This window comes from Xanthomonas sp. NCPPB 3570, from assembly GCF_056725115.1.
The window spans coordinates 512,501-627,843 of record NZ_CM161513.1; the positions used below are offsets into that span (position 1 = coordinate 512,501).

88 protein-coding genes, 2 rRNA genes and 1 pseudogene (2 of these 91 running past the window's edge) are annotated in these 115,343 nt (G+C 68.3%); 62 read left to right on the top strand and 29 right to left on the bottom strand.

Features of this window, described 5'->3' with window-relative positions:
• The 3 genes from AC1PLR_RS02325 to AC1PLR_RS02335 all read left to right on the top strand — a co-directional run.
• Nucleotides 1–2,306, top strand: a 23S ribosomal RNA gene (locus AC1PLR_RS02325); it begins 574 nt to the left of the window's first position.
• Nucleotides 2,307–2,457: 151 nt separating this feature from the next.
• Nucleotides 2,458–2,572, top strand: a 5S ribosomal RNA gene (rrf, locus tag AC1PLR_RS02330).
• 660 nt (nucleotides 2,573–3,232) lie between these two features.
• Nucleotides 3,233–4,300, top strand: a complete 1,068-nt coding sequence (locus tag AC1PLR_RS02335) for an NAD(P)-dependent alcohol dehydrogenase (protein WP_420008740.1) — start codon at nucleotides 3,233–3,235, stop codon at nucleotides 4,298–4,300.
• Between the two features lie 315 nt (nucleotides 4,301–4,615).
• On the opposite strand, the gene AC1PLR_RS02340 is transcribed toward AC1PLR_RS02335, so the two are convergent.
• Nucleotides 4,616–6,358: a M28 family metallopeptidase gene (locus AC1PLR_RS02340; RefSeq protein WP_481102529.1), complete on the bottom strand. Its 1,743-nt coding sequence runs from the start codon at nucleotides 6,356–6,358 to the stop codon at nucleotides 4,616–4,618.
• Between the two features lie 81 nt (nucleotides 6,359–6,439).
• Complete coding sequence (locus AC1PLR_RS02345; RefSeq protein WP_209249329.1) at nucleotides 6,440–7,102, bottom strand: hypothetical protein; 663 nt, start codon at nucleotides 7,100–7,102, stop codon at nucleotides 6,440–6,442.
• 103 nt (nucleotides 7,103–7,205) lie between these two features.
• On the opposite strand from AC1PLR_RS02345, the gene AC1PLR_RS02350 reads away from it, so the two are divergent.
• Nucleotides 7,206–8,516, top strand: coding sequence for a murein hydrolase activator EnvC family protein (locus tag AC1PLR_RS02350; RefSeq protein ID WP_481102530.1), 1,311 nt, complete (start codon nucleotides 7,206–7,208; stop codon nucleotides 8,514–8,516).
• Between the two features lie 105 nt (nucleotides 8,517–8,621).
• Complete coding sequence (locus tag AC1PLR_RS02355; RefSeq protein ID WP_481102531.1) at nucleotides 8,622–10,121, top strand: S41 family peptidase; 1,500 nt, start codon at nucleotides 8,622–8,624, stop codon at nucleotides 10,119–10,121.
• Nucleotides 10,122–10,186: 65 nt separating this feature from the next.
• On the opposite strand, the gene AC1PLR_RS02360 is transcribed toward AC1PLR_RS02355, so the two are convergent.
• Genes AC1PLR_RS02360 through AC1PLR_RS02370 form a run of 3 tightly spaced genes read right to left on the bottom strand, consistent with a single transcriptional unit; the run spans nucleotide 10,187 to nucleotide 12,226 of the window.
• A complete protein-coding gene (locus AC1PLR_RS02360) occupies nucleotides 10,187–11,173 on the bottom strand; it encodes a D-2-hydroxyacid dehydrogenase family protein (protein ID WP_481102532.1) in 987 nt (328 codons plus the stop codon).
• Between the two features lie 4 nt (nucleotides 11,174–11,177).
• Nucleotides 11,178–11,498 carry a DUF1820 family protein gene (locus AC1PLR_RS02365; protein WP_209032314.1) on the bottom strand — a complete coding sequence of 107 codons (321 nt, stop codon included), beginning with the start codon at nucleotides 11,496–11,498 and terminating at the stop codon, nucleotides 11,178–11,180.
• 35 nt (nucleotides 11,499–11,533) lie between these two features.
• The gene (locus AC1PLR_RS02370; RefSeq protein ID WP_010340917.1) at nucleotides 11,534–12,226 is read right to left on the bottom strand and encodes a rhomboid family intramembrane serine protease; all 693 of its coding nucleotides are present in this window, start codon (nucleotides 12,224–12,226) and stop codon (nucleotides 11,534–11,536) included.
• Between the two features lie 247 nt (nucleotides 12,227–12,473).
• On the opposite strand from AC1PLR_RS02370, the gene AC1PLR_RS02375 reads away from it, so the two are divergent.
• Nucleotides 12,474–13,814, top strand: a complete 1,341-nt coding sequence (locus tag AC1PLR_RS02375; RefSeq protein WP_420008744.1) for an outer membrane protein transport protein — start codon at nucleotides 12,474–12,476, stop codon at nucleotides 13,812–13,814.
• 139 nt (nucleotides 13,815–13,953) lie between these two features.
• Here AC1PLR_RS02375 and putA read toward each other — a convergent pair whose 3' ends face one another.
• Nucleotides 13,954–17,145 carry a bifunctional proline dehydrogenase/L-glutamate gamma-semialdehyde dehydrogenase PutA gene (gene putA / locus AC1PLR_RS02380; protein ID WP_481103515.1) on the bottom strand — a complete coding sequence of 1,064 codons (3,192 nt, stop codon included), beginning with the start codon at nucleotides 17,143–17,145 and terminating at the stop codon, nucleotides 13,954–13,956.
• A gap of 262 nt (nucleotides 17,146–17,407) precedes the next feature.
• Here putA and AC1PLR_RS02385 point away from each other — a divergent pair, with 262 nt between their 5' ends.
• The 6 genes from AC1PLR_RS02385 to AC1PLR_RS02410 are packed head-to-tail and all read left to right on the top strand — an operon-like array spanning nucleotide 17,408 to nucleotide 22,158.
• Nucleotides 17,408–17,884: a DUF2244 domain-containing protein gene (locus AC1PLR_RS02385; protein ID WP_420008745.1), complete on the top strand. Its 477-nt coding sequence runs from the start codon at nucleotides 17,408–17,410 to the stop codon at nucleotides 17,882–17,884.
• Between the two features lie 20 nt (nucleotides 17,885–17,904).
• Nucleotides 17,905–18,897, top strand: coding sequence for a cytochrome c oxidase subunit II (gene coxB / locus AC1PLR_RS02390; RefSeq protein ID WP_481102533.1), 993 nt, complete (start codon nucleotides 17,905–17,907; stop codon nucleotides 18,895–18,897).
• A gap of 31 nt (nucleotides 18,898–18,928) precedes the next feature.
• Nucleotides 18,929–20,539 (top strand): cytochrome c oxidase subunit I, encoded by a 1,611-nt coding sequence (gene ctaD / locus AC1PLR_RS02395; RefSeq protein WP_019801217.1) that lies wholly within the window; start codon nucleotides 18,929–18,931, stop codon nucleotides 20,537–20,539.
• Complete coding sequence (locus AC1PLR_RS02400; RefSeq protein WP_010341609.1) at nucleotides 20,539–20,670, top strand: hypothetical protein; 132 nt, start codon at nucleotides 20,539–20,541, stop codon at nucleotides 20,668–20,670. The genes ctaD and AC1PLR_RS02400 overlap by 1 nt, the downstream gene beginning before the upstream one ends.
• Nucleotides 20,667–21,257, top strand: a complete 591-nt coding sequence (locus tag AC1PLR_RS02405; RefSeq protein ID WP_481102534.1) for a cytochrome c oxidase assembly protein — start codon at nucleotides 20,667–20,669, stop codon at nucleotides 21,255–21,257. The genes AC1PLR_RS02400 and AC1PLR_RS02405 overlap by 4 nt, the downstream gene beginning before the upstream one ends.
• Before the next feature lie 19 nt (nucleotides 21,258–21,276).
• On the top strand, nucleotides 21,277–22,158 hold the full coding sequence (locus AC1PLR_RS02410) for a cytochrome c oxidase subunit 3 (protein WP_010341611.1): 882 nt from the start codon (nucleotides 21,277–21,279) through the stop codon (nucleotides 22,156–22,158).
• A 240-nt stretch (nucleotides 22,159–22,398) separates the two neighbouring features.
• On the opposite strand, the gene AC1PLR_RS02415 is transcribed toward AC1PLR_RS02410, so the two are convergent.
• Nucleotides 22,399–22,617 (bottom strand): twin transmembrane helix small protein, encoded by a 219-nt coding sequence (locus AC1PLR_RS02415; protein WP_010341612.1) that lies wholly within the window; start codon nucleotides 22,615–22,617, stop codon nucleotides 22,399–22,401.
• Nucleotides 22,618–22,647: 30 nt separating this feature from the next.
• On the opposite strand from AC1PLR_RS02415, the gene AC1PLR_RS02420 reads away from it, so the two are divergent.
• From AC1PLR_RS02420 to AC1PLR_RS02440, 5 genes are all read left to right on the top strand, one after another.
• On the top strand, nucleotides 22,648–23,406 hold the full coding sequence (locus tag AC1PLR_RS02420; protein WP_481102535.1) for an SURF1 family protein: 759 nt from the start codon (nucleotides 22,648–22,650) through the stop codon (nucleotides 23,404–23,406).
• Nucleotides 23,407–23,433: 27 nt separating this feature from the next.
• Nucleotides 23,434–24,009, top strand: a complete 576-nt coding sequence (locus AC1PLR_RS02425; RefSeq protein WP_481102536.1) for a hypothetical protein — start codon at nucleotides 23,434–23,436, stop codon at nucleotides 24,007–24,009.
• Nucleotides 24,010–24,019: 10 nt separating this feature from the next.
• Entirely contained in the window at nucleotides 24,020–25,183 is a 1,164-nt protein-coding gene (locus AC1PLR_RS02430) for a COX15/CtaA family protein (RefSeq protein ID WP_481102537.1), read from the top strand.
• The gene (gene cyoE, locus AC1PLR_RS02435; RefSeq protein WP_481102538.1) at nucleotides 25,180–26,073 is read left to right on the top strand and encodes a heme o synthase; all 894 of its coding nucleotides are present in this window, start codon (nucleotides 25,180–25,182) and stop codon (nucleotides 26,071–26,073) included. Before AC1PLR_RS02430 ends, cyoE begins: the two co-directional genes overlap by 4 nt.
• An 88-nt stretch (nucleotides 26,074–26,161) precedes the next feature.
• Nucleotides 26,162–27,898: a methyl-accepting chemotaxis protein gene (locus AC1PLR_RS02440; protein ID WP_481102539.1), complete on the top strand. Its 1,737-nt coding sequence runs from the start codon at nucleotides 26,162–26,164 to the stop codon at nucleotides 27,896–27,898.
• A gap of 196 nt (nucleotides 27,899–28,094) precedes the next feature.
• Here the strand turns inward: AC1PLR_RS02440 and AC1PLR_RS02445 are convergent, their stop codons facing one another.
• Together AC1PLR_RS02445 and AC1PLR_RS02450 are read right to left on the bottom strand one after the other, a co-directional pair.
• Entirely contained in the window at nucleotides 28,095–29,681 is a 1,587-nt protein-coding gene (locus AC1PLR_RS02445) for a thioredoxin family protein (RefSeq protein WP_481102540.1), read from the bottom strand.
• Nucleotides 29,682–29,868: 187 nt separating this feature from the next.
• The gene (locus AC1PLR_RS02450; RefSeq protein WP_481102541.1) at nucleotides 29,869–30,858 is read right to left on the bottom strand and encodes a bile acid:sodium symporter family protein; all 990 of its coding nucleotides are present in this window, start codon (nucleotides 30,856–30,858) and stop codon (nucleotides 29,869–29,871) included.
• A gap of 248 nt (nucleotides 30,859–31,106) precedes the next feature.
• Here AC1PLR_RS02450 and AC1PLR_RS02455 point away from each other — a divergent pair, with 248 nt between their 5' ends.
• Nucleotides 31,107–32,315, top strand: coding sequence for a lipase family protein (locus AC1PLR_RS02455; RefSeq protein WP_481102542.1), 1,209 nt, complete (start codon nucleotides 31,107–31,109; stop codon nucleotides 32,313–32,315).
• A gap of 102 nt (nucleotides 32,316–32,417) precedes the next feature.
• Here AC1PLR_RS02455 and dnaG read toward each other — a convergent pair whose 3' ends face one another.
• The 4 genes from dnaG to rpsU form a co-directional block, all read right to left on the bottom strand.
• A complete protein-coding gene (dnaG, locus tag AC1PLR_RS02460) occupies nucleotides 32,418–34,160 on the bottom strand; it encodes a DNA primase (protein ID WP_481099750.1) in 1,743 nt (580 codons plus the stop codon).
• Between the two features lie 69 nt (nucleotides 34,161–34,229).
• Nucleotides 34,230–35,144: a YihY/virulence factor BrkB family protein gene (locus tag AC1PLR_RS02465; protein ID WP_481102543.1), complete on the bottom strand. Its 915-nt coding sequence runs from the start codon at nucleotides 35,142–35,144 to the stop codon at nucleotides 34,230–34,232.
• 143 nt (nucleotides 35,145–35,287) lie between these two features.
• Complete coding sequence (locus AC1PLR_RS02470) at nucleotides 35,288–35,734, bottom strand: GatB/YqeY domain-containing protein (protein WP_371183609.1); 447 nt, start codon at nucleotides 35,732–35,734, stop codon at nucleotides 35,288–35,290.
• A 249-nt stretch (nucleotides 35,735–35,983) separates the two neighbouring features.
• Nucleotides 35,984–36,199 (bottom strand): 30S ribosomal protein S21, encoded by a 216-nt coding sequence (gene rpsU, locus AC1PLR_RS02475; protein ID WP_003465342.1) that lies wholly within the window; start codon nucleotides 36,197–36,199, stop codon nucleotides 35,984–35,986.
• A gap of 122 nt (nucleotides 36,200–36,321) precedes the next feature.
• On the opposite strand from rpsU, the gene tsaD reads away from it, so the two are divergent.
• From tsaD to AC1PLR_RS02510, 7 genes are all read left to right on the top strand, one after another.
• Nucleotides 36,322–37,404 carry a tRNA (adenosine(37)-N6)-threonylcarbamoyltransferase complex transferase subunit TsaD gene (gene tsaD / locus AC1PLR_RS02480; RefSeq protein WP_481102544.1) on the top strand — a complete coding sequence of 361 codons (1,083 nt, stop codon included), beginning with the start codon at nucleotides 36,322–36,324 and terminating at the stop codon, nucleotides 37,402–37,404.
• 62 nt (nucleotides 37,405–37,466) lie between these two features.
• Nucleotides 37,467–37,820 carry a dihydroneopterin aldolase gene (gene folB, locus AC1PLR_RS02485; RefSeq protein WP_010341629.1) on the top strand — a complete coding sequence of 118 codons (354 nt, stop codon included), beginning with the start codon at nucleotides 37,467–37,469 and terminating at the stop codon, nucleotides 37,818–37,820.
• Nucleotides 37,817–39,136, top strand: coding sequence for a mechanosensitive ion channel family protein (locus tag AC1PLR_RS02490; RefSeq protein ID WP_481102545.1), 1,320 nt, complete (start codon nucleotides 37,817–37,819; stop codon nucleotides 39,134–39,136). The genes folB and AC1PLR_RS02490 overlap by 4 nt, the downstream gene beginning before the upstream one ends.
• Before the next feature lie 79 nt (nucleotides 39,137–39,215).
• On the top strand, nucleotides 39,216–40,664 hold the full coding sequence (locus AC1PLR_RS02495; protein ID WP_481102546.1) for a circularly permuted type 2 ATP-grasp protein: 1,449 nt from the start codon (nucleotides 39,216–39,218) through the stop codon (nucleotides 40,662–40,664).
• Nucleotides 40,664–41,605 carry an alpha-E domain-containing protein gene (locus AC1PLR_RS02500; protein WP_010341632.1) on the top strand — a complete coding sequence of 314 codons (942 nt, stop codon included), beginning with the start codon at nucleotides 40,664–40,666 and terminating at the stop codon, nucleotides 41,603–41,605. The genes AC1PLR_RS02495 and AC1PLR_RS02500 overlap by 1 nt, the downstream gene beginning before the upstream one ends.
• Nucleotides 41,606–41,857: 252 nt before the next feature.
• A complete protein-coding gene (locus AC1PLR_RS02505; RefSeq protein ID WP_481102547.1) occupies nucleotides 41,858–44,035 on the top strand; it encodes a glycoside hydrolase family 3 N-terminal domain-containing protein in 2,178 nt (725 codons plus the stop codon).
• Between the two features lie 168 nt (nucleotides 44,036–44,203).
• Entirely contained in the window at nucleotides 44,204–45,349 is a 1,146-nt protein-coding gene (locus tag AC1PLR_RS02510) for a PQQ-dependent sugar dehydrogenase (protein WP_481102548.1), read from the top strand.
• Between the two features lie 218 nt (nucleotides 45,350–45,567).
• On the opposite strand, the gene AC1PLR_RS02515 is transcribed toward AC1PLR_RS02510, so the two are convergent.
• Entirely contained in the window at nucleotides 45,568–45,876 is a 309-nt protein-coding gene (locus AC1PLR_RS02515; RefSeq protein ID WP_017916324.1) for a hypothetical protein, read from the bottom strand.
• A gap of 168 nt (nucleotides 45,877–46,044) precedes the next feature.
• On the opposite strand from AC1PLR_RS02515, the gene AC1PLR_RS02520 reads away from it, so the two are divergent.
• Complete coding sequence (locus tag AC1PLR_RS02520) at nucleotides 46,045–46,548, top strand: CcdC protein domain-containing protein (RefSeq protein WP_481102549.1); 504 nt, start codon at nucleotides 46,045–46,047, stop codon at nucleotides 46,546–46,548.
• 119 nt (nucleotides 46,549–46,667) lie between these two features.
• Here AC1PLR_RS02520 and AC1PLR_RS02525 read toward each other — a convergent pair whose 3' ends face one another.
• The 4 genes from AC1PLR_RS02525 to AC1PLR_RS02540 all read right to left on the bottom strand — a co-directional run bounded on the left by AC1PLR_RS02525 (nucleotide 46,668) and on the right by AC1PLR_RS02540 (nucleotide 51,437).
• Complete coding sequence (locus tag AC1PLR_RS02525) at nucleotides 46,668–47,165, bottom strand: hypothetical protein (RefSeq protein ID WP_481102550.1); 498 nt, start codon at nucleotides 47,163–47,165, stop codon at nucleotides 46,668–46,670.
• Nucleotides 47,166–47,252: 87 nt separating this feature from the next.
• Entirely contained in the window at nucleotides 47,253–48,548 is a 1,296-nt protein-coding gene (locus AC1PLR_RS02530) for an APC family permease (protein WP_481102551.1), read from the bottom strand.
• On the bottom strand, nucleotides 48,545–49,360 hold the full coding sequence (locus tag AC1PLR_RS02535) for a L,D-transpeptidase family protein (protein ID WP_481102552.1): 816 nt from the start codon (nucleotides 49,358–49,360) through the stop codon (nucleotides 48,545–48,547). Before AC1PLR_RS02535 ends, AC1PLR_RS02530 begins: the two co-directional genes overlap by 4 nt.
• Before the next feature lie 1,099 nt (nucleotides 49,361–50,459).
• On the bottom strand, nucleotides 50,460–51,437 hold the full coding sequence (locus tag AC1PLR_RS02540) for a LacI family DNA-binding transcriptional regulator (RefSeq protein ID WP_481103516.1): 978 nt from the start codon (nucleotides 51,435–51,437) through the stop codon (nucleotides 50,460–50,462).
• A gap of 400 nt (nucleotides 51,438–51,837) precedes the next feature.
• On the opposite strand from AC1PLR_RS02540, the gene AC1PLR_RS02545 reads away from it, so the two are divergent.
• The 7 genes from AC1PLR_RS02545 to AC1PLR_RS02575 all read left to right on the top strand — a co-directional run bounded on the left by AC1PLR_RS02545 (nucleotide 51,838) and on the right by AC1PLR_RS02575 (nucleotide 63,904).
• Nucleotides 51,838–54,975: a TonB-dependent receptor gene (locus AC1PLR_RS02545; protein WP_481102553.1), complete on the top strand. Its 3,138-nt coding sequence runs from the start codon at nucleotides 51,838–51,840 to the stop codon at nucleotides 54,973–54,975.
• 93 nt (nucleotides 54,976–55,068) lie between these two features.
• On the top strand, nucleotides 55,069–55,827 hold the full coding sequence (locus AC1PLR_RS02550; RefSeq protein ID WP_420008768.1) for a SapC family protein: 759 nt from the start codon (nucleotides 55,069–55,071) through the stop codon (nucleotides 55,825–55,827).
• 2 nt (nucleotides 55,828–55,829) lie between these two features.
• Nucleotides 55,830–56,849 (top strand): cupin-like domain-containing protein, encoded by a 1,020-nt coding sequence (locus AC1PLR_RS02555; protein WP_481102554.1) that lies wholly within the window; start codon nucleotides 55,830–55,832, stop codon nucleotides 56,847–56,849.
• Nucleotides 56,850–56,862: 13 nt separating this feature from the next.
• Nucleotides 56,863–58,392: a tryptophan halogenase family protein gene (locus AC1PLR_RS02560; protein WP_481102555.1), complete on the top strand. Its 1,530-nt coding sequence runs from the start codon at nucleotides 56,863–56,865 to the stop codon at nucleotides 58,390–58,392.
• A 24-nt stretch (nucleotides 58,393–58,416) separates the two neighbouring features.
• The gene (xylB, locus tag AC1PLR_RS02565; protein WP_481102556.1) at nucleotides 58,417–59,949 is read left to right on the top strand and encodes a xylulokinase; all 1,533 of its coding nucleotides are present in this window, start codon (nucleotides 58,417–58,419) and stop codon (nucleotides 59,947–59,949) included.
• Between the two features lie 44 nt (nucleotides 59,950–59,993).
• Nucleotides 59,994–61,328: a xylose isomerase gene (gene xylA, locus AC1PLR_RS02570; protein WP_481099765.1), complete on the top strand. Its 1,335-nt coding sequence runs from the start codon at nucleotides 59,994–59,996 to the stop codon at nucleotides 61,326–61,328.
• A gap of 23 nt (nucleotides 61,329–61,351) precedes the next feature.
• Entirely contained in the window at nucleotides 61,352–63,904 is a 2,553-nt protein-coding gene (locus tag AC1PLR_RS02575; protein ID WP_481102557.1) for a glycoside hydrolase family 3 protein, read from the top strand.
• A gap of 14 nt (nucleotides 63,905–63,918) precedes the next feature.
• Here the strand turns inward: AC1PLR_RS02575 and AC1PLR_RS02580 are convergent, their stop codons facing one another.
• The gene (locus AC1PLR_RS02580) at nucleotides 63,919–64,977 is read right to left on the bottom strand and encodes a LacI family DNA-binding transcriptional regulator (RefSeq protein ID WP_481102558.1); all 1,059 of its coding nucleotides are present in this window, start codon (nucleotides 64,975–64,977) and stop codon (nucleotides 63,919–63,921) included.
• Nucleotides 64,978–65,088: 111 nt separating this feature from the next.
• Here AC1PLR_RS02580 and AC1PLR_RS02585 point away from each other — a divergent pair, with 111 nt between their 5' ends.
• The 6 genes and pseudogenes from AC1PLR_RS02585 (at nucleotide 65,089) to AC1PLR_RS02610 (ending at nucleotide 76,099) form a co-directional block, all read left to right on the top strand.
• On the top strand, nucleotides 65,089–67,233 hold the full coding sequence (locus AC1PLR_RS02585) for an alpha-glucuronidase family glycosyl hydrolase (RefSeq protein ID WP_481102559.1): 2,145 nt from the start codon (nucleotides 65,089–65,091) through the stop codon (nucleotides 67,231–67,233).
• Complete coding sequence (locus AC1PLR_RS02590) at nucleotides 67,230–69,209, top strand: sialate O-acetylesterase (RefSeq protein ID WP_481102560.1); 1,980 nt, start codon at nucleotides 67,230–67,232, stop codon at nucleotides 69,207–69,209. The genes AC1PLR_RS02585 and AC1PLR_RS02590 overlap by 4 nt, the downstream gene beginning before the upstream one ends.
• A complete protein-coding gene (locus tag AC1PLR_RS02595) occupies nucleotides 69,209–70,903 on the top strand; it encodes a glycoside hydrolase family 43 protein (protein ID WP_481102561.1) in 1,695 nt (564 codons plus the stop codon). The genes AC1PLR_RS02590 and AC1PLR_RS02595 overlap by 1 nt, the downstream gene beginning before the upstream one ends.
• Nucleotides 70,903–73,608: a glycoside hydrolase family 3 protein gene (locus tag AC1PLR_RS02600; RefSeq protein WP_481103517.1), complete on the top strand. Its 2,706-nt coding sequence runs from the start codon at nucleotides 70,903–70,905 to the stop codon at nucleotides 73,606–73,608. The genes AC1PLR_RS02595 and AC1PLR_RS02600 overlap by 1 nt, the downstream gene beginning before the upstream one ends.
• A pseudogene (locus tag AC1PLR_RS02605) lies at nucleotides 73,574–74,983 on the top strand (MFS transporter); the annotation flags it as partial. The gene AC1PLR_RS02600 and the pseudogene AC1PLR_RS02605, both read left to right, overlap by 35 nt.
• Before the next feature lie 57 nt (nucleotides 74,984–75,040).
• The gene (locus tag AC1PLR_RS02610) at nucleotides 75,041–76,099 is read left to right on the top strand and encodes a glycoside hydrolase family 43 protein (RefSeq protein WP_481103518.1); all 1,059 of its coding nucleotides are present in this window, start codon (nucleotides 75,041–75,043) and stop codon (nucleotides 76,097–76,099) included.
• 400 nt (nucleotides 76,100–76,499) lie between these two features.
• Here the strand turns inward: AC1PLR_RS02610 and AC1PLR_RS02615 are convergent, their stop codons facing one another.
• Nucleotides 76,500–77,603: a dipeptide epimerase gene (locus AC1PLR_RS02615; protein WP_481102562.1), complete on the bottom strand. Its 1,104-nt coding sequence runs from the start codon at nucleotides 77,601–77,603 to the stop codon at nucleotides 76,500–76,502.
• Nucleotides 77,600–78,994 (bottom strand): SH3 domain-containing protein, encoded by a 1,395-nt coding sequence (locus tag AC1PLR_RS02620; protein ID WP_481102563.1) that lies wholly within the window; start codon nucleotides 78,992–78,994, stop codon nucleotides 77,600–77,602. The genes AC1PLR_RS02615 and AC1PLR_RS02620 overlap by 4 nt, the downstream gene beginning before the upstream one ends.
• 342 nt (nucleotides 78,995–79,336) lie before the next feature.
• On the opposite strand from AC1PLR_RS02620, the gene AC1PLR_RS02625 reads away from it, so the two are divergent.
• The 14 genes from AC1PLR_RS02625 to hglS all read left to right on the top strand — a co-directional run bounded on the left by AC1PLR_RS02625 (nucleotide 79,337) and on the right by hglS (nucleotide 95,161).
• Complete coding sequence (locus AC1PLR_RS02625) at nucleotides 79,337–82,129, top strand: TonB-dependent receptor plug domain-containing protein (RefSeq protein ID WP_481102564.1); 2,793 nt, start codon at nucleotides 79,337–79,339, stop codon at nucleotides 82,127–82,129.
• A gap of 87 nt (nucleotides 82,130–82,216) precedes the next feature.
• Nucleotides 82,217–83,017 carry an N-acetylmuramoyl-L-alanine amidase gene (locus AC1PLR_RS02630; protein WP_481102565.1) on the top strand — a complete coding sequence of 267 codons (801 nt, stop codon included), beginning with the start codon at nucleotides 82,217–82,219 and terminating at the stop codon, nucleotides 83,015–83,017.
• A gap of 113 nt (nucleotides 83,018–83,130) precedes the next feature.
• A complete protein-coding gene (locus tag AC1PLR_RS02635; protein WP_481102566.1) occupies nucleotides 83,131–84,051 on the top strand; it encodes a hypothetical protein in 921 nt (306 codons plus the stop codon).
• 384 nt (nucleotides 84,052–84,435) lie between these two features.
• Entirely contained in the window at nucleotides 84,436–85,221 is a 786-nt protein-coding gene (locus tag AC1PLR_RS02640) for a hypothetical protein (RefSeq protein WP_481102567.1), read from the top strand.
• Nucleotides 85,222–85,377: 156 nt separating this feature from the next.
• Nucleotides 85,378–87,288, top strand: coding sequence for an XVIPCD domain-containing protein (locus AC1PLR_RS02645; RefSeq protein ID WP_481102568.1), 1,911 nt, complete (start codon nucleotides 85,378–85,380; stop codon nucleotides 87,286–87,288).
• 222 nt (nucleotides 87,289–87,510) lie between these two features.
• Nucleotides 87,511–88,062 carry a lysozyme inhibitor LprI family protein gene (locus AC1PLR_RS02650; RefSeq protein ID WP_481102569.1) on the top strand — a complete coding sequence of 184 codons (552 nt, stop codon included), beginning with the start codon at nucleotides 87,511–87,513 and terminating at the stop codon, nucleotides 88,060–88,062.
• Between the two features lie 75 nt (nucleotides 88,063–88,137).
• Nucleotides 88,138–89,502 (top strand): VgrG-related protein, encoded by a 1,365-nt coding sequence (locus AC1PLR_RS02655; protein ID WP_481102570.1) that lies wholly within the window; start codon nucleotides 88,138–88,140, stop codon nucleotides 89,500–89,502.
• Nucleotides 89,503–89,625: 123 nt separating this feature from the next.
• The gene (locus AC1PLR_RS02660; RefSeq protein WP_481102571.1) at nucleotides 89,626–90,387 is read left to right on the top strand and encodes a M15 family metallopeptidase; all 762 of its coding nucleotides are present in this window, start codon (nucleotides 89,626–89,628) and stop codon (nucleotides 90,385–90,387) included.
• Between the two features lie 29 nt (nucleotides 90,388–90,416).
• The gene (locus AC1PLR_RS02665; RefSeq protein ID WP_481102572.1) at nucleotides 90,417–90,614 is read left to right on the top strand and encodes a CPXCG motif-containing cysteine-rich protein; all 198 of its coding nucleotides are present in this window, start codon (nucleotides 90,417–90,419) and stop codon (nucleotides 90,612–90,614) included.
• 79 nt (nucleotides 90,615–90,693) lie between these two features.
• Nucleotides 90,694–91,083 carry a hypothetical protein gene (locus tag AC1PLR_RS02670; RefSeq protein WP_209032273.1) on the top strand — a complete coding sequence of 130 codons (390 nt, stop codon included), beginning with the start codon at nucleotides 90,694–90,696 and terminating at the stop codon, nucleotides 91,081–91,083.
• Nucleotides 91,084–91,319: 236 nt separating this feature from the next.
• A complete protein-coding gene (locus tag AC1PLR_RS02675; protein ID WP_010340159.1) occupies nucleotides 91,320–91,709 on the top strand; it encodes an EF-hand domain-containing protein in 390 nt (129 codons plus the stop codon).
• 200 nt (nucleotides 91,710–91,909) lie between these two features.
• Nucleotides 91,910–92,668 (top strand): HAD family hydrolase, encoded by a 759-nt coding sequence (locus AC1PLR_RS02680; protein ID WP_481102573.1) that lies wholly within the window; start codon nucleotides 91,910–91,912, stop codon nucleotides 92,666–92,668.
• Nucleotides 92,669–92,818: 150 nt separating this feature from the next.
• Nucleotides 92,819–93,409, top strand: a complete 591-nt coding sequence (locus tag AC1PLR_RS02685; protein WP_481102574.1) for a hypothetical protein — start codon at nucleotides 92,819–92,821, stop codon at nucleotides 93,407–93,409.
• A gap of 390 nt (nucleotides 93,410–93,799) precedes the next feature.
• Nucleotides 93,800–95,161 (top strand): 2-oxoadipate dioxygenase/decarboxylase HglS, encoded by a 1,362-nt coding sequence (gene hglS, locus AC1PLR_RS02690; protein ID WP_481102575.1) that lies wholly within the window; start codon nucleotides 93,800–93,802, stop codon nucleotides 95,159–95,161.
• Between the two features lie 365 nt (nucleotides 95,162–95,526).
• Here the strand turns inward: hglS and AC1PLR_RS02695 are convergent, their stop codons facing one another.
• From AC1PLR_RS02695 to AC1PLR_RS02720, 6 genes are all read right to left on the bottom strand, one after another.
• Entirely contained in the window at nucleotides 95,527–96,897 is a 1,371-nt protein-coding gene (locus AC1PLR_RS02695) for a leucyl aminopeptidase family protein (protein ID WP_481102576.1), read from the bottom strand.
• Nucleotides 96,898–96,946: 49 nt separating this feature from the next.
• Nucleotides 96,947–97,663, bottom strand: coding sequence for an HAD family hydrolase (locus AC1PLR_RS02700; RefSeq protein ID WP_481102577.1), 717 nt, complete (start codon nucleotides 97,661–97,663; stop codon nucleotides 96,947–96,949).
• A gap of 111 nt (nucleotides 97,664–97,774) precedes the next feature.
• Entirely contained in the window at nucleotides 97,775–98,887 is a 1,113-nt protein-coding gene (locus tag AC1PLR_RS02705; RefSeq protein ID WP_481099785.1) for an AI-2E family transporter, read from the bottom strand.
• Nucleotides 98,888–99,135: 248 nt separating this feature from the next.
• Nucleotides 99,136–99,618, bottom strand: a complete 483-nt coding sequence (locus AC1PLR_RS02710; RefSeq protein ID WP_209032266.1) for a hypothetical protein — start codon at nucleotides 99,616–99,618, stop codon at nucleotides 99,136–99,138.
• Nucleotides 99,615–100,097, bottom strand: coding sequence for a phage holin family protein (locus tag AC1PLR_RS02715; RefSeq protein WP_481102578.1), 483 nt, complete (start codon nucleotides 100,095–100,097; stop codon nucleotides 99,615–99,617). Before AC1PLR_RS02715 ends, AC1PLR_RS02710 begins: the two co-directional genes overlap by 4 nt.
• A 7-nt stretch (nucleotides 100,098–100,104) precedes the next feature.
• Nucleotides 100,105–100,476: a hypothetical protein gene (locus AC1PLR_RS02720; RefSeq protein WP_019801903.1), complete on the bottom strand. Its 372-nt coding sequence runs from the start codon at nucleotides 100,474–100,476 to the stop codon at nucleotides 100,105–100,107.
• A 174-nt stretch (nucleotides 100,477–100,650) separates the two neighbouring features.
• Between AC1PLR_RS02720 and AC1PLR_RS02725 the strand changes: the two genes are divergently transcribed.
• Nucleotides 100,651–100,878: a hypothetical protein gene (locus AC1PLR_RS02725; protein ID WP_010340432.1), complete on the top strand. Its 228-nt coding sequence runs from the start codon at nucleotides 100,651–100,653 to the stop codon at nucleotides 100,876–100,878.
• A gap of 10 nt (nucleotides 100,879–100,888) precedes the next feature.
• Here the strand turns inward: AC1PLR_RS02725 and AC1PLR_RS02730 are convergent, their stop codons facing one another.
• Nucleotides 100,889–102,325 carry a Do family serine endopeptidase gene (locus AC1PLR_RS02730; protein ID WP_481102579.1) on the bottom strand — a complete coding sequence of 479 codons (1,437 nt, stop codon included), beginning with the start codon at nucleotides 102,323–102,325 and terminating at the stop codon, nucleotides 100,889–100,891.
• A 494-nt stretch (nucleotides 102,326–102,819) separates the two neighbouring features.
• On the opposite strand from AC1PLR_RS02730, the gene AC1PLR_RS02735 reads away from it, so the two are divergent.
• The 6 genes from AC1PLR_RS02735 to AC1PLR_RS02760 all read left to right on the top strand — a co-directional run bounded on the left by AC1PLR_RS02735 (nucleotide 102,820) and on the right by AC1PLR_RS02760 (nucleotide 111,774).
• Nucleotides 102,820–106,092 carry an LAGLIDADG family homing endonuclease gene (locus AC1PLR_RS02735; protein ID WP_481102580.1) on the top strand — a complete coding sequence of 1,091 codons (3,273 nt, stop codon included), beginning with the start codon at nucleotides 102,820–102,822 and terminating at the stop codon, nucleotides 106,090–106,092.
• Between the two features lie 190 nt (nucleotides 106,093–106,282).
• The gene (locus AC1PLR_RS02740) at nucleotides 106,283–106,972 is read left to right on the top strand and encodes a hypothetical protein (RefSeq protein WP_481102581.1); all 690 of its coding nucleotides are present in this window, start codon (nucleotides 106,283–106,285) and stop codon (nucleotides 106,970–106,972) included.
• An 87-nt stretch (nucleotides 106,973–107,059) separates the two neighbouring features.
• Nucleotides 107,060–107,899 carry a TSCPD domain-containing protein gene (locus AC1PLR_RS02745; protein WP_481102582.1) on the top strand — a complete coding sequence of 280 codons (840 nt, stop codon included), beginning with the start codon at nucleotides 107,060–107,062 and terminating at the stop codon, nucleotides 107,897–107,899.
• 38 nt (nucleotides 107,900–107,937) lie between these two features.
• Nucleotides 107,938–109,743 carry an ATP-dependent nuclease gene (locus tag AC1PLR_RS02750; RefSeq protein ID WP_481102583.1) on the top strand — a complete coding sequence of 602 codons (1,806 nt, stop codon included), beginning with the start codon at nucleotides 107,938–107,940 and terminating at the stop codon, nucleotides 109,741–109,743.
• 352 nt (nucleotides 109,744–110,095) lie between these two features.
• Entirely contained in the window at nucleotides 110,096–110,992 is an 897-nt protein-coding gene (locus AC1PLR_RS02755; protein WP_481102584.1) for a hypothetical protein, read from the top strand.
• A gap of 23 nt (nucleotides 110,993–111,015) precedes the next feature.
• Nucleotides 111,016–111,774 carry a pyridoxamine 5'-phosphate oxidase family protein gene (locus AC1PLR_RS02760; RefSeq protein WP_481102585.1) on the top strand — a complete coding sequence of 253 codons (759 nt, stop codon included), beginning with the start codon at nucleotides 111,016–111,018 and terminating at the stop codon, nucleotides 111,772–111,774.
• Between the two features lie 276 nt (nucleotides 111,775–112,050).
• Here AC1PLR_RS02760 and AC1PLR_RS02765 read toward each other — a convergent pair whose 3' ends face one another.
• Nucleotides 112,051–112,749, bottom strand: a complete 699-nt coding sequence (locus tag AC1PLR_RS02765) for an SEL1-like repeat protein (protein WP_157836414.1) — start codon at nucleotides 112,747–112,749, stop codon at nucleotides 112,051–112,053.
• A 362-nt stretch (nucleotides 112,750–113,111) separates the two neighbouring features.
• On the opposite strand from AC1PLR_RS02765, the gene AC1PLR_RS02770 reads away from it, so the two are divergent.
• Nucleotides 113,112–114,533: a hypothetical protein gene (locus AC1PLR_RS02770; RefSeq protein ID WP_481102586.1), complete on the top strand. Its 1,422-nt coding sequence runs from the start codon at nucleotides 113,112–113,114 to the stop codon at nucleotides 114,531–114,533.
• Between the two features lie 227 nt (nucleotides 114,534–114,760).
• Nucleotides 114,761–115,343, top strand: the 5' portion of a protein-coding gene (locus AC1PLR_RS02775) for a DUF4253 domain-containing protein (RefSeq protein ID WP_481102587.1). Its footprint extends 89 nt past the window's final position; only the first 583 of its 672 coding nucleotides appear in the window; it begins with the start codon at nucleotides 114,761–114,763; its stop codon lies off the right edge, out of view.

The window sequence follows — 115,343 nt, forward strand, 5'->3', positions numbered from 1 at the left end:
GTTCGTGGCAAGCTTAACCGTATAGGGGAGGCGAAGGGAAACCGAGTCTGATAAGGGCGCATAGTCGCGGGCAGTAGACCCGAAACCGGGTGATCTAGTCATGCCCAGGGTGAAGGTCAGGTAACACTGACTGGAGGCCCGAACCCACTCCCGTTGCAAAGGTAGGGGATGAGGTGTGATTAGGAGTGAAAAGCTAATCGAACCCGGAGATAGCTGGTTCTCCTCGAAAGCTATTTAGGTAGCGCCTCATATGTATCCTCTCGGGGGTAGAGCACTGTTATGGCTAGGGGGTCATCGCGACTTACCAAACCATTGCAAACTCCGAATACCGAGACGGACTGTATGGGAGACACACGGCGGGTGCTAACGTCCGTCGTGAAAAGGGAAACAACCCAGACCCACAGCTAAGGTCCCAAATTCACTGCTAAGTGGAAAACGATGTGGAAAGGCATAGACAGCCAGGAGGTTGGCTTAGAAGCAGCCACCCTTTAAAGAAAGCGTAATAGCTCACTGGTCGAGTCGGTCTGCGCGGAAGATTTAACGGGGCTAAGCAGTGAACCGAAGCTTGGGGTGCATCGCGATAAGCGATGCGCGGTAGAGGAGCGTTCCGTAAGCCTGCGAAGGTGGATTGAGAAGTCTGCTGGAGGTATCGGAAGTGCGAATGCTGACATGAGTAACGACAATGCGGGTGAAAAACCCGCACGCCGAAAGCCCAAGGTTTCCTTGCGCAACGTTAATCGGCGCAGGGTGAGTCGGCCCCTAAGGCGAGGGCGAAAGCCGTAGTCGATGGGAAGCAGGTTAATATTCCTGCACCTCGCGTAAGTGCGATGGAGGGACGGAGAAGGTTAGGTGTACCGGGCGTTGGTTGTCCCGGGGAAAGGCGGTAGGTTTGGATCTTTGGCAAATCCGGGATCCTTTAAGACCGAGCACCGAGACGAGTCTTTTAGACGAAGTCACTGATACCACGCTTCCAGGAAAAGCTCCTAAGCTTCAGCTTACGCAGACCGTACCGTAAACCGACACAGGTGGGTAGGATGAGAATTCTCAGGCGCTTGAGAGAACTCGGGTGAAGGAACTAGGCAACATGGCACCGTAACTTCGGGAGAAGGTGCACCCTTTTTGGTGGCTCGTGCGAGCTATAGCTGAAGAGGGTCGCAGAAACCAGGCCGCTGCGACTGTTTATCAAAAACACAGCACTCTGCAAACACGAAAGTGGACGTATAGGGTGTGACGCCTGCCCGGTGCTGGAAGGTTAATTGATGGGGTCAGCCGCAAGGCGAAGCTCTTGATCGAAGCCCCAGTAAACGGCGGCCGTAACTATAACGGTCCTAAGGTAGCGAAATTCCTTGTCGGGTAAGTTCCGACCTGCACGAATGGCGTAACGACAGCGGCGCTGTCTCCACCCGAGACTCAGTGAAATTGAAATCGCTGTGAAGATGCAGCGTTCCCGTGGCAAGACGGAAAGACCCCGTGAACCTTTACTATAGCTTTACACTGAACGTTGAGTTCGTCTGTGTAGGATAGGTGGGAGGCTATGAAACTGTGGCGCTAGCTGCAGTGGAGCCATCCTTGAAATACCACCCTGTCGTGCTTGACGTTCTAACCTAGGTCCGTAATCCGGATCGGGGACCGTGTATGGTGGGTAGTTTGACTGGGGCGGTCTCCTCCTAAAGAGTAACGGAGGAGCACGAAGGTACGCTCAGCGCGGTCGGACATCGCGCACTGTGTGCAAAGGCATAAGCGTGCTTGACTGCAAGATCGACGGATCAAGCAGGTACGAAAGTAGGTCTTAGTGATCCGGTGGTTCTGTATGGAAGGGCCATCGCTCAACGGATAAAAGGTACTCCGGGGATAACAGGCTGATACCGCCCAAGAGTTCATATCGACGGCGGTGTTTGGCACCTCGATGTCGGCTCATCACATCCTGGGGCTGTAGTCGGTCCCAAGGGTATGGCTGTTCGCCATTTAAAGTGGTACGCGAGCTGGGTTCAGAACGTCGTGAGACAGTTCGGTCCCTATCTGCCATGGGCGTTGGAGATTTGAGAGGGGCTGCTCCTAGTACGAGAGGACCGGAGTGGACGAACCTCTGGTGTTCCGGTTGTCACGCCAGTGGCATTGCCGGGTAGCTATGTTCGGAAGCGATAACCGCTGAAAGCATCTAAGCGGGAAGCGCGCCTCAAGATGAGATCTCCCGGGACACAAGTCCCCTAAAGGAACCATGTAGACTACGTGGTTGATAGGTCAGGTGTGTAAGTGCAGCAATGCATTGAGCTAACTGATACTAATGATCCGTGCGGCTTGACCATATAACCTCAAGATGCTTCCTCGAAGCATCCCTTAGCGCGACACACGTCGATCGCTCTCACTCGCTCGCTACATCACACCCCATGAGAGGCTGGCGCCTGCCGTCCTCGGTCACACGACCGATCGACCGCACGGCGACACTCCAACCGTCTCCCTGGTGAAATTAGCGCTGTGGAACCACCCGATCCCATCCCGAACTCGGAAGTGAAACGCAGCTGCGCCGATGGTAGTGTGGCTCAAGCCATGCGAGAGTAGGTCATCGCCAGGGGCTTTACCCCAAATCCCCGTCCGAATGGACGGGGATTTTTTATTGCGCGCGGAAAAACGATCCGACGCGCGCAGGCGAGCGGGGACGGGCGAAACCTCGTTCTCTCTTCTCCCGTCGGGACCATGGCCCCCTTCTTGGGGGAAGGTGCCCCGAAGGGGCGGATGAGGATGCGGGCGAAGCCTCGCAATGACGGATCGGCGAGGCGCTGCGCGCGCCGCACCCTCACCCCAACCCCTCTCCCGGGGGGAGAGGGGCTCGGTTCCTTCCTTCTCCCCTCGGAAGAAGGGGGCCCGCAGGGGCGGATGCGGCCAACGCTTGGCCGCCTCACGCGCCGCTGTGCCGCGCCATGAGTTGCGATATCGCGCGCATCGAGACGTCCCGCGTCGCAGCCCTTCCGTAGTGCTGTGGCTGAAGCGCCGGCATTCCGCCCGCACGCCGTCTGTGGAGTGCGGCTACGTTCAGCCGAACACGTGCGCCAGTCCACACTTGTTCGCTTCGACAGCGGATTCAGAGCAAGCGCATCGCACCGTTCCATGTGGCGATGCGTGCCTTTCATGCCACGCCGCTTAGACTTTTTCCCGATTTCGGCGACCGCGTGGGCATCTCTGCCTGATTCGCGCATCGCTCTCGGCCCCTTTCACCCACCACGAGGCCTTCCCCATGAGCCAAGCCAATGGATACGCCGCTCAGGCATCCGATCAGCCGCTGACCCCCTTCACCTTCGAGCGCCGTGCGCTCGGTGCGCACGATGTCAGCATCGAGATCCTCTACTGTGGCGTCTGCCACTCGGATCTGCACACCGCCCGCAATGAATGGCACAACACCCAGTATCCGTCCGTCCCGGGCCATGAAATCGTCGGCCGCATTACCGCGGTGGGCGATCAGGTCACCGCCTTCAAGGTCGGCGACCTGGCTGGTGTCGGCTGCATGGTCGATAGCTGCCGGCATTGCGCCTCCTGCGCCGATGGCGAAGAGCAGTACTGCGAGAACGGCTTCGTCGGTACCTACAACGGTCCGATGTTCGGCGGGGAGAACACCTATGGTGGCTACTCCGATCACATCGTGGTCGACGAGAAGTACACGCTGCACATCCGCCACGATGCCGAACACCTGGCGGCGGTGGCGCCGCTGCTGTGCGCTGGCATCACCACCTATTCGCCGCTGAATCACTGGAAGGTCGGCCCGGGCAAGAAGGTCGGCATCGTCGGCCTGGGCGGCCTTGGCCACATGGGCGTGAAGATCGCCCACGCCATGGGCGCGCATGTCGTGCTGTTCACCACGTCGGCCGGCAAGCGCGAGGATGCGCTGCGTCTGGGCGCGAACGAGGTGGTGGTGTCGAAGAACGCCGACGAGATGGCGGCGCACACCAACAGCTTCGATTTCATCCTCAACACCGTGGCGGCACCGCACGACCTGGATGCGTTCCTGACCCTGCTCAAGCGCGACGGCACCATGACCCTGGTCGGCGCGCCGGCCGAGCCGCACCCGTCGCCGACGGTGTTCAACCTGATCATGAAGCGGCGCCAGCTGGCCGGTTCGCTGATCGGCGGCATCCGTGAGACCCAGGAAATGCTGGATTTCTGCGCCAAGCACGGCATCGTGTCCGACATCGAGACGATCGAGATGGCGCAGATCAACGAGGCCTACGAGCGCATGCTCAAGGGTGACGTGAAGTACCGCTTCGTCATCGACATGGCCAGCCTGGCGCAGACCAAGCAGGCGGCCTGAGCCGACGGCGACCGTGGCGGTCAGCCGCCGCGGTCACGTCATGCGCTATCGTTATCCCATGAAAGCCCGGGCAGCACATGCCCGGGCTTTTCTGTGGCGGTGGCAATTGTCGCGGCCGAATTGCTCTGCGGTTGGGCTTCCGATCGGCATTCGAGGCGCTCGGAAGACGTTCCCACAACCGCGCACCACTGCGTGCGGAAAGCGATCTGCACGAGGTGGTGGCAGCGACGATGCCCGGTGCGCCGCGCGACCGATGGGGGCAGAGACGACAACGGCGCCGAAGCGCCGTTGCCATGAAACTAAGGAAGCCGCCGCCTACTTGCTGGCGGCAGGCTCGGCCGCCGGCAGCGACGTCGGCCGGCCCATCATCTTGTCGCGTGCGGCCTTGAACGGATTGTCCGGATACCAGTTCGGCCAGCTGTCGCCGGCGGCCAGTTCCTTGCCGACGCCGTACACTGCCTGCAGGTCGTCCATCACGCCGTCGAGCTTCCAGGTCGCCGGATCGTATTCGTCGGCCGGCGTGTGATAGCGCTTGGCGTACTCTGCCGCGGCACGGCGCCCGGCTTCGATGCCGCCGTCGACCAGGTCTTCGCCGCCGTCGATGTACAGCGCCGGCACGCCGGCCTTGGCGAAGTTGAAGTGATCGGATCGGAAGTAGAACCCGCTCTGCGGTGCGTCCTCGGAGTGCAGCACGCGGCCTTGCGCGGCGGCGATCGGCTTGAGCATATCTTCCAGTTGCGAGCTGCCGAACCCGTTGACCACCAGGTCCTTGGCACGCCCGGCCACCGGCATCGCATCGAGGTTGATGACGCCGGCGATCTTGTTCAGCGGGAAGGTCGGATGCGCCACGTAGTACTTGGAACCGAGCAGCCCCGACTCCTCCAGCGTCACCGCCAGGAACACCACCGAACGCTCGGGCTTGGGCTGCTGGTGCGCGAACGCCTCGGCGATTTCGAGGATGCCGGCCACGCCGGTGGCGTTGTCGACCGCACCGTTGTAAATGTTGTCGCCGGGCTCGCCCTCGTGCTTGCCCAGGTGATCCCAGTGCGCCATGTACAGCACCGCTTCGTCGGCGCGGCTGCTGCCGGGCAGCACGCCGACCACGTTGCGCGAGGTCTTCTCGGCGATGGTGCTCTTCAGGTCCACCGAGAGCTTGGCCTTCAGCGGGACCGGCTTGAAGCCGCGCTTGCTGGCGTCCTTGTACGCTTGCGCCAGATCCAGGCCGGCATCGGCGAACAACTGCTTGGCCGCCTCGGCGGTGATCCAGCCCTGCACCGGGATGCGCGGCTCCGGATCGTCCTTCGCCGGCAGGTCGTACTGCGCGCCGGACCAGGAGTTCTTGACCACGTCCCAGCCGTAGCTGGCGCCGGGCGTGTCGTGCACGATCAACGCGGCGGCGGCGCCCTTGCGCGCGGCCTCCTCGAACTTGTAGGTCCAGCGCCCGTAGTAGGTCATGCGCTTGCCTTCGAACAGGCTGCCGTCGCCGGTGTGGAAGCCAGGGTCGTTGACGAACATCACCACGGTCTTGCCCTTCCAGTCCTGGCCGGCATAGTCGTTCCACTTCTGCTCCGGCGCGTCCACGCCGTAGCCGACGAAGACCATGTCGCTGCCATCGAGCTTGACCTCGGGCTGGCCGGTGCGCGTGCCCACCACCATGTCGGTGCCGAAGGCGAGCTGTCGCGCAGCGCCGTCGTGGTTGATGGTGAGCGTGGTGCCGGGCGCCGCGGTGGTCTCGGTCATCGCCACGTCCTGGAACCAGCTGTCGCCGTTGCCGGGCTGCAGGCCGATGCGCTGCATCTGATCACGGATGTAGGCGACCGTCTTGTCCTCGCCCGGCGTGCCGGGACCGCGGCCCTCGAAGGCGTCGGAGGACAGCGTCTTGACCAGTTCGGCGAAGTCCGCCGGTGCGATCCCGGTGGAGAACGCGTGCGAGGGCGCCGCAGCGGGCGCGGGCGCCGCGGCCGGTGGCGCGGTGTCGGCGGCCGGGGCGGGCGCTTCGCGTTTGCACGCGGTCAGCGCCGCCGCTGCGGCCAGGCACAGCACGAGCTTGCGGGACATGGGGGCTCCTGGTGGCGAGGGAACCCTGGATTCTATAGGCAAGCCGCGCGCGTCCGGGCGCGCGCGGCACTACGGCACGGCTCAGTTGTTCGGCGCGGTGTCGCCGTCGAACGGCAGCGCGGTGGCGCCGGTGATCGGCCCGGTCTTGGCGCTGCGGTGCACGTACAGGGTCACTTCGCGCTCGAAGCGCAGCGGACCGTCGATCACCGCGCGCGGGCCGACGATGACCCGCGGCTTGCGCGTCGGCTTGAACGACATGCTGAAGCTGGGCTTGTTGATCGAAATGCCGCCACCGACATGCGAATCGTGGCCGACGGTGATGTCGCCGTTGACCGTCTCGATGCCCTTGTCCAACTGCGTGGCGACCAGGCCGATGCTGCCGTTGACGCTTTCGATGCCGCCGCCGACGCGGCCGCCGCGGTCGACGAAGATGCCGCCGTTGACGGTTTCGATGGAACCGGCGACCTGCGCGCGCTCGCCGAGGGTGATGCCGCCGTTGACCGTGGACAAGCCCTTGGTCTGCGCGCCGTCGGCGACCTTGACGCTGCCGTTGACCGTTTCCACGCTGCCCACCTGGGCGCCGGACTGGACGTTGATGCTGCCGTTGACCGTTTCCAGATCGCCGTACTGCTTGCCGGCGTCGGCAGTGATGCTGCCGTTGACCTTGCTGATGCCTTCGCCCGCGAACGCCTGGCCGGCCGTCAGGGCCAGCGCCAGCACAACCGCCAGATGCATGCGTTTCATCCTTCACCTCCCGGGCGCCGACGATGCGGCCGCAATCAATCGTGAGGCGATCACAACACGCTTCGCTACAATCCACACCTGCCTGAAGTCACTGGACCCTCGCTTGCCCGCAGCCGCGCCTGTCCCACCGCATTCCGCCGCGCCCTGCGCGGCCGAGCGGCGTGCGTCCGTGCAATGGCGCGGGCCGTTGCGCAGCCTGCTGGCGGTGGCGTGGCTGCTGACCGCCGGGTTGGCCGCCGCGCAGAATCCGCGCGAGGCCGAGAAGCGCCTGGAGAAGGTGCGCAACGAACTGAAGAGCGTGGCCGAGGAGCGGCGGCAGCTGGAAGGTAAGCGTGGCGACGCCGCGCGCCAGTTGCGCGACGCCGACGAAAAGGTCGCCGCCACCGGTCGCAGCCTGGCGCAGACGCAGCAGGCGCTGCAGCGGCACCAGCAGACCCTGGCCGAGCTCGAGCGCAAGCGCGATGGCCTGCGCAGCGGTTTGACGCGGCAACGCGCCGAACTGGCGCAACTGCTGCGGGCGGCCTATGCCATCGGCGGCAATGCGCCGCTGAAGCTGCTGCTGGCGCAGGACCGCGTGGCCGACGCCAACCGCCTGCTGGCGTACCACCGCTATCTGCAGCGCGAGCGCGCGCAGCGCATCGCCACGCTGACCCACGAGCTGCAGGCGCTGGAACAGGTGCAGCGCGAGGTCGTCGAACAGAAGCAGCAACTGAGCGAAGCCCAGCGCCGCCAGCAGGAACAGGCCCAGGCGCTGCAGCGCGACCGCAAGCAGCGCGCCAGCGTCGTCTCGGAACTGGACCAGCGCTACCAGGACCGCAGCGAACGCGAGAAAGCGCTTGGCCAGGACGCCAAGGCGCTGGAGACGCTGCTTGCCAACCTGCGCGCCGCCGCCGCACGCGCCGAGGCCGAGCGCCGTGCCGCGGCCAGGCGCGAGGCGGCCGAACAGGCGGCGCAGGCCAAGGCCGCGGCGAAGGCCGGGCGTGGCGGCGGCAAGGTGCCGCCCAAGGTGGTCGCCTCCGCGCCGCCGCTGAAGGTCGGTGGCCTCGGCTGGCCGCTGTCGGGCGACCTGATCGCGCGCTACGGCGGCCGGCTGCCCGACGGGCGCACCAGCAGTGGCGTGCTGATCGCCGCACCTGCCGGCAGCACCGTCACCGCGGTCGCCGACGGCACGGTGGTGTTCTCCGACTGGATGACCGGCTACGGCATGATCCTGATCGTGGACCACGGCAACGGCTACATGAGCCTGTACGCGCACAACGACACGCTGCTGCGCGACGCCGGTGCCAAGGTCAAGCGTGGCGATGCGGTGGCCAAGGTCGGCAATTCCGGCGGCCAGGGCCGCCCGGCGCTGTACTTCGAACTGCGCCGCAATGGCCAGCCGGTGGATCCCTCATCCTGGCTGCAGCGTCGCTGAGCCACGCCGGCTGCGGCGCGTTCAACGCGAATTTAGCTCGGCTTCGCGCATAATCCGGACAACCGCGCCGCGCACGGTGCGGGTCTTCCCCAATCGGAGTGCTTCATGCGCGTAGTCCTGTCCGCAGCCCTGTTGCTCGCTCTGGCGCCGCTGCCGTCGATGGCGCAACGCGCCGAGGCGCAGACGCCCACGGCCCCGGCGGCCAGCGCCGACGATCCCGACGCCACCGAATCGGCCAGTGCCAAGGTGCCGCTGGACGAGATTCGTCGCTACGTCGCGGTCTACAACGCGGTGAAGGAAGCCTACGTCGATCCGGTCGACGACAAGAAGCTGATGCAGTCCGCGATCCGCGGCCTGCTGCTGGACCTGGATCCGCACAGCACCTATTTCAGCAAGGAAGACGCCGAGGCCTTCGACGAGCAGACCAGCGGCGCCTACGACGGCATCGGCGTGGAGCTGCTGCAGTTGCCGGACAACACGCTCAAGGTGGTGTCGCCGATCGACGACACGCCCGCCGCGCGCGCCGGCCTGCGCTCGGGCGACATCATCATCGCCATCGACGGCAAGCCGATCAGCGCGGTCAAGGCGATGGAGCCGCTGCGCGGCGAGCCGGGTAGCAAGGTCGTCCTGACCATCGCCCGCGACAAGGTGGCCAAGCCGTTCGACGTGACCCTGACCCGGCAGACCATCCGCGTGGCCAGCGTGCGCAGCCGCATGCTCGAGCCGGGCTATGGCTACATCCGCATCAGCACCTTCCAGGCCGACACCGGCGCCGATTTCCACAAGCAGCTGCAGCAGTTGCAGGCGCAGGCCGGCGGCAAGCTGCGCGGGCTGGTGCTGGACCTGCGCAGCAACCCGGGCGGCCTGCTGACCGCGGCGGTGCAGGTGGCCGACGACGTGCTCGACAAGGGCACCATCGTCAGCACCCGCGGACGCATCTCGGTCAGCGATTCCAAGTTCGACGCCACCCCCGGCGACCTGCTCAACGGCGCGCCGATGGTGGTGCTGGTGGATGCCGGTTCGGCCAGCGCCTCGGAAGTGCTGGCTGGCGCGCTGCGCGACAACAAGCGCGCGCGCATCGTCGGCAGCCGCACCTTCGGCAAGGGCTCGGTGCAGACCGTGCTGCCGCTGGACAACGGCGACTCGGTCAAGCTGACCACGGCGCGTTACTACACGCCGAGCGGCAAGTCGATCCAGGCCAGCGGCATCGTGCCCGACGTGGTGCTGCACCCGGAGGCCAGCGCCGACGATGCCGACAAGCCCGCCGCGATCGCCGACTACAGCGAAGCGACCCTGCCGGGCCACCTGCATGGCGACGACGAGGGCGCCGAGGGCTACACCGCCGGCGACGTGCTGCCGGGCGATGGCCCGATCGCGCAGGCGCTGGCCGAACTGAAGCAGCCTGGCGCCGTGGCGCGGGCGGCTGCGGCGGCACCGGCCGGCAAGGGCAAGGCCAAGCCGGCACACAAGCCGGCGGGCGTCGCGCCGAAGGCGGCCCCGGCGAAGCCGCCGGCGGCGGAGCCGGCAAAGCCCGCGCCTGCCAAGTCGGAGCCTGCAAAGACCGAGTCCGACAAGACCGAACCGGCGCCGGCCTCCGGCTCCTGAGCCGGCGGGCGGCACCGTCGTCACCGCGCGCGGCGTGGCCGCTGCGCGCGGTGGCGGCCAGCTCCTCAGTCGGCGACGCTGAGGACCTCTGGATTGGCCAGCCGCTGCGGCGTGCCGGCGGCGAAGGCCAACACGTTGTCGAAGGCGGCACCGAAATACAGTTCGTAGCTGCTTTGTTCGACATAGCCCAGGTGCGGCGTCGCCAGCACTCGCGGATGCCGCAGCAGCGGATGCTGCGGGTCCAGGATCGGCTCCTGTTCGAACACGTCCAGCGCCGCCTGTCCCGGGCGGCCGGCATCCAGCGCGGCCAGCAGCGCGCCGGGCGCGATGAGTTCGGCACGGCTGGTGTTGACCAGCAGCGCATCCGGTTTCATCCGCAGCAGATCGTCCAATCCGATCTGGTGACGGGTGGCCGCGACCAGGCGGCGATGCAGGCTGAGCACATCGCTCTCGGCGAACAGCGCTTCGCGGCTGGCGGCGACCGCGAAGCCGTCGGCGCGCGCCTGCGCGCAGCTGTCCGCGCTGCCCCACACCTGCACATGCATGCCGAAGGAGCGGCCGTAGGCGGCGACGCGGCGGCCGATCTTGCCGTAGCTCCAGATGCCGAGGGTCAGGCCTTCCAGGCTGCGGCCCAACTGCGCATCGCCGGTGGCCTGCCAGTGCCCGCCCAGCAGCGCATCGCGGTAGGCGGGCAGGCGCCGGCTGGCCGCCATCAGCAGCGCCCAGGTCAGTTCCGCCGGTGCCACCGGCGAGCCGATGCCTTCGGCCACGGCCACGCCGCGCGCGGTGCAGGCGGCCAGGTCGATGTGTTCGCCGATCCGCCCGGTCTGGCTGATCAGGCGCAGCTTCGGCAGTCGCGCCAGCAGGGCGGCGTCGATGTGGGTGCGCTCGCGGATCAGAACCAGCGCCTCGGCCTCGGCGGCATGCCGGACCAGGGTGTCGCGGTCGGGCGCGAGCGCGGTCAGCACCTGCACGCTGTGCGCCTGCAGCCGCGCGAAGCAGGGCAGGTGGCGCACCGCATCCTGATAGTCGTCGGCGATCAGGATGCGCATCGGCTCAGCGTGGCTTGCCGGGCATCGGGAACGGCGTGACCACCTTCTCGCCGGTGGCCGCGTCGCGGATCGCCGACGGCCCCTTCTTCTCCACCTCTTCGATGCGCACGATGCTCTGCATCGGCAGGTGCAGCGTCTTGGTGGCGCCGAACTCCTCGCGCAGGCGTTCCTCGGTGGGATCGATCACCAGCCCATCGTGCACGTCGAACACCAGCGTGCCGATCTCGGTGAAGCCCCACAGATGGCTGCTGCCCACGTGCTGGCAGTACAGCTCGTAGACCTTGCCGTGGTTGAGGAAGGTCACTTTGTACAGGTGCTTGAACATGCCCGCAGTATACGGGCGCCGTTGCCGCAGGCGGCTCAGAAACCCTTGCGCTTGCGCAGCCGTCGCGCGATCGCCGCGCGCACGTACAGCCCGTAGACCATGCCGAAGGCGAAGCCGGCTAGGTGCGCCGACCACGCCACCATGCCGAAGGCCGGGCCGATGTAGGCGAACACCACCTGCAGCGCCGCCCAGGTGCCGATCAGCAGCGAGGCCGGGGCGCGCACGAATTCCAGGAACAGCCCCAGCGGCAGCACCACGCCGAGCTTGGCCCGCGGGAACAGCGCCAGGTAGGTGCCGATCAGCGCCGACACCGCGCCGCTGGCGCCGATGATGACCCGGTCCGGGGTGCCGATCGCGAACACCGCGGCCAGGTTGGAGATCGCCCCGCCGCCCAGGAACAGCAGCAGGAACCGCCACGGTCCCAGCACGCGCTCGGCGGGCAGGCCGAAGATCAGCAGGAACACCAGGTTGCCGAGCAGGTGTGACCAGTCGGCGTGCAGGAACAGCGCGGTGAACAGGCGCAGCACGCTGCCGTCCTGCACCGTCGCCAGCCAGTCGCGCGGGCTGCCGACCCCGGCCGAGAGCGCGCCCCAGTCCAGCCACAGGGTCGCGCGCGCTTCGTCGGGACGGCTGATCGACCACAGGAAGGCCAGCCACATCGCCGCGAACAGCAGCGGCGTGGCCCAGCGCAGCGTGGTGCGTTCGCGGGAAGGGATGGAAACGAACATGCGAGGGAAGGGGGGAACCGGAGACCGCCAGGGACGCAAAGATAAGGGCTTCATTCGGCTGAACGCACGCCGACTCCACACGAACCTGAACGCATCATGTCGTTATTGTTTAGTTAACGGTGCGGGGTATACTCGCATACGGCGTCGTATGTCGGGAGGGGACTCCGGCGCGCATTCCTGGGCCTTCACGGTTCGGGTTTGCGCAGGCGCGAACACAGACACTTCGTCTTCCGGAGAAAAACTAGCCATGCAAAACGCAACCCAGTTCGTCCGTTTCACCGCTCTGGCCGTCGGCATCGTCGGCGCGCTGGCCATGGGCCAGGCGCACGGCGCCGCGTTCCAGCTCAAGGAGAACAGCGCCAAGGGCCTGGGCCGCGCGTTCGCCGGCTCCGGCAGCGCCCCCGGCGATGCCTCGATCATCGCCGTGAACCCGGCCGGCATGCGCCAGCTCGACGGCAAGGTGTTCCAGGCCGACGTCAGCGCCATCCAGTTCTCGGCCAAGTACCAGGGCGACGGCGGCACCTACGCCACCGGCGCGCCGATCTCCGGCGGCCGCGGCGGCGACGCCGGCATGATCGCCCCGGTCCCGGCGGTGTACTTCCACATGCCGTTCGGCGAAAACAACAACATGCACTTCGGCACCTCGCTGACCGTGCCGTTCGGCTTCAAGACCGAATACGACCGCGACTGGGTGGGCCGCTACAACGGCGTCAAGACCGAGCTGCAGGCGATCGACCTGAACTTCGCCTTCTCCTACGACGTCAACCCGTACGTGTCGTTCGGCGCGTCGGTGTTCGCCGAGCGCCTGGACATCGACCTGACCAACGCCATCGACTTCGGTACCATCCTGGCTTCGCGCCGCGTGCCGGGCTTCGCGCCGGGCAGCGCCGATGGTTTCTCGCGCATCAAGGGCGACAACACCGAGGTCGGCTTCACCCTGGGCGGCCTGTTCAGCATCGACGAGAACACCCACATCGGCTTCAGCTACCGGTCGCAGGTCGAGCACAAGATCACCGACGGCGATGCCAACTTCACCGTGCCGGGCAATGCCGCCACCGTGCTGGCCTTCGCCGCGCCGGGCACCTTCGTCGACACCAAGGGCCGCGCCACGGTCAAGCTGCCGGCCAGCGCCACCGCCAGCTTCACCCACAACATCAACGAGCAGTGGACGGTGATGGCCGACGTCACCCGCACCGCCTGGAGCAAGTTCGACAAGGTCACCGTCGACTTCGCCTCCAACCAGCCCGACAGCGTGCTGGACTTCTCGTACCGCGACACCACCTTCGTGTCGCTGGGTGCCGACTACCGCATGAGCGATACGCTGACCCTGCGTGGCGGCCTGGCCTACGACCAGACCCCGACCACCGACCAGCACCGCGACGTGCGCGTGCCGGACGCGAGCCGCAAGTGGGTCTCGCTGGGTCTGACCTGGAAGCCGTCCGAGCAGGCCGAGTACAGCTTCGGCTATACCCACCTGTTCACCAACGATCCGAGCATCGCCACCACCACCGCCACCGGCAACACCCTGGTCGGCGACTACGACGTGAGCGGCAACGTGCTGGCGGCCTCGGTCAACTACAAGTTCTGATCGCAGGCGCTTCGCGGTTCACGAAAAAGCCCCGCCTCGGCGGGGCTTTTTTTGTGCCTGTCCGTAAGCGTGCGCTGCGCGCTGCGGCAGGCGGCGACCGGCGCAGGTTCCGGGCGGAACGCTGCGCCGAGCGGGGCGGTCAGTCGCCCAGGGTCAGCAGCGAGGCGTTGCCGCCGGCGGCGGTGGTGTTGACCGTCACCACCTTCTCGGTGGCGAAGCGCAGCAGGTAGTGCGGGCCGCCGGCCTTGGGGCCGGTGCCGGACAGGCCCTGGCCGCCGAACGGCTGCACGCCGACCACCGCGCCGATCTGGTTGCGGTTGACGTAGACGTTGCCCACCGCCACGCGCGAGGCGATGCGCTCGATGGTCTCGTCGATGCGCGAATGCACGCCCAGGGTCAGGCCGTAGCCGGTGGCGTTGATCTGGTCGATCACCGCATCGAGCTGGTCGGCCTTCCAGCGGATCACGTGCAGCACCGGGCCGAAGATCTCGCGCTGCAGCTGCGCCAGCGACTGCAGCTCGTAGGCGCGCGGGGCGAAGAAGCTGCCGTGCGCGGTGGCATCGTCGGTGGCGGCCACGGCGATGGCGCGCGCTTCGCGGTCCATGCGCGCGGCGTGGTCGGTGAGGAGTTGCAGCGCGTCGGCATCGATCACCGGGCCGACGTCGGTGGACAGCAAGCCGGGGTCGCCGACCTTCAGTTCGGCCATGGCGCCGGCGAGCATGGTCATCACCTTGTCGGCGATGTCGTCCTGCACGAACAGCACGCGCGCGGCCGAGCAGCGCTGGCCGGCGGAGATGAAGGCGCTGGAGATCGCGTCCTTGACCACCGCTTCCGGCAGCGACGAGGAATCGGCGATGAAGGCGTTCTGGCCGCCGGTTTCGGCGATCAGCACGCCGATGGCGGCATCGCGCGCGGCCAGTGCGCGGTTGATCGAACGCGCGGTCTCGGTGGAACCGGTGAAGGCGACGCCGGCCACGCGCGCATCGCGGGTCAGCGCGGCGCCGACGGTGGCGCCGTCGCCGGGCAGGAACTGCACCACCGCCTCCGGCACGCCGGCTTCGTGCAGCAGCTTCACCGCGGCATGGCCGACCAGGTTGGTCTGCTCGGCCGGCTTGGCGATGACGCTGTTGCCGGCGGCCAGCGCCGCGGCGACCTGGCCGAGGAAGATCGCCAGCGGGAAGTTCCACGGGCTGATGCAGACGAACACGCCACGGCCGTGCAGCTGCAGTTCGTTGGATTCGCCGGTCGGCCCGGGCAGGCGCTCGGGCGCGCCGAACTGCGCACGCGCCTGGCCGGCGTAGTAGCGCAGGAAATCCACCGCTTCGCGCACTTCGGCGACGCCGTCGGGCAGGGTCTTGCCGGCTTCCTTGACGCACAGCGCCATGAACTCGGGCATGCGCGCTTCCAGCAGGTCGGCGGCGTGTTCGAGGATGGTGGCGCGGCTGGCGGCCGGGGTGCGGTTCCAGGCCGGGTAGGCGGCTGCGGCATTGCTCAGCGCTTTCTCCACGGTGGCGGCATCGGCCGGCTTCCAGTGGCCGATGACCTGGCGGCGGTCGGCCGGGTTGGCGACCGGCAGCGCGTCGCCGGCGATCACCGCGCCGGGCACCAGCGATGCGGCCTGCCAGGGCTTGAGCGCGGTGTTGAGCTGGTCGGCCAGCGCGCGCAGATCGTTGTCGTTGGCGAGGTTGGCGCCCATGGAGTTCTTCCTGTTGTGGTTCTGGCTGCGCAGCAGATCGACCGGCAGCGGAATCTTCGGATGCGGGATGGAGGCGAACGCGGACACGGCCTCGACCGGGTCGCGGATCAGGTCTTCGATGGCCACGTCTTCGTCGGTGATGCGGTTGACGAAGCTGGAGTTGGCGCCGTTCTCCAGCAGGCGCCGCACCAGGTACGGCAGCAGGTCCTCGTGCGAGCCCACCGGCGCGTACACGCGGCAGGGCACGCCGAGGCGGTCGGCGGGGATCACCTCGGCGTATAGGTCGTCGCCCATGCCGTGCAGTTTCTGGTGCTCGTAGTCGCGGCCGCCGGCGATGGCGCGCACCGCGGCGATGGTCTGCGCGTTGTGGGTGGCGAACATCGGATACAGCGCGTCGCTGTGCGCGAACAGGCGCTTGGCGCAGGCCAGGTAGGACACGTCGGTGTTCTGCTTGCGGGTGAACACCGGGTAGCCCGGGTGACCCTCGACCTGCGCGCGCTTGATCTCCGCGTCCCAGTAGGCGCCCTTGACCAGGCGCACCGGGATGCGGCGGCCGACACGGCGCGCCAGGTCGGCGAGGAAATCGATCGTGTACGGGGTGCGCTTCTGGTACGCCTGCACCGCCAGGCCGTAGCCCTCCCAGCCGTCCAGCGAGGGATCGGAGAAGGTGGCCTCGATGATGTCCAGCGACAGTTCCAGGCGGTCGGCCTCTTCGGCGTCGACCGTGTAGCCGATGCCGTAGGACTTGGCCAGTTGCGCCAGCTCCAGTACGCCCGGCACCAGCTCGGCCATCACCCGCGCGCGCTTGGCGTGCTCGTAGCGCGGGTACAGCGCCGAGAGCTTGATCGAGATGCTGGGCGCGGCGAACACCGCGTCCTTGCCGCCCTGCGGGCGCTGCGCGGCGAAATGCCTGCCGATGGCGTGGATCGCCTGGCGGTAGGCATCGAGATAGCGCTGCGCGTCCTTCATGGTCAGCGCGCCTTCGCCGAGCATGTCGAACGAGTAGCGGTAGTGGGCGTTGTCGCCCTTCTTCGAGCGGGTCAGCGCCTCGCCGATGGTCCGGCCCATCACGAACTGGTGGCCCATGATCTTCATCGCCTGGCGCACCGCCAGGCGGATCACCGGCTCGCCGACGCGGCCGATCAGGCGCTTGAACGCGCCGGACACGTCGGCGCGGGTGAGGTCGTTGATCTGCACCAGCTTGCCGGTGAGCATCAGGCCCCAGGTCGAGGCATTGACGAGGATCGAGTCGCTCTCGCCCATGTGCTTCTTCCAGTCCGCATCGCCGAGCTTGTCGCGGATCAGCTTGTCGGCGGTGTCCTGGTCGGGGATGCGCAGCAGCGCTTCGGCCACGCACATCAGCAGCACGCCCTCCTCGCTGCCGAGGTCGTATTGGCGCATGAAGGCTTCGATCGCGCCCTGGTCCTGGGCGCGGGCGCGCACCCGGGTGACCAGGTCGGCGGCCAGCGCTTGCACCTTGGCCTGGTCGGCCGCGGGCAGGCGCGCCTGCTCGAGCAGTTCGCGCACGTGTTCGGCTTCGTCCTTGAGCCAGGCGGCGGTGATCGCCGCGCGCAGGGCCTGCGGTGCGGGCGGGAGTTCGGGGGACAGCAAGGGCGAAGGAGACGCGGACGGCATCGCCGGAACAGAGCCGGCGCCAGGCAGAGCGTTCATGCGGGAAAGGCCAGGGACAGAGCCCACCATTTTATGTCAGCGCCTGCACGCGCAGGGCGTCGCCGGCATCGCCGCGACGCGCTCGGTGGCGCCCAGGCTGAACACGAATCTGGTTGCGCTGCAGCATTTTTTATGGTGAACGCGCGCTTGCCGCCGCGCAGGCCGGGGGCTACCATCCAGGCGTGCTCGCGGCTCGGGCGCGAGCGGTTCGGAAGCGCGGTTCGACATGATCGAAATGTTTCCGTTTTCTCCGGAGGGGTCGGGTACGCAGCTGCGGCTGCGACCGCCGCGGGCGTTGAATGCCCGGCAATTCGTGCTGTTGTTCCTCGCACTGGCCGGGGCGATGTGGGTCGTGGCCGGGCTGGGGTGGCTCGCCGGCAATGTGTTCGCGCCTGCGTTCGCCCTGTTGCACAGCATCGTGGTGGGGCTCGCGCTGCATTGGTGTTGGCGCGGCGGCGAGCGCGAAGAGGATATCCGGGTGGGTCCGGCCTGCGTGGAAGTGACCCGTCCGAATGCAGGAACGCCGGCGTTCCGCGCCCATCCGCATTGGGTGCGGTTGCGGATCGAAGGCGACGACAGGGTGGTGCTGGCATCCAGCGGCAAGCAGGTCCGGGTCGGCGAATTCCTCGGCCCCGACGAACGCCGGCAACTGGCGCAGACCCTGGAAGGCTTGCTCGCGGCCGTGACCGGCCGCAACCGATGACGCTCCAAGGGGTCTAGGCAATGAAGCAACGCGGCGGGTGGGTGCAACAGGCGGTCAGGGGCGGGATGGCGTTGGCGGCGGCGATGGCCGCACCGCTGGCGTGGGCGCAGTCGGCCGATCCCAAGCCGTGGCAGCTCAACATGGGCAGGGGCGTCACCCAGAGCGCGCGCAACGCGTACGACGCGCACATGGTCGCGTTGTGGGTCTGCGTGGTCATCGGCGTGCTGGTGTTCGGCGCGATGGCCTATGCGATCTTCAAGTTCCGCAAGTCCAAGGGCGCGGTGCCGGCGCAGTTCAGCCACAACACCAAGGCCGAGATCGTGTGGACGGTGATCCCGGTGCTGATCCTGATCGTGATGGCCTGGCCGGCCACCGCCAAGCTGATCGCGATGTACGACACCCGCGATGCCGAGATGACGGTGAAGGTCACCGGTTACCAGTGGATGTGGCGCTACGAATACCTGGGCGAGAACGTGTCGTTCACCAGCCGCCTGGCGCGCAGTTCCGATCGCCTGCGGCAGAGCCATGCGGTGCCCACGCTCGAGCACGACCCGCACTACCTGCTGGACGTGGACAACCGGCTGGTGCTGCCGGTGAACACCAAGGTGCGCTTCGTCATCACCGCCGACGACGTCATCCACGCTTGGTGGGTGCCGGCGTTGGGCTGGAAGCAGGACGCCATCCCCGGGATCATCAACGAGGCCTGGACCAGCATCGACACGCCCGGGGTGTACCGCGGCCAGTGCGCCGAACTGTGCGGCAAGGACCACGGCTTCATGCCGATCGTGGTCGAGGCGGTGAGCAAGCAGGACTTCCAGAAGTGGCTGGCATCGCGCAAGCCGGCGCCCGCCGCCGCGCCTGCGCCGGCCACGCCGGCAGCGGCCCCGGCTGCTGCGCCGGCCACCGCCGAACCCGCTGCCGCGCCCGCCGACGCCCAGGCGCCGGCAGCGCCGCCGCAGGCGCGGCTGTCGCGTCCTCGTTCCGACTCGCACCTGATCGTGCAAGCCGCCTGATCTCCAGCATTCCTTTTCTGAGGTAGCCGCCATGGCCCATTCGGCAGTCGATCACCACGACGAGCACGGGCATCAGCAGAGCTTCGTCGAGCGTTGGTTCTTCTCGACCAACCACAAGGACATCGGCACGCTGTACCTGCTCTTCAGCTTCACCATGTTCGTCATCGGTGCGGCGATGAGCGTGGTGATCCGCGCCGAACTGGCGCAGCCGGGCCTGCAGTTCGTCAAGCCCGAGTTCTTCAACCAGATGACCACCGTGCATGCGCTGGTGATGATCTTCGGCGGGGTGATGCCGGCCTTCGTCGGCCTGGCCAACTGGATGATCCCGCTGCAGATCGGCGCGCCGGACATGGCGCTGCCGCGCATGAACAACTGGTCGTTCTGGCTGCTGCCGGTGGCCTTCACCCTGCTGCTGCTGACCCTGTTCCTGCCCGGCGGCGCGCCGGCCGGCGGCTGGACGATGTATCCGCCGCTGATGCTGCAAGGCGGTTACAACGTCGCATTCTCGGTGTTCGCCATCCACGTCGCCGGCATCAGCTCGATCATGGGCGCGATCAACATCATCGCCACCGTGCTCAACATGCGCGCGCCGGGCATCGACCTGCTGAAGATGCCGATCTTCTGCTGGGCCTGGCTGATCACCGCGTTCCTGCTGATCGCGGTGATGCCGGTGCTGGCCGGCGCGGTGACCATGCTGCTCACCGACAAGTTCTTCGGCACCTCGTTCTTCAACGCCGCCGGCGGCGGCGACCCGGTGATGTACCAGCACATCTTCTGGTTCTTCGGGCACCCCGAGGTCTACATCATGATCCTGCCGGCGTTCGGCGTGATCAGCGAAATCATCCCGACCTTCAGCCGCAAGCCGCTGTTCGGCTACCAGGCGATGGTCTACGCGATCGCGGCGATCGCGTTCCTGAGCTTCATCGTCTGGGCGCACCACATGTTCACCGTGGGCATGCCGTTGGGCGGCGAGATCTACTTCATGTTCGCCACCATGCTGATCTCCATCCCCACCGGGGTGAAGGTGTTCAACTGGGTCAGCACCATGTGGCAGGGCTCGATGACCTTCGAGTCGCCGATGCTGTGGTCCATCGCCTTCGTCATCCTGTTCACCATCGGCGGTTTCTCCGGGCTGATGCTGGCGATCGTGCCGGCCGACTTCCAGTACCACGACACCTACTTCGTGGTCGCGCACTTCCACTACGTGCTGGTCACCGGTGCGGTGTTCGCGCTGATCGCGGCGGTGTACTACTGGTGGCCGAAGTGGACCGGGCGCATGTACAACGAGACCTGGGCCAAGTTCCACTTCTGGTGGACGATGCTGTTCGTCAACCTGCTGTTCTTCCCGCAGCACTTCCTTGGCCTGGCCGGCATGCCGCGGCGCATCCCCGACTACAACGTGGTGTTCGCCGACTGGAACCTGGTCAGCTCGATCGGCGCGTTCGGCATGTTCGTCACCCCGTTCCTGATGGCCGGCATCCTGCTGGCGTCGCTGCGCAACGGCGCGCGCGCCGAAGCGCGCTCGTGGGAAGGCGCGCGCGGCCTGGAGTGGACGGTGCCGTCGCCGGCGCCGGCGCACACCTTCACCCTGCCGCCGGTGATCAAGCCCGGCGACCTGGCCCACGACGACATCAGCCACTGATGACCGCGCAACCGCCGCTCGACGACCTGGTCCTGCGCCGCAAGCGTGCGGCGCGCACCGCGCTGGTGGTCGGCGCGGTGGCGCTGGCGATCTATGTCGGCTTCATCCTCTCCGGGGTGCTGGGCCGATGAACGCGCCGGCGCCGCAGGTGCACAGCAGTGCCGGGCTGTTCAAGCTGGTCGGCGTGGCGCTGGCGGTGTTTCTGCTGACGTTTTCGCTGGTGCCGCTGTACCGCATCGCCTGCGAGAAGGTGTTCGGCGTGCGCCTGGAGCGCGGCCCCGGCGAAGGCCCGCAGGCCGGCAAGTCGCTGGCCGGCAAGCGCACGGTCACGGTGCAGTTCGATGGTGGGGTGAATTCCAAGCTGCCGTGGTCGTTCCGTCCCGAGCAACTGACCATGCAGGTGGTGCCGGGCGAGCTCAATGAGGCGCTGTACTACGCGCACAACGACGGTGCGCATGCCATCGTCGGCAGCGCGGTGCCGTCGGTGGCGCCGGCGCGCGCTTCGGGCTACTTCACCAAGACCGAGTGCTTCTGCTTCACCGCGCAGACCCTGCAGGCCGGCGAGAAACGCGACATGCCGGTGCGCTTCATCGTCGATCCCAACCTGCCCAGCGACATCAGCACCATCACCCTGTCCTACACCTTCTACAAGAACGATGCGCTGAGCGCGGAACTGGGATCGCCGAAACTGGCCGGTTCCGCGCGCGCGGCTCCCTGACCCGACCGGAATGCCTGCCATGGCCCAGCCCAGCACCGACGCCACCGCCAACGCCTACTACGTGCCCAGCCAGAGCCGCTGGCCGTTCATCGGCTCGATCGCGATGTTCGTGACCATGATCGGCGTGGCCAGTTGGCTCAACGACGCGTCCTGGGGCAAGTGGACCTTCTTCACCGGCATCGCGATGCTGGTGGCGACGCTGTTCATGTGGTTCGGCGACGTGATCCGCGAGTCGATCGCCGGGCACTACAACCGGCAGGTCGACGTGTCGTTCCGCATGGGCATGGTGTGGTTCATCTTTTCCGAGGTGATGTTCTTCGGCGCCTTCTTCGGCGCGCTGTTCTACACCCGCACCTTCATCCTGCCGTGGCTGGGCGGCGAGGGCGACGGGGTGATGACCAATGCGCTGCTGTGGGACGGTTACTCCGCCGCCTGGCCGACCAACGGCCCGGGCGGCATCGGCGGCCAGTTCCAGACCATTCCGGCCTGGGGCCTGCCGCTGATCAACACGCTGATCCTGCTCAGCTCCGGCGTGACCCTGACCATCGCCCACCATGCGCTCAAGGCCGGCCAGCGCACCCGGCTGATGGTGTTCCAGGCGCTGACCGTGGCGCTGGGCTGCACCTTCCTGTACTTCCAGGCCGAGGAGTACATGCACGCCTACAAGGAGCTCAACCTGACCCTGGGCTCGGGCATCTACGGCTCCACGTTCTTCATGCTCACCGGCTTCCACGGCGCGCACGTGCTGCTGGGCACGATCATGCTGCTGGTGATGCTGCTGCGGATCAGCCGCGGCCACTTCAGCCGCGACAACCACTTTGCCTTCGAAGCGGCAGCGTGGTACTGGCATTTCGTCGACGTGGTGTGGCTGGCGCTGTTCCTGTTCGTCTATGTGCTTTGAGGGCGGGGATTGGGGAGTTGGGATTGGGGATTGGTTGGTTTCCGCGCGTGCCGGCGTCCCGGCTGCGGTGTGTTGTAGGAGCGGCTTCAGCCGCGATGCGTTACCGGTAAGGCGTCGCGGCTGAAGCCGCTCCTACGGGGAATCCATCTCGTAGGCGCTTTGACTGGATCGCTCACGTGCAAAGTGCTCGTGCGGACGGCATGCTCCCGAATCCCGAATCCCGAATCCCGAAAGCAACGTCTACCGCCCGAGCCCGTGGGGCTTGATCACTCCGGTATAGATGCCCAGGATCACCAGCAGGATCAGGCACACCGATAGGCCGATGCGCCAGGTCAATGCGTTCACCGTGCGCTTGCTCTGGCCGCGGTCCACCAACAGGTAGTACAGGCCGGCGCCCAGGTTCCACAGGATGAGCAGCAGGAACGCGACGATCAGCAAGGTCTTCAGCGAGTCGTTCATGGGCGTCTCGGCGCATGGTGTGTCCGCATTATGACCCTCGTCGCTGCCTCGCGCGTGGGCGCGCGCCGGCGCATGCCGCTGTGGCTGGGCTGGAGCGTCGCGCTGGTGGTGGCGCTGTGCTTTTGCATGCTCGGCCGTTGGCAACTGCAACGCATGCACGAGAAGCAGGCGCTGCTGGCGCAGGCGGCGCATGTGCGCGATCGTCCGCAGACGCTGGCCGATGCGCTGCGTGCGATGCCGTCGGGACAACTGCACTGGGTGCATGGCGCTGGCCGCTTCCTGCCCGGGCAGATCCTGCTCGACAACCAGCTGCGGCAGGGCCGCAGCGGGGTGAAGGTATACCAGCCGTTCCTGGCCGACGGCGCGGCGGCGCCGCTGCTGGTGGAACTGGGCTGGTTGCCGCTGCCGGCCGACCGCGCGCTGCCGGAGCCGGCACCGTTGCAGGGCCGCTACACGCTGGTCGGCCTGCTCGGGCCGCCACCGTCGCATGGATTGACCCTGGGCCCGGCGCTGGTCGCGGCGCCGTCGCCGCAGCGCTGGCTGGCGATGCGCATCGAGCCGGCGGCGATCGGCGAGGCGCTCGGCCGCCGCGACATTTTGTCGCAGGTCCTGCGCCTGGATCCGGCCCTGCCGCTGGGCTATCCGCGCGACCTGGACCTGCTGCCGAACACGCTGCCGCCCGAGCGCCACTTGGGTTATGCGGTGCAGTGGTTCGGCCTGGCGCTGGCGGTGCTGGTCACTGCGGCGCTGCTCAGCTGGCGCGCGCGCAGGGGGCGGGGCGGGCGCTGAGCGCGCGCGCATGAGAAAATCCCCGGCATGAATGCTCCCACCCCGGCCCCGCGCCCGGCGGCCGCACGCGGCCGTTGGCCGCTGATCGTGTTGTTCGTCCTGTTCTTCGGCTCGATGCTGGTCGCCGGCGCGTTGCGCTTTTCCGGCTGGCAACCGGCCGCCAGCCGCAACCACGGCGAACTGCTGCAGCCGCCGGCCGATCTGCGTGCGCTGCAGCCGCGGCTGGCCGATGGCCGCGTCTACGCCTGGGAGCCGCAGCGGCGGCTGTGGCGCATCGCGCTGGCGCCGCCGGCCGATTGCGGCGATGCCTGCGAGGCGCTGGCGCGCGACCTGGACAAGGTCTGGCAGCTGTTCGGCCACGACGCCGACCACGTGCAGATCCTGTGGATCGGCACGCCGCCGGCCACCGCGCGGGCCTTGCCGGAGGTGCAGGCGCTGCGCCCGGACCCGGCGCTGCTGGCGGCGCTGCCGCGGGTGCGCGATGCGGCCGGCGTGCCGGTCTACGTCATCGATCCGAACGGTTTCGTGGTGCTGCGCTATGCCCCCGGGTTCGACCCGGCCGGGCTGCGTGCGGACCTGGCGAAGCTGCTGAAACTCCTGTGAGCCGCTCCCTATGACCCTGTTCGCGCGCCCGGCGCTGTTCCGGCATTTCCACCGCATGGCCTGGCTGGCGGCGCTGTTCACCGCCAGCACCATCATGTTCGGCTCGTTCGTGCGCCTGTCCGATGCCGGCATGAGCTGCCCGGACTGGCCGACCTGCTACGGCCGCATCACCTGGCCGCAGACCAGTGCCGAAGCCGACACCCACGCCGCCAGCAAGATCCGGCCGCTGGAGACGCACAAGGCCTGGCGCGAGCAGATCCACCGCTTCCTGGCCGGTGCGCTGGGCGTGGAGGTGCTGGTGCTGTCGCTGCTGGCGGCGCGCCGCCGCCGCCTCGGCATCGCCCAGATCGTCACGGCGGCGGCGCTGGTGGCGCTGTCGATCCCGTTGTACATATCCGGCTGGCCGGGGCTGGCGATGCTGCTGGCGGTCGGTGGCGAGGCGATCCTGCTGCTGGCGGCGCTGCGCTGGTCCAACGACGACCTGGCCCGCGCGGCGGTGCTGACCCTGTCGGTGGTGATCTTCCAAGCCCTGCTGGGCATGTGGACGGTGACCCTGCTGCTCAAGCCGATCGTGGTGATGGGGCACCTGCTGGGCGGCCTGCTGATGTTCTCGCTGCTGGTGTGGATGGCTTGGCGCGCCACCCACCTGCCGATCACCCTGGCCGATGCGCCACGCCTGAAATGGCTGCTGCGCCTGGGCGTGGCGGTGCTGGTGCTGCAGATCGCCCTGGGCGGCTGGGTCAGCGCCAACTATGCGGCGCTGGCCTGCGGCGGCGGCAGCTGGTCGGCCGACAACTTCCCGCGCTGCGTCAGCCAGTGGTGGCCGCCGCACGATTTCCGCGAGGGCTTCACCCTGTGGCGCGGTATCGGCGTGGATTACGAAGGCGGCGTGCTCGACGGCGCGGCGCGGATCGCCATCCAGATGGCGCACCGGATGATGGCGATGGTGGTGGCGGCCTACCTGCTGTGGCTGAGCTGGCGCCTGAGCCGCACGCCGGGCATGCGCGGCTGGGCGGCGGCGCTGGCGCTGCTGCTGGTCGCGCAGGTGTGCCTGGGCATCCTCAACGTCAAGCTGGCGCTGCCCTTGCCGGTGGCGGTGCTGCACAACGCCGGCGCGGTGGCGCTGCTGTTCGTGCTGGTGTCGTTGCTGGCGCGCTTGCGGGCGCCGCAATGAGCGCGCACCGCGTCCACTGGCGCGACTACTGGGACCTGACCAAGCCCAAGGTGGTGGCGCTGATCGTGTTCACCGCCCTGGTCGGCATGTGCCTGGCGATCCCGGGCGTGCCGACCTGGGCGCAGGTGCGCACCGGCCTGCTCGGCTTCTTCGGCATCTGGCTGGCGGCCTCGGCGGCGGCGGCGATCAACCAGTTGCTGGACGCGCGCATCGACGCGCAGATGGCACGCACCTCCTGGCGCCCGCTGGTGGTGGGCAAGGTGCTGCCGTGGCAGGTGCTGCTGTTCGCGGCGCTGCTGACCGCGCTGTCGATGACCGTGCTGGTGGTGTGGGTCAACTGGATCACCGCGGTGCTGACCTTCGCCTCGCTGATCGGCTATGCGGTGATCTACACGGTGTTCCTCAAGCGCACCACGCCGCAGAACATCGTCATCGGCGGCCTGGCCGGCGCGGCGCCGCCGCTGCTGGGCTGGGCCGCGATCACCGGCATGCAGGGGCAGTGGGACTGGGCCTATGCCTCGCTGCTGGTGCTGATCATCTTCGTGTGGACGCCGCCGCATTTCTGGGCGCTGGCGATCTTCCGCCGCGCCGACTACGCCAAGGCCTCGATCCCGATGCTGCCGGTCACCCACGGCGTGGCGCATACCCGCCGGCAGATCCTGGTGTACACGGTGCTGCTGGTGGTGGTGACGCTGCTGCCGGTGGCGGTGGGCATGAGCGGGGTGTTCTACCTCGGCGGCACCCTGGTGCTGGACGCGGTGTTCCTCTGGTACGCCTGGCGCATGCTCGACCCGCCCGACGAGATGTTCTCGATGCGCATGTTCGGCTACTCCATCGTGTACTTGATGGCGCTGTTCGCGTTCCTGCTGATCGACCACTGGATTTCCTGAACAGCTCGTTCATTTTTCCGCTCAAGTGTTGCCGGCTGCGGTCGTTACCGAGCGAACGACCAAAATCGGCAAAGCCGCGGAGACGTTCATGTGGGGCAAGAGCAAGCAAGACGCGGCGAAGCTGCAGGCACTGACCGAGCGCCTGCGTGAGGCCGAGGCCGAGCGCGACCGCGCGCGTGCGCAGGCCGACAGCGCCCTCGCCAATCTGGACGAGATGCGCGTCCGTTTCGACCTGGTCACCAAGGCAACCACCGACGGCCTGTGGGAGATGAGCGTGATCGCCGGCGATCCGATCAACCCCGCCAATGAATTCTGGTGGTCCTCGCAGTTCCGCGCGATGCTGGGCTTCTCGTCCGAGCTGGACTTCCCCAACGTGCTCGACAGTTGGGCCTCGCGCCTGCACCCGGAGGACAAGCAGGCCACGCTGGACGCGTTCGCCGCGCACCTGGGCGACCGCAGCGGCCAGACCCCGTACGACGTGGACTACCGCCTGCAGCTGAAGAACGGCCAGTACCGCTGGTTCCGCGCGATCGGCACCACGCAGCGCGATGCCCAGGGCACCCCCTTGCGCGTGGCCGGCGCGCTCACCGACATCACCGAGCGGCGCGAACGCGAGGCGTTCCTGGACATCGTGCTGACGCGCTTCGAGCTGGGCCAGGACATGCTCAACGACGGCCTGTGGGACATGAGCGTGATCGCCGGCGACCCGATCAATCCGTCCAACGAGTTCTGGTGGTCGCCGCAGTTCCGCTCGCTGCTGGGCTTCGCCTCCGAGGCCGAGTTCCCCAACGTGCTCGACAGCTGGTCCTCGCGCCTGCACCCGGAGGACGCGCAGTTCGCGCTCAACGCATTCGCCGCGCACCTCAACGACCGTACCGGCCGCACCGGCTTCGACATCGAATACCGCCTGCAGCTGAAGAACGGCGAGTACCGCTGGTTCCGCGCGCGCGGTCTGACCAAGCGCGCCGCCGACGGCACCCCGCTGCGCGCGGTCGGCGCCCTGCTGGACATCCATGCCGCGCGCCAGCTCGGCGAGGCCGCGCACACCCTGCAGACCGCCGCCGCGGAAATGGTCGACGACAACAGCGACCTGGCCCGGCGCACCGAGCAGCAGGCGGCGGCGCTGGAAGAGGCGGCCAGCTCGATGGAAGAGATCACCGGCACCGTGCAGCGCAACGTCGAACACGTCGGCCACGCCAACCGCCTGGTGGACGGCGCCAGCGACGTCGCCCAGCGCGGTGGCGAGGTGGTGCGCGACGTGGTGCAGACCATGGCCGGCATCGAGAGCGCCTCGCGCAAGATCGCCGACATCATCAGCGTGATCGACGGTATCGCCTTCCAGACCAACATCCTGGCCCTGAACGCGGCGGTGGAAGCCGCGCGTGCCGGCGAGCAGGGCCGCGGCTTCGCCGTGGTCGCCACCGAAGTGCGCAGCCTGGCCCAGCGCTGCGCCGACGCGGCCAAGGAAGTGCGTGGCCTGATCGCCGGTTCCAGCGAGCAGGTCGATCGCGGCTCGGCGCTGGTCGCGCGCGCCGGCGCCACCATGGAAGAACTGCTCGGCTCGGTGCGCGAAGTGCAGCGCATCATGACCGACATCGCCGGCGCCAGCCGCGAGCAGAGCGCCGGCATTGGCCAGGTCAACCAGATCGTGGTGCAGATGGACACCGCCACGCAGCAGAACGCGGCGCTGGTCGAAAAGATGGCCGAGGCCGCACGCGCGCTGGAAGGGCAGGCGCAGGGCCTCAGCGCGCATACCGGCAGCGGCCGCCGCGCCGGCAGCCAGGGCGCCGCTCAGGCAGCGACGCCGGTCCGCGTGGCGGCCTGATCGGAAACGGTCGAGCGCACGGCGCGCCATGGTGCGCCGCTGCGCGAAGCCTGCCTACGGTTCATCGTGCGGCGTGGTGGCAATCGCGCCGCGGCGACGCGGCGCACCGGATCTGCAGAGAATGGCGACCGTGCAACGCGCCGGAGGCCGCCGCCAGCGCGTTGCGCGGTCGCCGTGCGTGACGCGCCTCTCGCGCTCAGCTCAGCCAATGCTGGCAGCCGTCGCCCTGCTGGCTGCCGCAGCTTTGCTGCATCTTGTGCTGCAGCCGTGCGAGCACCGCGCGGCCGTCATGACCCTTGCTCCAGGCCTGCAGGGTCTTGGCCAGGGTGTCGAAGCGCTGCCGGGTGCGCTGGTGATAGCCGTCGGGCTGGCCGGCCAATTCCCCAATCACCTGTCCGGCGGCCGCCTCGATCGCGGCCGCATTGTCCGGCTGCAGCCGGACCAGGCCGTCGACATAGAGCACGCCCCACTGCACGCGGGTGGCGGGGCCTTGCGCGCTCTCGTAGGCCTTCTTCAGCCAGAACAGCGCGGTCTGCTTGTCGCCGCGCGCCTCGGCCAGGCTGGCCAGTTCCGGCATGTAGTAGTACGGGGTCTTGCTGCGCTGAAGCTCGGCCAGCAGCAGTTGTTCGGCGCCGGCGCTGTCGCCCGCCTCGTCGAGCAGGTCGGCGGCGGTGCTGATGGTGGACTGACGTTCGTAGTCGGTCTTGGCGGCTTGCTCGGCCCATTGCACGCGCTGCTGCACCTTGGCGACCACTGCGGGCGGCAGCGGCGGATGCGGGCCATCGCCGGCCTCGGCCGGCTGGCCTTGCGCCAACCGCGCCAGGGCGATGTCCGCGGCGGCGGTATCCAGGCGATCGCTGATCGGCAGGCTGCTGTCGGCGTAGACCTGGTCCAGCGCATGGGTCAGCGCGTTCGACAGCGCAGTGCGCTCGGCGGCGTCGCTGGCCGCGGCCTGCACCAGCTCGCGCGCCGCATAGGTCAGCGTGCTGCGATTGGCGCGCACCTCGGCCGGATCGGCCAGCACCGCCTGCAGCAGGGCGCGATCGGCGGCGCGGTGCCTGGCGTCCACGGCGCCAGCCTTGGCCGGGTCCTGCGCCGCCAGCGCCTGCAGCGCGAAACGGCGCTGCAATGCCGGCTGTGGCGCAGCGGCGGCCAGCCGCTTAAGCACGTCGGCCGCCTCACCCGGCTTGACCAACTGCGCCGCATCCACGGCCCAGCCGTATTCGCCGAGCAGGGTCCAGTCGTCGGCGCTCAGCGTGGCTGGCGCGGTCAGCGCCTGCTGCAGCAACTGCGCCGAAGTCGTGGTGCGGGTCGCGGCCACGCGCAGGGCCTCGGCCAGGCGCACGGTGTCGCTGTCGCCGGCCAGGCGGGTGATCTCGGTGCGGTCCGGGCGCAGCACGATGATGGTCGGATAGCCCTTGATGCCGAAGCGTTCGCCCCAGGCCTGCGCGCCTTCCGAATCGCCGTCCAGATGCACCGCGACGAAAGAGCGGGTGCGGGCGATGAAGGCCGGGTCCTTGAACAGCGTGGCCTTGAGCCGGTTGCAGGGCGGGCACCATACCGCGCCCCAGTACAGCAGCACCGGCTTGTTGTGTTCGCGCGCTTCGGCGAAGGCATCGTCGACGTCGCCCTCGCGCCAGGCGATGCCGGCGCTGTCGGCGGCGGGCGCCGGCGTGGCGGCCTTGGGCGCGGCGGGTGCGGGCGGTTTCTTGCAGGCGCCCAGCGCCAGCAGCGTGGCCAGGCTGGCGGAGATCGTCGCGGAACGGCGGAACATGCGGCTCATGGGGGCACCGGGTGGGGAGGGAGGCACGGCGCCGGCCGTGCCGGCCGTCTACTGTACGCAGCCCCTGCCGCGCTTGCACATGCCGCCTGCGCATCTGCATATGCCGTGGCGGCGTCGCGCGGAACGCCGCTCGCCCTGCGGTCGCGCCGGCATGGCCGCCGCATCGGCTGCCGCCGCGTGGTGTTCGCTACTGCTGCGCGTCCGCCTTCGCCGCACGCGCGTAGCGTTGCGCGACCACCGCGCAGACGATCAGCTGGATCTGGTGGTAGATCATCACCGGCAGCACGATCGCACCGAGGCTGCCGCTGGCGAACAGCACCTTGGCCATCGGCACGCCGGTGGCCAGGCTCTTCTTCGAGCCACAGAACACGATCGGGATCTCGTCCTCGCGGGAGAAGCCCAGGCGCCGTGCGCCGAAGGTGATCAGCGTCATCGCCAGCGCCAGCAGCACCACGCCGACCGCGGCGACGCCGAGCAGCGCCGGCAGCGGCGTCTTGCGCCACAGGCCTTCGACCACGGCCGCACTGAATGCGGTGTACACCACCAGCAGGATGGTGCTCTGGTCGGTGTAGCGCAGCACTGCGCGGCGGCGTTCGACCCAGCCGCCGATCCAGCGCTGCAGCAGGTGGCCGGCGACGAACGGCACCAGCAGTTGCAGCATGATCTTGCCCATCGCCTCCAGCGGATTGGACATGGCGCTCTGCGCGCCGCCCAGCAGGCCCATCAGCATCGGCGTCAGGAACACCCCGAGCAGGCTCGACAGCGAGGCGCTGCACACCGCCGCCGGTACGTTGCCGCCGGCCATCGAGGTGAAGGCGATCGACGACTGCACCGTGGACGGCAGCGTGCACAGGAACAGCACGCCGATGTACAGGTCCGGGGTCAGCAGCCAGTGCGACACTGGCTTGAACAGCAGGCCGAGCAGCGGGAACAGGATGAAGGTGGCGGCGAAGATGGTCAGGTGCAGGCGCCAGTGCAGCGCGCCGGCGACGATGGCCGCGCGCGACAGCCGTGCGCCATGCAGGAAGAACAGCGCAGCGATCGCCAGGTCGGTGACCACGTCCATCACCGACGCCGCGCGCCCCTGCACCGGCAGCAGCGAGGCCAGCAGCACCGTGCACAGCAGCGCCAGCGTGAACGGTTCGATGCGCAGGCGCGCGAGCCAGGACTTGAGCATGGGGAAAAGTCGAGCGGGGGAGTCGTGCATTCTAGAAAGCATGGCGCCCGCGCGCGAATCCGGACGCACGACGTAGACAACTCGCAGACATGTTGCGCTGCCGGCCGTTTCGGTCAAATGCGCGTACCGGCCGCTTGCTAGATTGCGGCCACCCGGTCGATGGGGAGCGCGCCGGGCACGCAGGCGCGTCGTGCACGCGTTTGCGCTTCCCGCTCCTCCAGGCATTGCCACGGACTAGGAGCTTGCACATGTCGTACGACCAGTACCAGACCGTTTTTGCGCTTTCGAGCCTGGCCAATTGGGTCAGCCGCCGGCATGGCGTCGCCTCGGCGATACAGGCCGACTATCAACGTGTGTTGCATGCAACGCTCGGTTCGGAGACGGCAAAAACGGCGATCGGTACCTGGGACGTGGTATGGGGACCGCAAATCTGGCAAGCGAAGGAGTCGGTGCGCTCGGATAACGCGATGTTCGTCGCCAAGTCGAGCGACGTGAATGGCATTGCCGGCGATGTGTATGTGGTGGCGATCTGCGCGACCAATCCGTCTTCGCCCTACGATTGGTTAGTGGAGGATTTCGACGTCGCTTCCACGGTCGAATTCGCGAAGTACGACCCGTTGGCGTCGTCTCGACCCGTTGCGGCGGGCAAGCTGATTCTGCCGAAGACACCGGTCATTTCCATGGGGACCGCCCTGGGTGTCTGGCACCTGCTCAATATGGTGAGTCCCGCCTCGGCGGCCGCCCCCGGCACCACGCTCGACGCGTTCCTGAAAACCGTGGAGCAAAGCGGCGCGACAGTGGTCTTCACCGGGCATAGCCTGGGCGGCGCGTTGTCGCCGACCATGGCGACCTGGTTCAAGAGCAGAGGCCTGCTCGCTGGTTGCAAGGATGTGTACTGCTATGCCACTGCTGGCGCCACGCCGGGAAATGCGGCGTTCGCGGACGTGTGCGCACAGATGCTGCCGCCGCCGGCCATCGGCGAGAAGCCGTATCAGGCATGGAATCACGACATGTGGAATACGCTCGACGTGGTGCCGCATGCCTGGGTACCGGAGATGCTGGGCGAGATCCCTCACATCTACGACAACGGAACGATCCCCGGCGTGGAGGCGTTCGTCTTCCTGGCCCGAATCAACGCGCTGGCGTCGGGCATCACCTACAGCCAGATCGCGAATCAATCCTTGCAGGGAACACGCAGCGGCTCCCCGCCGACGGATACATTCGCGTTTCTCAAGCAGATGGCAATCCAGCACGGAACCGCATACCAAACGCTGATCGCCGATTGGCTGACGCCGGTCGTGCCGTTGGGTTACGCGCTGCGCAGTGCGGAGATCGATACCGATGCGTTGTTGCAGGTGCAGGCGACCCGTCTGGACGAGGCTGCTGCGGGCATACGCGCCCTACAGGCAAAGGATCGTGCGGCCTTCACCGCGTCCACCGCTGCTGCGGGCGGCTGATTGTCTTGATCGACGGCTGACTGCAGGGACGATGTTTGGCATCGCGCCGGCCACGCACCTTGCGTGGCTGGCGCCGATGCCTGAAGCATTGGCGCATCGCAGCTAATGCAGCCCCGCGCGCGCCTTCAACAGCTCCCGCAGCTCGTACTTGTCGGTCTCGTCCAGGCCTTGCGCGCGCTGCTTGGCCTGCAGTTCGTCCAGGCGCTGCTGCAGCGTCTGCTTTTCCAACTGCACGACCACGTCGTGCAGCTCCTGGCGCCAGCTGGCGGTCTCGCCGGCGATCTCCTGCACCGCCAGCTTCTGCAGCGCGGCCAGTTCCTCGCGTTCGTGGAAGTGTTCGAGCAGGGCGCCGGTGGTGATTTCCGGGCGCGCATGCACGATCTGCAGCAGTTCGATCATCAGTTCGATGCCCGGCAGGCGCAGGCCGGCGAACGGGTAGGGCGGCGGCAGGTCCAGTGCGAGCGACGGCGCCTGCAGCAGGCGCACGATCGCCTCGCGCACCAGGCTGCGCTTGTGCGCCGGGCGCGGCGTGCGCGGCGCTGGCCGGCTCGCCGCCGCCGTGGCGGCCGCCGGTGCGGCGGCGCCGATGCCGGTGAGTTCGGCCAGGCGCTGACGCATCAGGTCGCCGAAGGCGCCGTCGGGAATCTGCGCCAGCATCGGCCGTGCGCGTTCGGCCAGGCGCGCCTTGCCGTCGAGCGTGCCGAGGTTGATCTCGCGCGAGAGTTCGTCGAAGAAGAACTGCGACAGCGGCGTGGCCTGGACCAGCCGCGCGTCGAAGGCCGCGGCGCCTTCCTTGCGCACGATGGTGTCCGGGTCCTCGCCGTCGGGCAGGAACAGGAAGAACGCCTGGCGTCCGTCCTTCATCCGCGGCAGCACCGATTCCAGCGCCTTCCAGCCGGCGCGGCGGCCGGCGGCATCGCCGTCGAAGCAGAAGAACACGTCCGGCGCATTGCGGAACAGCAGTTCGGCGTGGTCCGGCGTGGTCGCGGTGCCCAGCGTCGCCACCGCCTGGGTGACGCCGAACTGGAACAGCGAGACCACGTCCATGTAGCCCTCGACCACGATCAGCCGCTCGATCTTCTGGTTGGCCTGGCGCACCTGCCACAGGCCGTACAGTTCGCGGCCCTTGTGGAACAGCGCGGTCTCCGGCGAGTTCAGGTACTTGGGGCCGTCGTCCTTGTCGAGTACGCGGCCGCCGAAGGCGATGACTCGCCCGCGGCGGTCGAAGATCGGGAACATCACCCGGTCGCGGAACTTGTCGTAGACGTGGCCGCGGTCGTTCTTGGAGAACAGCCCGGCGCGGTCGAGCAGCTTGAGCCGGCGTTCGTCGGTGCCCAATGCGTCCTTCAGCGCGCTGTAGCCGTCCGGGGCGTAGCCGATCTGGAAGCGCGCGCGGTTTTCGGCGTCCACGCCGCGGCCGTCCAGGTAGGCGCGCGCCTTGTCGCTGCCGTCGAACTGGCGCTGGAAGAACTTGGCCGCCGCTTCCAGCGCCGAGTACAGGTCGCGGTGGTCGTCGCCGGCGGCCTGGGCCGCGCCACGCTGCTGGGCGTCGCGCGGGATGTCCATGCCGGCGCGCTTGGCCAGTTCGTCGACCGCGTCGAGGAATTCGAGGCGGTCGTAGTTCATCAGGAAGCTGATCGCGGTGCCGTGCGCGCCGCAGCCGAAGCAGTGGTAGAACTGCTTGGTCGGCGACACCGTGAACGAGGCCGACCGTTCGTCGTGGAACGGGCAGCGCGCCGCGTACTCCTTGCCCTGGCGCTTCAGCGGCACGCGCGTGCCGATCACCTCGACGATGTCGGTGCGGGCGAGCAGGTCGTCGATGAATGCGTCGGGGATGCGGGCCATCCGCATAGGATGCCACGCGCGTGCGCCGTCACGCTGGGCGCGCTGCCTGCGTGGGGCAGCGCCGTGCGGTCAGGGCGACGGCGGTGCCTGCGCGGCGCGGCGCGGGTCGATCCCAGCGGCGACGAGCTTGCTGTGCGAGCGCAGGCGCTCGTCGATCACCGCGGTGATCAGCGCGCCGACGAAGAACACCACGGTGGCGTAGTAGATCCACACCAGCAGGATCACCAGCGCGCCCATCGAGCCGTAGGCGCTGCCCGGCGCGGCGGTAGCGATGTACAGGCCGATCGCGTAGCGCCCGGCCACGAACAGGCAGGCGGTGATCGCACCGCCGATGATCGCCTGGCGCCATTCCACGCGGCGGTCGGGCAGGTAGTGGTAGAGCACGGCGAAGGCCAGCACGTAGATCGCCAGGGTCGAGACGTAGCCGACCGCCGGCAGCAGCGACGGCATCCGCGCGAACACCACCTGCAGCACAGTGGTCAGGATCATCGAGATCAGCAGCAGGAAGCCGAGCCCCAGCACCACGCCGAAGGAGAACACGCGCTTCTTCAGCCAGGCCATGAGGCCGTCCAGGCGCTGCTTGTCGGTGCGGAAGATCAGGTTCAGCGCGTTCTGCAGCTGTGCGAACACCGCGGTGGCGCCGACGAACAGCAGCAGGGTGCTCCACAGCCCGGCCAGCGAGCCGATGTTGGGCTGGTTCTTGGCGTTGTCGATCACCGTCTGCGCGACCTCGCGCGCGCCGTGCCCGGCCAGTTGCCCGATCTGCGCGATCAGCGCCTCCTGCGCCTGCGGATACAGCGAGGCGGTGAGCCACAGCAGCAGCACCAGCAGCGGCGCCAGCGACAGCAGCGCGTAGAACGACAGCGAGGCCGCCTGGGTCATCACGTCGATCTCGACGAAGCGCCGCACCAGCGCGGCCGGCAGGCTCTGCTGCAGGCGGTCGAGGTGTTTGTGCAGGCGATCGGACGACAGGGGCAGGGACATGGGCGCGGGACCTTCGGCGCGCGGCGTCGCAACGCCGGTCCCGCACTGCACGCTTGAAGGAAGGGCGCGGGCTTGCCGGGCGTTGTAGCAGCCCGGCGTCGAAAGGCGGGTGAAGCCCGCCGCCCGCCAATCCTTCGGTAACGTCAGCCGGCCAACTGCTGCTTGACCAGCACCGAGACCTGGCCCATGTCGGCCTTGCCGGCCAGCATCGGCTTGAGCACGGCCATCAGCTTGCCCATGTCGGCCGGGCTGGCGGCGCCGGTCTGCGCCTTCGCCGCCTGGATCGCGGCGACGATCTCGGCCTCGCCCATCTTGTTCGGCAGGTAGCGCTCGATCACCACGATCTCCTCGCGCTCCACCTGGGCCAGGTCGTCGCGGCCGGCGGCCTGGTACTGGCTCACCGAGTCCTTGCGCTGCTTGACCATCTTGTCCATCACCGCGATCACCGCGGCGTCGTCCATCTCCACGCGCTCGTCCACTTCCTTCTGCTTGATGGCGGCGTTGATCAGCCGGATCACGCCCAGGCTGTGCTTGTCGCCGGACTTCATCGCGGCCTTCATGTCGTCGGTGAGCTGCTGCTTGAGGGTCATGAGGGGCTCCACAGGGAAGAGAAAAGGGGAAAGGGCATTCTAGGCAAGCGCGCTGGCGCTGGCCGTGTGGCCGGGGCGGCGCGCGGGCGTCGAGGGGACAGGGGCGGGGCCGATGCCTGGCGCGAGGCGGATCGCCTGGCCAAAGCGGCAGATGCACAAAAAGCCGGCGACGCTTGCGCGTGCCGGCTTCGTGGGCTTACCGTAGCGGATGCCGAAACCGGCACATCCCGCTACCGCAGGCCGCGATCCTCAGTACAGACGCTGGCGCTTGGTGACGTCGCGCGAGGTGCGACGCAGCTGGCGCTTCACCGCGGCAGCGGCCTTGCGCTTGCGTTCCTGGGTCGGCTTTTCGTAGAACTCGCGCTTGCGGGTTTCGGCCAGCACGCCGGCCTTTTCGCAGGTGCGCTTGAAGCGACGGAGCGCAAACTCGAAGGGCTCGTTCTCGCGGACTTTAACGCTGGGCATGGAATCTCCGGGACACAATGGTGACCGGGTCAGGCCCGGCGAGCCGCACATTATAGCGACAGATTTCGCGGCTGCAAGCACCCCGTTTGGCCTGCCGCCGATTCGGCCGCACAATGCACCCCATGAACGTTCTCGGCATCGAATCCAGTTGCGACGAAACCGGCGTCGCCGTCTACGACACCACCCGTTCCGGTGCGGCCGCGCTGCGTGCGCATGCGCTCTATAGCCAGATCGCCCTGCACGCCGAGTACGGCGGGGTGGTGCCGGAGCTGGCCAGCCGCGACCACGTGCGCAAGCTGCTGCCGCTGATCCGCCAGACCGTGGCCGAGGCCGGCCTGCAGGTGCGCGACCTGGACGGGGTGGCCTATACCGCCGGGCCGGGCCTGGTCGGCGCGCTGCTGGTCGGTGCCGGCGTGGCCCGCGCCCTGGCCTGGGCGCTGGAGGTGCCGGCGATCGGCGTGCATCACATGGAAGGCCACCTGCTGGCGCCGCTGATGGAGGATCCGGACCCGGTGCACGGCGCGCCGGTGCCGCCGTTCGTTGCGCTGCTGGTCTCCGGCGGCCACACCCAGCTGATCGCGGTGGAGGCCATCGGCCGCTACCGCCTGCTCGGCGAGACCCTGGACGACGCCGCCGGCGAGGCCTTCGACAAGACCGCCAAGCTGATGGGGCTGCCGTATCCGGGTGGCCCGCAACTGGCGGCGCTGGCCACGCAGGGCACCTCGGGGCGGTTCCGCTTCGCCCGGCCGATGACCGACCGGCCCGGCCTGGACTTCAGCTTTTCCGGACTCAAGACCCAGGTGCTGCTGGCCTGGCGCGACAGCGACCAGTCCGAGACGGTGCGCGCCGACATCGCCCGCGGCTTCGAGGATGCGGTGGTGGACACGCTGGCGATCAAGTGCGAACGCGCGCTGGAGGCGGCCGGCAGCGACACCATCGTGGTCGCCGGCGGCGTCGGCGCCAATCTGCGCCTGCGCGCCAAGCTGCAGGCGATGGCGCAGGCCCGCGGCGGCCGCGCCTGCTTCCCGCGCCCGGCGCTGTGCACCGACAACGGCGCGATGATCGCCTTCGCCGGCGCCCTGCGCCTGCAGGCCGGCCTGCACGACACCGCATCCGCGGTGCAGGTGACGCCGCGCTGGGACATGGCGACGCTGCCGCCGTTGGCGGCAGCGCGGGATTCGGGAGTGGGGATTCGGGATTCGTAACGCGCTGCTTTTGCCGTTGCTCTTACCATTCCCCAATCCCGAATCCCCAATCCCTGCTCCCAATGGATAAAGTCTTCATCGAAGGTCTGGAAATCGACGCGCTGATCGGCATCTACGATTGGGAGCGGCGGATCCGGCAGACGCTGCGCTTCGATCTGGAAATGGGCTTCGACAACCGCAAGCCTGCGGCCAGCGACGATATCGCCGATACGCTCAACTACAAGGCGGTGAGCAAGCGCCTGGTGGAACTGGTCGAGCAGTCCGGCTACGGGCTGGTGGAAACCCTGGCCGAGCGCTGCGCGGCGATGGTGCTGGAGGAGTTCGACGTGCGCTGGCTGCGGCTGAAGCTCAGCAAGCCCGGCGCGGTGCGCGGGGCGCAGGCGGTGGGGGTCATCATCGAGCGCAGCCGCGCATGAGCACGCAGGCATCGCTGCCGTTCGCCAGCGCCGCCCCGGCGGCGGTGCCCGGCGCGCGTTTCTTCGCCGACCTGCAGCACACCCTGGCGCCGTATCCCTGGGCCTACGACGCGATGGTGATCGTGGCGCTGTTGCTGGCGGCGTGGCTGGCCAACTGGGTGACCAAGCGGATCCTGCTGCGCGGGCTGCGGCGGGCGCTGCGCGCCACCGTGCTCAGCGACAAGGAAGTGAAGCTGAGCGTGATCCCGCGCCTGGCCAACGTGATCCCGGCGCTGGTGCTGTCGCTGGGCATCGGCGCGGTGCCGCACCTGCCGGCGGCGATGGTCAGCGTGGTGCGCAATGTCTGCGCCGCCTTCATCGTGCTGACCGTGGCGCTGGCCCTGTCGCGCGTGCTGGACATGCTCAACCACGTCTACGAACGGCGCCCGGACGCGCACAACAAGCCCATCAAGGGCTACATGCAACTGCTCAAGATCGTGCTCGGCGTGGTCGCGGCGGTGCTGATGGTGTCGGTGCTGGTGGACAAGTCGCCGGTGATCCTGCTCTCGGGCGTGGGCGCGATGATGGCGGTGCTGATCCTGGTGTTCCAGGACACCCTGCTGTCGCTGGTGGCCAGCGTCACCATCAGTTCCAACGACATGGTCCGCGTCGGTGACTGGATCGAGATGCCGCAGCAGAACGCCGACGGCGACGTGATCGACATCGCGCTGCATACGGTCAAGGTCCAGAACTGGGACAAGACCATCACCACCATCCCGACCAAGAAGCTGATCAGCGACTCGTTCAAGAACTGGCGCGGGATGAGCGAGGCCGGCGGGCGCCGGATCAAGCGCGCGCTGTACCTGGACCAGCACAGCGTGCGCTTCCTCGACGATGCCGAGATCGAGCAGATGCGGCAGTTGACCGTGCTGCGCGAGTACATCGACCGCAAGCGCGACGAGATCGGCGCGTGGAATGGGGCGCTGGCCGAGCGCGGGGTGGCGCCGATCAACGGCCGCCGGATCACCAACCTCGGCACCTTCCGCGCCTACGTCGAACATTACCTGCGCGCCAGCCCGCACGTGCGCCAGGACATGACCCTGCTGGTGCGGCAACTGGAGCCGGGCGCCAACGGCCTGCCGCTGGAGCTGTACTGCTTCGCCAACGACACCCGCTGGGCGATGTACGAGCAGATCCAGGCGGACCTGTTCGACCACCTGCTGGCGATCCTGCCCAATTTCGACCTGCGCGTGTTCCAGGCCTCCAGCGACGCGATGTTCATGGACAGCGCGCGCATCCGCCGCGCCCCGGACGCCGTCCCGCCGCCGGCGGCTTGACGGCCGTCACGACTGCGGGCATGTTGCGGGACAACATGCCGGCGCCTTTCGCCGCCGGCCCACAACAACAAGGGGCGCGATGGACTGGAGCAAGTACCGCACGGCCACCTTCGACGAGCTGATCCAGTCCGATGGGCAGCCACGTCCGGCCGCGCGCCGGGTCATCGAGTACCTGTCCAGCCTCAGTGGACGCGAATTGTCCGAACGCCAGCTCGCCGCCGATGTCGCCGCGCGGGTCATGGGTATCACCTTTACCGTCTACTCCGACGGCCGCAACGTCGACCGCACGCTGCCGTTCGACCTGATCCCGCGGGTGATTCCGCTGCACGAATGGCAGCGCACCGAGGCCGGGCTGAAGCAGCGCATGCGCGCGCTCAACCTGTTCATCGGCGACATCTACGGCGCCCAGCGCATCGTCAAGGACAAGGTGTTCCCGGCGATGCTGCTGGAGCACTCGGTCAACTTCCGCCCGCAGTGCGTGGGCATCACCCCGGCACTGGGGGTGTGGGCGCACGTGTGCGGCTCGGACCTGGTGCGCGACGCCGACGGCACCCTGTACGCGCTGGAGGACAACCTGCGCATCCCCAGCGGCGTGTCGTACATGCTCGAGAACCGCATGGTCGCCAAGCGGGTGTTCCCGGAGCTGTTCGAGACCAGTGCGATCCTGCCGGTGGACGACTATCCGGCGCAGCTCTACGACACCCTGGCGGCGCTGTCGCCGCGCCCGGGCGACCAGCCGGTGATCGCGTTGCTGACCCCGGGCATCTTCAACAGCGCCTATTTCGAGCATGCCTACCTGGCGCAGGCGATGGGCATCGAACTGGTCGAGGGCGACGATCTGTTCGTGGCCGACGACGACTGCACCTACATGCGCACCGTGTACGGGCCGCGCCGGGTCGACGTGATCTACCGCCGGGTCGACGATCTGTTCCTGGATCCGGAGGCGTTCCGCGCCGATTCGGTGCTGGGCGTGGCCGGGCTGATCCGCAGTTGGCGTGCCGGCAAGGTGGCGCTGGCCAATGCGCCGGGCGCCGGCGTGGCCGACGACAAGGTGGTGTTCGCCTACGTGCCGAAGATGATCCGCTACTACCTGGACGAGGAGCCGATCCTGCCCAACGTGCCCAGCTACCTGTGCCACGACGACAAGGACCGCCAGTACGTGCTCGAGCACCTGGACGAACTGGTGGTGAAGCCGGCCAACGAGTCCGGCGGCTACGGCATGTTGATCGGCCCGCGCTCGACCACGCGCCAGCGCGAGCAGTTCCGCAAGCTGATCCTGGCCGACCCGCGCAACTACATGGCGCAGCCGACCCTGGGCCTGTCCACCGCGCCGATCGTGACCGAGGCCGGGCCGGCGCCGCGGCACCTGGACCTGCGCCCGTTCATCCTTTCGCGCGAGGACGTCTACGTGACCACCGGCGGGCTGACCCGGGTGGCGATGGAGGAGGGCTCGCTGGTGGTCAATTCCTCGCAGGGCGGCGGCGCCAAGGACACCTGGGTGGTGGACCTGGACGAGGAGCCGGACTGATGCTCTCGCGCGTCGCCGACAACCTCTACTGGTTCAGCCGCTACGTGCGCCGCGCCGAGACCACCGCGCGGCTGGTGGGGGTGGGCAGCCTGCTGCAGCTGGACCTGCCGCGCTCGGTGCGCTTCGCCTGGCGGCCGATGATCGACACGGTCGGCGCCGGCGAGATCTTCGCGCTGTGGTTCCCCAATGCCGGCGACGACGTCGGCGATGCCGACGTGGTGCGCTTCCTGCTGCTGGACGAGCGCAATCCGTCCTCGCTGCGCAGCTCGGTGCGCTACGCCCGCGAACTGCTGCGCAGCATCCGCGACACCCTGCCGCAGGAAATCTGGGAAGCGGTCAACGACCTGCACCTGCACATCGACGCCAACGGCGAGCGCAGCGTCGGCCGCCGCTACCGCATGGAGTTCCTGTCCCACGTCACCGACGCCTGCCTGAAGGTGTCCGGGCTGCTGACCGCCAACGTCAGCCGCGACATCGGCTTCCAGTTCCTGCGCCTGGGCACGGCGATCGAGCAGGCCGACATGACCACGCGCATCATCGATGCCGGCGCCTCGGGCCTGATCACCCCGCGCCAGGCCGACGACCGCGAGGCCTACCAGGCCATGCAATGGATGAGCGTGCTGCGCGCGCAGGCCGCCTACCAGATGTACCGGCGCCACGTGCGGCAGCGCGTCACCGGCGAGCAGGCGCTGCGCTTCCTGCTGCAGAACAACGACTTCCCGCGCAGCGTGCAGTTCTGCCTGGTCCGCGCCCAGCACATCCTGCCGACCATGCCGCCGCGGCCGCCGGTGGAGCGCGCGCTGATGCGCATCAGCGGGCTGGTGCGCAATGCCGACCCGGCCTACCTGGCCGCGCACAACCCTGCCGGGTTCATGGACGAGATCCAGACCCACCTCGGCCACCTGCACAACGCCATCGCCGAGGCCTACTTCAGCTCCTGAGCCGCCGCGGGCGCCGCCGTGCCGGTGGCCGGCGGCTGCGACGCGGCCCTTGCGAGGCGGGGCATCTCGGCCGTGCCATCACGTCGCTCCCCCATGCGGCATCCGTCCGCAGGCGTATGGTGCGCGGCGGCCGGGCCGGACCCGGTCGGTAGACAGTTTTATGAATAGGCGATTCCGGCGCCGGAACTTGCACCATCGACTGGCCGCAGAGCTAGAATTGGCGGCTATGTAAACGTTTTCTCAAAGGACCCCATGGCTTCGGATCGTATCGAATCGCTCATCGCCCGCATGACCGTCGAGGAGAAGGTCGGCCAGCTCGGCGTCTTCGCCGACATGGTGCGCCCGTTCGCCCCCGACGTGAATCCGGAAGCCAACGTCCGCAATGCCGACGAGGTGCTGCAGCAGGTGCGCGCCGGCCGGGTCGGCTCGCTGTTCAACGGCGTCGGTGCGGAGCTGGGGCGGCGCATCCAGCAGGTGGCGCTGGAGGAGAGTCGGCTGGGGATCCCGGTGATCCTGGCCGCGGACGTGATCCACGGCATGCGCACGGTGTTCCCGATCCCGCTGGGCGAGGCTGCCAGCTTCGAGCCGGAGTTGGCCGAGCGCACCGCACGCGCCACCGCGGTCGAGGCCACCGCCGCCGGCATCCACTGGACCTACGCGCCGGCGGTGGACATCGCCCGCGACCAGCGCTGGGGCCGCGGCGCCGAGGGCGCCGGCGAGGACGTGGTACTGGGCTGTGCCTTCGCCGCTGCACGGGTGCGTGGCTTCCACGGGCCGGACCTGCGCGCCGACGATGCGCTGCTGGCCACGCCCAAGCACTTCGCCGCCTATGGCGCGGTCGCTGCCGGCATGGAGTACGCCAGTGTCGACATCTCCCCGCAGACCTTGCGCGACGTGCACCTGCCGCCGTTCCAGGCCGCCTTCGGCGCCGGCGCGCTGAGCGTGATGACCTCCTTCAATGACATCAATGGCGTGCCGGCGAGCGCCAACCACGAACTGCTGACCGAGATCCTGCGCGGCGAGTGGAAATTCCCCGGCGTGGTGATCTCCGACTACACCGCCGACATGGAGCTGATCGCGCACGGCTATGCCGCCGACGAGCGCGACGCGACCAAGAAGGCGTTCCTGGCCGGCATGGACATGAGCATGCAGAGCGGCTTCTACGCCGCGCACCTGCCGTCGCTGGTGGAGGACGGCGAGGTGCCGATGGCGCTGCTGGATGCGTCGGTGCGCCGCGTGCTGGAACTGAAGGAGGCGATCGGCCTGCTCGACGATCCGTACCGCTCGCTGGACCCGGCGCGCGAGGCCGACCAGTCGCACATCGCCGCGCACGATGCGCTGGCGCGCGACGCGGCGCGGCGTTCGATCGTGCTGCTGAAGAACGACGGCCTGGTGCTGCCGCTGCGCAAGCAGGGCCAGAAGATCGCGCTGATCGGCCCGTTCGTGCAGGACCGCGACAACATCGAAGGCTGCTGGACCCTGTTCGGCGACAAGAGCCGCTACGTGACCCTGGAAGCCGGCGTGCGCGCCGCGCTGGCCGACGCGCAGGCGCTGACCGTGGTCCCCGGCTGCGCGCTGGAAGCGCCGCTGGACGGCGGCATCGAGGCGGCGGTGGCCGCTGCGCGCGCCGCCGACGTGGTGGTGCTGGCGCTGGGCGAGCCACAGCGCTACAGCGGCGAGGCGCAGTCGCGCACGCAGATCGTGCTGCCGCCGGCGCAGCAGGCGCTGGCCGAGGCGGTCGCCGCCACCGGCACGCCGCTGGTGGTGCTGCTGCGCAACGGCCGCGCGCTGGCGCTGCAGGGCGCGGTGCGCGATGCCGCGGCGATCGCGGTGACCTGGTACCTGGGCACGCAGACCGGCCCGGCGGTGGCCGACGTGCTGTTCGGCGACTACAACCCGTCCGCGCGCCTGCCGGTGAGCTTCCCGCTCGATGCCGGGCAGCAGCCGTACTTCTACAATCACCCGCGCACCGGCCGGCCGGAACTGCCGACGATGAGCGAGTTCAAGTCGCGCTGGCGCGAGGTGCCGAATGCGCCGCTGTATCCGTTCGGCCATGGCCTCGGCTATACGCAGTTCGCCTACGGCGTGCCGCAGCTCGACCGCACCCAGGTCGGCTGGGACGACACCCTGACCGTGACCACGCGCATCGACAACGTCGGCGAGCGCGAGGGCGAGGAAGTGGTGCAGCTGTACATCCACGACCGCGTCGCCAGCCGGGTGCGCCCGGTGCGCGAGCTGAAGGCGTTCCGCAAGGTGCGGCTGGCCGCGGGCGAAGGCATGGAGGTCAGCTTCACCCTCGATCGCCACGCGCTGGCCTTCACCGGCCGCGACGGACGGTGCGTGGCCGAGCCGGGCCTGTTCGACCTGTGGGTGTGCGCGTCCTCGGCCAGTGGCAAGCCGGTCGCGTTCGAGTTGCTGCCGCAGGATTGATGACGGGCGTGGCGGCGTGGTCGCCGCGCCGACGTTCTTGAATACGCGACGTGTCTACCGGACCCGCCGCGGTGACGTGACCGCGGCCACGCCCTGGCCGCGCCATGCTTGCCGTGTACGCGGGGTCTGCTAGGTTCGGGATTCGACCCCAACCGATAGGTGCACGTCATGCAACGGACTCCCCTGGGTTTGGCTTGCGCGCTGGCCATGGGCCTGGCGATCGCTGCGGCGCAGGCCGCACCCGCCGACACGGCGGCCGAGCGGCGCGGCGACTGGCCGTTCTCGGCGACCCCGGTCGCCACCTTCAACGAACCGTGGGCGATGAGCTTCCTGCCCGACGGCACCGCGCTGGTCAGCGAGAAGGCTGGCACGTTGAAGCGCGTCGATCCGGTCAGCGGCCACAGCGGTGCGGTCACCGGCATCCCGACGGTGGCCTACGGCGGCCAGGGCGGTCTCGGCGACGTGCTGCCGCATCCGGGCTTCGCCAAGAACGGTTGGGTCTACCTGAGCTACGCCGAACCCGGCAGCGGCGACACCCGCGGCGCGGCGGTGATGCGCGCCAAGCTGACCCTGGACGCCAGCGGCGGCGGCACCCTGTCGCAGCAGCAGGTGATCTGGCGGCAGCAGCCCAAGGTGTCCGGCAACGGCCACTTCGGCCACCGCCTGGCGTTCGGCCCGGACGGCAAGCTGTGGATCAGTTCCAGCGAGCGGCAGAAGTTCGATCCGGCGCAGGACATGAGCGGCAACCTGGGCAAGATCGTGCGTCTCAACGACGACGGCAGCGTCCCGGCCGACAATCCGTTCGCCAACCGCGGCGGCGTCGCCGCGCAGGTCTGGTCGCTGGGCCACCGCAACGTGCTCGGCCTGGCCTTCGACGCCAACGGCCGGCTGTGGGAACACGAAATGGGCCCGGCCGGCGGCGACGAACTGAACCTGATCCAGCGCGGCGCCAACTACGGCTACCCGATCGTGTCCAACGGCGACCATTACGACGGCCGCCCGATCCCCGATCACAGCACGCGCCCGGAATTCGCCGCACCCAAAGTGAGCTGGACGCCGGTGATCTCGCCGGCCGGCTTCGTCATCTACAACGGCAGCCGCTTCCCGCAGTGGCGCGGCAACGGCTTCATCGGCGGCCTGTCCTCGCAGTCGCTGGTGCGGATCGAGTTCAACGGCGAGACCGCACGCGAGGCGGCGCGCTACGACATGGGCAAGCGCATCCGCGAGGTCGAGCAGGGGCCGGATGGTGCGCTGTGGCTGCTGGAAGACGGCGCCGGTGGGCGCTTGCTGAAGTTGCAGCCGCTGGAAAGCTGAAGAACGCGCCTGGCAGCGGCGGTGGCGTCGCTGCCGGGTGCGCGGTGTGGGTCGCACGCTGGGCGATGCCGGGCTTTCGTCTGAGTTGGCCTGCGTAGAAATGCCAGGAACCAAGGCCACACTGCCCTCGTAGGAGCGGCTTCAGCCGCGACGGGCTTTACCGAGAAGCCCGTCGCGGCTGAAGCCGCTCCTACAACACTGGAACGTGGCGCGTCGCCTCATTCGCCGTTGCCGGCACGCTCCCAAGCGCGGCGCACCGCGTGGCGGGCCTTGCTCCAGCTCAGCGTCTGCGAGCCCTTGTTGTTGTCCCAGTCGCGATGCAGTTCCGCTTCCACCTGCTCGTAGGCGCGGTTGAAATCGCGGATGCGGGCCTCGTGGCCGGCGTGGTAGGCGGGTTCGTAGTCTTCAAAGCGCTCGCCTTCGCTGTAATAGGGTTCGTCGGCGAAACGGTCGCGCCAGTACTGCGAGACGCTGTTGCGGTCCTCGTCGTTGGGCGCACGGCCGGGAATCTGATACGGAACGCTCATGATGGTTCTCCGTGGCGATGAATGCGCTTCACGCTAGCCACGGCTGCGTTAAACCTGCCCCTGCGCGGCGTGATCGCGATATGAAACATTCATGCCTTCTGGCGGGCTGCGCAGGCGCCCCGGCTGGCTTACGATCCGCCGCTACGCCCCTCTCTTCCGGCAACCCCCATGGCCGCCAACGGCATCGCCTTATTGACCCCGTACCTGGCCACGGCCGGTGTGGGCTGGCTGTATTACCGGCGCATCCGCCGCTATTTCGGCCGCCAGCCCTGGCAGCCGCGGCGCACCGGCGTGCGGCTGGGGTTCCTGCTGCTGGTCGCGGTCCTGCTGACCTGGCTGGCCGTCCAGTTGCCCGCCGTGCGCCTGGGCATGGCGCTGGGCGCCGTGGGCGGCGCCGCGCTGGGCGCCTTCGCCCTGCACCACACCCGCATCGAACTGCAGAACGGCGCCCGCTGGTACACGCCCAACCCCTGGATCGGCGCCGCGCTGAGCGTGCTGTTGCTCGGGCGCCTGGCCTGGCGCTGGGCCAGTGGGGCGTTCGCCGGCGCCAGTGCCGAGACCTTGCAGAACGCCAGCCCTCTGACCATGGGCATCGCCGCGGCGCTGATCGCCTACGGGCTGGTGTATGCCGCCGGGCTGCTCGTGCGCATGCGGACACTGACGCCGACCTGATCGCGGGCGCGTGGGTGGCGGTTCCTCGGTGAGCCTTGCAGTCTGTGCAGACCGTTGCGCGCGATAGCGCGCCCGGGCGAGATCGCAATGCAGGCTGCCGCGTTCGCCCTGGCGCCGCGTCAGTGCGCGGCCGCCGCTGCCTCGTACGGCAAGGCCGTGGTGCCGGCCGCGCGCAGCGGCGCATCGGCGGCGTCCAGTTGCTCCGGCTCCCCTTCGATCACCACCAGGATGCGCCCGGCCTCGATTTCCTCTTCGAAGTTGCGCCGCACCGGGTCCGGCACGGTGGAGCCGACCAGCGCCGAGGACCAACTGCCGACCAGGGCGCCGGCGATCGCCATGACCCCGGCGCCGGCTAGGGTGATGCCCAGCGGCGGCACCGCGATCGCCGCCAGCCCGGCCAGCAGGCCGGCCGCACCGCCGCCCAGGGCGCCGCGCGCCGCGGCCGGCACGGTGTCGGTCTTGCCCTCCTTGCGGTCGTCGGGGATCGCTTCTAGTTCGATGTCGCCGCGCGCGACCAGCGACAGGTCGTCGTTGTCGAGACCGGCGCCGCGCGCAGCCTGCAGCGCGCGGGTGGCGGTGGGCAGATCCGGAGCGCTGTAGACGCGGCGTCGTTTCATGGCGGGCGGCTCTCGCTGGTGGGCGTCCAGCGTCCGGGCGCCGCGGTTATCCGCGCGTGACCTGCGCGCAAGGCGGCGTGAAGGCGTTCAGGCCGCGTCCTTGCGTGGGAACCGATAGAACAGCGCGCCCACCAGCAGCGCCACGCCCGCCGCCACCAGGTTCTGCCAGCTGGCGCTGAGCAGCAGCGCCAACGCCAGCAACAGCGCCGCCAGCGGAATCAGCGGCCCACCCGGCAGGCGCAGCGCACCGGGCCGGTCGCGGTAGCGCCGTGCCAGCACCAGCACCGCCGCGGCGGTGCCGATGTAGGCGAACAGGCGGGTGACCATCGACAGCAGCGCCAGTTGCACGAACGAGCCGGACAGCGCCAGCGCCAGCGACAGCACGCCTTGCAGCAGGATCGCCGCGGCCGGGGTGCGGAAGCGCGGATGCACCCGCGCCAGGAATGCCGGGCCGTAGCCGTCCTTGGCCAGCGCGAACAGGAAGCGCGGCCCCAGCATCACCGTGTTGCTGGTGGTGCCGAGGATGGAGATGGTGGCGCCGACGGTGAGGATCAGCGCCAGCGCCTCGCCGCCGAAGCCGCTGGCGGCATCGGCCAGCGGCGTCGCCGATTGCGCCACGTTGGGCAGCGTGCCCTGCGCCACCACCTGCACGGCGGCGTAGATCAGGGTGACGGTGACGATCATGGTGATCAGCGCGAACGGCACGTCGCGGCGTGGATTGCGGTACTCGCCGGCGGCGGCCGGGATGTTCTCGAAGCCGGCATAGGCGAACAGCAGCAGCAACGCGGCCTCGCCGAGGTTGCCGACATCGCGTGGATCCGGGGTCTTGCCGGAGAACGCCCACGACCAGTCCACGTAGAACACGCCGATCGCCACGAACAGCAACAGCGGCACCAGCTTGCCGATCACCAGCGCCACGCCGGTGCGCGCGGCCGACTTCACCCCGATCACGTTGATCGCGGTGAGCAGGCCGAGCGAGCCGACCACGATGCCCAGGCGCGCGCCGCCCCCGGCCGCGGCCGGCCAGAAGCGCACCACCGCATCGGCCAGCCCGTTGCTCAGCGCCGCTGCAGAACTGATCCGGGTCAGCCAGATCATCCAGCCGATCTCGAAGCCGGCGAAGCGGCCGAACGCCTCGCGCGCATACAGATAGCTGCCGCCGGGTTCGTCGAAGTAGCTGGCCGCCTGCGCGTAGCACAGCACCAGCAGCGCCACCGCCACGCCGGCCAGCAGCACCGCCCACAGGCTCAGCGGCCCGAGCAAGGCGGCGGTGGCGGCGGGCAGCAGATAGATGCCGCTGCCGATCACGTCGTTGATCGACAGCCCGACGATCTGCCAACGGCTGACCGCGCGGACCAGTCCGGGTGCGGGCGCCTGGCTCACGATGCCGGCTCCACGGCCGGCAGCGCCCAGTCGGCCTGCAGGCGCCGGTAGGCGTCGCGCGGCAGCAGCACGAACAGCGGCGCGGCCGACGGCCGCAGCCACGCCAGCAGCCGCTGCATGTCGGCCGGCTGCATCGCGGTGCAGCCGGCGGTGGGCGCGCCGGGCGCGCGCCACAGGTGGGCGAAGATGCAGCTGCCGGCGCCGGGTGTGCCCTGCGCGTTGTGCTGGATCACGAAGCCTTGCCGGTAGCGCTGGTCGCCGGCGTGTTGCAGGTCGAGGCGCATGGGTTCGGTGGACCCGGCGACCGCCTCCTTGCCGACCTTGTCGGCATCGACGATCTGGTTGTACAGCGGCGATCCGGGCACATCGATGCAGTAGTTGCTCTGCTGCATCGCCTGGTAGGGCATGGCGCTGTCGATGCGCGGCGCGTAGCCGAAGGCTTCGCCGATGGTGAACACGCCGGCCGGGCTGCGGCCATCGCCTTCGCGTTTCTGCGGGCCATCCGTCTGCGCCGGATGCAGGCCCAGGCCCCAGGCGCTGCCGTGACTGCCGAGACTCACGTCGAAGGCCTTGCCCTGCGCACGCCAGCCTTGTGCATCACGCTCGAACGCCTGCAACGTGCCCTGCGGGCTGTCCCAGTCCGGCGCCAGCACCAGGATCAGCTGCTGCGCGCGCTGCACGGCCGGCACGGCGGTGTCGGCGGCCATCCCGGGTGCGGCGATCAGGGCGCACAGCAGGGCCAGGCCGATGCGCCAAGCGCGATGGTGGCTGGCGTGCGTTGGCGCGGCAGGGGATCGGTGGAGCAGGGGCATGGGGATCTCCGGGGGCGACTTGGGCGCGAGGGCGCGCCTTGGGTGCAAGGTAGCGCAGTTGCGAGGCGGATGGCGCGCGCTGGTGCGGCGATCTTGTCGACGATTTGGTCGGTGCGGTGGGTGGCGGTGAACTCGGTGTTGGCAACGCGTCGCCGGCGGTCTGATTTTTTCGATTGCCTGTTTCCGCACCAAGCAAGATGCTCGTTGCCGTTGCCGTTGCCGTTGCCGTTGCCGTTGCCGTTGCCTGTTGCTGTTGCTGTTGCTGTTGCTGTTGCTTGTGCTGTTGCTGTTGCCGTTGTTCTGGCTTTTGACTTACCGGGTTCCCTTCCGAAGCGGCGAACCAGGCGGGAAAAACCCGAAGGGCGGCGCACATGGATGTGCGCCGTCCGCGGCAGGGGCAGGATGCCCCTTCCGCGGATCCCGTCTGGTTCGCGGACCCGGAGCGCGCAGCGCGGAGGGCGCGTAGGCAGGGCGCGCTTTCTTTTGGTTACCTTTTCTTTGCGCGAGCAAAGAAAAGTAACTCGCCCGCAAGGGCGAAAGCCTTTAAAGCCTTTGCTGTTGCTGCTGCCGTTGCTTGAAGTGTGTCTGTCGGACGAGAGGATCTGTAGGAGCGGCTTCAGCCGCGACAGCGAGAATCCATCGTGTCTGTCGCGGCTGAACCCGCTCCTACAATTCAGCGGCCGCCGCCGTAGCAGTAAGTGCAAGAGCAAAGCTTTCGCCTGGCGGCGAGTTACTTTTCTTTGCTTGTGCAAAGAAAAGTAACCAAAAGAAAGCACACCCTGCCTCGCGCCCTCCGCGCTGACGCGCTCCGGGTCCGCGTCCAGCCCGGGGATTCGCGGAAGGGGCATCCTGCCCCTGCCGCGAACGGCGCACATCCATGTGCGCCGCCCCTTCGGGGTTTTTCCCCGGGCTGGCCGCCGCTTCGGAAGGGAACCCGGTAAGTCAAAAGCCACAGCAAAAGCCACAGCAACAGCAACAGCCACATCCACAGCAACGGCAACGGCAACGGCAACAGCGTTCGGCGAATGAGTGTTTACGTACCTGAGACACAGACGCCGCATCTGCAGCGGCTTCCCGGCCTCTCGCCTGTGGCGTGAAGTTAGCGAACCAGCGAAGGCCGCAACACCGAATCACGCACGACCAGTCGATGCTGCACCACATGATCGACATAGGCGCGCTCGGCACCAGGCGCCTGCCGGATCTCCCGCAACAACAGATCGATGGCCGCATCGGTCATGTCCGCCACCGGCTGATGGATGGTGGTCAGCTCCGGCCACACCATCGTCGACGCCGACGTGTCGTCGAACCCTACCACCGACAGATCCTCCGGCACCTTCAGGCGCCGACGATGCGCCACCGACACCACCGCCGAGGCCATGTCGTCGTTGCTCGCGAAAATCGCAGTGGGGCGCGGCTGCAGCGCCAACAGCCGCTCGGCGGCCTCCAGCCCGGCACGATAGGTGAAGTCGCCGGGCTGTACGAGCGCGGCGTCGTAGCCGATGCCCGCATCCGCCAGCGCATCGCGGTAGCCCTGCCAGCGGTGCGCGCTGGCGGTCTGGTTCGGGTCGCCGGCGATGTAGCCAATGCGGGTGTGCCCGTGCGCGATCAGGTGCGACACCATGTCGTGGCTCGCACGGCGATCGTCGATGTGCACGCAAGACATCCTGTCGCGGAACCGGCTCGACGCGATGGAGACCACGGGAATGCCGGCCTCGACGAACACGGCGACGATGGCCTTCGATTCGCACAAGGGCGCAGGAAGCAGCACGCCCGCCACGCTGCCACAGAGCGTACGTGCGGCTGCGCGACGCGCGCGCGGACCCAGTCCGTCCCAGGTGGCGATGACCAGTTGCGCCGCCACGCGCGTGGACCCGCGCAGCGCGCCGACCAGCAGTTCGCGCAGATAGCTGGAGCTGGGATTGGTGTAGATCAACGCGATGCAGGTGTGCTGCGCGGCGGCGAGTGCGCTGGCGGCCGGGTTGGGGCGGTAGTCCAGTGCGCGCACGCTGCGCATCACCCGTTCGCGTGTGCTCTCGCGCACGCCGGCGTGACCGTGGGTCACGCGCGAGACGGTCATCGGCGAGACGCCGGCATGCGCGGCGACGTCGTCGATGGTGACCGCGTTCCCTCGGCGACGCGCCGTTTTGGGGGTGTTGTTCAAAGAATGCCGTCCTTTGTTGCGACGCATGATGACAAGCGATAGTGCGGGTGCGTAGTCTGCGCCGTGACGTGATGGTAGCGCTATCAATTAGCGACAGCCGGGCCTAGGGGGGCCTTGCCACGCGTGGTCTGGCAATCCTGAAACGGAGTTTGAGTCGCAGCGAACGCTCAGCGCGCTGCGATGTTCGGCGTGGAAAACGGGCATCGCCCGTGCGTGCCTCTTGGGGGAGGGGCGATACATCCATCGATCGCATGTCAGAGGGGAGAGTCATGAGCGCTTCTATGTTTCGTCGTACGCCAGACCTGAGGGTTCGTCCATGAGCCGCGCACTGGCGAAGTTCAAATCCACGGCCATGTTCACGTTCGTCGGCGGCGTGCTGGTCATCAATCCCGCCTTCGCCCAGGACGCCGCAACGCCGGCGCCGGCGCCGGCCGCGCAGCAGCAGGCGCAGAGCAGCCCGACGCAACTGGACACCGTCCAGGTCACCGGCCTGCGCAACAGCCTCAGCCAGGCGATGGACATCAAGCGCGACGCCGCCGGCGTGGTGGATGCCATCAGTGCCGAGGACATCGGCAAGTTCCCCGATACCAACCTGGCCGAATCCCTGCAGCGCATCACCGGCATCTCCATCGAGCGGCGCGATGGCGAAGGCGCGCAGGTCACCGCGCGCGGCTTCGGCCCGCAGTTCAACATGGTGACGCTCAACGGGCGGCAGATGCCGGGTGCCGATGCGTTCGGTGCCGCCGGGCAGGTCGCCATTGGCGGCGTCGACGGCGGTACCCGCGCCTTCAACTTCGCCCAGCTCGCCGCCGAAGCGATCAACGGCATCGAGGTCTACAAGACCAGCCAGGCCAACATGCCCAGCGGCGGCATCGGCGCCACCATCAACATCCTGACCGCGCGCCCGTTCGATCACCAGGGCATCGTCGCCAGTGCCGGCGCCAAGGCGGTTTCCGACCGCAGCCAGCCGTTCGACGACGACATCACCCCGGAGCTGTCCGGCATCTTCAGCTACACCAATCCGGACAAGACCTTCGGCGTCGGCGTGAGCGCGAGCTACCAGAAGCGCAAGGGCGGCTCGGTGCAGGCCACCGAGAACTATTGGAACGTGCAGCCGTGGACCGGCTCGATGCCCGGCAACCCGACCGTGGTCAATGCGCCGCAGGTCGGCGCGCTGTACGCGCGCCCGAACGACCTGCGCTATGCGTTCTCCGAGTTCGAACGCGAGCGCGTCAACGGCCAGGCGGTGCTGCAGTTCGCGCCCACCGACAGCCTGACCCTGACCCTGGACTACACCTACTCGACCAACGAGATCACCGAGAATCGTGGCGAGCAGGGTATGTGGCTGCAGAACAGCAACTACACCGACGTGACCTTCGACACCAGCGGTGCGGTGGCCGTGCCGACCTACATCCGCGAGATCGCCGGCACCAAGGACTTCGGTCTCGAGCAGCAGCGCAGCATGCAGAAGTACAAGCTGGGCTCGCTCGGCCTGAATGCGGTGTGGAACGTGACCGACCGGCTCAAGCTGAGCTTCGACGCGCATGACTCGAAGAACGAAAGCCGCCCCAACGATCCGCTGACCGGCGGCGGCTCGCTGTTCATGAGCATCGCCGGCACCAACAACTGCACCACCGGCCCCCACTGCGGCGGTTCGTGGGTGCAGGAACTGAACTTCAACAACGGCCTGCCGATCGGCACCCAGGTCTGGTATCCGAGCGACGCCGCTGCCGCGGCCAACGTCAACGGCGTGGTCAACCCGGGCTTCGTGCCGGGCGAGATCGGCACGCAGGTGCTGCGGGTCAATTCGCAGAGCCAGATCAGCCAGATCAAGCAGGCGCGCGTGGACGGCGAGTGGAGTTTCGACCAGGGCCGCTTCCAGTTCGGCGTGGACACCAACAAGTCGACCACGCACCGCATCCAGGCGGCCGAGGCGTATTCCACCCTGGGCGACTGGGGCGTGGCCAACGTCGACCGGGATACCGCCGGCGGCCTGATGAACCTGATGCAGCCGGTCAACATCATCGGCCTGTTCCATGACTACAGCGGCACCAGCTGGCCGGCATGGCGCGGCGACGCGGGCCGCCTCGCCGAATGGGCGGCCAGCCAGTACGGCGTCGGCCTGGGCGTGAGCCCGCAGCGCGCCGCCGACAACTTCGTGGAGGAGAAGACCCGCTCGGCGTATTTCCAGGTGGAACTGGATGGCGAGCTGGCCGGTCGGCGCACCAATACCCGGCTCGGCGTGCGCTACGAAACCACCGACGTGGTGTCGACCTCGATCATCGCCACGCCCGAGGCGATCGAGTGGCAGTCCAACAACGACTTCCGCGTGGTGCTGTCCAACGAGCAGCAACCCTTCAGCGAAAAGACCACGTACAGCTACATCCTGCCCAACCTGGATTTCAGCATCGACCTCACCGACACGCTGAAGGGCCGCGTCTCGTTCGGCAAGAGCATCGCGCGCGCGCCGATCGGCAATCTGTATGCCGGCCCCGGGGCGCAGCAGCCGTTCGGCTCGGTGCTGATCGATCCGTCCTCGCGCGCCAGCGGCACGGCGCAGAACCCGTCGCTGAAGCCGCTGGAGTCCGACAACCTCGACCTGGCGCTGGAGTGGTACTTCGCCGACGCGAGCTATCTGTCGGTGACGTACTGGAACAAGTCGGTCAACAACTTCATCGGCAACACCGTGGTGCAGGAGAATCTGTACGGCCTGCGCGATCCGACCTCCGGTCCGGACGCGAGGACGGCGCTGGCGTTCCTCACCAGCGGCGCCTGTCTGGCCCAGGTCGGCCCGGCCAATGCGGCGGCCTGCTCGGCCAACGATACCTCGCTGTTCACCGCGCTGGCCCTGCTGCGCAACAACCCGGCCGGCCTGGCCGCCTACAACGGCACCGGTGCGCAGGTGCTGGCGACCGAAGCGGCCTACGATCTCTACGGCGAGGCCGACGACCCGCTGTACGAGTTCAACGTCAACCGCCCGATCAACCAGAACCAGGCCAAGCTGCACGGCTGGGAGCTCGGCGGGCAGTACTTCCTCGGCGACACCGGGTTCGGCATCCTCGCCAACTACACCATCGTCAAGGGCGACGTCGGCTACGACAACGGTGGCGACCCGGGCATCGACCAGTTCGCGCTCACCGGCCTGAGCGACACCGCCAACGCGGTGCTGATGTACGAGAAGTACGGCTGGTCGGTACGCCTGGCCTGGAACTGGCGCGACCAGTACCTGATCCTGGCCAACCAGGGCACCAGCCGCAACCCGTACTATGTGGAACCCTACGAACAGTGGGACCTCAGCGTGAACTACACGTTGAACGACAACTGGTCGTTCGGCCTGGAAGCGATCAACCTGACCGGCGAGGACGTGCGCTGGCGCTCGCGTACCTCGCAGATGATCGTGAAGCTGGCCGACCAGAGTCCGCGTTACATGCTGGGCGTTCGCTACAGGTTCTGAAGAAGGCGGGGAGTTTCTCTTCGCGTGCCCACCGACGCCGCTGCGCTCGCGGCGGCGTCCGGTGCAAGGCGTCAACCGGGAGTGCGCAACACGATGCCGCGTTACGAAATGCTCAACAACATCGCCCATCGCGACCTGCGCGTGGCCACCGACTTCGGGCCGGAGTTCGGCGACGCGGTGGGCATGCTGCCGGCCTATCCGAGCGAGTTCGCCGAGTTGCAGCGCGAGTATCCGATCTTCCTGCGCAAGGACCCGGCGGACGGCGCCTGGCAGTCGGTGGCGCTGCTGGGCTTCGAGCAGCACGAGAACCTGTTCCTGCAGGAGCGGCGCTGGGCGGCTTCGTACCTGCCCGGGGCTGCCGCCAAGGGGCCGTTCCTGATCGGCTTCCAGGAGCAGCGGGTCGATGGCGTGCTCACCCAGGAAGCGGTCCTGCACGTGGACATGGAGCATCCGCGGGTGACGGCGATGCAGGGCGAGCCGGTGTTCCTGCCGCAGGGCGGCAACACGCCCTATCTCGACCACATCGCCACGGTGCTGCGCGGCATCCACGAGGGTAACGCCTTCGGCGCGGACATGTTCGCCGCGCTCGATGCGCACGGACTGATCCAGCCGGTGGCGCTCGACGTGCAACTCGATGCGCAGCATCGGGTCGGCGTCAACGGCCTGCATGCGATCGACCGCGAGCGCCTGGCCCAGCTGGACGGTGCCGCGCTGGCCGCGCTCAACCGCGCCGGTTATCTGGAAGGCGCGTACCTGATGCTGGCCTCGCTGCACAACATGCGCCGCCTGATCGCCGAGAAGCAGCGGCGCCTGCGCCTGCACGATGCCGCCGGCGCGGCAGGCAGGAACTGAGCATGCCGGACGGCGGCGCCATGCGGACACTGGAGGGCGTGCAGCCCACGGCGCTGCCACTGCAGGACCTGGTGGCGGCGGGGGAGCCCGTGGTGTTGCGCGGCATCGCGCGCGACTGGGGGCTGGTGCAGGCCGGGCTGCGCTCCACGCAGGACGCAATGGCCTACCTGCGCGGGTTCGATGTCGGCACGCCGGTCCCGTATTCCTTCGGCGAACCCGGGATCGAAGGACGCCCGTTCTACAACGCCGAGTTCACCGAATTGAACTTCGAGGTCCGCCGCGGACCGCTCACGCAGGTGCTGGAGGCGATCGCCGCGACCTTCGAGGATCCGCGGCCGCCCACCTACTACGTCGCGTCGCTGCCGATCGCGCGGGCGCTGCCCGGCTTCGCGCAGGCCAACGATGCCGGCCTGGCCGGGCAGGGCATCGATGCACTGGCGAGCATCTGGATCGGCAACCGCGTGACCGCCTCCTGCCATTTCGACACGCCGGACAACCTGGCCTGCTGTGCCGTGGGCCGGCGCCGCGTCACCCTGTTTCCGCCGGAGCAGATCGACAACCTGTATCCAGGGCCGCTGGACCCCACGCCGGGCGGCCAGGTGGTCAGCGTGGTGGATGTCGATCGCCCCGACTTCGCGCGTTATCCGCGCTTCCGCGATGCCCTCGCCAGCGCGCGGCACGCCGAGCTGGAGCCGGGCGATGCGCTCTTCATCCCGAGCATGTGGTGGCACCACGTGCGCAGCCTGGCGCCGTTCAATGTGCTGGTGAACTACTGGTGGCGCAGTGTGCCGGCCTTCCTGCCCTCGCCGCTGACGGCGCTGCAGCATGCGATGTGGGCGCTGCGCGATCTGCCGGCGCGCGAGAAGCAGGCCTGGGCCAAGCTTTTCGATTACTACGTGTTCGGCCCCGGCGAACGTGCAGGCCAGCACCTGCCCGAGGCCGCCCGGGGCGAACTGGCGCCGTTCGACGAGGCACGGGCGCGCCGCACGCGCGCGCAGTTGCTGGCGCGGCTCAATCGCTGATGGGGATCTTGCTGTGAACCTGGCCAACACCACGGACGGACGCATCCGCAAGGTCGTCATCGCCGGCGGCGGCACCGCGGGCTGGCTGGCCGGCTGCGCGCTGGCCCACCAGTTCCGCGATCGCCTGGACATCACCCTGGTGGAGTCCGAGCAGATCGGCACCGTGGGCGTCGGCGAGTCGACCGTGCCGCCGATCCGCACCTTCCACCGCTTTTTGCAGATCGACGAGCAGGAGTTCCTGCGCGCCGTGGCCGGCACGTTCAAGCTGTCGATCTCGTTCGAACATTGGCGCCGTCCGGGCGATCGCTTCATCCATCCGTTCGGCACGATCGGGCAGGGCACCTGGGCCACGCCGTTCCATCATTTCTGGCTGGACAGCCTGCGCCGCGGCATGCCGTCGGACTTGGGCGATTTCTGCCTGGAAAGCGTGGCCTCGCGTGCGGACCGGTTCTCGCTGGAGACCCAGCCGCAGGTCAACTACGCCTATCACTTCGATGCCGCGCTCTACGCGAAGTTCCTGCGTAAGAAGGCCGAAGGCTACGGCTTGCGCCGGGTGGAAGGGCAGATTCGCGAGGTTCGGCAACACGCGCACGACGGCTCGGTCGCGTCGCTGCTGCTGGAAGACGGGCAAGTGATCGAGGGCGATCTGTTCATCGACTGCACCGGCTTCCGCGGCCTGCTGACCGAGCAGACCCTGCACACCGGTTACGAAGACTGGCGCGAGTGGTTGCCCAGCGATCGCGCCGTGGCGGTGCAGACCGAGGCGGTCGCGCCGCCGGTGCCGTATACCCGTGCCATCGCGCACGAGGCCGGGTGGCGCTGGCATATCGCGCTCCAGCACCGGGTCGGCTGCGGGCTGGTGTTCTCCAGTCGGCACATGTCCGACGACGAGGCGCACGCCAAGCTGCTGCGCGACGTCGACGGCCCGCCGCTGCGCGACCCGTGGCTGGTGCCGTTCCGCAGCGGGCGCAGGCTGCAGGCCTGGAACAGGAACGTGGTGGCGCTGGGCCTGGCCAGCGGCTTCATCGAGCCGCTGGAATCGACCAGCATCCACCTGACCATCAGCGCCGTGGTGCGCCTGATCCAGCTGTTTCCGCACGAGGGCATCAGCCCGTCCCTCGTGGAGCTGTACAACACGGTCAGCCGCCAGGAGATGGAGCACGTACGCGATTTCATCATCCTGCACTACCACGCCACCCAGCGCGACGAGCCGATGTGGAAAGCCTGCCGCGAGATGGCGCTGCCGGAGTCGCTGGCGATCCGGCTGCGCGCCTGGCGCGAACGGGCGCATGCCTGGCAGGACCCCGGCGAGTTGTTCCGCGTGGATTCCTGGACCAGCGTGTTGCTGGGGCAGGGCATCCAGCCGGGACCGCCGCATCCGCTGGCCGCCGCCATCGGCGACGCCGACCTGCGCACGCTGCTGACGCGGATCCGCCAGCCGCTGCAGCAGGCCAGCGCGGCGATGCCGTCGCAGGCGGAGTTCATCGAACGCTACTGCAAGGCGACCCCGGACGTCTGGCAGCGGAGCGTGTCCCTGGCGTAACGGCACACACGCTGCCGTCCAAAAATGATAGCGCTAACGAAAAGGCGGTACGACGTGGAAGAACGGGAACTGGTAGCCGGAATCGATGCAGGAACGCAGAGCCTGAAGGTCGTGGTCTACGACCCGGTCGGGCGCAGCGTCGTGGCCAGCAGCAGTGCGCCGCTGGAGTTGCATTCCGCCGCCGATGGCAGCCGTGAACAATATCCGGCCGACTGGGTCGCGGCCCTGCAGGCCTGCTTCCGGGTCGTCGACCCTGCGCTGCGCTCGCGCCTCGGCGCGCTGGCGGTCTCGGGCCAGCAGCATGGCTTCGTGCCGATCGATGCGGCAGGCGAGGTGCTGGCACCGGCCAAGCTGTGGTGCGACACCAGCACCTCGGCCGAGTGCGTGCAGATCATGGACGCGCTCGGCGGCGCGGCGCGCACCATCGCGCTGGCGGGCAACCCGATCCTGGCCGGCTACACCGCGTCCAAGCTGCCGTGGACCAAGACCCACCGGCCCGAGGCCTATGCGCGCCTCGCGACCATTCTGCTGCCGCACGACTACCTCAACTTCGTGCTGACTGGCCAGCGCTTCTGCGAATACGGCGACGCGTCGGGCACGGGCTGGCTGGACGTGCGCACGCGCACCTGGTCGACCGAGCTGCTGCGCGCCACCGATCCGCAGCGCGACCTGGCGGATTGCCTGCCGCGTTTCGCCGCACCCGATGCGGTGTTCGACATCGACCCGTCCGCCGCCGCCATGCTGGGCGTGCCGGCGACGCTGAAGGTCGCCGTCGGCGGCGGCGACAACATGATGGCGGCCATCGGCACCGGCTGCGTCGTGCCCGGTCGTCTGGCGATGAGCCTGGGCACCTCCGGCACCCTGTTCGCCTACTCCGACACGCCGGTGGTCGATGCGGACGGTGCGTGGGCCGCGTTCTGCTCCTCCACCGGCGGCTGGTTGCCGCTGATCTGCACCATGAACTGCACCGTGGCGACCGAACAGGTCGCCGCCGCGTTCGGTTTCAGCACCCGCGACGGCGATGCGCACCTGCACGCCACCGCGCCCGGCGCCGACGGACTGGTGATGCTGCCGTTCCTCAACGGCGAGCGCACGCCCGACCTGCCGCTGGGCAAGGGGGTGCTGGCGGGCCTGGACACGCACAACATGACCCCGGCCCACCTCTATCGCGCGGCGATGGAAGGGGCGACCTACAGCCTGAAGTACGGCTTCGACGCATTCGTGCGCGCCGGCATGCACTTCGAGCGCATCGTGCTGACCGGCGGCGGCAGCAACAGCGGCGCGTGGCGGCAACTGGTGGCCGATGTGTTCGGCCTGCCGGTGGACGTGCCCACGCAGCCGGAAGGCGCGGCGTTCGGCGCCGCCTTGCAGGCGCTGTGGGCCATCGGCCTGGCGCGCGGCGATGCCGCCTCCATCGCCGACATCGCGCAACAGCATGTGGCGGTCGATCCGCAGCTGTCGGCCCGTCCGGATCCGGCGCGCAGCCAGGCCTATGCCGCGGCCTATGCGCGCTTCCTGCGCCACCTCGATGCCGTCATGCCGCTGTTCCGCGGTTGATCCTCCGTTTCGCACTCCCTCCCACCACGACAGGAACCCGCACCATGCACACCCAGCCCTTCATTGGCGCCAAGGAATACTTCCCCGGCATCGGCCGCATCCCCTTCGAGGGCCGTGGCTCGGACAACCCGCTGGCCTTCAAGGTCTATGACGCCAACAAGGTCGTCGGCGGGAAGACCATGCAGGACCATCTGCGCTTCGCGGTCTGCTACTGGCACACCTTCTGCAACGCAGGGCAGGATCCGTTCGGCCCGGGCACGCGCCACTTCCCATGGGAGGTCGGTGCGCCGCTGGCGAGCGCCGAAGCGAAGGTGGATGCGGCGTTCGAGTTCTTCACAAAGCTCGGCGTGCCGTACTGGTGCTTCCACGACATCGACCTGGCGCCGGACGCCGACGATGCCGGCCAGTACGAGAAGAACCTCAAGCACATGGTCGGCCTGGCCAAGGCGCGCCAGGACGCGACCGGCATGAAGCTGCTGTGGGGCACGGCCAATCTGTTCTCGCATCCGCGCTACATGAACGGTGCCGCGACCAATCCCGATTTCGCCGTGGTGGCGCGTGCCGCGGTGCAGGTGAAGGCGGCGCTGGAAGCGACGGTGGAACTGGGCGGCGAGCATTACGTGTTCTGGGGCGGCCGCGAAGGCTATGCCTCGCTGGTCAACACGCAGATGAAGCGCGAACTCGAGCATTTCGCACGCTTCCTCACCATGGCGCGCGACTACGGCCGCAGCATCGGCCTGAAGGGCAACTTCCTGATCGAGCCCAAGCCGATGGAGCCGATGAAGCACCAGTACGACTTCGACAGCGCGACGGTGGCGGGCTTCTTGAAGGCGCACGGCCTGGACAAGGACTTCAAGCTCAACATCGAGGCCAACCACGCCACGCTCTCCGGCCACACCTTCGAACACGACCTGCAGGTGGCCTCCGACCACGGCCTGCTGGGCAGCATCGATGCCAACCGCGGCAATGCGCAGAACGGCTGGGATACCGATCAGTTCCCTACCGACCTGTACGACACCGTCGGCGCCATGTTGGTGGTGCTGCGCCAGGGCGGCCTGGAGGGCGGCCTGAACTTCGACGCCAAGGTGCGCCGCGAGTCCACCGAGCTGGAGGACCTGTTCATTGCCCACATCGGCGGCATGGATGCCTTCGCCCGCGGGCTGGAAGTGGCTCATGCGCTGCTCACCGACTCGCCCTGGGAACAGTGGCGCCAGGAGCGCTATGCCAGCTTCGACAGCGGCGCCGGCCAGGACTTCGCTCGCGGCGCGCTCGGCCTCGCCGAACTCGCCGCATTGGGCGCGAAGGGCGGCGAGCCGCGGCAGATCAGCGGCCGCCAGGAGCGCTACGAGAACCTGATCAACCAGTACCTGCTGCGCTGAGCGCGGCGGCAAGGAGCAGCGCCGTGACCGACACCGATTCCACCCGCCACAGCGGCGCGTTGCTGGCCGCGCTGCTGCTGGCGCTCGCCGTGTGCAAGGGCGACGTCCAGGCCGCAGCGCCCGCCCGCGCGGAGGCCAGCCCCTGGCCCAGCGTGCGCTGGCCGCTGCCCGAGGATCCCGCGCTGGAACAGCGCCTCACCGACCTGATCGCCACCATGACGGTGGAGGAGAAGGTCGGCCAACTGGTGCAGGGCGATATCGGCAGCCTCACCCCGGAGGACGTGCGCAAATATCGCCTGGGGTCGATCCTGGCCGGCGGCAATTCCGATCCCAGCGGCCGCTACGACGCCGCGCCGGCCGAATGGCTGGCGCTGGCCGATGCGTTCTATGCGGCGTCGATGGACACGTCGCAGGGCGGCAAGGCGATTCCGGTGCTGTTCGGCATCGATGCGGTGCACGGGCAGAGCAACATCGTCGGCGCCACGCTGTTCCCGCACAACATCGGCCTGGGCGCGACCCGCAATCCGGCGCTGCTGCGCCGGATCGGCGAAATCACCGCGCTGGAAACGCGCGCCACCGGCATGGAGTGGACCTTCGCGCCGACCGTGGCAGTGCCGCAGGACGATCGCTGGGGACGCACCTACGAGGGCTATTCCGAATCGCCCGCGGTGGTGGCCAGCTACGCCGGCGCGATGGTCGAAGGGCTGCAGGGCAAGGTGGGCACGCCGGCCTTCCTCGATGGCCGCCATGTGATCGCCTCGGTCAAGCACTTCCTGGGCGATGGCGGCACCACCGACGGACGGGATCAGGGCGACACCAGGATCAGTGAGGCCGAGCTGGTCCGCATCCACGCCGCGGGCTATCCGCCGGCGATCGCCGCCGGTGCGCAGACCGCGATGGCCTCGTTCAACAGCGTCAACGGCGAAAAGATGCACGGCCACAAGGCCTACCTGACCGATGCGCTGAAGGGCCGCATGCACTTCGGCGGCTTCGTGGTCGGCGACTGGAACGGCCACGGACAGGTCAAGGGCTGCACGCCGACCGACTGCCCCGCCACCATCAACGCCGGCCTGGACATGGCCATGGCCTCGGACAGTTGGAAGGGCTTCTACACCACCACGCTGGCGGCGGCGAAGAACGGCACCATCTCGCAACAGCGCCTGGACGATGCGGTACGTCGGATCCTGCGGGTCAAGATGCGGCTGGGCCTGTTCGAGGCGGGCAAGCCGTCGGCGCGCGCGGTCGGTGGGCAGTTCGCGCTGATCGGCGCACCGGCGCATCGGGCGGTGGCGCGGCAGGCGGTGCGCGAGTCGCTGGTGCTGCTGAAGAACCAGGGCGGTCTGCTGCCGCTGTCGCCGAAGCAGCGCATCCTGGTGGCCGGCGACGGCGCCAACGACGTCGGCAAGCAGGCCGGCGGCTGGACGCTGAACTGGCAGGGCACCGGCACCACCCGCAAGGACTTCCCGAATGCGGACACCATCTACGAAGGCTTCGCGCAGCAGGCCAAGGCCGCGGGCGGCGAGGCCGTGCTGGCGGTCGACGGCACGTACACGACCAGGCCGGACGTGGCGGTGGTGGTGTTCGGCGAGAATCCCTACGCGGAGTTCCAGGGCGATCGGCCGACCCTGGCCTACAAGCCGGGCGACGACACCGACCTGGCGCTGATCAAGCGGCTCAAGGCCGACGGCATTCCCGTGGTCGCGGTGTTCCTCAGCGGGCGCCCCCTGTGGGTCAACCGCGAACTCAATGCCGCCGATGCCTTCGTGGCGGCGTGGCTGCCCGGTTCGGAAGGTGCGGGTATCGCCGACGTGTTGCTGCGCACCGCGCAGGGCGGCGTGCAGCACGACTTCAAGGGAAAACTGAGCTTCAGTTGGCCGCGCACGGCCACGCAATACGCCAACAACGTGGGGCAACAGGGCTACGACCCGCTGTTCGCCTTCGGCTACGGCCTGCGCTATGCCGACAACGGCAACCTGGCCAGGTTGCCGGAAGTCTCCGGCCTCACCGGAAACGAAGGTGCGGCCGGCGTGTTCTTCGCCCGCGGCGCGGCCGGCCCGGGCATGGCCTTACGCCTGGAAGGGGCCAATGGACAGAGCGTGACCGTCACCCGCGTGCCGGAATCGCTCGACGGCGCGCTGTTGAACGTCACCGGTGTGGACCACCTGGCGCAGGAAGATGGCCGCCGCCTCGCCTGGTCGGGCGGACGCGAAGCGGTGGTCGCGCTGCAGTCGCATACGCCGCTGGACCTGCAGCGCGAGAGCAACGGCGACCTGATGCTGGTGACCACGCTGCGGGTGGACGCCGCACCGCGCGGCGAGGCGTGGCTGGCGGTCGGCTGCGGCAGCGGCTGCACCGCGCGCGTGGCGATCGGGCCGACGCTCGCAACCCTGCCGGTGGGCCAGTGGACGCGCGTGGGCGTGCCGCTCAAGTGCCTGGCGGCGGCCGGCGCGGATCTGGGCAAGCTGGATCGCCCCTGGGCATTGACCACGGCGGGCACGATGACGCTGTCGGTGTCGCGGGTCGCGCTCGGCGCGCTCAACGAAGCGGAGACCACCGTCGCATGCCCGAGCGCATGAGCCTGCGTCCTGCGCTAGCGCCCCTTGGGTGGGCCGGCGACCGAACCGCGCAGCACCAACCGGTGCGGCACCACATGGTCGCTGGACACGCGCGCGTCGTCGCGCTTGCGGCGGATGCTGCGCAGCAGGATGTCGATGGCGGCGTCGGCCATCGAGGCGATCGGTTGGTGGATGGTGGTCAGCTCCGGCCACACGGTGGTGGCGGCCGAGGTGTCGTCGAACCCCACCACCGACAGGTCGCGCGGCACCTCCAGGCCGCGCCGGTGCGCGACCGAGATCGCCGCCGCGCCCATGTCGTCGTTGCTGGCGAAGATCGCGGTCGGCGGCCGCCGCTGCGACAGCAGCTTCTCGGCGGCGGCCAGCCCCGAGCGATAGGTGTAGTCCCCCTGCTGGACCAGGCCGGGTTCGACCTTCAGCCCTGCCTCCTGCAGGGCGGTGACGAAGCCCTCGTAGCGCCGCGCGCTGGCGCTGAGATCCTGGCGGCCGCGGATGAAGCCGATGCGCCGATGGCCCTGGCCGATCAGGTGTTCGGCCATCTCCTTGCCCGCGTGGAAGTCGTCGATGCGCACGCAGGAGATCGCGTCGCTGAGGCGCCCCGCGGCGATCGCGACCACCGGGATGCCGGCCTTGACCAGTTCGGTCACTGCCGCCTGCGACTCGCACAACGGCGGCGGCAGGATCACGCCGTCCACGCGCCCGGCCAGGGCACGCGCGGCCTTGCGCTCGGCGTCGGCGTCCAGGTCTTCCCAGTAGTGGATGACCAACTGGATGGCGGCGTTGGACGCGACGCGCAGCAGGCCGACCAGCAGTTCGCGCAGGTAGGCGCCGCTGGGATTGGTGTAGATCAGGGCGATGCGCGTGTGCTGCGCGGCGGCCAGCGAACTGGCCGCCAGGTTGGGCGTATAGCCCAGTTCGCGCACCGCGCGCATCACGCGCTCGCGCGTGGCATCGCGCACCTTGCCCTGGTTGATCGCGCGCGAGACGGTCATCGGCGAGACGCCGGCCAGGGCCGCCACCTCGTCGATCGTCACCCCGCTGGTCTTGCGGCGGACCGCTTTCTTCGGCTTGTCCAAAACGCGTTCCCTTTCTTTTCGCTGACGCTGCCGCGCCGCGGGCACGCCCGCAGCTTACAAGGTTTGCTGGCGCTGCCTGGTGGGCGTTCGCATGTCATTCGGTGTCACTGGATGGCGTGTGCTGCCATCGCGCTGATGGCCTGCGCGGGCGGCGCGCGCGCGGAGGACGGTGCCGCGCTGTGGCTGCGTTATCTGCCGTCGCAAGGCGCCGCGCGCACGACGGACGCGCGCTTGCGCCTGGACGAAGTGGTGGCGCCGGAGCAGACCCCGACGCAGCGTATGGCGCGCGACGAGCTGGTGCGTGGCCTTACCGGCCTGCTGGGGCGCGCCCCGGCGATGCGTGCGGGCGCAAGCGGCGATCACGCGGTGGTACTGGGCACGCCGCAGTCGTCGCCAGCGCTTGCGCCATTTCGCGAGGAGATCGCGGCGCTGGGCGAGGAGGGCTACCTGCTCAAGCGCGTCCGCATCGACGGGCACGCGGTGCTGCTGGTGGGCGCACGCCGCGATATCGGCGTGCTGTATGGGGTGTTCCATCTGCTGCGCCTGCTGCAGACCGGCGCATCGCTCGACGCGCTCGATGTGCGCGAGTCGCCACGGATCCGGCTGCGCGTGCTCGACCATTGGGACGACCTGGACGGCCATGTCGAGCGCGGTTATGCCGGCCGCTCGTTGTGGGACTGGCAGAGCCTGCCGGAGTGGCGCGACCCGCGCTACACCGACTACGCGCGCGCCAATGCCTCGATCGGCATCAACGGCACCGTGCTGAACAACGTCAACGCCAATGCGCAGAGCCTGGCGCCGGCCTACCTCGAAAGGGCGGCGGCGCTGGCGGACGTGTTCCGGCCCTACGGCATCCGCGTGTACCTCAGCGCACGCTTCAGCGCGCCTATCGAACTGGGTGGGTTGAAGACCGCCGATCCGCACGATCCGGCCGTGCAGCGCTGGTGGCGCGACAAGGCCGCCGAGATCTACGCGCGCATTCCGGATTTCGGCGGTTTCCTGGTCAAGGCCAATTCCGAAGGACAGCCCGGCCCGCAGGACTACGGCCGCTCGCATGCCGACGGCGCCAATCTGCTGGCCGATGCGCTGGCGCCGCACGGCGGCGTGGTGATGTGGCGGGCGTTCGTCTATGCCCATGACGTGCCGGTGGACCGTGCCATGCAGGCCTACACCGAATTCGTCGGCCTCGACGGTGCCTTCCGCCCGAACGTGATCGTGCAGGTCAAGAACGGGCCCATCGACTTCCAGCCGCGCGAGCCCTTCCATCCGCTGTTCGGCGCCATGCCGCGCACGCCGCTGATGCTGGAGGTGCAGATCACCAAGGAATATCTGGGCTTCGCCACGCACCTGGTGTACCTGGGGCCGCTGTACGAGGAAGTGCTGCAGTCCGACACCTACGCCCGCGGCGCGGGGTCCACGGTGGCGGACGTGGTGGATGGCACATTGGAGGGCCATGCCCTGACCGGCATCGCCGGGGTCGCCAACATCGGCAACGACCGCACTTGGAGCGGCTCGCACTTCGACCAGGCCAACTGGTATGCCTTCGGCCGCCTGGCCTGGAATCCGCACCAATCCGCCCGCGCCATCGCCGAGGACTGGGCGGCGATGACGTTCTCGCCGGCGCCCGCGGTGGTGCAGCCCATCGTGGGGATGATGATGGGCTCGCGCGAGGCGGCGGTGAACTACATGACCCCGCTGGGCCTGCACCACCTGATGGCGCGCGGCCACCACTACGGCCCTGGCCCCTGGGTGGACGGCGGCCCGCGCGCGGACTGGACGGCGGTGTATTACCACCGCGCCGACCGCAATGGCATCGGTTTCGATCGCACTGCGCATGGAAGCAATGCGGTGAGCCAGTACGCGCCGGACGTGGCGGCCGTGTATGGCGACCCGGCGCGGGTGCCCGAGTCGCTGCTGCTGTGGTTCCACCACGTGCCGTGGGACCACCGCATGGCCTCCGGACGGCCGTTGTGGGACGAACTGGTCGGCCGCTATACGCAAGGCGTGCGTCAGGTGCAGACCATGCAGGCCACGTGGGATGGGCTGCGCGGCAGGGTGGATGCCGAGCGGCACGCGCAGGTGGCGGCGTTCCTGCGCATCCAGCTGCGCGAAGCGCAGTGGTGGCGGGATGCCAGCGTGGCGTACTTCCAGTCGGTCAGCGGACGGCCGTTGCCCGCGGGCGAAGCCGCGCCACCGCACCCGTTGGCCTGGTACCAGGCCCTGCAGTTTCCTTCCGCACCGGGAGATGGACGATGAAGCCGACCACGTGGACGGGCTGGTTGTTGGCGGCGGCCTTGGGGTGCAGCGCCACGCCAGGCATGGCGCAGGACGCGGCGCCGCCGCTGTTGCATGCGCTGTTCCGGGATCACGCCGTGCTGCAGCGCGATCGGCCGATGCCGGTGTGGGGGAACGCCGCGCCGGGTGCCACGGTGTCGGTGACCTTCGCCCGGCAGACCGTCAGCGCACGCGCCGACGCCGGCGGCCACTGGCGTGCCACGCTCAAGCCGGTCGCCGCGGGCGGTCCTTACGACATGACGGTGCGCGCGGGACAGGCGCACCAGGTCGTGCGCGATGTGCTGGTGGGCGATGTGTGGCTGTGTTCCGGGCAGTCGAACATGGAGCTGCCGGTGTGGCGCGCGCTGGATGCGAGCCGCGAACTGGCCGCGGCCGCCCAGCCCAACATCCGTCTGTTCACCGTGCCCAAGGCCGCGGCGGTCGCGCCGCAGGAGGCGTTCGCGGCTGCGGTCGCGTGGCAACCCGCGGCGCCGGACACGGTGCGGGAGTTTTCCGCCGCGTGCTTCTACTTCGCGCGGGAGCTGCAGAAGACGGTCAAGGTGCCGATGGGGCTGATCCAGTCGGCCTGGGGCGGTGCGCGGATCGAGGCCTGGACCAGCGCCGACGCCCTGCGTGCGCAGGGCGGCATGGACGAGGCGCTCGACGTGCTGGCGCTGTCTGCCACCGACCCCATCGCGGCGAGCGCGCGCTGGGGCCGGCATTGGCAGCAATGGTGGACCACGCGCGCCGGTGCCCGGCCGGCCGATACGCCGTGGCAGCCCGGCACTGGCGGCACGGGGTGGCAGGACGCGCCAGAGGCGCTCGGCGCATGGGAGCGCTGGGGCGTGCCGGCGCTGGCCGACTACAACGGCATGGTCTGGTACCGCACGCAGGTCACCCTCACCGCCGCGCAGGCGGCGCAGGGCGCACGGCTGGTGCTGGGGCCGGTCGACGAAGCCGACGTAACCTGGGTGAACGGCGTGGCCGTGGGCAGCCAGAACGCGCCGAGCGATCCACGCCGGTACGCGCTTGCGCCCGGCCTGTTGAGGGCGGGCACCAACACGGTGGTCGTCAACGTGCTGGATACCTACGGCGAAGGCGGACTGGCAGGCCCCGCCGGTGCGCATGCCGTCGAATTGGCCGATGGCACGCGCATCGTCCTGGATCGGCATTGGCAGTACCGCATTGCGCCCGATCCGCAGTCACCGCCGCTGGCGCCGTGGCATGCGGCCTCCGGTATGTCGACGCTGTACAACGGCATGATCGCGCCGCTGGGACGTTACGGGCTGCGCGGCATGTTGTGGTACCAGGGCGAATCCAACACCGGCGAGGGCACGGCTTATGCGACGCGGCTGCGCGGCTTGCGCGACGACTGGCGCCGGCAGTTCGGCGCAAAGATGCCGTTGCTGGTGGTGCAGCTCGCCGGCTATGGCCTGCCGCCGCAGGCCCCGGTGGAGAGCGGCTGGGCGCAGGTGCGCGAGGCGCAGCGCCGCGTGGCCGCGGAAGACCCGTACAGCGGCATCGCGGTGGCCATCGACATCGGTGATGCCTACGACATCCATCCGCCGAACAAGCAGGAACTGGGACGACGCCTGGCACAGGTGGCGCGCCACGTGGTCTATGGCGAACGCGCACTGGCACCATCCGGTCCGACGCCACGCACGGCGTCGCGCGCGCAGGGCGCAGTGCGGATCGCGTTCGACGATGTCGCCGGCCGCCTGGTCACGACCGGCGCCAACGGCCCCATCGGCTTCGAACTCTGCGATGCGCAGGCGCAGCGCTGTACCTATGCCGACGCCGCGCTGGACGGGCGCGACGTGGTGCTGCGCAGCCCGCAGGCCGCCTCCGCCATGCGCGTGCGCTACTGCTGGGCTGATGGCCCGGTCTGCACGTTGCGCGACAGTGCCGGCGCGCCGGCAGGGCCGTTCGAACTGCCACTTTCTGCAGAGGTTCCCTGATGCGTGCGCTGATCGCCACGGCCTTGCTGCTGCTGTCCGCGGCGTTGCAGCCGCTGTGGGCCGCGCCCGCACCGCCGGTCTATTTCGACTGGTTCGACTACGCCGGGCGCGACGCAGCCTTCGAGGCGCCGTTGCCGGCCGGGCATTACCGCAACCCGATCCTGGCCGGTTTTCACGCCGACCCGAGCATCGTCCGCGCGAACGGGCGGTTCTATCTGGTCAATTCCAGCTTCACCTACTTCCCGGGCATTCCGGTGTTCGAGAGCGTCGACCTGGTGCACTGGACGCAGATCGGCAACGTGATCGAGCGGCCGACGCAACTGGATTTCGATGGCCTGAGCGTGTCGCGCGGCATCTTCGCGCCGGCCATTTCCTATCACGACGGGGTGTTCTACGTGGTCACCACCGCCGTGGACAGCGGCGGCAACTTCATCGCCACCGCGCGCGATCCCGCTGGCCCCTGGTCGGACCCGCATTGGCTGCCGGCCATCGATGGCATCGACCCGTCGCTGTTCTTCGATGAAGACGGCCGCGTCTACCTGCTCAACAACGACGCGCCGCCCGGCCCGGCGCGCTACGAGGGCCACCGCGCGATCTGGATGCAGCAACTCGACCTGGCGACCTTCACCCCGGTCGGGCCGCGCAAGGTGATGATCGACGGCGGCGTCGAGCCGGCAAAGAATCCGATCTGGATCGAGGGGCCGCACCTGTATCGACGCGACGGCTGGTACTACCTGTCCGACGCCGAGGGCGGCACCGGGCCGCAGCACTCGCAGGTGGTGCTGCGCAGCCGCGACGTGTGGGGGCCTTACCAGCCGTATGCGGGCAATCCCATCCTCACCCAGCGCGACCTGCCCGACGCTCGGCCGCTGCCGATCGCCAATGCCGGGCATGCGGATCTGGTGGAGGGGCCGGACGGTTCCTGGTGGGCGGTGTTCCTGGCCAGCCGCACCTACGACGTGCGCCACTACAACACCGGGCGCGAGACCTACCTGCTGCCGGTGCAGTGGCGCGACGGCTGGCCGGTGATCCTGCCGGCCGGGCAGGCCATCCCGTATGCGGTCAAGGCGCCGTCGTGGATGCAGGGCGAGGCGTCGCAGGCGCCGTCCACCGGCAACTTCGCCGAGCGCGACGACTTCGACGCACCGACACTTGGTCGCGGCTGGTTGCGCGTGCGCGTGCCCAGGCAGGACTGGGCGGACCTGCGCACGCGTCCGGGGAGCCTGGCCGTGCATCCGCTGCCGGAGAACCTGGACACCTTGCGCAACCCCGCGTTCCTGGGGCGCCGCCAGCAGCACCTGCGGTTCGAGGCCAGCACCGCAATGACGCGCCCCGAAGCGGGCGTGGCGGCCGGGCTGGCGGCGTTCCAGAACGAGGACTGGTGGTATTTCCTCGGCGTGCGCAGTCTCGGCCGCGATCGCGTGGCCGTGTTCCTCGAAGCGCGCGCGGGCAAGGGCGCGACCAGAACCGTTGCCAGCCGCGAAGTGGACGCGTCCACGTCGCTGCGTCTGAAGATCGCCGGCGACGCCGGTACGTATGCGTTCGCGTTCGACGCCGGCACGGGGCAGGGTTGGCAGACCCTCGCCGACGACGTCGACGGAACCGTGTTGAGTACGGATCGTGCAGGCGGCTTCGTGGGCGCCCTGCTCGGCCCTTTCGCGCGCGACGAGCGCGCCTCCAGGAGCAAACGATGATGACGCGCAGGTCTTCCTTTCGCAGCGGTGTTCGCGGCCGCCTGTTCCGCACGCTGGCCCTGTGCGCCGCCACCGCGCTGGCCGGCGTGGGTCATGCCGCCGACGCCGTCGACACCAAGCCGTGGCAGGACACCTCGGCCAGCTTCGAAGCCCGCGCGGCGGCGCTGGTCGCGCAGATGACCCTGGAGGAGAAAGCGGCGCAGATGCAGAACGCTGCGCCGGCGATCGAGCGCCTGGGCGTGCCGGCCTACGACTGGTGGAATGAGGCGCTGCACGGCGTGGCGCGGGCCGGGCAGGCCACGGTGTTTCCGCAGGCCATCGGGCTGGCCGCCACCTTCGACGTGCCCTTGATGGGGCAGGTGGCCACCACCATCAGCGACGAGGCGCGCGCCAAGCATCACCAGTTCCTGCGCGAGGGCGCGCATGGCCGTTACCAGGGGCTGACCTTCTGGTCGCCGAACATCAACATCTTCCGCGACCCGCGCTGGGGCCGCGGCCAGGAAACCTACGGCGAGGATCCCTACCTCACCGCGCGCATGGGCGTGGCCTTCGTGCAGGGATTGCAGGGCGACGATCCGGTCTACCGCAAGCTCGACGCCACCGCCAAGCATTTCGCCGTGCACAGCGGCCCGGAGGCCGACCGCCATCACTTCGACGCGCGCCCGAGCAAGCGCGACCTCTACGACACCTACCTGCCGGCGTTTGAGGCGCTGGTGAAGGAGGGCAAGGTGGATGCGGTGATGGGCGCCTACAACCGGGTGTACGGCGAGTCCGCCAGCGCCAGCCAGTTCCTGTTGCGCGACGTGTTGCGCCGCGACTGGGGCTTCACCGGCTACGTGGTGTCGGACTGCTGGGCCATCGTCGATATCTGGAAGCATCACCATCTGGCGCCCAGTCGCGAGGCCGCCGCGGCGCTGGCGGTCAGGAACGGCACCGAACTGGAGTGCGGCCAGGAGTACGCCACGCTGCCGGCGGCGGTACGCCAGGGGCTGATCGGCGAAGCGGAGATCGACGATGCGGTGACGCGCCTGTTCGCCGCGCGCATGCGACTGGGCATGTTCGACCCGCCCGAGCGCGTGCGCTGGGCGCGGATTCCGGCGTCGGTGAACCAGGCGCCCGCGCACGATGCGCTGGCCTTGCGGGCCGCACAGGAATCGTTGGTGCTGCTGAAGAACGATGGCGTGCTGCCGCTCTCGCGCACGCTCAAGCGTATCGCCGTGGTCGGCCCGACCGCCGACGACACCATGGCCTTGCTCGGCAACTACTTCGGCACGCCGGCGGCGCCGGTGACGATCCTGCAGGGCATCCGTGACGCGGCCAAGGGCATCGAGGTGCGCTATGCGCGCGGCGTGGATCTGGTCGAAGGGCGCGACGATCCGGGCGCCACGCCGCTGATCGAGCCGACGTATCTGCGGCCCGCGGCGGACTCGCCGGAACGCGGCCTGCGCGGCGAATACTTCCGCACGCCCGATCTGTCGGGAACGCCGGCGCTGGTGCGCATCGACGCGCAGATCGGCTTCCGCTGGGACCGCGGCTCGCCGACCGACAACCTGCTGGCCCGCGGCGAAGCGGGGCCGGGGCAGGGCATTCCCAACGATCATTTCAGCATCCGCTGGAGTGGTCAGCTGCTGCCGCCGGTTTCGGGCCGCTACCGGATCGAGGCGGCGGCCGACGATGGCTTCCGCCTCTATCTGGACGGCAAACTGGTGCTGGATCACTGGACCGACAGCGACCGCATACGCGCCGACGGCGTGGACCTGGAACTGCAGGCGGGCCGCGCCTATGCGGTGAAGCTGGAGTACTACGACGCCGAGCGCGACGCGGGCGTGCGCCTGGGCTGGCGCATGCCCGGGGCGAAGCCGCCGTTCGACGAGGCGCTGGATGCCGCGCGCAGCGCGGATGTGGTGGTGTTCGTCGGCGGCCTGACCGGCGACGTCGAGGGCGAAGAGATGAAGGTGGACTATCCGGGCTTCGCCGGCGGCGACCGCACCGACCTGCGCCTGCCGGCGCCGCAGCGCGCCCTGCTGGAAGCGCTGCACGCCACTGGCAAGCCGGTGGTGATGGTGCTGACCGGCGGCTCGGCGCTGGCGGTGGACTGGGCGCAGGCGCATCTGCCGGCGATCCTGATGAGCTGGTATCCGGGGCAGCGCGGCGGCACCGCGGTGGGCCAGGCGCTGTTCGGCGAGGTCAACCCCGCCGGCCGCCTGCCGGTGACGTTCTACCGGGCGGACCAGACGCTGCCTGCGTTCGACGACTACGCGATGGAAGGCCGCACCTACCGCTACTTCCGCGGCACGCCGCTGTATCCGTTCGGCCACGGCCTGTCGTATACGCGCTTCGACTACGGCAAGCTGCACCTGGATGCGCCGCGCATCGCCGACGACGGCCGCCTCAAGCTGCAGGTGGAGGTGGCCAACACCGGCAAGCGCGCCGGCGACGAAGTCGCGCAGTTGTACGTGCGGCGGCTGGCGGCCGCGCCGGGCGATGCGCAGCAAACGTTGCGCGGTTTCCAGCGTGTGCACCTCGCCCCTGGCGAGCGGCGGACCCTGACGTTCGAGCTGGATGCGCCGCAGGCGCTGCGGCAGTACGACGACGCGCGCGGCGCGTATGTCGTGCCGGCGGGACGCTACGACGTGCGGATCGGCGGCTCCAGCGCCGATGCCCGCGTGCATGCCGGCTTCACCGTGGAGGCACGCCGTGACTGAGGCCCGCAATGCGGAGATCGCCGCGCATACGCTGTCGGTGCGCGAGAAGCTCGGCTACAGCCTGGGCGACCTGGCAGCGAACCTGATCTTCCAGACGCTGATCACCTACCTGGCCTTCTTCTACACCGATGTGTACCGGTTGCCGGCGGCCACGGCGGCGACGATCATCTTCGTGATCGGCCTGCTCGGCGCGTTCGTGTTCACCCCGCTGATCGGCATCGCCGCCGACCGCACGGCCACGCGCTGGGGCAAGTTCCGGCCGTGGATCCTGTGGACGGCGATTCCATTCGGCGTGCTGTCGCTGCTGGCCTTCAGCACCCCGGACCTGGGCGCGCGCGGCAAGGTGCTGTACGCGCTGACCACCTATGGCCTGCTGATGCTGGTGTACGCGGCCAACAACCTGCCGTACTCGGCGCTCAGCGGCGTGCTCACCGGCAACATGACCCAGCGCAACAGCCTGTCGGCCTACCGCTTCGTGGCGGTGATGATCGCGCAGTTCATCATCCAGGTGCTGCTGTTGCCGCTGGTGCTGATCCTGGGTGACGGCGACAACGTGCGCGGCTTCGAGCGGCTGATGACGGTGTTCGCGGTGGTGGGCACGCTGTTCTTCCTGATCACTTTCGCGACCACGCGCGAGCGCATCGTGCCGGCCAAGGAACAGAGCGCCGGTGTGCTGCAGGACCTGTCCGACCTGCTGCACAACCGGCCGTGGAAGGTGATGCTGGCGCTGACGGTGCTTGTCTTCGTCAACCTGGCGCTGAAGGGCGGCACCTACATCTACTACTTCCAGTATTACCTCAGCGGGGCCGCGCTGGCCGGCTTTCTCGACGCCTCCGGCTTCAACGGCTTCATCGGCGGCGTGAACGCGCTGCTCGGCGGATGGGGCCTGTCCGGCTTCACCTGGCCGCAGGATCCGGCGACCTCGGCGTTCAGCCTGTTCAACGCCTGCGGCATCCTGTGCATGATCCTGGGCATCGGTTTCTCCCGGCGCCTGGCCGACCGCTTCGGCAAGCGCGATGCCTTCGGCGGCGCGTTGCTGGTCTCTACCCTGTTCCTGCTGGTGTTCTACGTCCTGCCGCCCACCGCGATCGGCGTGGCCTTCGGCGCCTTCATGCTGCACGGCTTCTGCTACGGCATCACCATCCCCTTGCTGTGGGCGATGATCGCCGACGTCGCCGACTACTCCGAGTGGAAGAACCATCGCCGCGCCACCGCGATCATCTTCTCGGCGATGCTGTGCGGGCTGAAGATCGGGCTCAGCATCGGCGGCGCGCTGGTCGCCGGCATCCTCGCGCGCCACGGCTACCAGGCGGGCGCGCCGCAGCAGCCGCAGGCCGTGGTGGACGGCATCCGCCTGACCGTGAGCGTCTACAGCGCCCTCCCGTTCCTGGTCGCGGTGGCGCTTTTGTTCTTCTACAGGATCGACAAACGCATGGAACGTCGCATCGAACACGACCTGCAGGCACGTCGGCACGACAGCGACGCGCGCGACCTCAGCGACCTCGGCCACCTCGCGGCGCATGCCATCGCGCAACCGCTGGTGACCCACATCTACACGGCCGATCCATCGGCACACGTGTTCGAGGGGCGCCTGTACATCTATCCATCGCACGACATCGACAGCGGCGCGCCGTTCGATGACGAGGGCGGCCACTTCGGCATGGAGGACTACCACGTGCTGCGCATGGACACGCCCGACGGCGCGGCCACCGATTGCGGCGTGGCCCTGCATGTGCGCGACGTGCCGTGGGCCAGCCGGCAGATGTGGGCGCCGGACGCGGCCCATCGCGACGGCCGCTATTACCTGTATTTCCCGGCCAAGGACGCGCAGGATCTGTTCCGCATCGGCGTGGCGGTGGCCGACCGTCCGGAAGGCCCGTTCGCCGCCGCGCCCGAGCCGATCGCCGGCACCTACTCGATCGACCCGGCGGTGTTCGAGGACGACGACGGCGCGCACTTCCTGTGCTTCGGCGGTATCTGGGGCGGGCAGCTGCAGAAATATCGCGACGACCGCTTCGATGCGGCGCACGCCGAGCCTGTCGGCGACGAACCGGCGCTGGGCCCGCGGATTGCCAGGCTGGACTCCGGCATGACACAGCTGGCGGAGCCCACACGCGAAATCGTCATCCTCGACGAATACGGCCAGCCGCTGCGCGCCGACGACCACGCGCGCCGCTTCTTCGAGGGACCGTGGCTGCACAAGGACCAGGGCCGCTACTACCTATCCTACTCCACCGGCAACACGCATCTGCTGTGCTACGCCATCGGCGACAACCCGTATGGGCCGTTCACCTATCGCGGCGTGCTGCTCAAGCCGGTGGTGGGCTGGACCACGCACCACTCCATCTGCAGGTTTGAAGGCCGGTGGTACCTGTTCTATCACGATGCCCTGTTGTCCGGCGGCGTGACCCACCTGCGCTCGGTCAAGTGCACGCCGCTGCACATCGAACCGGATGGCAGCATTCGCACTGTCGATCCGTATGATGGTTGAAAGGCCGTCGCCCAGTGATCCCCTGTGGGAGTCGGCTGCCATGCAGCCGCGGCGCGCGAAGTGCTCGCTTTCCGATGGCGCAATGCGTCGGGACTGAAGTCCCTCCCACAGTGCACCCGGCAGGCTCGCCGTAAGCCCCTGTGGGAGCGACTTCGGTCGCGACGAGTGAAGTCATCCAATGACCGATTGCGACAGCAGTCGGGACTGAAGTCCCTCCCACAGTGCACCTGGCAGGCTCGCCGTAGGCCCCTGTGGGAGCGACTTCAGTCGCGACGAGTGAAGCCATCCAATGACCGATTGCGACAGCAGTCGGGGCCGAAGGTCCTCCCACAATTGCTATAGCCAGCTAGCCAGCTAGCCAGCTAGCCAGCTAGCCACAAACCATCCAGGCGCAGCGCCGCTACACCGATCGCGGCAACAGATCCAACCCCTGGATCTCGCGAATCCCCAGCCCCGCCGCCTCGCCGATGCGGATCTGCGCCTCGTCGAACTGCACCCCGCCCACCACCGGATCGAACGCCCCCAGCGACGGGCCGTCCAGGTCCACCTTGGTGATGACGTCCGCGCGCGCCACCGCCAGGTGCGCCGCCGCGGCCACGCCGATGCTCGATTCGAGCATGCAGCCGATCATGCACGGCACCCCGTACACCGCGGCGATGTCGGCGATGCGCAGCGCATTGGACAGGCCGCCGGCCTTGATCAGCTTGATGTTGACGATGTCCGCCGCGCGCCGCTGCAGCAGCGCGATCGCCTGCGCCGGCGAGAACACGCTCTCGTCGGCCATCACCGGGGTCTGCACGCGTTCGGTCACGTACTGCAGGCCGTCCACGTCGCCGGCCTTGACCGGCTGCTCAAGCAGTTCCAGCGTCACCCCGGCGCGCTCCAGCGCGTGCATGGCCTGCACCGCCTGCTTCGGCGTCCAGCCCTGGTTGGCGTCCAGCCGCAGCTGCGCGCGGCCGGCGACCGCGGCGTGGATCGCCTTGACCCGTGCGATGTCCTCGGCCAGATCGGTGCCGATCTTGATCTTCAGCGCCACGAAGCCGCGCGCCAGCGCCGACAGCGCGTCGGCCACCATCGTGTCCACGGCATTCACGCTGATGGTGAGGTCGGTGGTCAGGTGCGGGGTGCCACCGCCGAGCAACTGGTACAGCGGCGCATCATGCAGCTGCGCCCACAGGTCGTGCACGGCGACCTCCAGCGCCGCCTTGGCGCTGCTGTTGTGTTCCAGCGCGCCCTGGATCAGGCCGCGCAGGCGCTGCAGGTCGGCGATGTCCTCGCCGATCAGGCGCGGTGCCAGGCAGCGCTCGATCGCCGCGATGATCGATCCATGAGTGTCGCCGGTGATCGGCGGGGTCGCCGGTGCGCTGCCATGGCCGATCCGACCGTCGTCGGTGTGGACCATGACCACCACGTCCTCGATCGCCTGCACGGTGCGCAGCGCGGTCTTGAACGGGGTCTTCAGCGGCACGCGCAGCATGCCCAGGCGGATCTCGGTGATCTTCATTCGGCGGTCGGCGCGCGCAGGCGCTGGATGCGGGTGATGCGGTCGATGAAGGGCGTGCCGTCGCCGAGCAGCAGCGGTTCCAGCGGCGTCACCGACACGCCGTTGAGGCGCACGCGCTGCAACCGGCCGGCAGCGTCGCGGTAGCTGGCGCCGGCCACGTCGTGGATCACCCAGGTCTGGCCATCCTCGTGGCCGATCACCAGCATCACGTGGCCGGGGATGTAGACCAGATCGCCGACGCGCAGTTGCGCCAATGCCTGCCGCCGCTGCGGCAGCGGGTCGCTGGCGGTGTAGGGCACCGCTGTCAGTGCGGGACTGCGCGCCTGATCGCCGGTGTTGCGCGGCAACTCGATGCCGAGGCTGCGATGCAGGTCGACGACGAAGCCGCTGCAGTCGCGCGCGTCGTAACTGTTGCCCCAGCCATAGCGCTCGCCGAGGAATTTGAACGCCTGCTGCAGCAGCATCTGCGGCGTGGCCGGCAGCGGCGCCTCGGCGACGTCGGCGCTGCGCGGCACCAGCGCGGGCGCCAGTTGCAGCCGCCCGTCGCGGTCGCGCAAAGGCAACTGCACCACGTAGGCGGCCAGCGGCGACTGGCCGTTGACACTGTTCTGTGGCGGCCAGTCGCGCAACAGCGGCAGTGTGCTGCCCATGTCCAGTGCCACCTGCGAGGCCGCCGGCAGTTCCGGGGTGAACACGGTGGCCGCGCGTGCGCCGGTGACCAGCAGCCGTGGCGTGCGTTGCGCGTAAGCGAGCACGCTGGCGCGGTCGCCCTCGGCGAGGTGGTCGCGGGCGATCCACGCGGCGTAATTGTTCGCCAGCACGAACAGCCACTGGCCATCGGCACTGGCGTGCAGGATCGCCACCGCGCTGCCCGGATACAGCGCCGATTCCTGGAAGCGGTCGATGTCGCGATCGTCGCGGTCGCTGAACACGCGCTCGGCGGTGGGGAAGCGCCGCAGGTCGGCGCGTTGCACCACCAGCGCGTAACGCGGCTGCACCTGCGCCGGCAGCGCCTCCAGCGCCAACGCGTGCTGCAGCGCCTGCAGGCGCGCGGCGTCGAGCACGGCGCCGTGGGTGTCGTAGAGCGTGCGCGTCGGCGGCGCCGACAGCGCCAGGATCTGCGCGCGCACCTGCGCGGCGGGCAGTTGCGTCGGCAGCGCGGCCAGGTCGTGCATCGACGTATCGTCGCGCAGCAGCCGGGCGTTGAACTTGGCGCGCTGCGTCGCCTGCAGTAGTGGCGGCGACGCCGCCGGCAGCCGTGCGATCCAGTGTTCGGCCTGCAACTGCGCCGGCTGTGCCTGCAGCGGCATGGCGTCGGTGGCGCGTGCTGGTGCGATGCCGCCGCTCGCCGCCACGGCGAGCAACAGGCACAGGCCGCGCATCGTGATCATGGCATCCCGCTGTCTGGAAAGAAGGCCGGCGCATGCGGCGCGCCGACGCCAGGATCTTCGATTCCCGGTTTTTTTCTGTCAAGGCGCTGCGTTGACAGGTTTTGCGAGCGCGTGTTACACCCGATTGCACAGGGGAAGCGTGGCGATGGCGCTGGGGAACGTGCAGGCAGCGCACGGCAGCGCCGCGTCCGCTCGGCAAGATGCAGGACCCGCAACACGATGGCCGCGTGCCGTGCACGCGCCATCGCCGTGTGCGTGGACGCCAGGGACAGGCGCTCGTCGGTGGCCGCGCCCGCGGCGTTCGCGCCATCCACCCGCGCTATGCAGGAGAGCCGCGTGCCCATGCGAATCGTTCGTCGTCCTTTTCCCTTGCGGCCCGTGCGCGTGGCGCTGGCCGCGCTGACGACGCTGGCCGCGGCCTCGCCAGCGGCGGCCGCGGCGCAGGAACAGGCAGCGACGCCGCGCGATCTCGATGCGGTACTGGTCACCGGCTCGCGCATCGCCCGCGCGCAGGTGGAAGGCCCGGCACCGGTCACCGTCATCACCGCCGAGGACATCCGCAAGCAGGGCTTCGCCACGGTGTGGGAATCGCTGGGCACGCTGACCCAGTTCAGCGGCAGCACCTTCAACGAGAGCGACCAGACCGGCAGTTCGCCCAACGGCCAGTATCTCAACCTGCGCGGGCTGGGGCCGGGCTATCAACTGATCCTGCTCAACGGCAAGCGCATGGCCGACTACCCGCAGCCCTACGGCGCCAACGGCACCGCGGTCAGCCTCGGCAGCATTCCGGCGGCGGCGGTGGAGCGCATCGAGGTGATGAGCGGCGGCGCCTCGGCCATCTACGGCTCCGATGCGGTGGCCGGCGTGGTCAACATCATCACCAAGCGCGATTTCCAGGGCGACAGCCTGCGCGTGCGCGCCGGCACCACCACCCGTGGCGGCGGCGATACCGGGCAACTGCAGTGGAGCGGCGGGCGCCGCGGCGACGGCTGGAGTGTCACCTACGCCTTCGAACGGCTGGACCGCGAACCCATCGTCGCCCGCCAGCGCGACTTCATGGATTCCTACGACGACCATCCGGCCAACAAGGCCGATCCCAGTTCGCCCAACGTGTCCATCTCCGGCGTGTACCTGCGCCGCGGCACCACCTATCTGTGGCCGCAGGCGGGCGCGCTGTCGACCTCGCCGCAGGCGCTGGCCGCGGCCTGCGCCGCGACCAATCCGGCGTTCCGTCCTTACCGCACCAGCGACAGCCTGGCCGCGCCCAACCGCTGCGGCGCGTTCGACTACTACGCCGGGCGCTCGGTGCAGAACGGCTATGGCAAGACCTCGGCCTACCTGGCCGGCGATGCCGAGCTCGGCCACGATGTGGTCGCCTATGCGCAACTGCTGGCCAACCGCTCGCAGGACAAGAGCTCCAGCCAGACCCACTACTACATCGGCGAAGGCGCGTTCACCGCCTACGATCCGGACCTGGGACTGGTCACCGCGCAGCGCATCTTCCTGCCGGACGAGGTCGGCGGGATCAAGACCATCGACTACGACGAGCGCAGCTGGAACCTCAACGCCGGCGTGCGCGGCAAGGCGCTCGGCGGGCGCTTCGACTGGGATGCCAGCGTGTCGCTGTCGCGCTACGACATCACTACGCGGCGCCCGCGCTTCCTCACCAATGCGGTGCGCGATTACTACTTCGGGCCGGTGCTGGGCTATCGGCCGGACGGCACCGAAATCCGCCGCGTGCGCCCGGACCGGCTGTTCGCGCCCGGCAGCCCGGCGCTGTACCAGCAGCTCACCACCGAGGTGGTCAGCCGCGGCGAATCGGCCACCGACCAGGCCCAGTTCGTGGTCAGCGGCGACCTGTTCGAACTGCCGGCGGGCATGGTGCAGATCGCCACCGTGCTGGAAGCGGCGCGGCAGACCTACGACCTGCAGCCCGATCCGCGCACCACCGTCGACTACACCGGCAGCGAGCGCATCTACAACCTCACCCAGACCCCGGGCGGCGGCCCGCGCAAGCGCTACGCCGCCGGCCTGGAGCTGCGCGTGCCGATCGCCAGCCGGCTCAGCGCCACCCTGGCCGCGCGCTACGACGCCTACGACGACATCACCGCCGTCGATGGCGCAGCCACCTGGCAGGCCGGCCTGGAGTGGCGTCCGTTCGACACCCTGCTGCTGCGCGGCAGCCACGCCACCAGCTTCCGCGCGCCGGACCTGCTGTGGATCTACGCCGGCACCAGCGCCAACAACCCCACCGTGGTCGACGAATACCTGTGCCGCCGCGACGGTCTGGATCCGTTGTCGGCGGCCTGTGCGAGCGCGCACGAGTACCAGACCTTCTCCACCCAGGCCTCCAATCCGCTGCTGCGCGAGGAGACCGGCAAGTCGACCACGCTCGGCGCGGTGTGGGACGCGCTGCCGGCGCTGTCGCTGAGCGTCGATTACTACCGCATCGAACTCAAGGGCCGGGTCGAGGCCATTTCCAGCGAAACCCTGCTGGAGAACAACGCCAACTGCCTGCTCGGCCGCGACCGCACCGGCGCCGCGGTGGACACCGCCTCGGCGGCCTGCCGCTTCTACCTGGACGCGGTCACGCGCAGCCCCGGCACCGACCTGACCAGCGAAGGCCAGATCACCGCGTTCAAGACCTTCCCCATCAACCAGTCGCTGATGCGCACCGACGGCATCGACGCCAGCCTGCGCTACGACCTCGACCTCGGGGCCTGGGGCACGCTCGGCCTGCAGGGCGGGCTGACCCGGGTGCTGCGGATGGAGGTGGCGCAGTTCGCCGGCGCGCGCCCGGTGGACGTGATGAACGACGTCGACTACCTGGCATTCCGCACGCGCAGCAACTGGCGTGCGAACTGGAGCCGCGGCGACTGGTCGGCCAGCGTGTACGGCTACCGCTACGGCTCGCGCCCCGACTACGCCGAACGCGGCCGCGTGGCGCCCTATCTGGTGTGGAATCTCGACCTCGCCAAGCAGATCACCGACAAGGCCACCGTCGGCCTGAGCGTGCTCAACGTGTTCGACGCGCTGCACCCGCGCGACGACACTTACACCACCTGGCCGTACTTCCCGCGGGTGTACAGCGCGATCGGCCGGCAGTGGTCCATCAACTTCAACTACCGCTTCTGAGCGCGCGGCGGTGAGCGCCGACGTGCGCCTGCACGCCGCCGCCGCACCGATTGCGTACGCTTGTGCGTCCCCGACCAGGATGTGCCCATGACCCGCGTTCCCGTGCCGTCCCCATCCGCCGTGCGCCGGCTGCTGCTGCTGGGCACGCTGGCCTTGCTCGGGGCCTGCGCGCACGCGCCGCAGCGCAATCCGCTGGCCACCTGGGTGCCGTCGCCGAACTACGACACGCGCCGGCCCATCCTGATCGTCATTCACTACACCGACCAGCACTCGGTGCAGCAGAGCCTGGACACGCTGCGCTCGCACAACAGCAAGGGCAAGGTCAGCGCGCACTACCTGATCGGCCGCGACGGCACACGCTACCAACTGGTCGCCGACCAGGACCGCGCCTGGCACGGCGGCGCCGGACGCTGGGGCACCATCACCGACATCAACTCCGCCTCGATCGGCATCGAACTGGACAACGACGGCAAGACCCCGTTCGCGCAGGAACAGATCGCCAGCCTGCTGATGCTGCTCGAGGACCTGTGCACGCGCCTGCGCATCCCGCGCACCCAGGTGGTCGGACACGAGGACTTCGCGCCGTCGCGCAAGGTCGACCCGGGTCCGCTGTTCCCGTGGAAGCGACTGGCCGAGGCCGGCTTCGGCCGTTGGCCGGCCGCCGACACGCCGCCGGCGCCGCCCGGCTTCGATCCGTGGCAGGCGCTGGCGCTGATCGGCTATCCGGTCGACGACCGCGCCGCGACCCTGCGTGCCTTCCACCACCACTACCGCGGCAACGACGCCACCGACTTCGACGCCGAAGACCTGCGCATCCTGTACGCGCTGACCCAGCCGCTGCTGGCGCGGCCGCAGCCGGTCCCGGCGATGGAGCCGGACGCGCCCTGAGCCGGCGCGCTGCGGCGCCAGCGTCGGTCTTGGCGGCATGCACGCCTGTCACTTGGCGCCGCCGCGGTTCTTGGTAGCATCGCGCGCCAACGGACTCCAAAGGACGCAGTGCGATGAGGCGAGGAACCACGGCCCTGTGGGCGGCCACCTTCCTGCTGTTGGGCGGGTGCAAGGACAAGGCGGCCGATGCGCCGGCGGCGCAGACCCCGGCGACGGCGAGCGCCCCCGCAGCGCCTGCCGACACGAACGCGGCGGCACAGCCGGTCGCCGCCGAGGTGCCGGCGCCGGGCCAGGTGCTGGCCGACATCTACGGCGCCAAGGGCGATGGCTCGGCGTCCTATGCCATCGACAACGGCGCGGTGGCCAGCTTCTGGTACGGCTATCGCTTCGACCTCGGCGGCAAGCAGTACTACACCGGGTTCGCCAACGCCACCGGCGGCAAGTACGCCAAGCCCGGCGACCAGGGCGGCGACCAGGACATGCCCGATCCGGCCGCCACCGTCAGCATCAGCCAGGCCACCTACGTGCTCGACAGCGCCGGCGGCACGCCGACCTGGACCCTGTTCCACGCGCAGCGCTGGGCCGGCGACTTCGGCTCCGACGGCAAGGCCGACACCCTGGACGAACAGCGCAAGCCGCAGAGCACCCCCACCCAGGACGGCCACCTGCTGCTGGCGCTGCCGACCACCCGCTTTGCCGACGGCATCACCAGCGCCGGCTTCGCGATCTTCACCTTCGACCCGAACAAGAACGACCTGGGCGACTACAAGGGCTGGGTGTACCTGGGCACGGTCGCCGCCGGCGAGGACAACAGCGCCGCCTGCGACGACCAGGGCACCATGAAGTGCGCCACCAGCACCGGTACGCTGAGCTTCGTGCCGCCGGCCAGCGGCAAGGTGCCGTCGCTGCGGATCGCCCTGCAGGGCACGGCGGTGGAAGGGCCGGGCAAGGTCCGCACGCTGGGCCCGGCCGACGCCGTCACCTACACCTACGACCCCGCCAAGCAGCAGTACACCCCGCCGCTGGACCGCTGAACGGACGGCGCGGGACGTGTGCGCGGCGCGCGCGGCGGCGGTGGTTTCGGGCGAGGGACCTGGTTTAAGATGCGCCCCACGGGGCCTGATGATCAGGCGAGTCATTCGCGAGCGGCATGGGATGCTGCACTCGCCCGAAAATGCCGGTGTGGATTGCCGGCGTGCGGTTCGCCATGCGCGACCGCCATCACCGCCCCTGCTCGGGGCCGCAGTGCACGTCACCGTCGTTCCGTCCGAACTCGCGCCTGCCGGCAGCATCGTCCGTGCCGGGGCGTCGCGTCCGTGCCATGCGCGTCTGCGCCATGGCGCACGCGGCAGCAGGGCGTGGCGGGCGGTGCGGGTGGGCTCCCTCGGCTTCTTCACCGAATACAGGATGTTCTGGACATGTCGAACGACAACAAGCGCGCCGCCGCTGCCGAAGTGCCACCCGATGCGGGCAGCGTGCTGTACCTGATCTACGGCTGGGACGGCGATGGCGCCGTGTCCTACGAGATCGACAACGGTGCCGTGGTGAATTTCTGGGGCGGCCAGCATGTCGAGCTGGACGGCAAGCAGTACTACACCGGTTTCAGCTACGCCACGCCGGGCCACTACGGCATCGACGATGCGGAAACCTTCCCGAACCCGGGCGAGGGCGTCTCGCTCGGCGCCGCCACCTTCCTGCTGACCACGCCAGGCGGCGAGCGGCCTTGGATGGTGCTGCACGCGCAGCGCTACATCGGCAGCTTCGGTGCCTACGCGCGCGCCGATGCGTTCGATACCAGCCGCGCACCGCAGCAGCATGCGCTGGACGACGGCCGGTTGCTGCTGGCCATGCCGACCACCCGCTTCGGCAACGGCATCACCGAGGCCGGCTTCGCGCTGTTCGTGTTCGATCCGAACCGGCACGACCTCGGCGATTACCGCAGCTGGGTCTATTGCGGCACGGTCGCGGCCGGTGAGGACAACGAGGCGGCCAGCGATCCGGATGGCGTGGTGCCGCACGTGTCCAGCACCGGCACCCTGGAATTCCAGGCGCTGCCCGGCCAGCCCATGCCGGCGCTGCGGGTGGCGCTGCACGGCACCGCCATCGCCGGTCCCGGCCGTGCACGCCTGCTCGATGGCAGCGACGTGCTGCAGTACGCCTACGATCCGGACAGCGGCCAGTACCGGCCCACGCCCGACGCATGACCCCGGCGGCGCGCGGCGGCGCGCCGCTGGACGCAGCACCCGATGTTCCGCAGTACGCAATCGTTCTGTTGACCGCGCACTAACAAGCTCATGGACGAGCTCGGTTGACCCAGGCGGCCGCGATGGCCGTACCTCAACCTCAAGGAGTTACACGAGATGGCACGCGATACCACCAAGGCAGAGAATCTCGACATCATCGAGCGGGAAGCCAGGCAGCGGCAGATTCCGGTCGACGACTTCATGCGTTTCGCCTACATCGAAACCGGCGGCCGCTTCGACGAGCAGGCCAGTCGCGGTCCCAACAGCGCCAAGGGCCTGTTCCAGTTCACGCCCGGCGCCGCCAGCGCCTACGGCATCCGTGGCCGCGAACTCGATGCGGTGGCCAACACCGATGCCGCCGCGCGCATGTACCAGGACAACCGCAACAGCCTGACCCGTCAGCATGAGCGCGACGGCCGCCCCTACCTGTCCGGCAACGCGCAGCCCGACGGCCTGGACATGTACATGGCGCACCAGCAGGGCGCCGGCGGCTACCGCTCGATCCAGGCCGCCATCGCCACCGGCCATTTCGAGTTGAAGGGCACCCGCGCCAACATCCTCAACAACGTGCCCGGCGAAAAGGACGCGCAGGGCGCGCGCCAGTTCCAGGCCTACACCGGCACCTCGCTGGCCGACTTCAAGAAGCTGTCCGACCAGGACATGGCCAAGGCCTTCGTGAAGTACTGGGACGCCAAGTACGACCACATCGCGATCCCGGAAAAGGGCATCAAGCCGCTCGCCGAGGGCCAGGCCGCGCCGGCGGCCGCGCGCACGCCGGCACCGGCCGGCGGCAAGCAGGGCGGCCACGACGGCATCGCGCTGACCGCCGCCTACGAGCTGGGCGTCAAGCACGACGACGTCAAGTACGCGATCAACGTCAAGAGCAGCAAGTACTACCACCCCGGCGTGGACGGCAAGCATCTGGCGCAGGGCTACATCGACTGTTCCGGCTGGGTGACCGAGCTGCAGAACGCGACGATGAACGAGATCAACCGTAAGGCCGGCCGCGACGTGTTCACCCAGAAGGACATGCTGGTGCAGGGCATGACCGGCTCCGGCGAGATCGTCAAGAAGGCCTACGACAGCTCCGGCGTGCTGCTGGAGGGCAAGGACGTGTTCAAGCCCGGCGCGCTGAAGGAAGGCATGGTCATCGGCGTGGATTCGGGCAAGACCGCGCACGAGCACTGGAAGGGCATCGACCACATCATGATGGTCGTGCGCGATCCCAAGAGCGGCGAACTGCTGGTCAGCCAGTCCACCGGCAGCAAGGGCGTCAACACCATGCCGCTGGACGACTACCTGGCCACGCACCACAACGCCAAGCTGTTCGCCTCCGATCCGCTGGCCAAGGGCCGCGACCTGCTGCAGGACCGCCAGCAGACCCAGGCGCAGACGCAGGGCGCGCAGGAACCGCGCACGGCGCTGAAACCGGGCGAGCAGGGCGCCGACGTCAAGGCGATGCAGCAGCGCCTGATCGAACTGGGCGTCAAGGACGACCAGGGCAAGCTGCTCAGCGGCACCGGCTACTACGGCGATCGCACCAAGGAAGTGGTCGCCAACCTGCAACGCGAGAAGGGCCTGGCGGCGACCGGCATCGCCGACAAGGCCACCCTGGAGGCGATCGCCAAGCAGCCGGCGCAGGCCAAGTCCGACGCGGCGACGCTGGCCGACAACCCGCTGTACAGGCAGGCCATGGAGCACCTGCAGAAGCAGGGTCCCAACGGCGGCTTCAAGAGCGCCGAAGAGATGCAGCGTGCCGCCGGCCAGGTGGCGTTCGAGGCCAAGGTGAGTGGCATGCAACGCATCGACGACCTGGTGCCCAGCGGCGATCGCCGTGGCCTGATCGCCGTGCAGCGCAACCCCGACAATCCGCACGACGTCAATCGCGCCTACGTGGACAGGCAGCAGGCCGCGGCGGTGCCGCTGGAGCGCAGCCAGCAGCAGTTGGCCGCCGAAACCCAGCGGCAGGCGCAGGAGCAGGCGCAGCAGCCCGACCCGCAGCGCGAAAAGACCCAGTCGCCGCGCTGACCGGCCTCGCGGCAACGGCCGCCGTCGCGCGCTGCGCGGCGGTGGTCGTGCGTGGAGATGTCGATCGCTGCGCAAGACCGCCCCGCATGCGCCGGCGCGACATTGCCCAACGCTGGCCAAACACGATCACCTGCCATCGCGGCGTGCGATGGACAGGGTGCACGACGATCGATTAGAACCTCGCCTTCCCGCTCGCGCAAACGACAAGGACGCATTCCGACCATGGCCATCGCCAAGGCGTTCCAACGCTCTTCCCTGCTGCTGTTGTGCGTGGCCGCCGCCGCGTGCAGTGCGCCGTCTTCCACGCCCAGCCAGACCCAGGCGCCGGCCGCTCCGGCGGCGGACGCTGCGGCCGCCGCGTCCCCTGTCGCCGCGCACGATGCCGGTACCCAGGCCGACGCGAGCGCGGCCACGCCGTCTGCACCGGCTGCGCCACCCAACCCTTCCACCGCTTCAGGAGATTCCCCCGTGCTGCGACCGTCCTACGACACCTGCATCACCGCCGCTGGCGGCGCGACCCCGGCGATGCTGGACTGCATTTCCGACGAACACGCCTACCAGGACCAGCGCCTCAACACTGCCTACAAGGCGGCGATGGGCAAGCTGGGCGAGGCCGAGCAGCATGCGCTGCGCGAGCGGCAGCGCAAGTGGATCGCCGAGCGCGACGAGAAGTGCGTCGCCGATCCGGACGGCGGCCAGGCCGAGCGCGTGGATGCGGCCGAATGCCGCCTGGAAATGACTGCACGCCGCGCCGACGAACTCGAAGCGCACTGATTTCACCCTCTCCCTCTGCATTGAACCCCGACGCGCGGCGCCTTCCACGCCGCGCGTCCTGCCAAGGAGAACGCGATGAGCGACAAGGATTGGGAACTGGGCCAGACCTCCAAGCACTACGAGACCGGCGGCCGCGGCGCGTCGACCGTGTCCTCCGGCGTCGACGACCCGGGCGGCGTGTCCTACGGCTCGTACCAGATGACCTCGCAGACGACGACCCGTGAGGGCAAGGTCATCAACGGCGGCACCGTCGCTGCCTTCGTCAAGGACAGCAAGTACGGCGACGACTTCGCCGGCCTCAAGCCGGGTTCGGACGCCTTCAGCGCCAAGTGGAAGGAACTGGCCAAGACCGACCCCAGCTTCGGCCAGGAACAGCACGACTACATCAAGCGCACCCACTTCGACAAACTGGTCGACCGGCTCAAGGACAAGGGCATGGACCTGTCCGACCGCGGTCCGGCGGTGCAGGATGCCATGTGGAGCACCGCGGTCCAGTACGGCCCCGGCAGCGACAAGAAGCCGGGCGGATCCGGCGTGTTCCTGCGCGCGATGGAAGAGAAGTTCGGCAAGCAGGCGGATCTGTCCAAGATTTCCGACAAGGAGATCGTCAGCGCGGTGCAGGACTACAAGGCCGAGCACGTCAAGGAGCTGTTTCCGCGCGTGCACAAGCAGAAGACCCTGGACTCGCTGCAGAACCGCGCCGAGAACGAAAAGGCCGACCTGCTCAAGCTGGCCGACCTCGGCAAGACCGTGGCCAAGCCCGGAGAGCAGCGCGACGGGCACGCGGCGCCGAAGCCGCACGAGGGCCATCGCGAGCCGGCCGCGCACAACGGCGTGCTGGCGCGCAATGCGCACGGCGAGGCGGTGAAGGGCCTGCAGGAGAAACTGGCCACGCTCGGCTACCTGGAGGCCAAGGATGCGATCGGCACCTACGGGCCGAAGACCGAAGCGGCGGTGGAGAAGTTCCAGCAGGACCAGCACCTGAAGGGCGTGGACGGCAAGGCCGGCCCGGAGACGCTGGCCGCGATCGAGCGTAGCGTGCAGCGGCAGCAGGGCGTGGAGCAGATGCGGCGCGACAGTCCGCTGTTCGATCAAGCGGTCGCGCAGCTGGAAAAGCAGGGGCGCAACGGTGGCTACGGCGACCGCGAGTCCATGCAGCGGGCGGCCGGGCAGCTGGCGTTCGAGGCCAAGGTCAGCGGCATGTCGCGCATCGACGACCTGGTCGCCAGCACCGATGGCCGCGGCATGATCGCGGTGCAGCGCAATCCGGAGAACGCGCACGACGTGCATCGCGCCTATGTCGACCGCCAGCAGGCGGCGACCGTGCCGCTGGAGCAGAGCCAGCAGCAGCTGGCGGCCGAAACCCAGCGCCAGGCGCAGGAGCGGCAGGTGCAGGACCAGCAGCGTACCCAGACCCAGGCGCAGACGCCCGGGCGCTGAGTCGCGCTGCGCAGGGCGGTCATCGGCACGCGCCGCTGGCCGCCATGCATTGCGCAGTTCGCATCGCGCGTATTGCAGGCGCGCGGCAGGACAGCGGCTGCGGCCATGGCCTATGCTGCGCACATGTCGCATGACCGCCGCTCCCGCCACCACCGTTCCTCGCGCACCTGGGCCCGGCCTGGCGCACTGCGCGCAGTGGGCCTGGCGCTCGCGCTCGTCGTCGCGCCTGCCGCGCTCGCCGCCGAGCCCACCACTTCGCCGGCGACCACGCCGGAGCAGGCGGGACTTGTAGACGTGCATACGCTCGCGCCGCATATCGCAATGGACATCCGCTACGCCGGCCACGACAACTTCACCGGTCGCCCGGTGCCCGGCTACGACGCACCAAAGTGCTATCTGCTGGCGCCGGTGGCCCAGGCCCTGGCACAGGTGCAACGCGACCTGCAGGCCAAGGGTTACCGCCTGCAGGTGTTCGATTGCTACCGGCCGCATCGCTCGGTCCGCGCCTTCGTCGCCTGGGCGCGCGATCCGCAGGACCAGGTGGCCAAGGCGCGCTACTACCCCAAGCTCGACAAGGGCGTGCTGCTCGGCGACTACATCGCCGAACACTCCGGCCACAGCCGCGGCGCCACCGTCGACCTGGGCCTGCTGGACTGCCGCCACGGCGCCTGCCGCGCGCTGGACATGGGCACCGGCTTCGATTTCTTCGATCCCAGCGCGCACACCGAGACGCCGACCATCGACGCCACCCAACGCGCGCATCGTCAGCAATTGCTGAAAGCGATGGCCGCGCGCGGCTTCGTCAACTATCCGATGGAATGGTGGCACTACACCTTCCAGCCCGAGCCCAGCCCCGGCGTCGCCTTCGACGTGCCGGTGCGCTAGCGTCTCGTCCCGATCGCCACGGACCACCCATGACCGGCACGCACCAGTTCGTCGACCTGCAATGCCCTTACTGCGGCGAATGGATAGACGTCGCCCTGGATCCGTCGGTGGACGTGCAGCAATACGTGGAGGACTGCCAGGTGTGCTGCAAGCCGATGCTGATGACGGTGCGCTGGGACGAGGACGGCACGCCGGTGGTGAGCGCGATCGCCGAAAACGCCAGTTGATCCGCGCGCCGGCGCGGCGCGCCGCACGCCGATGCGCGACAGCCTCTAGACTTGCGTCCCTGCCGACCGAGGACACCCGATGAACCTGCCGCTGCACTTCGGCCTGCTGGGCTCCCTGGAAGCCGGGCTGATCGCCTTGGCGGTCGGCTTCCTGGTGTATGCGCTGTGGCAGTGGCTGGGCCGGCGGCTGGGCTGGTCCGAGGGCCAGCAACTCGGCGGCGCCTGCCTGATCGCGGTGGCGGTGTCGGCCGGCATCGACTGCTGGAACCTGTTCTACACCAGCATCGTGCGCCTGGAGTCGCCGCTGTACGCGCGCATCGCCCTGGCCAGCATCCACGATCCGGACGAACTGGGTTCGCGGGTGGTGCTGGAGGTCGCTGGCGCGCTGTCCGGCGTGGCCCTGGCGTGGATCGTGTTCAGGGCGCGTTCAAGCGAAAACGCTGGCGACGGTGGTCACGAAACACGCTGAAACAGACGTTTTCTTTCTGCAATCCAAACGTCTCGAATGGACGCCTTACTGCTTGCTGACGGAATCCTAACCTGTGCGGTAGCGCGCCGCAGGAGCGCCGTGGTTAACGATCCGTTTTGCGGCGATTTTCGACAGGGAATGGATTCAGTCTGAGGTGGGCACGGTAGGGCCGTGTTCCGGAATCGACCGGACATGCCACACCGAGAGCCAAACCGAACGTCAAGGAGAATCCACCCATGAACATCCGCACCCGCACCCCGCTGATCGGTACCGCCGCCATTCTCGCCGCCGCGCTGGCCCTGCCGGCCTTCGCCCAGGATGCGCAGGCCGACGCCGCCGCGCAGGCGCAGACGCAGTCGTCCACCAGCGCCACCGGCCAGAGTGGACAGGCCGGTGCGGCCTCGGGCGGCGCCCAGACCTGGGCCGACGTGGACGCCGACAAGGACGGCGCGATCAGCAAGCAGGAGGCGCAGGTCAACGCCGGCCTCAGCCAGATCTTCGCCCAGGCCGACGCCGACCATAACGGCAAGCTGACCCCGGACGAATACAAGGCCTACGTCGCCAAGCAGCAGGGCGGTGCGGCCACCGGCGGCAGCACCGGCAGCGACAGCAACGGCGGCCAGTAACGGGAGCGGGACCGGCGCGGCGGTGGCGCGGCGATGAGGACGCGCACCGCCCGCCGGCACCGAATCGATCAAGACTGACGCGCCAGTGGCGCGCAATGCGATCCACACGACGGCGGCCCTCGGGCCGCCGTCGTGCGTTTGTACGGGATGTGGCACCGCATGTCCTACGGCCGTCTGTGCCGCGCTGCTATGCTTGGCCGATGCCCACGCCCACCGCTCTGCGCTCCTCTCCCATCGCCTTGGTCGGTTTCGACGGCGACGACACCCTGTGGAAGAGCGAGGACTATTACCGCGACGCCGAGGCCGCGTTCGAAGCCATCCTCGGCCAGTACCTGGACCTGCACGACACCGCCACCCTGCAGCATCTGCTGACGGTGGAGCGCCGCAATCTCAAGGTCTTCGGGTATGGCGTGAAGGGCATGACCCTGTCGATGATCGAGGCGGCGATCGAGCTGACCGAGGCGCGCATTTCCGCGCACGACCTCGGGCGCATCGTCGAGATCGGCCGCAGCACGCTGCAGCATCCGGTGGAGGTGATCGCCGGCGTACGCGAAGCGGTGGCCGCGATCGCGGCCGAGTTCGAGATCGTGCTGATCACCAAGGGCGACCTGTTCCACCAGGAAGCCAAGATCGCGCAGTCCGGCCTGGGCGACCTGTTCTCGCGCATCGAGGTGGTGTCGGAGAAGGATCCGCAGACCTACGCCAGGGTGCTGTCCGAATTCGGCATCGGCGCCGAGCGCTTCGTGATGATCGGCAACTCGCTGCGCTCGGACGTGGAGCCGGTGATCGCGCTAGGCGGCTGGGGCATCCATACGCCGTACACCACCACCTGGGCGCACGAGGCCGAGCACGGGCTGTCGGCCGACGAGCCGCGCCTGCGCGAAGTGGCCGCGGCCGCGGACTGGCCGCAGGCGGTGGCGGATCTCAACCGGCATGCGGCGAGCCTGCAGCAGGGCTGAGTGGATCCCTCGCCCAGCGGCGTTGGCATCACCGGCCGCTGGCGGTGTCGCGTAGGAGCGGCTTCAGCCGCGACACCGCCGAGCCCGCGGTGCACATCCCTGCCAGCTTGCCGCGCTGACAGCGCCCACTGCCTCCGGCAGAATCGACGCATGCGTCTGCTTCCGTCTCCTGCCGGTCTGTTCCTGTGCGCGGCCCTGTTGGCTGCCGGCCCGGCCATGGCGCAGGGGGCGGTAGCGCCCGCGCGCGCCGCTGCCTCCGAGAGCGGGGAGGCGGCACCGGTCGAGGTGCCCGGCACCGACGATGCCTGGATCGATCGCCAGTTGCTGGACATCGACCGCTACGCCGCGCGCTATCCCGACAGCTTTCTCGACGAGATCGCGCGCTACGCGCAGATGCCGCACGGCTATGCCGAGGTGCTGCTGCGCGACCGGCGCTGGCCACCGCGCGATATCTATGTCGCCGCGTTCCTGGCCAAGGCCGCGGGACGGCCTTACCGCGAAGTGGTGCGCGCCCGCACCGCGGCCGGCGTCCCGGCCGGCTGGGCGGCGGTGGCGAGCGGCCTGGACGCGCCGCCCGGCTCGCTGGCCTACCGCGCGCTGCGCCATGCCATCGTCGCCAGCTACGACCACTGGGACCGGCCGATCGTGCTGGACGCGCTGCTGCGCCGGCAACTGGGCGACCGCGCCGCCCGCGACCGCGCCGCGGCGCAGCCCCAGGACGGGTCGACGCGCACGCAGTAAGCGCGGGGCAGCACAACGACATGGCCGCCCGCACGTTCGCCCATGTCGTTGCGCGAACGTCCCGTTGCCTGCACGGCATGGCGGGCATCGTGATGCATCCACTTCAGCGCGTACCTAGCCCCTCTCCCCCCGGGAGAGGGGTTGGTGGGGTGAGGGTCGGCGCGCGCAGCGCCTCACGCAGTTTGGGTGCACGAGGCTGCGCCCGGACCCTCATCCGCCCCTGCGGGGCACCTTCTCCCAGCGGGAGAAGGAGACAGCGGTGCCGGCCACTCCCGTGCCGCACCGGTACGCGCCGTCCATTCATCCACACTGGCCGCGCCGCCGCCGCGGCGCGAGAATAGGCGTTCTGCCGGTCCTGCCGCCGGCGCCACCGCCGTCCCGGACCGCCCGATGACCAACGCCTTCGTTTCGCCCGACGCTATCCGCAGCCTGTTCGCGCAGGCCATGTCCGACATGTACCGCACCGAGGTGCCGCTGTACGGCACGCTGATGGAGCTGGTGGCGCAGGTCAATGCGCAGACCCTGGCCGCGGACCCGGCACTGGAGGCGCAACTGCAGCGCAACGACGAGCGCGCGCGTCTGGACCAGGAGCGACATGGCGCGATCCGCGTCGGCACCGCCGAGGAACTGGCCACGCTGCGCCGCCTGTTCGCGGTGATGGGCATGGCGCCGGTGGGCTACTACGACCTGTCGGTGGCGGGCGTGCCGGTGCACTCCACCGCGTTCCGCCCGCTGGATGCCGCGGCGCTGGCGCGCAATCCGTTCCGCGTGTTCACCTCGCTGCTGCGGCTGGAGCTGATCGAGGACCCGGCACTGCGCGAACAGGCCGCGCAGATCCTCGCCAAGCGGCGCATCTTCACCGACGGCGCGCTCGCGTTGATCGCGCAGTGCGAACGCGACGGCGGCCTGGGCGAGGCCGATGCGCAGCGCTTCGTCGCCGAGGCGCTGGAAACCTTCCGCTGGCACAGCGATGCCACCGTGAGCCTGCCGACCTACCGCGCGCTGAGCGAGGCGCACAAGCTGATCGCCGACGTGGTCAGCTTCCATGGCCCGCACATCAACCACCTGACCCCGCGCACCCTGGACATCGACGCGGCGCAGGCGGAAATGCTGCGCCGGGGCATCGACGCCAAGGCGGTGATCGAAGGCCCGCCGCGCCGCGCCTGCCCGATCCTGCTGCGCCAGACCAGCTTCAAGGCGCTGGAGGAAACCGTGCGCTTCCCGGCGGGCGCGGACGGCGCCGAGGCCGGCACCCACACCGCGCGATTCGGCGAGATCGAGCAGCGCGGGCTGGCCCTGACGCCGAAGGGCCGCGCGCTGTACGACGCGCTGCTGGAACGCGCACGCGCCGCCGACGGCAGCGCCGGTGCCGACTACGCCACGCGTTTGCGGGCCGCGTTCACCGATTTCCCCGACGATTACGCCACCCTGCGCCGCGAGGGTCTGGGCTATTTCCGCTACGCACTGACCGACGCCGGTCGCGCCGCGGGCGCCGCGGCCCTGGCCGGCAAGCCGGCCGAAGCGCTGATCGCCGACGGCCTGGCCAGCGCCGACCCGATCGTCTACGAGGATTTCCTGCCGGTCAGCGCCGCCGGCATCTTCCAGTCCAACCTCGGCGGCGGCGAACAGCGCGCCTACGCCGCGCACGCCAACCGCGCCGCGTTCGAGCAGGCGCTGGGCGCGACGGTGCACGACGAGTTCGCCATCTACGCCGGCATCGAACGCGAATCGCTGCAGGCACTGGCGGGTTGAAGGTATGGCCGGCGCACCGATTGGCGTGCCCCGGCGATCGGCAGGAAAGCGCGCAGCGGTTGGTTTGCCGTGCGCCTGCTGCCTGCTGTCGTAGGAGCGGCTTCAGCCGCGACAGGCGTTCATGGGAAGGCCCATCGCGGCTGAAGCCGCTCCTACAAGAACACGATCAGTGTGGGGTGCATTGTGGGAGGGACTTCAGTCCCGACGGCATCCGAAGGCGACAAAACCGCACACTGCCGCATCGCAGCCGAAGTGGCCTCTGCACGAGATGCATGCGCGGCAATGAACCGCGTGCTGTTGCTTAGCCACCGGCGCAGCAGCGCCAGCCTGCGCGACCTCGGCCGCGCAGCCGCATCGAACGCGACTTACCCTGCGTAACGCGCCTTCAGCATGGCATACGCCGAACGCAGCGCCAGTGCTTCGCCACCCGCCGGGCGGCCGGGGCGGTCGCTGTCGTTCCAGGCGTACACGTCCAGGTGCGCCCACGCCTGCCGCGCCGGCACGAAACGCTCCAGGTACAGCGCCGCGGTGACCGCGCCGGCCATGCGCGAGCCGGCGTTGGCCAGGTCGGCGACCGAGCTGGTGAGGTAGCGCAGGTAGGGGCGCCAAAGCGGCATCCGCCAGACCGGGTCGCGGGTGCGCTCGCCGGCGGCGATCCAGGCCTGCGCCAGCGTGTCGTCGTTGCAGAACAGCGCCGGCAGGTCCGGACCCAGGGCGATGCGTGCCGCACCGGTCAGGGTGGCGAAATCCAGGATCGCGTCGGGTCGCTGCTCGCCGGCATAGGCCAGCGCATCGCACAGCACCAGGCGGCCTTCGGCGTCGGTGTTGTCGATTTCCACGCTGGTGCCCTGGCGGGTGGCGATGACCTCGCCGGGGCGGAATGCATTCGGGCCGACGGCGTTCTCCACCGCCGGCAGCAGCACGGTCAGCCGCAGCGGCAGGCGCTGCGCCATCACCAGCCCGGCCAGCGCCAGCGCGTGTGCGGCGCCTCCCATGTCCTTCTTCATGTTGCGCATGCCGTCGGCCGGCTTCAGGTCCAGGCCGCCGGTGTCGAAGCACACGCCCTTGCCGACCAGCGCCACGTGCGGGTGCGCTTCCTCGCCCCAGCGCAGCACCAGCAGCCGTGGCGCGCGGTGCGAGGCGCGGCCGACCGCGTGGATCGCCGGGAAGTTCTGCTCCAGCAACGCGTCGCCGACGATGCTCTCGAACTGCGCGCCGTGTTCGTGCGCGATTGCGCGTGCGGCCTCTTCCAGTTGCTCCGGCCCCATGTGCTCGGTCGGCGTGTTGACCCAGTCGCGCACGCGCAGGCTGGCCGCGATCAGGTCGCACACTTCGGCCTGCGGCGTGGCCAGCAACTGCGCCGGCAGCCGCGGCGGTTGCTTGTAGCGGGCGAAACGGTAGCTGCCCAGGCCCCAGCCCAGGTGCAGCGCCGCCAGCGTGTCCGCGTCCAGCGCCGTTTCCACCTGCCAGGTGCTGCCGGCCGGCAGCGCGAACGGTGCATGCGCATAGGCGTACGCATCGCCGCGATCGCCGACGCCCAGCACCGCCGCGGCCACGCCGTCGGCGCCCGGCAGCAGCAGCACGCTGCCCGGCGCGGCCATGAATTGCTGGGTATCCATCCACGCCACCCAGGCCGGCGATTGCGCTGCGCGCCATTCGGCCAGGTGTTCGCGGTCGAGCACGTACAGCGGCAGGGCGTGGGTGGAGGTGTCGGTGAAGCCGGTCGGCAGGGACATCAGCGGATCCTTGAAAGGGGGAGAGGACCGGCGGGCGAGGGCGCGCGGATCAGGCGCGCGCCGCGGCGGGCGGCTGGGTCGCATCCAGCCAGTCGGCCAGGCCGGTGAGGGTGTCGAAATGCAGGTCGGGCGGGGTCGACGGATGCCAGGCCTGCGCGTCGCGGTTAATCCAGCAACCGCGCAGGCCGGCCTGCATCGCGCCGACCACGTCGATCTCGATGTGGTCGCCCACATGCAGCACCTGCGCGCAGGGCAGGCCCAGGCGTGCGCAGGCAGCGCGGAAGATGCCCGGGTCCGGCTTGGCCGCGCCGTGGTCGCGGGCGCTGAGCTGGAAGGCGAAATGCTGGTCCAGGCCGATCGTGGTCAGGTCGGCATTGCCGTTGCTCAGCGCCACCACCGGCACGCGCGCGGCGATGCGCTCCAGCGCGGTGATGCTGTCCGGGTAGCACTCCACCTGGTTGCGCGCGGCATGGAACACCGCATAGGCCGGCTCCAGCAGGGCGGCGTCGGCGCCGCTCTCGTGCAGCGCGCGGCGCAGCGTCAAGCGGCGCAGTTCGCTGAGGTCGTGATGCAGGTGCGGATGCGCGGCGAACACTTCTTCGCGCAGCTGTCGCATCGCCGCGACCGGAAAGCGCGCGGCGGTGGCCGGGCTGTGCTGCAGCAGCCACTCGTGCAGCACCTGCTCGATGCGCGCACCGATGGGCGCGAACGGCCACAGGGTGTCGTCCAGATCCAGCGTGATCGCGCGGATGGGGAAGGAGGGCATGGAAGTCACCGGCGCATTTTACGCCAAGCGCCGCCGCCTACGATGGCCGTGCCCGGTAGACAGTACCCGCGCGCTTCCACCAATCCCCAATCCCGACTCCCGAATCCCGCATCACTCAAGCAGTCGCGCCCAGCGCTGCATGCCCTCCACCCGCGCCAGCACCATCTTGATGCACACCAGCAGCGGCACCGCCAGCAGCAGGCCGATCATGCCCCACAGCCAGCCGAACAGCATCAGCGCCAGGATCAGCATCAGCGGCGAGATCGCCATGCGCCGGCCGAGCACGATCGGCGTCACCACCTGGCCTTCCAGGGTGTGCAGGGCCAGGTACAGGATCGCCGGCAGCGCCGCGCTCAGCGGGTCGCGGAAGGCGACGAAGCCCATCAGCAGCATCAGCACCGCGCCGATCAGCGGCCCCACGTAGGGCGCGAAATTCAGCAGCGCCACCACCGTGCCCCACAGCAGCGCTTCCTGCGGCGGGATCTTCAGCACGATCAGGATGCCGGCGAAGATCAGGCCGACCAGCGTGTTGATCACGGTGATGGTCAACACGTAGCGCGAGACCTCGCGTTCGATCGAGCGCAGGATCTCGGTGGTGAACTTCTGCTGCTGGCGGCTGGGCAGCAACGCGATCGCATGGCGTTGCAGGTTCTCGCCGAACACCATGAAGAAGAATGTCAGCAGCACCACGGCCAGGGCCGAGGCGGCCAGCCGCGGGGTCCGCACCAGCGCCTTGTACGGATCGTCCATCTGCGTGCGGATCACCTGCACGCGGCGGCCGCTCTCGCCGCCGGCGGCGCGCGCGAAGTTTTCCGCGGCCTGGTTGGCCTGCTGCATCGGCTTGGTCAGGTCGCGCACCTGGTTGGCCAGGTGGCGCAGCTGCGCCGGCGCCTGCTGCGCCCACTCGGCGGCGGGGCCGGCCAGCTGCACGGTCAGCGTCGTCGCCACCGCCATGCCCGACAGCAGCACCAGCAGCGCGGCCAGGAAGCGCGGCAGGTACAGCCGTTGCAGCATCCGCAGGATCGGGTTGCCGACCAGGGCGAAGAAGGCCGCAAGCAGGATCGGCAGGATCACGTCCTGCGCGGCCCACAGGGTGTAGCAGACCGCCAGGGTGGCCAGCACCACCAGCGAGACCGGTCCGCGCGGACGCGGTGCGGGCGGCGGCGGCAGGGGGCCGTGCGGCGCGTCGTCGGCGACGGCCGCGGGATCGGGAACTGTGCTCATCGAACCTGCGATGCGGTGGCCGCGCCGCGCGCCGCAATGCACGCGCCGAACGGCGTCGGAAAGGAAGCGAAGTGTAGGCCGATCGTGGCCGGCGCGGTATCAAGACCGCGTGGCCGCCGCGTGCGCGCGGCGTGGCGGCGCAGTCATCACACCGGCTGCAGAGTCCGGCGTAGGAGCGGCTTCAGCCGCGACAGGCTTTACCGGGAACGCCCCGTCGCGGCTGAAGCCGCTCCTACAACGGGGCCGCCCTAGCGCTCGGACAGATCGGTGGCCGCTTCCGCGGCGGCGGGGTGCCCCGGGCGCGAGGCCGTCGGCGGTCGCACCGGCTGCGGGCGAGCGGGGGAGGGCGGAACCGGTGTGGCGGGCGGCGGTGTCTGGGTGGCGGCATCCACTGCCGCATCCTGTGCCGTATCCGCGGCCTCCTCCGCATCGTCGGAGGCGCGCTCGGCGTTATCGGACGCGCTCTTGGCGGTGGTGGCGTTGATCAGGCTCGAAACCGCGCTGAGCATCTGCAGCCAGCGTGCACCACCGAGCTTGCCGACCACCGCCGCCGGTTCGGCGCGCCCGACCAGGAAGCCGGTGCCCAGGCCGACCACGACGATCCGCCACGGCGTCCAACCTTCGCGCCAAACCTGCTGCAGGGTGGCCCAGTGCGTGCGCACCTGCTCCTGGCGTCCTTCCAGCACGGCTTCGGCGCGGGCGATACGGTGCTGCAATTGCCGCAGGCTCATGGCGTGGCCTCACGCTTGGCGATGTCGTCGTCGTCGTCGCCGTCCTCGTCGTCGCCGCCGATGCCCAGCTTGGCCAACTGGCGGCGGGTGGCGTCGAGCTTGCTCATGTCGAAATAGCGCAGCGCCTGCCAGGCACCTAGCGCAGTGACCACCAGGCTGAAGGCCGCGGTCGCCGAGATCGATGCCAGCCACGACCAGCCCATCCGCTGCAGCAAGGCGATCAGCGCACCCATCAGCAACATCCAGGCCGAGGCGCCGAACGCCACCGCTACTGTCATCCACACCAAGGCCCGCGCCAGAGCGGCACGGGCCAGGGCGAAGTCCGCGGCCACCAGCTTGCGCAGGGCGCGGCCGGTGTCCAGGGTGGCGTTGAGTCCTTCGCGTCCGGCCGTGCCGAGCGCGCGGAAGGATTCCTCCAGCGACGGTGCCGCCGCGGCGTCTGCCGCGGCGCCGTCGGTGCGGGCCTGCTCCTCGCTCACGCGCGGCTTACTTGTCGCCGCCGCTGCGCGCCAGCTTGGCGATGATCCAGCCGGTGGCGAAGGCCACGCCGAACGAAGCCAGCGGGCGCTCGCGGATCAGCTCGGCGGCGCTGTCGATCAGGTCGCGGCCCTTGTCCAGCAGCACGTCCACCTGCTCCTTCGCTGCCGCGCCGCCGAACTCGGCCGCCGCCAACCCGGACAGGGCGCTGTCGGACAGCTCGGCCTTGACGTTGGCCTTGCCCAGCTTCAGTTCCTCGCCGGCGGCACCGGCAGCGCCCTTGATCGCTTCGCCGGCGTAGCTGGCCGCGGACTTCAGGTGCGCGCCGGCTTCGCTCAGGTTGTCCTTGAGGTTCTCGGTATTGGTCGGGCTGGCATTCATGGGCATGTCTCCTCTGGGGTTTGGGGGCCTGCCGTCCGCCGATGCGGACGCTGCGCAGAACGGGGCGACACCAATACCATCGGCGGGGTGTACGGGGTGTTAGCTCGTCGCCATAAGCAGTGCGCCATAGTGTCGGCGCTCGCCAGCGAGCGGCCAAGTCCCGGAGGAACCGCAATGCATCGTTACGGCAACCGGAGCGGCCATGCCGGGGTGGTCGCCTACGACAGCGGCCCGGACTGGATCGTGCTGCGCTTCGCCGACGGCGCCACCTACCGCTACGACCGCCAGCATCCCGGCCTGCTCCATGTCATGGAGATGCAGCGCCTGGCCGCGGCCGGGCGCGGCCTCACCACCTACCTCAACCAGCACGTGCGCGACGATTACGCCGCGCGCCTGGACTGAGCGTGCCGGCTCACTGCATGACCAGGTCGGCCTGCGCGCCGCCGCGCACCACGCGCAGCACCAGTTGCGCCGGCTTGCGCGCGAAGTTGGCGCGGTAGCTGGCCAGGTCGGCGAACTCGCCGACCGAGGCGGCCACCACGATGTCGCCGCTGGCCAGGCCGTTGCGCGCCGCGCGGCTGCCGCGCGCCACGTTGCCGATCAGCACGCCGGAGATGCCGGACTGGCGCAGCGATTCGGGCAGGTCGGCGAAGGTGGCGCCGCTCAGCCGCGGATCCAGCGACTCGCCGCTGATCGCGCGCGGCTGCTCCTTGAGCGTGGCCTTGAGCTGCAGCGGCTTGCCGTCGCGGCGCACGTCCAGGGTCACGGTGCTGCCCACCGGCTGCAGGCCCTCGTAGTTGTGCAGCGCCTCGGCGCTGTCCAGGCGCTCGCCGTTGGCGGCGACCACCACGTCGCCCGGCTGCAGCCCGGCGGCCGCGGCCGCCGAGCCGGCCAGCACCCGCGTCACCAGCGCCCCGCGCGACGCCGACAGGCCCAGGCCCTGCGCCATCTGCGAGGTCAGGTTCTGCGTCTCGATGCCCAGGGTACCGCGGATCATCACCCCGTTGTTCTTGATCAACTGGTCGACCACCGCGCGCGCCAGGTTCGACGGGATCGCCAGGCCCAGGCCGATGTTGCCGGCCATGCTGCCCTGCGGGTTGAAGCTGGCGGTGTTGATGCCGACCAGTTCGCCGCGCAGGTCCACCAGCGCACCGCCGGAGTTGCCGGGGTTGATCGAGGCGTCGGTCTGGATGAAGTTCTGGTAGCCCAGGCCGCGGATGCCGTTGCGGCCCATCGCCGAGACGATGCCGGAAGTGACGGTCTGGGTGAAGCCGAACGGGTTTCCGATGGCCGCGACGAAATCGCCCACGCGCAGCTTGTCGCTGTCGCCCAGGCGGATCTCGGTGAGGTTGTCGGCCTTGATCCGGATCAGCGCGATGTCGGTGTCCGCGTCCGAGCCCATGAACTCGGCCTTGAAGCTGCGCCCGTCGGCCAGGGTCACCTGCACGTCGTCGGCGTTCTCCACCACGTGGTGGTTGGTCAGCACGTAGCCGTTCTTCGCGTCGATGATCACGCCCGAACCCAGCGACTCGTTGATGCGCTCCTGCGGGATGTCCGGGAACAGGCGGCGCAGGATCGGGTCGTTGAAGAACGGATTGCGCACCCGCACCACCTGCTTGGTGTTGATGCTCACCACCGCCGGCATCACCTTCTGCAGCATCGGCGCCAGCGACGGCAGCGGCTCGCCGGCCACCGAGGACGGCAGGCGCGCGGCCGCGGACAGCGGCGGCGGTGCCGCGGCGGGCGCGGCCTCGGCGCGGTTGTCCAGTTGCGCATTGATCGCGGTGGCGGCGAAACCGCCGAAGGCAGCGGCGGCGGTCAGGGTCAGCAGCGTAGGCAGCGGTCGCATGGGTCGGTTTCCGGGGAACGCGGGAGACGTGGGGCAGATGGGCGCGCGTGCGCGTAAATCAAGATGAACGCGCGGCGTTTAACCGCCAGTGAAAGCGCTCCGGTGCCGCCTGCGCAAGGCCGCAATCGCGCCTTGCGTGCGCGGCGCAGCGACAGCGCCGGATCGCGTCGCGGCGACGTTGACAGTGGGCCTGCCCGGCGTTAGCGTTCACGCGTGTCGCAGCCACTACATGTAGCGGTAGGGCTTCGGTGCGGCACTAGACATAGGGTTTTCTTCACCAGGACTTCACATCCAGGGGCGCGCTCGGCGGTGCATGACGGGACGGTGACAGGAAACGTCGCGGAATCAGGGGATTTTTGATCGGTCGAGGGCGGGCGCCGCGTGCGCTGCCGCGGCCGTCTCTGCCGTGCAGCGCAAGTGCGATATAGACAAGACACACGGCGGATGACCACCCATCCGCTTCATCGGGACAGGTTCGAGGAGAACACAGCAGAATGAGTACGGTGCGCCTGGAAGTCGTCCAGACCGGATCCAAGCACGACCCCATCCCGATGCAGCCGGCGTCGCAGGACATCTGGGACAAGAAGTATCGGCTCAAGACCAAGCAGGGCGAGCCGCTGGATGCCGACATCGATGGCACCTACCTGCGCGTGGCGCGGGCGCTGGCCGATGCCGAGTCCACCGACGAGTTGCGTGCCTACTGGTTCGAGCGCTTCACCTGGGCGCTGCGCCGCGGCGCGATCCCGGCCGGGCGCATCACCTCCAACGCCGGCGCGCAGGAACACAAGCCGGCCACCAGCACGATCAACTGCACCGTGTCGGGCACCATCACCGACTCGATGAACGGCATCCTGGAGAAGGTCCACGAGGCCGGGCTGACCCTCAAGGCCGGCTGCGGCATCGGCTACGAGTTCAGCACGCTGCGCCCGCGCGGCGCGTTCGTGGCCGGCGCCGGCGCCTACACCTCCGGGCCGATGTCGTTCATGGATATCTTCGACAAGATGTGCTTCACCGTGTCCTCGGCCGGCGGCCGCCGCGGCGCGCAGATGGGCACCTTCGACGTGTCCCACCCGGACGTGAAGGACTTCATCCGCGCCAAGCGCGAGGACGGACGCCTGCGCCAGTTCAACCTGTCGCTGCTGATCACCGACGGCTTCATGCAGGCGGTGGAGCAGGACGCCGACTGGCCGCTGGTGTTCCCGGTGAACCGCAAGGAAGAGGCCGACATCGACCTGGCCGACGCCAGCGCCGTGGTGTGGCGCGACTGGCCCACGCACCACGATTACATCGTGCGCGACGATGGCCTGGTCGCGTGCAAGGTGTACGGGCACATCCGCGCCCGCCACCTGTGGGACATGATCATGGTCTCCACCTACGACTACGCCGAGCCGGGCTTCATCCTGATCGACCGCGTCAACGAAATGAACAACAACTGGTGGTGCGAGAACATCCGCGCGACCAATCCTTGCGTGACCGCCGATACCTGGGTGCAGACCGCCGAGGGGCCGCGTCAGGTCGCCGATCTGCTGGGAACGCCGTTCCTGGCGCGGGTCGATGGTGGCGACCATGCCACCGGTGCGGAGGGTTTCTTCAAGACCGCGCACAAGCAGGTGGTGCGACTGCAGACGCAGGAAGGTTACGCGCTGCGCCTGACCGCGGACCACCGCGTGCGGCGCGTGGTGCGCCAGACCCGTTGGTCGCTGGACACCCAATGGTGCCAGGCGGACCAACTGGTCGCAGGCGACCGGGTGCTGCTCAACAATCACCGTGCCGGTGCGGAGTGGGGCGGCGCGCGCAGCTATGAGGAAGGTTTCCTCCTCGGCATGCTGGTGGGCGACGGCACGCTCAAGCACGAAGCCGCCGTGTTGTCTGTCTGGTCGCAGGCCGCCGCCGTCAATGCGGCGCCGCTGGCACCGGTGGCGCTGATGGACGAAGCCCTGCGCTGCGCGCGCAGCCTCCCGCACCGTGCCGACTTCGCCGGCTGGAGCGAGGTGCGCGACCGTGGCGAGTACCGCCTGAAGTCGGCCGCCTTACGCGATCTGGCCCTGGAGCTGGGCCTGCGTCCGGGCGACAAGGCGATCACCCCGGCCGTCGAGAAGACCTCCAGCGATTTCCATCGCGGCTTCCTGCGCGGCCTGTTCGACACCGACGGCTCGGTGCAGGGCAGCCAGGAGAAGGGCGTCAGCGTGCGCCTGGCACAGTCCGACCAGGCGCGGCTGGAGGCAGCGCAGCGCATGCTGTTGCGGCTGGGCATCGCCTCGCAGATCTACCGCGACCGGCGCCCCGCCGGCACGGCGTTGCTGCCCGACGGGCACGGCGGCACGCGTGCCTACGCCACCAAGGCGCAGCACGAACTGGTCGTCAGCGGCGACAACCTCGATGCCTTCGCCCAGCGGGTGGGCTTTGCCGACACCGCCAAGGCCAACCGGCTCAAGGCGCTGCTGTCCGGCTACCGTCGGCAGTTGAACCGCGAGCGTTTCGTGGCGACCGTGCAGTCGGTGGCCGCCGATGGCGTCGAAGACGTCTACGACGTGCAGGTCCCCGGCATCAACACCTTCGACGGCAACGGCCTGCACGCCCACAATTGCGGCGAGCAACCGCTGCCGCCGTACGGCGCCTGCCTGCTCGGCTCGATCAACCTCACCACCTTCGTGCGCGAGCCGTTCACCGAGCGCGCCCGCTTCGACTGGGAGGAATACAAGGAAGTGGTGCGGGTGTTCACCCGCATGCTCGACAACGTGGTCGAGGTCAACGGCCTGCCCCTGCAGCAGCAGCGCGACGAGATCATGCGCAAGCGCCGTCACGGCATGGGCTTCCTCGGTCTGGGCTCGACCATGACCATGCTGCGCATGAAGTACGGCAGCGCCGAGTCGTGCGAGTTCACCGAGTCCATCGCTCGCGAGATGGCCGTGGCTGGCTGGGAGACCGCGCTGTCGCTGGCCAAGGAGAAGGGCCCGGCGCCGATCATGCAGGAGACCTTCGAGGTCACCGCGGCGATGCTGCGGCAGCGCCCGGAGATGGCCCGCGACGGCTGGCGCGTCGGTGAGCGTATCGAAGGTCGGTTGCTGCACGCCAAGTACAGCCGCTACATGCAGCGCATCGCCGAGGTGGCGCCGGCGCTGGTCGAGGAACTGGCCGAGGTGGGCGCACGCTTCACCCACCACAGCTCCATCGCCCCCACCGGCACCATTTCGCTGAGCCTGGCCAACAACGCCTCCAACGGCATCGAGCCGAGCTTCGCCCACCACTACAGCCGCAACGTGATCCGCGAGGGCAAGAAGAGCAAGGAGAAGGTGGACGTGTTCTCCTTCGAGCTGCTGGCCTACCGCCACCTGGTCAACGCCAAGGCGATGCCGTTCGCCGAGGACGCCGCCGCGCGCCTGCCGGACTACTTCATCGCCGCCGACGACATCCACCCCAAGGAACACGTGGACGTGCAGGCCGCCGCGCAGAAGTGGGTGGACAGCTCCATCTCCAAGACCGCCAACGTCCCCACCGACTATCCCTACGAGCAGTTCAAGGACATCTACCGCTACGCCCACCAGCAGGGGCTGAAGGGCTGCACCACGTTCCGCTTCAACCCGGCCGCCTTCCAGGGCGTGCTGGTCAAGGAAGCGGACCTGGAGAACACCACCTACCGCTTCGAGCTGGAAGACGGCAGCGTGGTCGAGGTCAAGGGCAACGAACAGATCGAATACGACGGCGAGATGCACACCGCCGCCAACCTGTTCGATGCGCTGAAAGAAGGGTATTACGGCAAGTTCTGACGCCGTTCCGTCTCCCCTTCGCGCCGGCGGAGGGGAGGGCGGCGGTGGAAGCCCTGGAGCGCGGCGCGCCGCGCTTCCCCAACGCTTCCCCACCGTCCGCCGTGTGTCGCCGTTTCCGGCTCCCCGCTTCGCTGCAATCGGTATAGCATCGCCCGCGTGACATAAACACTGACACCCTGAGGAGGGTTTTATGAGCAATGGAAATGGCGTCACGGCGACGCTGACGCAGGTCGCCGAGAACGTGAAAGAAACTGCCACCAACGTCGGCGAGACCATCGCCGCCACCGCCAGCGAGGCCGTCGCCACGGTCAAGCAGACCGCCGAGACCGTGCAGAAGCGCGTGCAGGACCAGGTCGCCAAGACCCGCAAGGCGGTGAAGCAGGCCGAGAAGGCCGTCGCCAAGCGCGCCGAGAAGGCCGGCAAGGCCGTCAAGAAGACCGTCGCCAGCGCGCGCAAGAAGCTGGAAGCAGCCAAGGCCAGCGCCCAGGCCGAAGCGGCCGCGCTGACCAAGGGCGGCAAGAAGACCGCCAAGAAGGCGGCTGCGAAGAAGGCGCCGGCGAAGAAGGCCGCGGCCAAGAAGGTCGCGGCGAAGAAGGCTCCGGCCAAGAAAGTGACCGCCAAGAAGGCCGCGCCGAAGAAGGCGGTCAAGAAGGTCGCCGCGAAGAAGGCCGTGACCAAGAAGTCGGTAGTCGCCAAGAAGAGCGCAGTGAAGAAGAGCGTGGGCGCGCGCAAGGCCGTGGCCAAGAAGGCCGTGGGCAAGGCCGCCAAGGCGGTCAAGAAGAGCACCGCCAAGGTCGCCAAGAAGAGCGCCGCGGTGAAGAAGACCGCCGTGCGCAAGGCCGCCGGCAAGAAGGCCGCGGCCACCCGCGCCAAGAAGTAAGCCGTCCCGTCGCACCCTCTCTCCCGTGCGCGGGAGAGAGGCCGGGCCCACGCCCGTCCCGCTCCGCCTTCCAGGAACGCACGCCTCATGGCCATCAAGATCGACCAGAAAATCAAGGGCTACGCCGTCGTCACCCCCGAGGACAAGGCGCGCGACGCCGCCGCCGCGGTGCCCGCCTCGTCGATCGACCGTGTCACCGCCGAGGCCGAAGCGCCTGCCGACAACATCATCCACATGCACGAGCGCATCGAGCGCCCGGACGTGCTGATCGGCAGCACCTACAAGATCAAATCGCCGTTGGTGGAACACGCCATGTACGTGACCCTCAACGACATCGTGCTCAACGCCGGCACCGAACACGAACTGCGCCGCCCGTTCGAAATCTTCGTCAACTCCAAGTCCATGGAGCACTTCCAGTGGATCGTGGCGCTGACCCGCATCATGTCCGCCGTGTTCCGCAAGGGCGGCGACGTCACCTTCCTGGTCGACGAAATGAAGGCCGTGTTCGACCCCAAGGGCGGCTACTTCAAGGCCGGCGGCGTGTACATGCCGTCGCTGGTCGCCGAACTGGGCAGCATCGTCGAAGAGCACATGAAGTCGATCGGCCTGCTGCACGACCCGGAGATGAGCGACCACCAGCGCGCGCTGATCGCCGAGAAGCGCAAGCAGTACGAAGAACGCTCAAAAAAAAACAGTGAAGTGAGCAAGGCGGTTCCTTCTCCTGCGGGAGAAGGTGCCCGAAGGGCGGATGAGGGTGCGGTTTCCGCCGACTCCACCGCCGACCACGAAGAGGACATCGCCGTCACCGGCGACGGCGCGAGTTTCCCGCCCTCGGCCACGATGTGCCACAAGTGCAATACCAAGGCGCTCGTCATCATGGACGGGTGTGCGACGTGTTTGAATTGTGGGTATTCGAAGTGCGGGTAAGCTGATTCTATGGATTAAATTCTGCTTGGGGGGCGGATATGAAATACTTGAAATTTCAGGTTCAGAACTTCCGGGGAATCAAGTCTCTTGAGATTCGCTTGCCAGAAACGCCAAGGATAATAACTTTGGTGGGGTTGAATGAGAGTGGAAAGACGACAATTCTTGAGGCGCTTAACTATTTTAAGTACAACCCAGAGTCCCTTGAGCCGCTGGAGATAAAGGGCTACGGAATAAAAGACCCAAATACACTTATCCCGATATCGAAGAAGGCCAACTTTAATGGGTCCATAGTTATTGTGGCCAGGGTGAAGTTAGATCAGGCCGATGTTGATGCGGTAAATAAGCATCTTCTCGGGTCTGGTGTTAAGAGTAGTAATTTGGCTCCCCAAGAGTTTGACATCAAGCAAGAGCTTAAGTTTGTCAATTCGGTTTTTTCTACGGCCCATAATACCTGGGGTCTTTTCTTTAGGGTTCGATTAGGTAAGCAGCGTACTTTTTCTTCTGCAAAAGGTCCTATCTGGCAGGCGGCAGTTGATTTCCTTAAGGGCAGACTGCCCTCTTTGATATATTTCCCGACATTTAGTCTGGATTTTCCAGAAAAGATCTATTTGGAAAATGCCCCTGCTGATGTTAAAAAGCATCAGTTTTTTGCGAAAGTCATACAGGATGTTTTGGACTCTCTCGATAACGGCTCTAACTTAGAAAGTCACATTTCAAAGCGTCTTTTGAGTGATAAAGAGTACGACAAAATACCACTTGACGGTACGTTGCTTTCCATTGGAAGGGCGATATCAACTTCAGTTTTTAGTGCGTGGGATAAAGTTTTTAATCGTCCCTCGACGATGAAAAGGGTGAGCGTAATTGGCGGGGTTGATGAAACCCCGGCTGGAAAGGCACCATATTTGCAATTTCGAATAGAGGATTCTGATGGTTTCTTTTTTCTCTCAGAGCGATCTGTAGGATTTAGATGGTTCTTTTCTTTCCTTTTGCTCACCCAGTTTCGAGCATTTCGGTTAAATTCAAATAAAAACTCGATTTTTTTGTTTGATGAACCGGCGTCGAATTTGCATCCGGTCGCGCAGACAAGGCTTTTGGAAAGCCTTCCTATGTTGTTGGATGCGGGTTCAGTGGTTTATACGACGCATAGTCATCATCTAATAAATCCTGACTGGCTGGGTTTTGCGTATGTAATAAAGAATCAAGGCGCAAGCATATCTGGCGATCCAATTGCGGAGTTCGGGGAGACCGACATAACGGCTACGCCTTATTCAAGATTTCTACATGATCATCCCGATCAAAGTTTTTTCTTTAAGCCAGTTCTGGATGTTCTTGAGTACGTGCCCCGATTGTTGGATGACGTGAATCCAGCGATATTACTTGAGGGAAAGTCAGACTTCTATGCGATGCGCATCGCAACCCGTGGTCAAGAAAGAAATGTCAGTTTAATGCCAGGTCTAGGAGCTGGCACACTTGATACTCTCATCCGTCTTTATGCCGGATGGGGTAGGAAGTTTTCAATACTTCTAGATTCTGATGCTGAAGGTAAAGTTCAGCGAAAGCGCTATGTCGATATATTCGGTCCTTTAGTTGAAGGTAGGATATTTACTTACGAAGATATCGATCCTTCAATGAAGAAAATGACAATTGAAGGTCTATTGTCGAAAGAGGATAAATTGAGAATTCAAGAATTATATTTCCCGGGACAGGTTGGCATGGGTAAAAAGAGCTTGCTTGCAGCACTTCAGCAAGCATGTGCAGATTCTTCTGGCTTTGTCTTCTCTAATGAAACAGTTAAAAAGTTCGATGTCATAATTGATCGCCTTGAGTCTGCGGCACGCACGTAATTTTGTATGGCGGCTAGCCCGCTGAGCACGAGGTATGCGAGCAGTTGGTCATTTGAACGCCAACCACCATGCAGAACCGGGTCAGATGCACACTTTTGGTAACGGGGCCAGTGCACTTCAATACGATCAGGATTGATGTCGATAGAGTAAAAGACCGCAGGGGGCGGAAAGATGATTCAAGACCAGGCGAGATGGATCTCAGGAGCCATCCTGCTATTTGTGTTCGCGGGTTTTGTGCTCACGGTTGTGCTTGGCGCGACGGGCCAACAGGCGGGAGCGCGCGCGGGATGCCCTTCCAGCGACGCCGATGGCGCGCGTGAGCGTAGGCATGCACTGGGACAGCGATACCAGCATGCCCATCCCCAAGTGGGAGGCCATTGCAGAGGCTGAGCCAGCGGAAGCGGGGGCAGACGCGTTGCATGTCTACTGGACCTCTGCCGCGCGACAATGGTTGGAGGTCTTGAATCAGCAGCTGGGTGATCACTATGCGGTAACCGAGTCCGCCGACTTCCTGCTGCTGTCGAACCTAGAGGCGCGGCCGGCAACGGTGGTGTTGCAGACCTGCCAGCGCATGCTGGCCAGGATCCGTCGTAACCTGGGCGCGCTGGCGGTCGAGCAGGGCATGGGCAAGCACGTGGTGATCGTGTTCGCCGATGACGACGACTACTACGGCTATGTCTCCAATTACTACCCCGAGGGTGGGGAGTACGCGATGTCCTCGGGGATGTTCATCAGGGCCGGCTATGGGCACTTCGTGGTGCCACTGGCGATCATGGACGCGATGGAGCCTGTGATCGCACACGAGCTGACGCATTGCTTGCTGCAGCACTTGCCGAGCCCGGCATGGTTGAACGAAGGCCTGGCGGTCAACACCGAGCACACCATGTTCCCGCAGCTGGCCATGCCGAGCGCGCAGAAGTACTTCCAGCACGAGATCCCGGCCCGCCATGCAGCGTACTGGAATGCGGACAGCATCCAGACGTTCTGGTCCGGAAAGTCGTTCCTGGCGACCGGCGATGGCAACGCGCTTTCCTACGATCTGGCCAAGAAGATCACGGCACTCGCCGCCGCGGACGAACCCGCGTTTCGTGCGTTCGTCGCTGAAGCAAGCATGGACGACGGTGGCGTGGCCGCTGCGCAGCACCTCGGCTATCCGCTCGAACACCTTGTCCAGGCCGTGCTGGGTGAAGGGGATTGGTCGCCGAAGCCGGAGCGCTGGCGTCGGAACGTTGAGCGTGGGCAATTCTGATCAAACCTCAGGTGCGACAAGCGATGCACCGGTTGAAGTGCCATTTCAAGTTGCGTCTGGAAGGTGGAGGCGGAACTTCTGAATGCGTGCCTCTATTTCCGGTTGTGCGCGGTTTGATGGATCATGGTGCCTTCATGCCGTGCACGCGACAGGGAGAGGACGACGAGATGGACTACCGCATCACGCGTGTCGAAGCACTCGAAGCCCTGTACGGCCAGCCCGTCGAGCGCGCCGTGCGCAAGCAAATCGACCATTTGAACGCCGACTACCAGGCGTTCGTGCACGCATCACCGTTCGTGGTGCTGGCCTCGGCCGGCGACGAGGGCCTGGACTGCTCGCCGCGCGGCGATGCACCCGGATTCGTGCAGGTGCTGGATGCGCGCACGCTGGCGCTGCCGGACCGGCCGGGTAACAACCGCGTCGATACGCTGCGCAATCTGCTGCAGGATCCGCGGCTGTCGCTGTTGTTCCTGATCCCCGGCATCGGCGAAACCTTGCGCGTGAACGGTCGTGCCGAGATCCGCGTCGATCCGGACCTGCTGGCGCGGTTCGCGGTCGGTGAGCGTTTGCCGCGCAGCGTGATCGTGGTGCACATCGAAGCGGCCTATTTCCATTGCGCCAAGGCGATCGTGCGCTCGCAGCTGTGGGATCCGACGCGGCATCTGCCGCGCGATCGCCTGCCGAGCCCCGGCACCATGCACGCGCATCTGGCCGACGGCGCGTTCGACGGCGAAACCTACGACCGGGAATTGCCGCAGCGTACCCGGGACTCTCTGTACTAGCGCGCTGGCGATGCGGATTGGCCTTGCTGAGTTCTAGCTCCGAGAAAGTCTCGATGGAGTCGCCTGGCGACGCCCGCTTGCTGTATGAGCGAAAGCGGCCTTTGCGCTGCTGCGATGGAGTCTCCGCGGGCATCGGGGAATCGCCGCGGCCGATTCGCTAGGGGGCGATCCGACTTCAGTGAAAGGCGATCAACGCGCAAGCTTCCTGGCAGGGCCGATGATCCGGCTGTAATGCACGCGCACAGCGCCAATCAGCGTAGAGTTCCACTGCCACGGCTAGCGCTTGGCAAGTTCGATCTTCAGGCGCGCCTGCGATTTGGCATCTCCCTGTGCAGCGGCTCGCTTGAGGAGCGCGATGGCGGCGCTCCGGTTGCCGTTGCCGCCACGTTCGAGTCGCATCAGCGCGGCGTTGTACGCAGCAACCACGTTTCCCTTGGACGCAGCGAGTTCGAAGCTCTGCTGGGCCTTCTCAGGACACAGGTACATGACGTCCCAGGCAGCACCGGACTGCAATAGCTGCTCGGCGTCCGCGTCCTCCGCCTGTTTCGGCCCAAGTGCCTGCCAACCGGTCACCAGCGGCACGAACAATTCGGCACCAGCGGGGATGAAGTACGGGCCAGACCCTTGTCGTCCGGTGAATGCCTGGCGCGTGGTGCGGCGGGCACCATCCTTGGATATCCACAGGAAGCCGTTCTCTCCCTGGACGGGAAATCCGCCCAGCGCCTTCGACAGGCGCTCGGCCAGCGATGGGATGCCTGGCGCTGGCGAAACACCGGTCCACGAGCCGACCAGTTCGACGCGCTTGTGCTTCTTCTCGCGCGTTGCGCGCACGGTGCCCGCAAGATCCTCGGGAGTCAGGATGCGCCAGTTGCCGTCGTACATGCGCCAGGGACTGGACTGCAGGGCGATGGTGAAATCGTCATCGTGGTCCGGCATGGCCTCGAGGTACTGGGAAAGCGCTTCCCAGGAGGCCACGCACGTTCTCGTTCCCTTGTCCGGTGGGCAGGTGGCGACGCTGACCATGCCCGACAATGGGAGGTGCGTGTCGCAGGCCCAGACATTGGGACTGAGCAGGCAGAGAACAAGGAGGGCGCGTTTCATCTATAGGCGCAAGGCAAAGAGTGCACAAAGCCTGCCTAAGCGGCTGACTCCCTGCAAGCAGGCGCATGTCGTGGTGTGGTGGAATATGTAGACAGCGTATCGCCATGTTTTACATACCCCGATGCAGCGTTGACGCGCATCAGCGCCAAGGTGCAAGCGGGATGCGCGTTGAGGCATGGAATGCGTTGCTAACATAAACGGCAAGAAGAGGCGCTCGTGCGCCCAGGGGAACGAGGATGAAGGCGCAAATGGGGGCGGCCAGCGTGCTCCGCGCGGTGGGGCAGTGCGTGCTGTGGCTGATGGTGGTGGCGACCATCGCGCCCGTGGCAGCCAAAGAGAAACGGTTGGATGAAACGCGTCTGCACGCCATCGGCCGGCAGATTGCGTTGGCGGAAGACGCGGCGACCGAGGACTATCTGCATGGCGATCCGGAACGCGCTGCGGCCCGCCTGCGCGGTGCGGTGGACGAAACGGATTGGTTGGCATTGTTCGCGTTGGCGAACAAAGTCTGGCGTCTTGATCCGGCGTACTCCTTTCAATGGCATCAGCGTGCTTATGCGTTGAGCGATGGCAATCCGTACGCGCTGCTGGAACTGGCGCTTGAATACACGCGGCACGAGCAATGCGCCGAAGCGGCCGATGCCTGGCAGAAGGTCGACCAAGCCGGCTTGCTGGAAAGGCATTTGCCGATGCTGGCAGGCTACTGCTACCTGCAACTTGGCCAGGATCAGCGCGCCTTTGCGATGTTCGAGCGATCCCGCTCGCGCCACGGGGATCTGGAGCATCTGTTGCAGGAAGTCTGGGGACAACCCGAGGTGCTGCGGGCGCATGCCGAACGTCTGAAAGCCTTCAAAGGGACTGGCGACGCGCGGGAGTTGGATGCCGCCCTGGTCAATGCCATCCGCTTCAAGACGGGAGCCGATCGTGGCCGAGCCCTGCGGGTCATCGCCGACGCCGCGGCGCATGTGCCGCGTAGCGATCTTGCCGGGCCGATGTCCTGCTTGCGCCCCGTGTTCGAAGCCGAGGCCGCAGTTGCCGGCGGCAACGGTGCGGAAGCCGATGGGGAGCGTCTGCGTGACCTCTGGAAGGCGCAGATGGCGAGCTGCAAGCTGTCTGTCGCGGCCGATCCGCTTCCGGACAGCTCGGCGTTGTTCGAGTTTCTGCTCGTCAACGCGCTCAACCTGTCGATCGTCTCGAGACAGGACGTGTTGGCGGCGCACCGCGATGCCCTGGAGGCGCGGATTCGCTCCGTCGCTGGCGATCTCACGGCATTGAATGTGCTCGCCTCCTTGCAGGAAAGCCTCAAGGATCCCGGGCTCAAGGACACCGACATGCTTGGCTGGGACCGTTATGGCCAGGCGGACTTCGCAATCAGCCGCATTCACGGCGAGGTCGTCCAGGGGGTTCTTTCCGACGAGGGGAAGGCATTGCTGGTGCGCGCATATGCGCAGTTTCCACACGATCCCAAGATCCTGCAGGCCTGGCTCGAATTCGGAACGCCGGATCGCGAGACCGCGCGCCAGGGCTGGCGCGAACTGATCTTGCTGCAGTTCCATGCCCCGACGCTGGAGACCGACCCGATACATGTCAGTCCGCTCGCCAGGACGCTCTACGTGGCGATCAACAAGTATCGGCAGTCTTCCGGACAAGGGGACTAGCGGGCCAGGTACCGGACGAGGATGCGGTTTGCCGCCTCTGTAAGTGGTGTGGGGTTCAGCGCGATGGGCGGTGATCTGTACGATGCGGCGTGCCAGTGCCATCCCCTCTCTGTTTCCTGGTTGCGGCTGCGGCGTTCCTCTGCTGTCAGCCGACGCCTGTACCCGACGCGCCAGTGGTAGCGGACGTGCGATCGGCAGGGTGGCGAAGCGGTGCGCCAGAAGCGATCATGCTCCGCGATACGCTTTGCAGGGGATCGATGATGTGGCGTCGCTGGATGATGTTGCTGGGCCTGTGGCTCTGCTCCGGCTGCGTGCGCGAGGTGGCGCTCACGCACGAGGAGCAGGCGCTTGCGCAGGCGGCGAAGGTGCCGCTTGCGATCGCGGCGCTGGCGCGAGGGGAGGGAACGTCCATCGCGCGCTGGGTGGGGCAGACCGACACGTATGCGCCGCGTCCGGCCGAGGGCATCGTGGTCACCACGGCCCCGCGGCAGGGGCGTGCGGTCATGGAGCGCCTACGCACGCGCCTGCGGGGATCTGGCTACCAGGCGTACCTGCGTGACCAGCACTTCGGTTATGGTCCCGATCAGGTGGTGGTGACGCGCGCGGACGACGCGGCGTATCTGGCGGTGGTTCGTCCCGATGCGGTCAATTACGACATGGACCACGAGGCGGTGATGGTCCGCTATCGTGCATGGGATGCGCGCTACGGTTTGGTGCTGGTCGGTGCGGGCGAGGATTGGCTGGAGGTCGAACTCCGTTCGCCACCGCCGGACTGGGACGCCTTCGCGCGGGAGGTCTACGCGTTCTGCC

What these genes read in the sequence shown, in the direction of transcription:
- AC1PLR_RS02505 (WP_481102547.1), top strand. Translation starts at nt 41,858, where the DNA reads ATGGCTTCGGATCGTATCGAATCGCTCATCGCCCGCATGACCGTCGAG.
- AC1PLR_RS02420 (WP_481102535.1), top strand. Translation starts at nt 22,648, where the DNA reads ATGACCCTCGTCGCTGCCTCGCGCGTGGGCGCGCGCCGGCGCATGCCG.
- AC1PLR_RS02510 (WP_481102548.1), top strand. Translation starts at nt 44,204, where the DNA reads ATGCAACGGACTCCCCTGGGTTTGGCTTGCGCGCTGGCCATGGGCCTG.
- AC1PLR_RS02725 (WP_010340432.1), top strand. Translation starts at nt 100,651, where the DNA reads ATGCATCGTTACGGCAACCGGAGCGGCCATGCCGGGGTGGTCGCCTAC.
- AC1PLR_RS02760 (WP_481102585.1), top strand. Translation starts at nt 111,016, where the DNA reads ATGCACCGGTTGAAGTGCCATTTCAAGTTGCGTCTGGAAGGTGGAGGC.
- AC1PLR_RS02770 (WP_481102586.1), top strand. Translation starts at nt 113,112, where the DNA reads ATGAAGGCGCAAATGGGGGCGGCCAGCGTGCTCCGCGCGGTGGGGCAG.
- AC1PLR_RS02425 (WP_481102536.1), top strand. Translation starts at nt 23,434, where the DNA reads ATGAATGCTCCCACCCCGGCCCCGCGCCCGGCGGCCGCACGCGGCCGT.
- AC1PLR_RS02520 (WP_481102549.1), top strand. Translation starts at nt 46,045, where the DNA reads ATGGCCGCCAACGGCATCGCCTTATTGACCCCGTACCTGGCCACGGCC.
- AC1PLR_RS02450 (WP_481102541.1), bottom strand. Translation starts at nt 30,858, where the DNA reads ATGCTCAAGTCCTGGCTCGCGCGCCTGCGCATCGAACCGTTCACGCTG.
- AC1PLR_RS02735 (WP_481102580.1), top strand. Translation starts at nt 102,820, where the DNA reads ATGAGTACGGTGCGCCTGGAAGTCGTCCAGACCGGATCCAAGCACGAC.
- AC1PLR_RS02440 (WP_481102539.1), top strand. Translation starts at nt 26,162, where the DNA reads ATGTGGGGCAAGAGCAAGCAAGACGCGGCGAAGCTGCAGGCACTGACC.
- AC1PLR_RS02340 (WP_481102529.1), bottom strand. Translation starts at nt 6,358, where the DNA reads ATGTCCCGCAAGCTCGTGCTGTGCCTGGCCGCAGCGGCGGCGCTGACC.
- AC1PLR_RS02620 (WP_481102563.1), bottom strand. Translation starts at nt 78,994, where the DNA reads ATGATCACGATGCGCGGCCTGTGCCTGTTGCTCGCCGTGGCGGCGAGC.
- AC1PLR_RS02490 (WP_481102545.1), top strand. Translation starts at nt 37,817, where the DNA reads ATGAGCACGCAGGCATCGCTGCCGTTCGCCAGCGCCGCCCCGGCGGCG.
- AC1PLR_RS02630 (WP_481102565.1), top strand. Translation starts at nt 82,217, where the DNA reads ATGACCCGCGTTCCCGTGCCGTCCCCATCCGCCGTGCGCCGGCTGCTG.
- AC1PLR_RS02445 (WP_481102540.1), bottom strand. Translation starts at nt 29,681, where the DNA reads ATGAGCCGCATGTTCCGCCGTTCCGCGACGATCTCCGCCAGCCTGGCC.
- AC1PLR_RS02675 (WP_010340159.1), top strand. Translation starts at nt 91,320, where the DNA reads ATGAACATCCGCACCCGCACCCCGCTGATCGGTACCGCCGCCATTCTC.
- AC1PLR_RS02740 (WP_481102581.1), top strand. Translation starts at nt 106,283, where the DNA reads ATGAGCAATGGAAATGGCGTCACGGCGACGCTGACGCAGGTCGCCGAG.
- AC1PLR_RS02345 (WP_209249329.1), bottom strand. Translation starts at nt 7,102, where the DNA reads ATGAAACGCATGCATCTGGCGGTTGTGCTGGCGCTGGCCCTGACGGCC.
- dnaG (WP_481099750.1), bottom strand. Translation starts at nt 34,160, where the DNA reads ATGGCCCGCATCCCCGACGCATTCATCGACGACCTGCTCGCCCGCACC.
- AC1PLR_RS02335 (WP_420008740.1), top strand. Translation starts at nt 3,233, where the DNA reads ATGAGCCAAGCCAATGGATACGCCGCTCAGGCATCCGATCAGCCGCTG.
- AC1PLR_RS02355 (WP_481102531.1), top strand. Translation starts at nt 8,622, where the DNA reads ATGCGCGTAGTCCTGTCCGCAGCCCTGTTGCTCGCTCTGGCGCCGCTG.
- AC1PLR_RS02685 (WP_481102574.1), top strand. Translation starts at nt 92,819, where the DNA reads ATGCGTCTGCTTCCGTCTCCTGCCGGTCTGTTCCTGTGCGCGGCCCTG.
- AC1PLR_RS02600 (WP_481103517.1), top strand. Translation starts at nt 70,903, where the DNA reads ATGACGCGCAGGTCTTCCTTTCGCAGCGGTGTTCGCGGCCGCCTGTTC.
- AC1PLR_RS02365 (WP_209032314.1), bottom strand. Translation starts at nt 11,498, where the DNA reads ATGTTCAAGCACCTGTACAAAGTGACCTTCCTCAACCACGGCAAGGTC.
- AC1PLR_RS02410 (WP_010341611.1), top strand. Translation starts at nt 21,277, where the DNA reads ATGGCCCAGCCCAGCACCGACGCCACCGCCAACGCCTACTACGTGCCC.
- xylA (WP_481099765.1), top strand. Translation starts at nt 59,994, where the DNA reads ATGCACACCCAGCCCTTCATTGGCGCCAAGGAATACTTCCCCGGCATC.
- coxB (WP_481102533.1), top strand. Translation starts at nt 17,905, where the DNA reads ATGAAGCAACGCGGCGGGTGGGTGCAACAGGCGGTCAGGGGCGGGATG.
- AC1PLR_RS02665 (WP_481102572.1), top strand. Translation starts at nt 90,417, where the DNA reads ATGACCGGCACGCACCAGTTCGTCGACCTGCAATGCCCTTACTGCGGC.
- AC1PLR_RS02745 (WP_481102582.1), top strand. Translation starts at nt 107,060, where the DNA reads ATGGCCATCAAGATCGACCAGAAAATCAAGGGCTACGCCGTCGTCACC.
- AC1PLR_RS02595 (WP_481102561.1), top strand. Translation starts at nt 69,209, where the DNA reads ATGCGTGCGCTGATCGCCACGGCCTTGCTGCTGCTGTCCGCGGCGTTG.
- AC1PLR_RS02540 (WP_481103516.1), bottom strand. Translation starts at nt 51,437, where the DNA reads ATGACCGTCTCGCGCGTGACCCACGGTCACGCCGGCGTGCGCGAGAGC.
- AC1PLR_RS02550 (WP_420008768.1), top strand. Translation starts at nt 55,069, where the DNA reads ATGCCGCGTTACGAAATGCTCAACAACATCGCCCATCGCGACCTGCGC.
- AC1PLR_RS02730 (WP_481102579.1), bottom strand. Translation starts at nt 102,325, where the DNA reads ATGCGACCGCTGCCTACGCTGCTGACCCTGACCGCCGCCGCTGCCTTC.
- AC1PLR_RS02625 (WP_481102564.1), top strand. Translation starts at nt 79,337, where the DNA reads ATGCGAATCGTTCGTCGTCCTTTTCCCTTGCGGCCCGTGCGCGTGGCG.
- AC1PLR_RS02655 (WP_481102570.1), top strand. Translation starts at nt 88,138, where the DNA reads ATGAGCGACAAGGATTGGGAACTGGGCCAGACCTCCAAGCACTACGAG.
- ctaD (WP_019801217.1), top strand. Translation starts at nt 18,929, where the DNA reads ATGGCCCATTCGGCAGTCGATCACCACGACGAGCACGGGCATCAGCAG.
- AC1PLR_RS02515 (WP_017916324.1), bottom strand. Translation starts at nt 45,876, where the DNA reads ATGAGCGTTCCGTATCAGATTCCCGGCCGTGCGCCCAACGACGAGGAC.
- AC1PLR_RS02545 (WP_481102553.1), top strand. Translation starts at nt 51,838, where the DNA reads ATGAGCCGCGCACTGGCGAAGTTCAAATCCACGGCCATGTTCACGTTC.
- AC1PLR_RS02670 (WP_209032273.1), top strand. Translation starts at nt 90,694, where the DNA reads ATGAACCTGCCGCTGCACTTCGGCCTGCTGGGCTCCCTGGAAGCCGGG.
- AC1PLR_RS02555 (WP_481102554.1), top strand. Translation starts at nt 55,830, where the DNA reads ATGCCGGACGGCGGCGCCATGCGGACACTGGAGGGCGTGCAGCCCACG.
- AC1PLR_RS02615 (WP_481102562.1), bottom strand. Translation starts at nt 77,603, where the DNA reads ATGAAGATCACCGAGATCCGCCTGGGCATGCTGCGCGTGCCGCTGAAG.
- AC1PLR_RS02500 (WP_010341632.1), top strand. Translation starts at nt 40,664, where the DNA reads ATGCTCTCGCGCGTCGCCGACAACCTCTACTGGTTCAGCCGCTACGTG.
- AC1PLR_RS02585 (WP_481102559.1), top strand. Translation starts at nt 65,089, where the DNA reads ATGGCGTGTGCTGCCATCGCGCTGATGGCCTGCGCGGGCGGCGCGCGC.
- AC1PLR_RS02525 (WP_481102550.1), bottom strand. Translation starts at nt 47,165, where the DNA reads ATGAAACGACGCCGCGTCTACAGCGCTCCGGATCTGCCCACCGCCACC.
- hglS (WP_481102575.1), top strand. Translation starts at nt 93,800, where the DNA reads ATGACCAACGCCTTCGTTTCGCCCGACGCTATCCGCAGCCTGTTCGCG.
- AC1PLR_RS02650 (WP_481102569.1), top strand. Translation starts at nt 87,511, where the DNA reads ATGGCCATCGCCAAGGCGTTCCAACGCTCTTCCCTGCTGCTGTTGTGC.
- AC1PLR_RS02590 (WP_481102560.1), top strand. Translation starts at nt 67,230, where the DNA reads ATGAAGCCGACCACGTGGACGGGCTGGTTGTTGGCGGCGGCCTTGGGG.
- AC1PLR_RS02640 (WP_481102567.1), top strand. Translation starts at nt 84,436, where the DNA reads ATGTCGAACGACAACAAGCGCGCCGCCGCTGCCGAAGTGCCACCCGAT.
- AC1PLR_RS02610 (WP_481103518.1), top strand. Translation starts at nt 75,041, where the DNA reads ATGGAACGTCGCATCGAACACGACCTGCAGGCACGTCGGCACGACAGC.
- AC1PLR_RS02700 (WP_481102577.1), bottom strand. Translation starts at nt 97,663, where the DNA reads ATGCCCTCCTTCCCCATCCGCGCGATCACGCTGGATCTGGACGACACC.
- AC1PLR_RS02680 (WP_481102573.1), top strand. Translation starts at nt 91,910, where the DNA reads ATGCCCACGCCCACCGCTCTGCGCTCCTCTCCCATCGCCTTGGTCGGT.
- AC1PLR_RS02415 (WP_010341612.1), bottom strand. Translation starts at nt 22,617, where the DNA reads ATGAACGACTCGCTGAAGACCTTGCTGATCGTCGCGTTCCTGCTGCTC.
- rpsU (WP_003465342.1), bottom strand. Translation starts at nt 36,199, where the DNA reads ATGCCCAGCGTTAAAGTCCGCGAGAACGAGCCCTTCGAGTTTGCGCTC.
- AC1PLR_RS02405 (WP_481102534.1), top strand. Translation starts at nt 20,667, where the DNA reads ATGAACGCGCCGGCGCCGCAGGTGCACAGCAGTGCCGGGCTGTTCAAG.
- AC1PLR_RS02645 (WP_481102568.1), top strand. Translation starts at nt 85,378, where the DNA reads ATGGCACGCGATACCACCAAGGCAGAGAATCTCGACATCATCGAGCGG.
- AC1PLR_RS02375 (WP_420008744.1), top strand. Translation starts at nt 12,474, where the DNA reads ATGCAAAACGCAACCCAGTTCGTCCGTTTCACCGCTCTGGCCGTCGGC.
- AC1PLR_RS02430 (WP_481102537.1), top strand. Translation starts at nt 24,020, where the DNA reads ATGACCCTGTTCGCGCGCCCGGCGCTGTTCCGGCATTTCCACCGCATG.
- AC1PLR_RS02535 (WP_481102552.1), bottom strand. Translation starts at nt 49,360, where the DNA reads ATGCCCCTGCTCCACCGATCCCCTGCCGCGCCAACGCACGCCAGCCAC.
- xylB (WP_481102556.1), top strand. Translation starts at nt 58,417, where the DNA reads ATGATAGCGCTAACGAAAAGGCGGTACGACGTGGAAGAACGGGAACTG.
- AC1PLR_RS02710 (WP_209032266.1), bottom strand. Translation starts at nt 99,618, where the DNA reads ATGAGCCTGCGGCAATTGCAGCACCGTATCGCCCGCGCCGAAGCCGTG.
- tsaD (WP_481102544.1), top strand. Translation starts at nt 36,322, where the DNA reads ATGAACGTTCTCGGCATCGAATCCAGTTGCGACGAAACCGGCGTCGCC.
- AC1PLR_RS02370 (WP_010340917.1), bottom strand. Translation starts at nt 12,226, where the DNA reads ATGTTCGTTTCCATCCCTTCCCGCGAACGCACCACGCTGCGCTGGGCC.
- AC1PLR_RS02360 (WP_481102532.1), bottom strand. Translation starts at nt 11,173, where the DNA reads ATGCGCATCCTGATCGCCGACGACTATCAGGATGCGGTGCGCCACCTG.
- AC1PLR_RS02495 (WP_481102546.1), top strand. Translation starts at nt 39,216, where the DNA reads ATGGACTGGAGCAAGTACCGCACGGCCACCTTCGACGAGCTGATCCAG.
- AC1PLR_RS02385 (WP_420008745.1), top strand. Translation starts at nt 17,408, where the DNA reads ATGATCGAAATGTTTCCGTTTTCTCCGGAGGGGTCGGGTACGCAGCTG.
- AC1PLR_RS02705 (WP_481099785.1), bottom strand. Translation starts at nt 98,887, where the DNA reads ATGAGCACAGTTCCCGATCCCGCGGCCGTCGCCGACGACGCGCCGCAC.
- AC1PLR_RS02465 (WP_481102543.1), bottom strand. Translation starts at nt 35,144, where the DNA reads ATGTCCCTGCCCCTGTCGTCCGATCGCCTGCACAAACACCTCGACCGC.
- AC1PLR_RS02720 (WP_019801903.1), bottom strand. Translation starts at nt 100,476, where the DNA reads ATGAATGCCAGCCCGACCAATACCGAGAACCTCAAGGACAACCTGAGC.
- AC1PLR_RS02660 (WP_481102571.1), top strand. Translation starts at nt 89,626, where the DNA reads ATGTCGCATGACCGCCGCTCCCGCCACCACCGTTCCTCGCGCACCTGG.
- AC1PLR_RS02400 (WP_010341609.1), top strand. Translation starts at nt 20,539, where the DNA reads ATGACCGCGCAACCGCCGCTCGACGACCTGGTCCTGCGCCGCAAGCGT.
- AC1PLR_RS02755 (WP_481102584.1), top strand. Translation starts at nt 110,096, where the DNA reads ATGCCCATCCCCAAGTGGGAGGCCATTGCAGAGGCTGAGCCAGCGGAA.
- folB (WP_010341629.1), top strand. Translation starts at nt 37,467, where the DNA reads ATGGATAAAGTCTTCATCGAAGGTCTGGAAATCGACGCGCTGATCGGC.
- AC1PLR_RS02455 (WP_481102542.1), top strand. Translation starts at nt 31,107, where the DNA reads ATGTCGTACGACCAGTACCAGACCGTTTTTGCGCTTTCGAGCCTGGCC.
- AC1PLR_RS02470 (WP_371183609.1), bottom strand. Translation starts at nt 35,734, where the DNA reads ATGACCCTCAAGCAGCAGCTCACCGACGACATGAAGGCCGCGATGAAG.
- AC1PLR_RS02750 (WP_481102583.1), top strand. Translation starts at nt 107,938, where the DNA reads ATGAAATACTTGAAATTTCAGGTTCAGAACTTCCGGGGAATCAAGTCT.
- AC1PLR_RS02635 (WP_481102566.1), top strand. Translation starts at nt 83,131, where the DNA reads ATGAGGCGAGGAACCACGGCCCTGTGGGCGGCCACCTTCCTGCTGTTG.
- cyoE (WP_481102538.1), top strand. Translation starts at nt 25,180, where the DNA reads ATGAGCGCGCACCGCGTCCACTGGCGCGACTACTGGGACCTGACCAAG.
- putA (WP_481103515.1), bottom strand. Translation starts at nt 17,145, where the DNA reads ATGCCGTCCGCGTCTCCTTCGCCCTTGCTGTCCCCCGAACTCCCGCCC.
- AC1PLR_RS02695 (WP_481102576.1), bottom strand. Translation starts at nt 96,897, where the DNA reads ATGTCCCTGCCGACCGGCTTCACCGACACCTCCACCCACGCCCTGCCG.